We start from the raw sequence: 112,139 nt of genomic DNA, 5'->3' as shown, positions 1-112,139 counted from the left end.
TTCTCGCTCTCGGCCGTGGCCCTGTATGCGGCCTCCACCCTCTTCCACAGCACGCGCGGCCGGCTCAAGCGCATGTGGGAGCGCGCCGACCATTGCGCGATCTACCTGCTGATCGCGGGCACCTACACGCCCTTCGCGCTGGTCACGCTGCAAGGCCCATGGGGCTGGCTGCTGCTGGCGACGGTCTGGGGCGCGGCGCTTTTCGGCATCTGGCGCGAGCTGATGCCGGCCGGAGGCAAGGCGTTGGAAAAGCCATCACTGGCGCTGTACATCGGCATGGGCTGGCTCGGCGTGCTGGCCGCCGTGCCGCTGGCCGCGCGACTCGAAGGCGCGGGGCTGGCATGGCTGCTGATCGGCTGCGTGCTCTATACGGCGGGAACGGTGTTCTACCGCAACCGCCAGGGCTTCCGGCATGCGCACGGGGCCTGGCACCTGTTCGTGCTGGCGGGGACGGCGAGCCACTATGTGGCGGTGGGGTGGTTCGTGCTGTAAGCCCTACTCCCGCGCAATGGCACGGAATTCACCCGGCGCCATGCCCTTGAGCCTGCGGAAGTGCCGGTTGAAATTCGAGATGTTGTTGAACCCCACCTCGTAGCAGATGCTGCTGACGTGCTGGCGCGTGGACAGCAGCAGTCGGCAGGCCTTGTCCACGCGCAGGCCGATCACCACGTCGGTGAAGGTTTGCCCCGTGGCACGGCGAAAGCAGCGCGAGAAGGTGTGCTCGCGCATGCCGACCACGGCGCTGACTTCGGCGAGCGAGAGTTCTTCCGCGTAGTTTTCCCGGATGTGGTCGAGCGCCGTGTGGATGCGCGTCGCGCGGCCGTTCTCGTCATGCGCGTCTTCCTGCAGCGACGGCGTGCAAAGAAGACGGTAGTCGTTCCACTGCGCGAGTTCGCTCAGCAGCGCGGTGAATTCCGAGAAGCGTGCGAGCCCCTGCAGCGCGTGGATGCGCCTGAAGCGCCCAATCGTGCCCTCGCCGAGGCCGAGAAATTGCACGCCATGCCGTGCGCGGGCCAGCAGCGGGCCTGCGTCATTGAGTTCGGGAAACAGCTCCATGCCCCGGCGCAGCGGTTCGTCGCCGAAGCGCAGCACCAGGCCACGCGGCTGTTCGGCCGCCCCGCCGCTGCGGTATTCGATGGCCAGCCTGTGCGGCAGCCTGGGGCCCAGAAGAACGACCGCTTCCGGGGGCACCTCCCTGTCCGCACCGTCGCTCACGCGGATGCGCCCTGGCAAGGCCCCCGTGAGATGGAGTTCGTAGTCATGCAGGCCGGCCTGTCGGTCGCGGGCTGCGTACGCTGCGTACGCTGCGTACTCGGCGCAGTGGATCGAGGTTTTCTTGTCGAACACGTCGGCACCGGGCCGTTGGAGCATCGCGCGGCGCAGGGTGTCGGGCATGTGCGGTCGGGCAGCGATGGCTGGCGGGATCGTGTTCAACAAGACCGGATCTCCAACTAGAAAGAGAAAGGAATGGCCTCAGTCACCGGTGCGCTGCACCGTCTGCTGCTGGAATTTCGCAAGGGTGCGGTATTCGTCGCCGAGCTTGCGCGGCAAGGAGAGGTACACGGGCAGCAATTGCCGATAGAGCGCCGCATTCTTGGGATTGGGCGTGTGGCGGTGCGTGGCGCCCACCATGCCCGACACCACGTCCAGGGAATCGACGTGCCCCAGCGCATAAAGCCCGAGGACGGCCGCGCCGAGGCAGGAGCTCTCGAAGCTCTCCGGCACCACCACTTCGCGGTCGAACACGTCGGCCATCATCTGGCGCCACAGCCCCGAGCGCGCAAAACCGCCCGTGGCCTTGATGCTGGTGCTCGTGCCCGCAATCAACTCGACCGCCGGCAGGATGCTGTAGAGATTGAAGATGACGCCCTCGAGCACGGCGCGGATCATGTGCTCCTTGCGGTGATGGATGCCCAGGCCGAAGAAGGAGCCGCGCAGATCCGCATTCCAGTACGGCGCACGTTCGCCGGTCAGGAAGGGATGGAACACCAGCCCTTCGGAGCCGGCCGAGACGCGTTCGGCAATGCGTGTGAGCACCTCGTAGGTGTCGATGCCCAGGCGCTTGGCGGTCTCTGCCTCGGCGGAGGCGAACTCGTCGCGCACCCAGCGCAGGATGATGCCGCCGTTGTTCACCGGCCCGCCGACCACCCAGCGCCGGTCGGCCAGCGCATAGCAGAAGGTGCGGCCTTCGGCGTCGGTCATCGGGCGGTCGATCACCGTGCGCATCGCGCCGCTGGTCCCGATGGTCACGGCCACCTCGCCCGGCGCCACCGCGTTCACGCCCAGGTTGGAAAGCACGCCGTCGTTGGCCCCGACGACGAAGGGCGTGTCGCTCGACAGCCCGAGCTGCGCCGCCGTCTCGCCCGCCAATCCCTCCACGTGCCAGGTCGTGGGCACGAGATCCGAAAGCTGCTCGGCGCGCACACCCGCGAGCGCGAGCGCCCCGGCATCCCAGTCGAGCTGCCCGATGTTGAAGAGCCCGGTGGCCGAGGCGATCGAATGGTCCACCAGCCAACGGCCGAACAGCCGGAAGAACACGTACTCCTTGATGCCGACGAAGCGCCGGGCCTGCGCGAAAAGCTCCGGGCGCTCGTGGCGCAGCCACACCAGCTTGGCCAGCGGCGACATGGGATGGATCGGCGTGCCCGTGCGGTGGTAGATCGCGTCGCCCTCCCACTCCGCGCGAATGCGCCCGGCCCAGGCCGCGCTGCGGCGGTCGGCCCAGGTGATGCTGCGTGTCAGCGGCGCGCCGTGCTCATCCACCAGGATCAGGCTGTGCATGGCCGCGCTGAACGACACGCACAGCACATCGCCCGGCGCCGCCTTGCACTGCCGCACGCACGAGGCAATGGTCGACAGCACGGCCCGGTAGATCTGCTCCGGGTCCTGCTCCGCGGCCGCGGGTTCGGGCTGCAGCAGGGGGTACTCCACCGCATCGTTCGCCAGCACGCGCCCCGCCGTGGAAAAGGCGACCGCCTTGGTGCTGGTGGTTCCGATGTCGACCCCGATGGCGATGCGGTTCATATGCCTTCTCCTAGACGACCATGCTGAGCAGCATGATGAAGATGATCGCGACAACCGAGATCAGGGTCTCCATCACGGTCCAGGTCTTGAAAGTCTCGGCCACGCTCATGTTGAAGTATTGCTTGACCAGCCAGAAGCCCGCGTCGTTCACGTGCGAAAGAATCAGCGAGCCCGCGCCGGTGGCAAGCACCAGCAGCTCGCGGTTCACGCCCGGCACCATGGTGGCGAGCGGCGCGACGATGCCCGCGCCCGTGATGGTCGCCACCGTGGCCGAGCCGGTGGCGATGCGGATCAGGCCCGCCACGAGCCACGCCAGCAGGATCGGCGATATCTGCGCATGCAGCGCCATCTGCCCGATCGCGTTGCCCACGCCGCTGGCCACCAGCATCTGCTTGAAGCCGCCGCCCGCGCCGATGATGAGCACGATGGCCGCCGTGGGCGCCAGGCTGTCGTCGACGAACTTCATGATCTGCTTCGACGTGAAGCCGCGCGCGGTGCCGAAGGTGTAGAGCGACAGCAGCAGCGCGGCGAGCAGAGCCGTGATCGGATGGCCGATGAAGTCCAGCCACTGCCGCACGACGTTCTTCTCGTCGAGCGCCACGTCGGCGAAGGTCTTGAGCAACATCAGCGCCACCGGCAGCAGCACGGTGAGCAGCGTGATGCCGAAGCCCGGCAGCTCGCGCGCCTCGGGCTCGTGCGCCAGTTGCGCCATCAGCTCGGGCGAAGCCTCGCCCGGCACGTACTTCGAGATGAACTTGCCGAAGATCGGGCCCGCGATCATCGCCGTGGGCAGGCCGACGAGCAGGCCGTAGAAGATGGTCTTGCCGATGTCGGCGTTGAACACGCCGATGGCCAGCAGCGGCCCCGGGTGCGGCGGCACGAGGCCGTGCACCACCGAGAGGCCGGCCAGCAGCGGGATGCCGATGCGGATCAGCGATACGCCGGTACGCCGCGCCACGATGAAGACCAGCGGGATCAGCAGCACGAAGCCGATCTCGAAGAACAGCGGAATGCCGACCAGGAAGGCCGCGAACATCATCGCCCAGTGCACCCGCTCGCGGCCGAAGGCGCCAACCAGCGTGCGCGCGATACGGTCGGCGCCGCCCGACTCGGCCATCATCTTGCCGAGCATGGTGCCCAGGCCCAGCACGATGCCCACGAAGCCCAGCACGCCGCCGAAGCCGTCCTGGAAGGATTTCATCACCAGCGCCACGGGCATGCCCGAGGTCAGGCCCAGGAAGCCTGCGGCCAGCGTCAACGCGATGAAGGGATGCACGCGCCAGCGCGTGATCAGAAGGATGAGCCCGAGGATCGCTGCCAGGGCATCGACCAGCAGGAACACCTCTTTGCTTAAACCGAACATGTTGTCTCCAGGATCCTGGCTGCACGGGGGCGGCCAGGTATTTTGGGATAGCGCTATCCTCAAAGATCGAAAAAATCAGCCGCAGGGCGATCGAACCGGGTTTGTGCCGATGGCCAAGGGCTGGGATAGCGCTATCCTAGGACTGCGCTGTCCAATTAAATACTGGTATTAACCCCAATAAAAATGGCCGACACCTCCGAACGCCCCCGCTCCCGTTCTTCCAGCCGCGTCACGCTCGACGACGTGGCGCGGGTGTCCGGCGTCAGCCCGATCACCGTGTCCCGCGCGCTGCGCGGAGCACGCAACGTGGCGCCGGACCTGCAGGCCCGGGTGCAGGCCGCGGTGGACGAGCTCGGCTACGTGCCCAACGTCGCCGCGCGCGCGCTGGCTTCGGCCCGCAGCTCCCATGTCGCGGTGCTGATCCCGTCGCTGACGAACGCCCTGTTCGTCGATTTGCTCGAGGCGGTGCAGGACACGCTGGCGCCTTCGGGTTTCCAGTCGCTGATCGGCGTGACGCACTACGACCTCGCACAAGAAGAAGCGCTGCTGCGCAGCTATCTCTCGCAGCGCCCCGCCGGGCTGCTGCTGACCGGCCTCGACCGCAGCGCGGCGGCATCGCGCATGCTGGAAGAAAGCGACGTGCCCTGCGTGCACCTCATGGAAACCTCGCCGGCGCCGGGCACCTACAGCGTGGGGCTCTCCCAGCAGGATGCGGCCCGTGCGCTCACCGAGCACCTGCTGCGGCGCGGCCGCCGGCGCATCGCCTATGCGGCGGGCCAGCTCGATCCGCGCGTGATGCAGCGGCTCGAAGGCTATCGGCAGTCGCTGCGTGCGGCGGGCTGCCACGACCCGCAGCTCGAACTGCTCACGCCGGGTCCGACGTCCATGGCGCTCGGCGGACGGCAGTTCGAAGACCTGCTCGCCCGCCACCCGGACATCGACGCGATCTTCTATTGCAACGACGACCTTGCGCAGGGAGGCCTGCTCGCCGCGCTGCGCACCGGCGTCGCGGTACCGCAGCGCGTGGCGATCGCAGGCTTCAACGACCTCGACGGCGGCGACCAGATGCTGCCGCCCCTGACCAGCGTGCGCACGCCGCGCAAGGAGATCGGCAAGCGCGCCGCCTCGATGCTGCTGGCGCTGATGCGCGGCGAGCCGGTGAACGAACCGATGGTGGACATGGGGTTCGAACTGATGGTGCGGCAAAGCAGCTGAGGGCGCCTCAGCCCGCCAGCGCAGCCACCACGATGCGCGTTGCCGATGCAATGACGTCGTTGCGGCCCTTCGCGTCCTTCTGCGGAAAGGTCAGGTACACCGACAGCACCACCGGGGCACCGGCCGGCGGCCACAGCACGCCGACGTCGTTGGTGCTGCCGTAGGAACCCGAGCCGGTCTTGTCGCCCACCTTCCAGCCGGCCGGCACGCCCGCCAGGAAACGCTCGGTGCTCGTGGTGTTGCCGAGCAGCCAGTCCTTCAACTGTTCGCGCTGCGCCGTACCCAGCGCATCGCCCAGTGCCAGCCGCTGCACGCTGTCGGACATCGCCGCCGGCGTGGTGGTGTCGCGCAGGTCGCCGGGAATTGCGGTGTTGAGCTCGGGTTCCGTGCGGTCGAGCCTGAAGGCCTGGTCGCCGATGCCGCGCGCAAAGGCAGTGACCGTGGCCGGGCCGCCCAACATCTTCAGCAGCAGGTTGGCGGCGCCGTTGTCGCTGTACTGCACGGTGGCGGCGCAGAGCTCGGCGACCGTCATGCCGTCGGCCACGTGCTTCTCGGTGATGGGCGACCAGGAGACGAGGTCGGCCTTGCCGTAGCCGATGTGCCGCGCGAGCAGGCTGACGTCTTTCGCGCTGCGTTCGAGCACGGCCGCCGCCAGCATCAGCTTGAAGGTGCTGCACAGCGGAAAGCGCTCGTGCGCCCGGTGCTGGATGCGCGCGCCGCTGCCGGTATGGAAGCCGGCCACGCCCAGGCGGCCGCCCGAAGCGCGTTCGAGCTCGGCGAGCTGTGCCTCGGCCGAAGACGGCGATCCCGTTCGGGACCACGCGGTGCATGCGCTGGCGAGCGGCAGGACGGAGGCCGCGAGCAACAGGCTGCGGCGCTGGACGGGAGGATTCATTTCGTCTTCTCTTTCATTCGGCGAGTGGATGGGACGAAGCGAATCCTAGGAGCGCCCCTCCCGGCGATCCAGCCGCCCGGCGACGTTCCGCGTCCCGGGTGTATCTGCTGTAACGGCGCCGAGCGACTTCAGGCCGGTGACGGCGGCGCGGGCCGAAGGCATGTTTTCGCGATCAGCACTGCCCCCGTCACGCAGCACAACGCGAGCATGAGCAGCGCGTACCTCGCGCCCCGGGTGAGCAGCGCAACGTCCAAGGCCGAAAGGCCTGTGCCGCTGTGTCCCAGGATCATTCGCTGCGAGTCCTCGGGCAGTTGCGCCATCGCCACGCCCAGCGTCAACGCTGTGCCCACCATGATTCCCGCGTTCTGGAGCGTCGAGCGCACGCCGTTGGCGATGCCCCGCCGCTGGGGACGCACGCTCTGCAGGATCGACGCGTTGTTGGGCGTCACGAAACTCCCTATGCCGCAGCCGAGCATCAGCAGGCACACGGCAAGCTGCCCGACACCGATCGACGGCTGCAGCAGCGCGGCCAGCAGCGCCAGCGCGCCTGCGGCAAGCAGCATCGCGGCCGTGCAGATCGATTCGGGCCTGAAGCGCTGCAGCAGGCCGCCGGCAACGGGCGCGGCCACCAGCATCCCGAGGGCGACAGGCGCCACGCGCAGCCCGACATCCGAGGCAGACAGGGCCGTGCATGCCTGCAGATACAGCGCAATGAGCAAAAGAGGCGCCGCCTGCGTCATCGACAGCAGCAGGATGCAGATGTAGGCGGTGCGGCGTCGCAGGTCGCCGAAGAGTTCGGGGTCGACCAGCGGACTGGCCACGCGCCGCTGAAGCCGGGCGAACGACAGGATTCCCGCGCCGCCCGCGAGCAGGAAGCCCCACACCGACATGCTGGCCCAGCCGTGGCTCCCCGCCAGCGAGAGCGCATAGGTGACGCATCCGATCCCGGCCAGGGACAACGCGGCGCCGGCCATGTCGAAGCGCTCGGCACGGACCGCCGCCGTCTTCGGGAGGATCCGCCACGACCATGCCAGGACGCACAGGCCGACCGGGACATTGAGCATGAAGAGAACCCGCCATCCCCACCACGACACGATGAAGCCGCCCGCCAGCGGGCCGGCGACCTGGGCCAGCGCGGCCACCATCGCGAGCACGCCCAGGGCGAGCCCCATCCTGCGGCGGCCGAACGCATCGCCCACCAGGGCGCTGGTGTTGGCCATGACGCCCGCAGCGCCCACGGCCTGGCAGATGCGGAAGACAAGCATCGTTTCCGCGCTCGTCGCGACGGCACAGGCTGCACAGGCGATCACGAAGAGGCCCAGCCCCGCCAGGAACAGATGCCGCCGCCCCCACAGGTCGGCAAGCCTTCCGAAGCTGAGGATGCACACGGTGCTTACGAGCATGTAGGACAGCAGGATCCAGCTCGCCTGCGCGGGCGAGGCCTGCAGGCTGCGCCCCACCGCGGGCAGCACCACGTTGAGCGCGCTGAGGTTCAGGAAGCACAGCAGCGCACCGAGGCATGCCGCGGCGAGCACGGCCCATCCGGCCCTGTCCTCGTCGTCGGCAGCCGCTTCTGCGCGCGAAGAGCCTGCGATGAATGCGGCCGCCACCGGTTCAGTCTTCGCTCTTGAATCCCGAGGCCTTGACGATGGGGCGCCAGTACTCGCGGTCTTCGTTCATCACCCGGGTCACTTCCGCGCCGGGAAGCCCCGTCGGCTCGAGGCCCATGTGATCGAGTTGCCCGCGCACCCGCGGGTTGCGAATCGCGGCCAGGAACGCGCTTTCGAGCTTCGCCACAACGTCCTTCGGCGTGCCCGCCGGCACGAACGCGGCATAGGCGGCATTGGCCCGGTCGAAGGCGTCGTAGCCCGCTTCCTTGATCGTCGGGACGTCGGGCAGCCAGCTCAGCCGCTTCGTTCCTGCGACGCCCAGGATGCGCAGCTTTCCGGAACGGTGCAGCTCGAGCTGGCTGGCCAGCGCGTCGGTACCGACCGGCACGTGGTCGCCGATGATGTCGGTCGCCAGCGGCGCCCCGCCCCTGTAGGTGACCGCAGTCAGAGGCACGCCGATGGCCTTGGACAGCTGCAGCACGCTGAAGTGAAGCCCGCCCCCGAGGTTGGTCATGCCCACGCTGGCCTGGCCGGGGTTCTTCCTGATCCATGCCACGTATTCGGGAACCGTCCTGTACGGCTGGCCCGCGCCGGTGGAGACGACGCTGGGCACGTTGGCGAGGTGGGCAACGGGAATGAAGTCCTTGTCGACGTCGTAGTTCAGTCGCGCATAGGTCATCGGAAAGAACACGAACGGCGGCGTCGCGCCGATCAGGATCGTGCGCCCGTCAGGCCGCGACGTCTTGACCGCTTCGATGGAAATGCGGGTCGACGCACCAGGCCGGTTCTCCACCAGCACCGGTTCCTTGAGCGCCGTGCGCAAGTCCTCGGCCACCGAGCGTGCCAGGTTGTCGAGCGCGCCACCCGGTGGAAATCCCACGATCAGCCTGATGGGCGCGTTGTTGTCCGCATGCGCGAAGCTTCCGCCCAGGGCGACCAACGCACTGAGCACGAGTGTCTTTGGAAACGAGGTCATGGTGAGATACCTGCAAGGTTGATTGACGAAGAACCGGAAGAGAAATGGCGTGCTCAGAAGGCCAGGACCGGCAGCGGATTGGCCGGCCGGTGGCTGGCCTCGAAAGCCGCCGCGGCCTGCAGCAACTGCAGGTCTTCGCGGAACCCGCCGACGAGCTGCATGCCGATGGGCAGGCCGTCGCGGCCCGCGCCGCACGGCAGGCTGATGGCGGGGTGCCCGGTAAGGTTGAACGGCATCGTCCAAGGGAACCAGTTGGGCCGCAGCTCCGCAAATTCCCTGCCGTCGATCTCGATGCTTCCGAAGAGGTCCTGGTCGATCGGCAGCGCCGTGCGCGAAAGAGTCGGCGTGAAGATGAAGTCGTGCGTCTCCAGTTGCGCCTGGACTTTGCGAAAGAGCGCGGTCCTCGCGAACATGGCCTGCTGGAAGGCGACCCCGTCGACGTGCTCCGCCAGCGCCAGCTGCTGCAGCAGCGACGGACTCAACTGGTCGGCGTGCGCCTCGGCCAGCGGAGCGAACCGGCCGCGCCAGCTCGTGTGGTTGATCACGCGCCACACCGGCTCGACGTCATAGCCCTCGCCCGTCATCTCCTCCAGGTCCGCGCCCATCGACCGCAGGGTTGCGAGGGCGGCCTCGAAAGCGGCGGCGACGTCGGCGGCAATCGGCCGCCCCGCCGGGGTCGCACTGAAAAGGACGCGCTTGCCTCGCAGGTCGCCGCCGGGCTGCAGGTCGTCGAAGTAGCCCCGGGCCGGTACGCCCAGCGACCAGGGGTCCGAACCGTGGGCGCCGGTCATCGCCTGCAGCATGAGCGCCGTGTCGCCGACGTTGCGCGTGGTGGGCGTCACGTAGGTGTAGTTGCCGAACGCGTCCTGCACCTGGCTGTGCGGAACCACGCCCAGGCTCTGCTTCAGCCCGACCACGCCGTTGCACGCCGCGGGAATACGGGTGGAGCCGCCCCCGTCGGTCGCGATGGCAAGCGGAGCGATGCCTGCCGCCATCGACGCGGCGGCTCCGCCGCTGGAGCCGCCGCTGGTGCGCGTCGGATCCCATGCATTGCGCGTGCTGCCGAAGAGCGGCGCGTCGGTCATGCACTTGGCACCGAACTCCGACGAGGTCGTCTTGCCGATGAGGATGCCGCCCGCCTCGCGCAGGCGCGCCACGGCCACGGCGTCGTGCGCGGGCACGTGATCGCGATGCAGCAACGATCCGTAGGTGGTCCTGACGTTCGCGGTGTCGACGATGTCCTTCACGGTGAACGGCAAGCCGTGCAGCGCCCCCACGGTGTCGCCTCTCATGATCGCCTGCTCGGCCTGCCGGGCTTGTTCGGTCGCCTCTTCGTGGCAAAGAGTGATGAAGCAGTTCAGGTGCGGCTGGAGCGCATCGGCGCGGCGCAGCACCTCGTCGACGATCTCAACCGGGGAGAGTTCGCGCTGCGCGACCAGCGTGCGCATCGCCGACGCGGACATCTCGCAGATCTCGGACCTTGGAAGGCGCGGAAAATTCTTCATGCGTAGATGATTGATACGCGGCAACATTGCGTCCAATACTGTTTTCTAGAAAAGGCATATGCACAGCGTATGGCTACACCCGACCTCAGATCACTTCGCTACTTCGTTGCCGTTGCAGAGGAGCGCAGCGTCGGCAAGGCGGCGCGGCGGCTCAACATGGCCCAGCCGCCGCTGTCGGTTCACATCAAGAACCTGGAAGCGGCCATCGGCGCGCCCTTGTTCCGCAGGGCGGCGCGCGGCATGGAAATCACCGACGCGGGAAACGCCCTCTTCCAGCGCGCCAAGGAGGCGTTGCTGCTCGCCAACGAAGGATTCGACGCCGCGCGCGCCGTGGGCTCGGGCAGCAGAGGGCGACTCGCGGTCGGAACCATGGTCGTGCTGTCCTACCTGGTGCTGCCACGGCTGGAAAACGAGCTTCGGCTCAGGCTTCCGGACGTGGAGATCCAGTACGTGGAGCTGAATGCCGTCAACAACGTAAAGGCCATCACCGACTCGGACGTTTCGGTCGCGATCTGCATCCCACCGATTGCCAAGCCAGGCATTGCGGTCGAACGCATCGGCAGCCAGCCGCTGCTGCTTGCCGTGCGATCGGATTCGCCGTTGGCACGGATGTCCAGCATTCCGCTGGCGCGCCTCTCCGGCATGCCCCTGATCGGCCTTCCTGTTCCGGAAGGCGACGTCGACAAATCCGTCGTTACGTCGATGCTGCGCAGGCACGAAGTCAACATGCCGATTGCGCTGCGGGTCGAGACCATGGTGTCCGCGTTGGCGCTTGTCCTGGCGGGCAAGGGCGTGGCCATCCTGCCTGCCTGCGCCCAGATCGGCCGGCCCCCGGGCGTGGTGTTCCGCCCCTTTCGCGGCATCGACGCGACGATGGACATCGCCGCCTGCTGGCGCAGCGATTGGGACAGTCCGCTCATCAAGCCGTTTCTGGCGTGTGCGCGCGCGGCGTTGCGGCGGCCGTGAAAAAAAAGCCGTTGCTATCATCGAGCAATGCGGCCACCGGCACCGTGGTGGCGGAGGAAACCAAGTGCGGCTCAAGCTAAGAACGAAGACAGCACTGCTGGTCACATCGCTCGTACTCACGCTGGTCGGTGTGGCTGGCTGGTGGCAGTACCGGAGCCTGTCCAGCGAGTACCTCAACCTGATGCGCGAGCAGCAGCAGGCACTGACCGACAGCGCAGCGGCGGATCTCGACTACAAGCTCGAAATCCATCTGGCCGCCTTGGCGCGTGCGGCCCGGGAGCTCAGCCTGCACGGCTTTTCAGACCCCGCGGCGCAACAGCGTTTCCTTGCAGACCAGGACCTGCGCACGATGTTCGACAACGCCGCGCTGGCGACCCTGGACGGCACCATCGTCGCCATCGACCCGCCCACCAGCCGGCCTTCGAACGTCGGCGACCGCGACTACTTCCGGCGCGTGCGCGACATGGGCCAGCCCGCGATCTCGGCGCCCCTGCTCACGAAGACCACCCAACAGCCCGCGGTCGTCATGGCGGTCCCCGTCAAGGGCCCCGACGGCCGCCTCGCCGGTGTGCTCGGCGCGGCGCTGAACCTGCAGCGCGCCAACGTGCTTGGCGATCTCAGCCGCGCCACCATCGGCCGGGGCGGCCACTACATGATCGTCACGCGCGGCCAGTCTCCGCAGGTCGTCATGCACCCCGATGCGAACCTGCTGCTCAAGCCCGCAGCCGCGGCCGCCGTCGCCTTCAACGGCGGTACCGAAAGCGACATGGCAACGCGCGCCACCGTGCCCAGTGCCGACTGGGAACTGCGCCTGATCGTGCCTGCGCACATCGCCTACGCGCCGCTGGAGCAGGCAAGGCGCAACCTGCTGCTGCAATTGATCGGGCTGGGCCTGGGCTGCGCGCTCCTGGTCTGGCTGGGCACTGCGTGGGTCATGCGCCCCCTGGAGGCGCTGAGCGGCGCGATCCGTACCCTGCGCCGTTCGCCGGACAGCGAGGTAAGGCTCGATGTCGTCGCCAACGACGAGCGCGGGGACCTGGCACGCGAGTTCGACGCACTGATGGCCGACCTGCGCGAGCAGCGGCTCGAGATGGCGGCGGTCACCGATGCATCACCCGTGGGATTGTTCCGTTGCGACAGCGACGGGCGCATGACCTACGTGAACGACGAGTACCTGGCGATCCACGGGCTCGAGCGGAAGGACGCGGAAGAAGGCTGGCTCACGCTCGTGCGCGAGGAGATTCGAGAGACGGTTCGCCAGGACTGGGTTCGCGTCGTCAGCACGGCCGCGCCGTTGAGCGCCACACGCCGGCTCCATCGCAGGGATGGAACCCAGGTGCTGGTGGCATTGAGAAGCCGGCCCGTGCTCGCCGAAGGCCGCGTGCTCGGCCACGTCGGAACGGTGACCGACATCACCGAGCGCACGCGGGCCGAACGGGCACTTCGCACATTGACGGCCATCTTCGACGTGACGACCGACTACATCGTCCAGCTCGATGCGGCGGGGCGGCTCATCTACATGAACCCGGCCGCGCGCCGCCGCACGGGGCTGGCCCTCGACGCCCCCATCGAACAGTTCAGCGCGGCCGACTTCAATCCGCCGGAGACGATGGAAAGGTTCCGCTCGGAGGTGGTGCCCACCGCGGTCAAGACCGGCGTCTGGGTCGGCGAATCGATGGTGTGGGACGCCGAGCACAACGAGTTTCCAGCCAGCCACATGGTGATCGCGCATCGCGACAAGCACGGCAAGGTGGAGTATTTCTCGGGGCTGATGCGCGACATTTCGGCGGCCAAGGCCGCGGAGCGGGCGCTGCGCGACAGCGAACATCGCCTGCGCATGGTGACGGACCACCTGCCGGCGCTGGTCTCCTATCTGGACCGCGACCTGCGGTTGCGCTTCGTCAACAAGGCCTACCAGGACTGGTTCGGCGTCCAGCCCGAACAACTGCTCGGCCTGAGCCTGCGCGACTTCTACGGCAATGAAGCGTGGGCACAGATGGAGCCGCACATGCGCGCCGCTCTGGCCGGGCGCCAGGTCACTTACGAGCGCAGGCTGGCAACGCCTGGCGGGCGCCGCGATATCCAGGCCACGCTGGTTCCCGAGCGCGACGAACGCGGCGAAGTGATCGGCCTCTATACGCTGGACAGCGACATCACCGCGCACCACGAGGCGGAGGAAGCCCTCCAGGAAAGCGAGGCGCGCCTGCGCACGGTGGCCGACGCACTGCCGATGCGCGTCGCCTACATCGATGCGGAGGAGCGCTATCGATTCAACAACCTGGCCTACGAGCGCGGGTTCGGGCTCTCCCGCGACCAGATCGAGGGGCACACCGTGAAGGAGCTCCTGGGCGAGCCCGCCTACGAGGCCGTGCAACCGCACATACGCGCGGCCCTGGCCGGCGAGGTCGTCACTTTCCAGAGCGAGGTCGACAAGAGCGACGCCTACTACTGCTACGAGGCCCAGTACATCCCGCAGCCTGCAGTGAACGACGAGGCCATCGTCGGCTTCCATGCCGTGATCACCGATATCACGCGGCAAAAGCTCGAGGAGAAGCGCCTGGTGAACCTGGCGCAGATCGATCCTCTCACCGGTCTTGCCAATCGCGCGGGGTTCGAGGTGCGCCTGGCGGAGGCGATGGAGCGTGCGCGCGGCGCCGGTGCATTGATGGCGCTGATGTACCTGGACATCGATGGATTCAAGCAGATCAACGATCGGTTCGGGCATCAGACGGGAGACGAGCTGCTGCGGGGCTTCGCGGGCAGGTTGTCGCAGGCGCTGCGCTCCAGCGATGTCCGCGCGCGCCTGGGCGGCGACGAGTTCACGGTGATCATGGAGGGCCTGCCCAACGGGGACGCAGCGGTTTCCGCCGCCTCGAAGTTGATCAAGGCCATGCAGGTGCCGTTCACCACCGAACAGCGGACGATCTCCATCAGCACGAGCATCGGCGTGGCGTTCTACCAAGGCGGCACCGCAACGGCTGCCGCGCTCGTCAGGCAGGCCGACGAGATGCTCTACCAGGCCAAGGGGGCGGGCCGCAATAACTTCCAGGTGGCGCCACGGCCCATCGAAGGAAAGCGGATTTGACGCGGCGATAGACCTGCGCATCCAGAGCATCCTGCCCGCAGCTATGCTCGCTCCACATGCCGCCACCCGTCACGATTCATCGCACGCCTCGCTGCTCATTGGCCGTGCTCGCCTGCGTCCTGTGGCTGGCCTTCGCAAGTCCCGCGTCGGCCGCGCAAGGCTGCCTCGACACCGCCACGCAAGCCCCCTCGCCGTCGCGTGCACTCGCCATGGCCACCTTCGCGCTGCAGGAGCACGAAGCCTTCGGCGGCCAAGCCATGGACGCCGAAGGCCGCATGACCGAAGCCGGTAGCTCCGAGGCCGAAGACACGCGCCCCACCCTGCCGGGCCTGGCGCCATGGCAGCGGGTGCTCGGCTATTGGCAGGCGGTCGACCCGCGGCTGCCGTCGCTCGTGCGCTTCGGCGCGCTGCGCCCCGCCGACCGGCACCTGCTGATGCAGGCGTTGAACGAGGCGACGGCCGGGCGGCTTCAAGGCATGGGCGTAGGCCCCGACGAGGGGCTTGATTCTGGAGAGCTGCGCGCGGTGCAGGTCGCCCTCGCCCGCGTCGCGGTGATCGACACGCCCTGGTCCGCGGCCTTCATCAGCTGGCTGGCGCGACAGGCCGGGCTGGCGGATGACGAGTTCGTTTTCTCCGAAGCGCATGTCGACTATGCGGGCGCCGCCTGGCAAGCCGGCATCGTCGAGGCCGCGGGCCGGCCCACGCGCTACGCCCTTCGAGCCTGCGACCTGAGGCACACGCCGCCGCGCATCGGCGACATCGTCTGCCAGGCGCGCGGCACGGGCGCCGAACTCGACACCTTCGACAAGATCGGTGGAGTGCTGGCCACGCGCGACACGGGCGGCGAGTCTCTGCCCATGCACTGCGACGTGGTGGTGGCCGTGGATGCCACGGGCTTCGACGCGGTAGGCGGCAACGTGCTGCAGTCGGTCACGCGGCGCCGGCTCGACTTTGCGCCGGGCACGCGGTGGCTGGACCCGAGCTACCTGCCCGAGGGATGCACCCTGGGTGCGCCGGGCTGTATCGATCGCCACATGAGCCGCCAGCCCTGGTCGCTGCTGCTGCAGTGGCGCTGAACCGGCTTACTTGTAGAACGCCTCGACCTTGCCTTTCAGCTTGAGCAGCAGGGGCTTGCCCTTGCGGTCGAGGGTCTTGCCGGCGGGCACCTTGACCCAGCCTTCGCTGATGCAGTATTCCTCGACGTCGAGGCGGTCCTTGCCGTTGAAACGGATGCCGATGTCGTGCTCGAACGCGGCGGCCACGTGGTGCGGGCTGCGCGGATCGATGGAGAGGTGGTCGGGAAGGGGTGGGCGGGGAGTGGCTTCTGTCATGGCGCGTGATGATAGGGGCTCCGCGCCCTGCCCTAGCGCCGCTTCTTCTTCGGGTGCCGCGCCGGGGGCTTTGGCGCGAAGCCCAGCGCGGCACGGGCCAGTGCGTCGGCCTCGCCGTTTCGGTGGCGCGGGATCCAATGCACGCGTGCGTCGTCGAAGCTTGCGAGCAAGGCGCGGGCATCGTCGAACAACGCGGCCATGCGCGCGATCGGCTTTGCTTCGGACGCGGCCAGCTGCTCGACGAGGATGCTGTTGTCGCTGTAGGCCCGCACTGCCGTCGCGCCGCGTGCGCGCAGCTCCTGCAGGGCCAGCGTCAGCGCCCGCAGCTCGGCTTCGTTGTTGCAGCCGGTGGTGTGCGTGGCCTGCGACAGCGTGTGGCGCGCGCCGTCCGGCGCGGTGATGACGGCACCGATGCCCATGCAGCCCGGGTTGGGCATGGCGCTGCCGTCGCAGTAGACGGTCCACGGAAGAAGGCTGTCGGGCCCGCTGGATTCCCCTGCGCTCATTCAGCAGTTGTTGCGCTTGATGCCCGCGAGGTTCTGGCAAGGCCGCTGGCCCGGCGGCGGCCCGGGGTCGCGCACGTGCGGCGGCGGCCGGCGGATGGGGCGCACGCCGTCGTAGTACGGGTCGGGGCTCAGGATGACGACGGGCGGGTCGGCAGCCGGCTGCTGTTGCTGCAGCTCCTGCATACCGGCGGGGTAGCGCGGAATGATGGCGGGGCCCGACGGCGGGTTGGCGGCCACCTGGGCAGGCGGCGGGGCGGATGGCGCAGCACCTTGCGGTGGCGCGTAGTCGGGCCGGCGGTTGGGGACGGGCACCGGCGCTTCCAGGATCTGCACCTGGCGCGACTGCTTGCTACCCGCCGGGCATTCGACGTTGGTGTACGAGATGGCCCCATTGGCATCGGTGCAGCGAATCACTTCCGCGTGCGCGCCTGCCGCGGCGGCGAAGATCGACAGGAAGAGTGCCAGGGAACGCATCGGTGAATGGGCCAGTGAGGTGAGGTCGGGTCGGGTTGCAGGTCGGCTGCGAAAGAAGCACCAACTGTAGCCGCACCCTGCCCGCCTTGCGAGCCCCCGGCACCCGCCCACACTCACGGCGTCGTCATTCCGGCTGGATGCCGGCCGCGTGAATCACCTGGCCCCACTTCTGCGACTCGGCCGCCTGGAACTGCGCGAGCCCCTCGGGCGTGCTGGTCACGGCCTCGCCGCTGGTGGTGGTCTGGTAGGCGACCACGGCGGGCGCAGCGGAGACCTTGATCATCATCTCGTTGACCTTGTGCGTCACGGCCGCGGGCGCGCCCGGCGGCAGGTACACGGCCGTCCAGTACGACATGTCGTAGCCCTTCACGCCGGCTTCTTCCACGGTGGGCAGCGCCGGCACGGAGGCAAGTCGCTTGTTGCCGCTGACAGCCAACGCGCGCAACTTGCCGCTCTTGACCTGCGGCAGCGCGGTGGGCGCGTCGGCGAACATGAAGTCGACCTGCCCGCCCAGCAGGTCGGTGATGGCCAGCGGGTTGCTCTTGTAGGGCACGTTCACCATGTCGATGCCGGCCATCTGCTTGAGCAGTTCGCTGGCCACGCGGCTCGACGAACTGCCGCTGCCGAAGTTGAGCTTGCCGGGCGACTTCTTCGCCGCGGCCACGAGGTCTGCCACCGACTTGATGGGCGACTCGGCATTCACCAGCAGCAGCATGTGGCCCTTGGACAGCAGCGTGACCGGAGTGAAGTCCTTCACCGGGTCGTAGGGCAGCTTCTTGAACAGGTGCTCGTTGGCCGCGTGGGTGGTGTTGGTGGTCATGAGCAGGGTGTAGCCGTCGGGCGCGGCCTTGGCCACGTACTGCGCGGCAATGAAGCCGCTGGCACCGGCCCGGTTGTCCACGATGACGGGCACCTTGTACTCGGCGCCCAGCGCCTGCGCCATGCTGCGCGCCTGCTGGTCGGTGCCGCTGCCGGCGCCGAAGGGCACGACGATGGTGATGGGCTTGCTCGGGTACGGCTGCGCGTGCACCGGGGCGGCAGCCAGCACGGCCGCACAGAGCGCCGAGGCGGCACCGAGTCGGGAGAAGAATGTCGGCATGTCGTTGTCTCCTGTGGAATGTTTTTTCTTCGGCTTGCAAGGGGGCCGTCAAGCGCTCAGTGCCGGAACCGGCCCAGCGTGCCGGCCCGCATGAGCTTGCCCGGCAGCGGATGGCCGACGATTTCTTCGGCCAGCTGCGCGCAGCCGATGAGCGCGTCGAGGTCCACGCCGGTCTCGATGCCCATCTCCTCGCACATGAAGGCCAGGTCTTCGGTGCAGATGTTGCCGGCCGCACCGGTGTGGCCTGCGAACGGGCAGCCGCCCAGGCCGGCGCAGGCGCTGTCGAAGGTGTCGATGCCCATCTGCAGGCCCATCAATGCATTGGCCATGGCGGTGCCGCGCGTGTCGTGCAGGTGCAGGCCCAGCCGCAGCTCGGGCCAGCGCTCGCGCACGGCGCCCACCACCGCGGCAATGGCGTTGGGCTGCGCCCAGCCTACGGTGTCGGCCAGCCGCAATATCGGCAGGCGCAGGCCGAACTCGGCCATGGTGTCGAGCATCTGCGCCACGCGCTCGACCACGGTGGCCGGGGCGATCGCGCCTTCGAGGTTGCAGCCGAAGGCCGTGGTGACGATGCCGCGCGTGACCGCAATGTCGTGGTCCACGCAGAACGCCAGCGTTTCGCGCTGAGCCTCGCGCAGCGCGGCCAGGCCCTTGCCGTTGTTGCGCACCGAAAAGGCCTCCGACGCGCTGGTGCCGATAGTGCCTTCGATGTCGAGCTGCGTGCGCATCGCACGCTGCATGCCGCGCAGGTTGAGCCACAGGCCCGAGTAGCGCACGCCGTCGCGCTTGCGGATCGACCGGGCGACCAGTTCGGCGTCGGCCATGCCGGGCACGCGCTCGGGGTTGACGAAGGACACGCATTGCACTTCTTCGAGCCCGGTCTCTGCCAGCGCCTCGATGAGGCGCACCTTGTCGGCCGACGCGATGGGGCCGGCCTCGATCTGGAAGCCCTCGCGCGGGCCTTCCTCGTGCAAGTGAACGCGGCGTGGCAAGTCAGACATGTGCGGCTCCCAGGTCTTTCTGTGGCGGTATGGCGGGCGCGCCGAACTCCGCGTTGTGCTGGCCCAGCCGCGGCGCCACCGCGCGGTGCCGCGGCCGCGCGCCGTCGATCGACAGCGGCAGCGCGGTCAGCCTGAAGTCTTCGCCCGGCACGGCCTGCAGCATGCCCAGGGCCTCGACCTGCGGGTGCGCGATGGCCTCGGGCACGGTGTGCACCGGCGCGCAAGGCACGCCGGCCGCGGCGAAGCGCGCAGCCCAGTCGTCGCGGGTGCGTGCGCGCAGCAGCGGCACGATCTGCTCGAACAGTGCCGCCTTGTGGCGCAGCCGCTGGCGGTTGGTGGCAAAGCGCTCGTCGCCGATCCAGTCGCCGCGGCCGAGTTCGTGTGCGAACTTGGCGAACAGCCGGTCGTTGCCGCAGCACACGAGCAGCGGCGCGTCGGCTGTGTCGAAGGATTCGTAGGGCACGAAGCCCGGGTGGCCCGAGCGGTGTCGATCGGGCAGGCGACCTTCGTTGGCATAGGCGTCGGCCTTCTGACCGGTCCAGACCAGCGCCGTCTCGAGCAGCGAGGCGCTCACCACGCCGCCCTTGCCGGTGACGTGGCGCCGCTGCAGCAGCGCCAGCGCGCCGATCACGGCCCACATGCCGGTGCCCTGGTCGCACACCGAGGCGCCGGTGCGCAGGGGCGGGTCTTCGGGCCCGCCGTTGATGCTCGACAACCCGCTGAAGGCCTGTATCAGCGGCTCGTAGCCCGGCTGCATGGCCAGCGGCCCGGCGTGGCCGAAGGCGGAGATCTCGCAGTAGACGAGGCGCGGATGGCGCGCACACAACGCCGGTCCGTCGATGCCCATCGATTGCGTGACGCCGGGGCGCAGGTTGTGGATCAGGATGTCGGACTCGCCCGCCAGCCGCTCGAACACCGCCATGCCATCGGCGCTCTTGAGGTCGATGGCCACCGACTTCTTGCCGCGGTTGAACACATGAAAGTTGAGCGCGTCGCCATGCCGGAACGCCGGGCCCATATGGCGCGCGTCGTCGCCGCCCTCGGTGCGTTCGAGCTTGACCACGTCGGCCCCCAGGTCCGCAAGGATCGCACCCGCGAACGGCCCGGCCAGCACCTGTCCGAGTTCGAGCACCCGGATGCCTTCCAGTATTTTTTTCATGTCTCGCGCCTGTTGCCAGCCCCGTTGTCTCGTTTCAGTGGCGCCAGTCTGGGCTTCCCGCATTGATCTGGGAAGACGAATATTTCTATATCTGTGATAACTTGGATGGATCAATCCACAAGGGATGCACCCGTGCGAATCGACATCACGCTGCAGCAGCTGGAGGCCTTCGCCGAAGTGGCGAAGACCTCGAACTTCCGCGCCGCCGCGCTGGCGCTGCATGTGTCGCAGCCCGCGCTGAGCCGCACCATCCGCATCGTCGAAGACCTGGCCGGCGCGCGGCTGTTCGACCGCGACACGCGCCACGTGGAACTCACGCCCGCCGGGCGCGAGCTGCTGCCGATTGCGCTGCGCATCCTGGAGAACTTCCACAGCTCGTTCAGCGAGCTGTCGCAGTTTCTCGAAGGCCGAAGCGGCCACCTGACCATTGCGTCGCTGCCGTCCACGGGCGCGGCGCTGCTGCCGAACGCGATCGTGGAATTCCGCCGCAGCCACCCGCAGGTGGAGTTCTCGCTGATCGAAGGGCCGGCGGAGCTGGTGCGCTCGGCCGTGGACGAAGGCCGGGCCGACTTCGGCATCAGCGTGCGCCCCGGGCCTCAGGAACCGATGCTGTACCGCCACCTGATCGACGACCCGTTCATGCTGCTGTGCCGGCGCGACGATCCGCTGGCGGCGCGGACGACGGTGGCCTGGTCGGTGTTCGCGACGCGGCCCTTCATTGCCAGCGGCTTTCGCAGCAGCATCCGCCCGATCACCGACGCGGCCTTTCTCCAGCGCGGGCTGCAGGTGGTGCCGGCGCTGGAGTACCCGAGCGTGGCCGCGGCCGGCGCGCTGGTGGCCGCGGGCCTGGGCATCACGGCGCTGCCGCGGCTGGCGCTGCAGCTCACGCGCAACGACGACCTGGTGACGGTGCCGCTGCAGCGCCCGGCCATGTCCCGGCCCATCGGGCTCATCACGCGCGCGGGCCGGTCGCCCTCGCCGGTGGGCCGCGCCTTCATGGACCTGCTGCACAGCAGGGAAGCCTCGCGCTGAAACCGCACGTCGAAACCTCGCTTTTCGGTCTGCGGCATGATCGCGGGCATGGAAAAGACTCCCCCGAATCCGCTCGTCATCGTCAAGGTTGGAAGCACCTTCGAAGTCCTTCGCGCAGAGCGCGGCGACTTCGAGAACTGGATTGCCGACGGGCTGGACACGCAGGCGCTGCCGATCCTGGTGATCGACCCGCGCCGCGGCGACGCCCTGCCCGACCCGGCCCAGGTGTCGGGCGTGGTGGTGACGGGCTCGCACGCGATGGTGTCGCACCGCGAGCCCTGGAGCGAAACCACCGCCGCGTGGCTCGCGCAGCTGGTGGCGCACGACACGCCGGTGCTCGGCATCTGCTACGGCCACCAGCTGCTCGCGCATGCGCTCGGCGGCGAAGCAGGCAATCATCCGGCGGGCGTGGAGGTCGGCACCGTCACGGTCACCCTCGAAGAGGCGGCCGCCACCGACCCGCTGTTGCGCGGCCTGCCCGCGCAGTTTCCGGCGCACGTGGTGCACTGGCAGAGCGCGCTTCGCCTGCCCGAAGGCGCGGTACGGCTGGCCGGCAACGACCACGAGCCGGTGCACGCCTTCCGCATCGGCAAGCACGCCTGGGGCGTGCAGTTCCACCCCGAGTTCGACGCCGAGGCCATGCGCGGCTACATCGACCTGCTGGCCGACGACCTGGCTTCCGCCGGCGTCGATCCGGCCGCGCTGCGCGAGCGCGTAGGCCCTACCGACGCGGCGGCCGGGCTGCTCGGGCGCTTCGCGCGGATCGTCGAAGCGCACCACGGCATCTGAGCTTCGGCGGCCCGAAAGCGCCGCCTGTCCGTCGGACCGCGACTACAGGAAGCGCCGCGCGCTTCGGTTAAGGTGCGGTCCATCCGCCGTTTGCCAACCCTTCCTTCATGACCACTCCTTCCACCGCGCCAGCCCGCAAGCATTTTTCGATGATCCGGGGGTTCCACCTCGCCGATGCGTTCACGCTCGGCAATGCGGCCTGCGGAGTGGGTGCGGTGTTCCTGGCGATGGCCTTCATGGCGAGCCATTCGCTGGCGCAGTTCCTGTGGGCGGCAGCGCTCGCGCCGGCCGCCTTCATCTTCGACGTGCTCGACGGCCGCATCGCGCGCTGGCGCCAGACCCAATCGGCCCTCGGGCGCGAGCTCGACTCGCTCGCCGATGTGATCTCGTTCGGCGTGGCGCCCGCCGCGCTCGGCTTCGCGGCCGGGCTTAACGGCGGCTGGGACTGCGTGATCCTGATCTATTTCGTGGGCTGCGGCGTGAGCCGGCTCGCGCGCTACAACGTCACGGCCGAAGCGCTGTCGGCCGGCGCCGACAAGGTGAAGTATTTCGAGGGCACGCCCATCCCGACCAGCGTGGTGCTGGTGGGCGTGCTGGCGTACGCGGCCTGGCAGGGCCGCATCGGCGACGCCCTGTGGGGCGCCGCCTGGGCCGTCGGCCCGTGGCAGCTGCATCCGCTGGTGTTGCTGTTCGCCTTGTCGGGCACGCTCATGATCAGCAAGACGCTGCGCATCCCCAAGTTCTGACCGTTCAAGACGAAGGAGACCCACCGATGACGATGAAGCTGTATTTCGACCCGCACAGCCGCTCGCAGGTTGCCAAATGGATGCTTGACGAAGCCGGCGTGGACTACGAGATCGTGACCACGCTCATCAAGGACAAGGCCCACAAGACACCCGAGTTCCTGAAGATCAACCCGGCGGGCAAGCTGCCGGCGCTGGTCGACGGCCGCACGCGCGTCTTCGAGAACGCGGCCATCTGCATGTACGTCGCCGAGAAGTTTCCCGGCAAGCGGCTCGCGCCTTTCCCCGGTTCGCCGGATCGCGGCCGCTACCTGTCGCTGATGGTCTATTCGACCTCGCAGCTGGAGCCCGCGATGGGCGACTGCCTGCTGAAGATCCGCAGCAACAACAGAGCGCGCGGCTGGACGGACTTCGAGGCGGCCAAGGACGCGGTCGAGCGCGAACTGGGCGATGGCCCGTACCTGTTCGGCGCGCAGTTCACCGCGGCCGACGTGATGATCGGCTCGATGCTCATCTGGCACCGCGCGTTCGGCGGCATCCTGAACCGGCCCAAGCTCGACGCCTACGTCAACCGGCTGCGGGGCCGCCCCAAGGGCATGAAGTTCGGCTGAAAGCGACACGCCATGTCACAGACCACGTCCGTTCACATCGGCACCGGCGGCCTCGATCAGCTCGTCCGCATCGCCGAGACGCAACCGCTGTCGCCCGCCTGCGATCACTTCTACTTCCTGCGCCATGGCCAGACCGGGCGCAATGCGCAGCGCATCTTCCAGGCGGTGGACGAACCCCTGAGCGAGCTCGGCCTGCAGCAGGCCGCGCGCGCTGCCGGGCTGCTGGCGGGCGAGCCCATCCGCACCGTCGTGTGCAGCGATGCGCGGCGCGCGAACGACACCGCCCACGCCGTTGGCACGGCGCTGAAACTGGTGCCGGCCGCGCAGGCCGCGCTGCGCGAGCGCAACTTCGGCGCGCTGATCGGCACCTCGTCCGCCAACATCGACTGGGCCTGCGAGCCCGAGGGCGGAGAGACGCTCACGCAGTTCGTCGCACGCACGCGCGCCGCCCTCGACGAGGCCCTGCGGCTGCCCGCCCCGGTGCTGGTGGTGGCGCACGGCGGCACGCTCTATGCGCTGGCCGCGCTGCTGGGTGTGCCCGTCGACCTCGGCCTGCTCGGCAACGCACAGCCATTGCGTTTCGAGCGCAGAGGCCCCACATGGGGCGTAACGCCGCTGCTGCGGCAAACCGACGGAAACGCAGCCCTGGCCTGACCAACCCCGGCGCCCCGGGCCCCGATGCCGTCCACACAACGAACTGCCACACACCATGGAATTCAAGGACTACTACAGCGCACTGGGCGTCGACCGCACCGCGTCCGACGACGAAGTGCGCAAGGCCTACCGCAAGCTCGCCCGCAAGTACCACCCCGACGTCAGCAAGGAGGCCGACGCCGAGCAGCGCATGCGCGACATCAACGAGGCCAAGGACGTGCTGGGCGACAAGGAAAAGCGCGCGGCCTACGACGCGCTGGCCGACCGTGTCGCGCGCGGCGGCCACCCCGAGGGCGGCTTCCAGCCGCCGCCGGGCTGGGACCAGGGCTTCGAGTTCCACCGCGGCCCACGCCAGGGCCCGGCCGACCACGCCGACTTCAGCGAGTTTTTCTCGTCGCTGTTCGGCGAGGCCGAGCGGCGCGACGCGGCGCGGCAGAACTACAAGGCGCGCGGCGAAGACCACCATGCGGCCATCGAGATTGCCCTCGAAGACGCGCTCAACGGCGCCGAGCGCGAGATCACGCTGCGCGCCCAGACCGTCGACGCGCAGGGCCACCCGCAGTGGCAGAACCGCACGCTCAGCGTGAAGATCCCGCCGGGCGTGCACCCGGGCCAGTTCATCCGCCTCGCGGGGCAAGGCATGCCCGGCCACGGCGGCGAGCCGCCGGGCGACCTGTACCTCGAAGTGCGCATTGCGCCGCACAAGCTGTACCGCGTGGAAGAGCGCGACCTGTACATGACGCTGCCCGTCACACCCACCGAGGCGGCACTGGGCACGCAGGTGCAGGTGCCGACGCCGACCGGCGGCGTGGTCGAGGTGACCGTGCCGCGCAATGCGCGCAACGGCCTGAAGCTGCGGCTCAAGGGCCGGGGCCTCGCGGGCAAGACGCCCGGCGACCTGTACCTGCTGCTCGACATCGCCCTGCCGCCCGCCGACAGCGACGATGTGCGCAAGGCCTACGAGCAGCTGGCGCAAGCCACGGCATCGTTCCACCCACGCCAGCATCTGGGAGTCTGAGCATGGTGAACTTCACCCTTACGACCGCCACCGCCATCAGCGCCTCGCAGCCGCTCGCGGCGAGCGAACTCGCGCACGCCGTCGGCGCCGACACTGCGTGGGTCGTGCAACTGGTCGAGGTCGGCATCCTGCAGATCGAAACGGCCGAGACCCAGCCCGAGCGCTGGCAATTTTCCAGTGCCGACCTGCAGCACGCGCTCGAAGTGCGCCGGCTGGAGCGCGACTTCGGCGTGGGGCTCGATGCCGCCGCGCTGATCCTCGACCTGGAGCACGAAGTCCGGCGGCTCAAGGCCGTGCTGCAGGCACACGGCCTGCGCTGACGCTACTGCATCTGCTGCAGGTTGCCGATGCGCACCAGCATCTCGGTGAACATCTGCATGTCGGCGTCGAGGTCGGGCACTTCCTTGTATTCCTTGGCGTTGTGCGCCGTGTACTTCTTGCCTGGCATGGCGGGGCCGAAGTTGATGGCGTTGGGCATCAGCTTCGCAGTGGTGCTGCCGGCCGTTGGCACGGGCTTGGCTTCAAGGCCGGTGGTGTCGCCGTAGATGTTGAGCAGCGTCGACAGCCACGCGCCCTTGGGGTCGCGTGCCATCCAGTTGCCCTGGTCGTAGACCACGTCGAGCTTCACGTTGTTCGCGCTCGCCCAGGCGTTGACCTTCGAGGTGACCTGCGCCTTCAGTTCGTCGGGCGTGCGGCCGCGCGGCATGCGCACGTTGACCGTGACCTCGAGCCTGCCGTCGTTGCCCATGCGCACGAGGTTCGGCGACAAGGTCAGCGGGCCCATGAAATCGTCGGCGTAGCCCAGGCCCATCTTCTCGCCGAGGTAGCCGGTGCCGTAGAGCGCGTCGATGTACTTCGCGGCCTTCAGGTACTGGTTGGCGGCCAGCGGCACGCCGGACTCCTCCAGGAACAGCGCAAGGCGCGGCAGCGGATTGACGCCTTCCTCCGGGCGCGAGCCGTGGGCCGAGACGCCTGTCACCTTGAGTTCGATGCTGTCGGCGCCGCGTGCGATGTCGATGGCGAACTTGCCGCCCTGCGCTTCGTACTTCTGCAGGAAGGCCGGCTTTGCTGCTTCGAGCTTTGCGAGCACGGCTGCAAGGTCGCCGCCTTTGAGCGTGGCGGTTGCCGTCTGCGAGATCGCGTTGGCCGATGCGGCGCCGGCCATGGCCGTGATCGCCGTCGATGCCCCATCGGCCGTTTCCGCCGGGAACAGCACCTTCAGCGCGCCCGAACCCTTCTCCGCCACCACGGCCGGATATTTGCTGTCGAGCACGATGTTGTAGGCCGGCAGTTGCGTCTTCGCGCGGTAGTACTGCATGGCGTCGCCACCGGTTTCCTCGGTGGTCTCGATCATCAGGCGGATGCTGCGCTCGATGGGCAGGCCGCTGTCCTTCACTGCCTTCATCGCGTAGAGCACGGCGGCGATGGAGCCCTTGTCGTCGATGGTGCCGCGGCCGTAGAGGAAGTCGCCCACGCGGGTCATCTTGAAGGGGTCGAGCCGCGTGCCGTCGTCGAGCACCCATTCGGACAGCACCGCGGGCACCACATCGGCATGCGTGAGGATGCCGAACTCCTCCGTGCCCTTGCCCTTGAGGCTGACTTCGAAAATGCGGTTGTCGACATTGCGGTAGGCAAGGCCGAAGTCGCCCGCCATCTTCTCGACCAGCTTGCCGAACTCGATGATCGGCGCGCTCTCGTGGGGCGGAACCTGCACGTTGCGCACCGTCGGAATCGCCACCATGGTGCCGATGCTCGCGATCACGGCCTGCTGGTTCTGCAGGCGGTTGTACAGGCCGAGCAGGCGCGCGATGTTGACGAGGTCGTCCCCGGCCAGCGGTTTCTTCGCGCGATAGGCGGCCACGCTGGCTTGCAGCGCGGGGTTGCTCCTGGCTGCCTGCGCGAGGAAGGCATTGAAATCGGCCGGGGCCTTGCCGGCTTGCCATGCGGCGGCAAGCTGATCGAGCTGGGGCTTCCTGAGTGCCTCGGCGTGCGCGCTCGCACCAAGGCCGAGCACGACCATCGACAGGGCCGACAATGAAAATCGAAAATGCTGCATCAGGGTGACCTCCTCATTCTGAAAAACATTCCCGACGATAGCCGAGCGAAATACCGAACGATGAACGACAGCAACGCCAAGATCCGCTGCGCATGGGCCCAGACCGACCCGCTGCTGGCCGCCTACCACGACGCCGAATGGGGCGTTCCCGAGCGCGACAGCCGTGCGCTGTGGGAAAAGCTGATGCTCGACGGCTTCCAGGCCGGCCTCTCGTGGCTCACCATCCTGCGCAAGCGCGATGCGTTCCGCAAGGCCTTCAAGGGCTTCGTGCCGGAGAAGATCATCAAATTCACCGAGGCCGATGTCGAACGGCTCATGCAGGACGCCGGCATCGTGCGCTCGCGCTCGAAGATCGAGGCCACCATCGGCAATGCGCGCGCCTACCTTGCGATGCAGGCGGCGGGCGAAGACTTCTCGGAGTTCATCTGGGGCATGGCTGGCGACAAGCCCATCGTCAACCGCACTGGCAGCGTGCCGGTGAAGACGCCGCTGTCGGAAGATATTTCGGCTGCGCTCAAGAAGCGCGGCTTCAAATTCGTCGGCCCCGTCATCGTCTACGCGTGGATGCAGGCCACGGGCATCGTGGACGACCATGCGCACGACTGCCATCGGCACGGGGCCAAGCTGAATTGACGCAATAAAAAAACCGGGCCGTGCTTTCGCATGGTCCGGTTGTGTCTGGCTGTTAAGTGAAGCGGCTTGCGCCGCGACAAATTACAGGCCGGCTTGGCGCGTGAAGGCCAGGCCCTTGGCTTGCGCGGGGATCACGCTGCCGGCGAAGGTTTCGGGGCGCAGGTTCTGGCCCGGCGCGTGTGCAGCGGCAACAGCTTCATTGCGGACGGCGGCACGGTCAGCCGAAGCGGTCAGCGCGGGCGTTGCGGTCGATGCAACACCATCGTTGTCGCCATATGCATTGCCGGCGCGGGCAGCGGCAACTGCCTGGGGCGCCACATCGGCGCGGCTGTAGCCGGAAGTCAGGGGCTGCACGCCTTCGTAGGTTTCTGCATGGGCGCCAGCGGCGGCGAGCAGGGACAGAGCAGCGGCGGCGAGGATGTTCGAGGTCTTCATTTCAATTCCTTATTCATTGGGCCTTTGGGTGCCTCAAGTGTGCATCACGATTACTAGGGCAAACCCCTACACAACCGAATCGCAGTGTTCATGAAATCGAAACAATGACGAGGAACCTTCTGACGAGGCTAACTCAAGTGCCCTCTCCGCCATCAAAAACGCGGCTAATTCGCGTACTTTTTCTCTAGCTCATCAAGCAATGGCTTGCCGACCAGGCGCTGCCTTTCAGCAAAAGGTGCTACCAATGCCGGGTCTTCATCCAGCCGGCGGGTATCGCGCAGAACGGTCAACGCACGTTGCATGCCAGCCACCGCGCCCTGCAATGCGGCATTGGCGTAGAGCACGAAGCCATAGCCCAGCGCGCCCAGTTCCTGCGCGCCGAAGGTCGGCGTCCTGCCGCCGATCACCATGTTCATGAGCTGCGGCTTGCCGAGGCGCTGCGGCATGGCGCGCACTTCTTCGGCCAGCGTCACGGCCTCGACGAAGAGGATGTCGGCGCCGGCTTCGCCGAACTTCTGCGCGCGCTCGATGGCGGCCTCGAAGCCATGCACTGCCGCCGCATCGGTGCGGGCCATGACGAGCAGATCGCTGTCCTGCCGCGCATCGACCGCGGCCTTGATCTTGCCGAGCATCTCGTCGGTACCGATCACGGCCTTGCCCGCGAAATGGCCGCAGCGCTTGGGGCTCACCTGGTCTTCGAGCTGGATGCAGTCGGCCCCTGCCCGCTCGAGCACACGCACCGTGTGCCGCACGTTGAGCGCATTGCCGAAGCCGGTGTCGGCATCGACCAGCAGCGGCAGGCTCACAACGTCGCGGATGCACGCCGTGTGCTCGGCGATCTCGTGCAGGCCCATGAAGGCCTGGTCGGGCAGGCCGAGGTGCATGTTGGTGACGCCCGCGCCGGTGATGTAGATCGCCTCGAAGCCGAGGTCTTCGATCACACGGGCCGACATCGCATTGAACGCACCCGGCACCAGCACGCCGCGGCGCGCCTCGGCCAGGCGGCGCAATACCTTCTTCGGGGATTCGTTGTTCGCCCACATGGTTCAGGCCGCGTACAGGTCGACGTACTCGTGCACCGGCATCGCCTCGAGTTTCTTCGCATCGAGCGACACATCGAGGATGGCCTGCTGCTGCTTCTGCGCGAAGCGGCGTGCAAGGTTGGTGCGGAACTTGGCTTCGAGCAGCGGAATGCCATCGCCGCGGCGGCGCTTGTGGCCGATGGGGTACTCGACCACCACTTCGGCAAGGCTCGTGCCGTCCTTGAACGCCACCGTCAGCGCGTTCGCGATGCTGCGCTTTTCAGGGTCGTGGTAGTCGGCCGTGAAGCGCGGGTCTTCCACGCACACGATCCTGTCGCGCAGCGCGTCGATGCGCGGGTCGTTCGCCACGCTGTCCTCGTAGTCGCCGGCAGTGAGGCGGCCGAAGATCATCGGCACCGCCACCATGTACTGGATGCAGTGGTCGCGGTCGGCCGGGTTGTTCAGCGGACCCTGCTTGTCGATGATGCGGATGCAGGCCTCGTGCGTACGGATGGTCACCCGCTCGATGTCGTCCACGGTCTTGCCGATCTTGTTCAACTGCGCATGCAGCGCCATGCCAGCCTCCACCGCCGTCTGGCTGTGGAACTCGGCCGGGAAGCTGATCTTGAACAGCACATTTTCCATCACGTAGCTGCCGTACGGGCGTTGAAACTTGAAGGGTTGCCCCTTGAACAGCACGTCGTAGAAGCCCCAGGTCTTGGCGCTGAGCACGCTCGGGTAGCCCATCTCGCCCGTCTTCGCGATCAGCGCGAGACGCACCGCGCGGCTGGTCGCGTCGCCCGCCGCCCAGCTCTTGCGGCTGCCGGTATTGGGCGCATGGCGGTACGTGCGCAGGCTCTGGCCATCGACCCATGCGAGCGACACGGCGTTGACGATCTCGTCGCGCGTCAGCCCCAGCAGGCGCGCCACCACGGCGGTCGATGCCACCTTGACCAGCACCACGTGATCGAGCCCGACCTTGTTGAACGAATTCTCCAGCGCGAGGCAGCCCTGGATCTCGTGCGCCTGGATCATGCCGGTGAGCACGTCGCGCATGGTCAGCGGCTTGCGCCCGGCAGCCACGGCGTTGCGGCTGAGCCAGTCGGCCGTGGCGAGGATGCCGCCCAGGTTGTCGCTCGGATGGCCCCACTCCGCCGCGAGCCACGTATCGTTGAAGTCGAGCCAGCGGATCATCGTGCCGATGTTGAAGGCTGCCTGCACCGGATCGAGCTGGTACGGCGTGCCCGGCACCTTCGCGCCGTTCGGCACCACCGTGCCCGGCACGATCGGGCCGAGCAGCTTGGTGCAGGCCGGGTATTCGAGCGCCTCGAGGCCGCAGCCGAGCGTGTCGATCAGGCAGTGGCGCGCGGTTTCGTACGCCAGCGCGCTCGTGATCTGCTGGTGGGCAAGCACGTAGTCGACGATGTCGACCAGCACCTGGTCGGGTTCGGGGCGGATGTTGCTGATGTGTGCGGACATGGAGAAAGAGGCTTTCAGCGGTTGGCGATGGGAACGAAGGTCTGGTCTTCGGGACCGGTGTAGTTGGCGCTCGGGCGGATGATCTTGTTGTCCTGCCTTTGCTCGATGATGTGCGCGGCCCAGCCGCTGGTGCGCGCAATGACGAACAGCGGCGTGAACATTGCCGTCGGCACGCCCAGCATGTGATAGCTCACGGCGCTGAACCAGTCGAGGTTGGGGAACATCTTCTTCGCGTCCCACATCACCGCTTCGAGCCGTTCGGCAATGTCGTACATGCGGGTGGAACCGGCCTCGTCCGACAGCTGCTTCGCCACGCGCTTGATGACCACGTTGCGCGGGTCCGACACGGTGTAGACCGGGTGGCCGAAGCCGATGACCACCTCCTTCGCCTCGACGCGGCGACGGATGTCGGCCTCGGCCTCATCGGGCGTGTCGTAGCGCTTCTGGATCTCGAAGGCGACCTCGTTGGCGCCGCCGTGTTTGGGCCCGCGCAGCGCGCCGATGGCGCCGGTGATGGCCGAGTACACGTCGGAGCCCGTGCCCGCCACCACGCGCGCGGTGAAGGTCGAGGCGTTGAACTCGTGCTCCGCATAGAGGTTGAGCGAGGTGTGCATCGCACGCTCCCAACTCGCCGAAGGCGCGCGGCCGTGCAGCAGGTGCAGGAAGTGCGCGCCGATGGATTCGTCGTCGGTCTCCACCTCGATGCGCCGCCCCTGCGTCGACCAGTGATACCAGTACAGCAGCATCGAGCCGAGCGAGGCCATCAGCCGGTCGGCGATGTCGCGCGCGCCGGGCAGCGAGTGGTCGTCCTTCTCGGGCAGCACGCAGCCGAGCGCAGACACACCGGTGCGCATCACGTCCATCGGATGCGCGCTGGCGGGCAGGCGTTCCAGCGCTTCCTTCACGCTCGCGGGCAGGCCGCGCATCGCCTTCAGCCGGCCCTTGTAGGCGCGCAGCTCGGCGCTGCTGGGTAGCTTGCCGTGCACCAGCAGGTGCGCGATTTCCTCGAACTCGCAGACGTCGGCGATGTCGAGGATGTCGTAGCCGCGGTAGTGCAGGTCGTTGCCCGTGCGCCCCACGGTGCACAGCGCGGTGTTGCCCGCGGTCACGCCCGAGAGCGCGACGGATTTCTTCGGCTTGAAGCCGGTGGGGCTTGCGGTGTCGGTGGTCATACGGTCTCCTCGGAAATTGCTTCGGCGAGGCGCGCCATGCGCCTCGGGCGTCCGGCGGCGTCGACCGCCACCATCTCGAACTCGCCTTCGAGCACGTATGCAAGCGCCTCGGTCGCCACGTCCTGCACGCAGCCGCGCACGTGCACTGTGAGCGAGCTGCGGCCGGCGCGCGAGACGTGCGTGTTGAGCACCAGCGTGCTGCCCAGGGGCACCGGCGCATGGAACAGCACCTCGCCGCAGCGCGCCATCACCACGTCGCCGCGCACGAAGCTGCGGCCGCCCAGGAAGGCGGCCTTCGACATCAGCTGCAACGCCTGGCCGCCGAACAGCGTGCCGTAGTGGTTGGTGTGTTCCGGGAACACCACCTCGATGAGACGGACCGAACCGCGAGTGCCTTGCATGATTCGCAATTTACGCAAGATCATGCTCATAATGAAGACCTGAATTGGCGAATGATTGCGAAGGAAATGCGATCAAGTTTGCGAATCTTGCGAACAACGGACACAGACGATGAAGAAGACCTTCATGGGCGTGCGGCTGCGAAGCCTGCGCGAGGAGCGCGGCCTGAGCCAGCTCGCGCTTGCGCAGCAACTGGGCCTGTCGCCCAGCTACCTGAACCAGATCGAGCAGAACCAGCGGCCGCTCACGGTACCGGTGCTGCTGCGCCTGCATGCCACGCTGGGCGTCGACATCCAGGCCTTCTCGGAAGACGAGGAAGCGCGGCTCATCGCCAGCCTGCGCGAGGCGCTGGCCGACAACCCGGGCGGCGACGCGGTCGCGCTGGCCGAACTGCGCGAGGTGGCCACGCAGATGCCGGCCGTGGGCCGCGCGCTGGTGGCCCTGCACCAGCGGCACCGCGATGCGATGGAACGGCTGGAGGCGCTGGCGGGCGAACTTGGCGACGGCCGCGGCGACCTTGCGCGCTTGCCGCAGGCGCGGCCCGTGCCCTTCGAGGAAGTGCGCGACTTCTTCTTCGCGCATCAGAACCACATCGCGCCGCTCGACGATGCGGCCGAAGCCTTCGCTGCGCAATGGCGCCTGCGCGAAGGCAACCCCGGCGACCGCCTCGCGCGCCGGCTGCTCGAAGCGCACGGCGTGCAGGTGGTGCCCGCCGAAGATGGCGAAGCCGGTGCGCTGCGGCGCTACGACCCAGCCTCGCGCGTGCTGCGGCTCTCGCCTCACCTGGAGCCCGGGCAGCATGCATTCCAGCTCGCCACGCAGCTTGCGTTTTTCGAGCTCGGCGACATGCTCGAAGAGCTGGTGGCGACCGCGCCGCTGTCCAGCGACACGGCCCGTTCGCTCGCGCGCATCGGCCTGGCCAACTACTTCGCCGCGGCGCTTCTGCTGCCCTACGGCGAGTTCCTTGAAACCGCCGAGCTGCTGCGCTACGACATCGACCAGTTAGCGCGCCGCTTCGGCGTGGGCTTCGAGACCATCTGCCATCGCCTGAGCTCGCTACAGCGGCCCGATGCGCGCGGCGTGCCCTTCTTCCTGATCCGCGTCGACCGCGCGGGCAACATCTCGAAGCGGCAGTCGGCCACGCATTTCCACTTCTCGAAGACGGGCGGCACCTGCCCGCTGTGGAACGTGTACGAGGCCTTCGCACAGCCCGGGCGCGTACTCACGCAGCTCGCGCGCATGCCCGACGGGCGCGCCTACCTCTGGATCGCGCGCACGGTGTCGCACGGCTACCGCGGCTACGGTTCGCCCAACAAGACCTTCTCGATCGGGCTGGGCTGCGACATCAGCCATGCCACGCGGCTGGTCTACTCGAAAGGCATGGACCTGCGCGACCCCGACGTGCCCACGCCCATCGGCGCGGGCTGCAAGGTGTGCGAACGCGAGACCTGCCCGCAGCGCGCGTTTCCGTTCGTGGGCCGGCCGCTGGCCGTGGATGAGAACCAGAGCCGGTTCATGCCCTATGCGGCAGCACCGGCGGCAGGCGCGATCAGGAGCGCGGCCAGGCGCGCACCAGTGTCCGGAGCGCGACCGCGCCGCTCCCCTTGACCTCGGCGCGGTAGGTGCCCACCAAGGCCTCGCGCTCGGCCGCCGCCTGCGGGTCGTTGCGCCAGGCCAGCAAGGCGGCCACGTCCGCATCGGGCAGTGCGGCGAGCTGTGCCTGCGTCACCTGCTTCTCGAACTCGCGCGCCACGATCATCAGGTTGCGTGGGCGCGTCGACGTTACGCCGCGCGACCACAGTGTGTCGAGAGCCATGTCCAGTGTGCGGTCCGGCAGCGAGCTGAGCTGGCCGCCGTTGCCACGCGCGAGCTGCTTGACCACCGCGCTCATCAGCAACTGGCTCGAGAAGTCGACCTCGCGCACCTCTGCCACGGCCATGCGTTCGAGCAGCTCGGTGCGCGCCGGATCGGCAGGCTTGGCGCGTTCGCGGCTGAAGAACTCGGCCTTGCCGGCCTCGGTCATGGCGGCGTAGTCGGTGCGCAGTTTCACGAAATGCGCCACGGCGGCCAGCACCTGCGGGCTGGGAGCAGCACCGCCGTTGCCGGCCAACGCTACTTCCTGCTGGATCGCGGCCACGGAGGCCTTGGTGTTGAACGCACGGCCGGCGGCGGTGTCCAGCGCCTTGAGTGCCTTGTCTGCAATGGCCTGGTCATCGGGCTCCAGCAGTTCCCTCGCACCCCGCGCGACGGCACCGGGCGCATAGGACGCTTCATAGCGCGCCTGCACGCCTTCGAACTGCAGCAGCGCTTCCGCGCGGTTCTGCGCCCAGCCCATCAAGGGGGCCAGGAGCAACAGGAGCAGCAGGGAGAAACGGAACGGGAAGAGACGGTCTGGGCAAAGCATGCCTCCATTATTGGCGCGCCCGCATTGCCCCTCCTCAGCTCAAGCGGGGACCAGTTCCTTGCGCAGCAGCTTCGCTGCAGCCACCATGTTCGACAGCGCCGCCTCGGTCTCGGGCCAGCCGCGGGTCTTGAGGCCGCAGTCGGGGTTGATCCAGAGGTTCTCGTGCGGCACCACGCCCGCAGCCTTGCGCATCAGGCGCACGATCTCGTCGACCGAGGGCACACGCGGCGAGTGGATGTCGTACACGCCCGGGCCGATCTCGTTCGGATAGCGAAAGCCACCCGCATCGTTCTCGCCGCCGAAACCTCGCAGGAGTTCCATGTCGGAACGGCTGGTCTCGATGGTGATCACGTCGGCGTCCATTGCCGCGATCTCCGGCAGAATGTCGTTGAACTCCGAATAGCACATGTGCGTGTGGATCTGCGTCTCGTCGCGCACGCCCGAAGCGCTGATGCGGAAGGCGCGCGTGGCCGACTTCAGGTACGCGGGCCAGCCGGCGCGGCGCAGCGGCAGTCCTTCGCGAATCGCGGGTTCGTCGATCTGGATGATGCCGATGCCCGCGCCTTCGAGGTCGACCACCTCGTCGCGGATCGCCCAGGCAATCTGCTCGCAGGTGGTGGCGCGCGGCTGGTCGTCGCGCACGAAGGACCACTGCAGGATGGTGACGGGGCCGGTCAGCATGCCCTTCATCGGCAGCTTCGTCAGGCTCTGCGCATAGGCGGTCCACTCGACCGTCATCGCCGCCGGGCGCGCCACGTCGCCGAAGATCACCGGCGGCTTCACGCAGCGCGAGCCGTACGACTGCACCCAGCCGTTGGCGGTGAAGGCGAAGCCGTCGAGCTGCTCGCCGAAGTACTCGACCATGTCGTTGCGCTCGGCTTCGCCATGCACCAGCACGTCGATGCCCAGTTCCTCCTGCTTGCGCACGGCGAGTGCGATCTCGGCGCGCATCTTCTCGCGGTAGCCGGCGGCGTCGAGCTCGCCGCGCTTGAAGGCGGCGCGCGCGGCGCGGATGTCCGGCGTCTGCGGGAACGAGCCGATGGTGGTGGTCGGCAGCGCCGGCAAGGCGAAGCGCGTGCGCTGCACCAGTTGGCGCAGCGCAAAGACCGACACGCGGCTGTCGTCGCCGGCCACGCTGCGCGCCAGGCGCAGGGCCACGTCGGCGCGATGCACGCGCGGGCTGGCGCGGCGTGCCGACACTGCCGCGCGGGCGGCCGCCAGTTCGGTCGCGACCGAGGCTTCATCGCCATCGATGGCCGCGCGCAGCACGCGCAGCTCGTCGAGCTTCTCGATGGCGAAGGCGAGCCACGACTTGAGCTCGGAGTCGAGCTTCGTCTCGGCCTCGAGGTTGAAAGGCACGTGCAGCAGCGAGCACGAAGGCGCGATCCACAGCTCGCCCTTGTGCTTCTCCGCCACTGGCCTGAGCTTGGCCAGCGCGGCATCGACGTCGGTACGCCAGATGTTGCGGCCATCGACCACGCCGACAGACAGCACCTTGTGCGCCGGCAGCCAGTCGGCCACGCCCGTCAGCTCCTGCGGCGAACGCACGGCGTCCACGTGCAGGCCCGCCACAGGCAGCTGGCAGGCCAGGCGCAGGTTGTCCGACAGCGGCGAGAAGTACGTGGCCAGCAGCAGCTTCGGCGCGCTGCGGGCCAGTTGCCAGTAGGCGCGCTCGAAGGCGTTGCGCCACGCGTCGGGCAGGTCGAGGCCGAGGATGGGCTCGTCGATCTGCATCCATTCCACGCCCTGCTGCTTCAACCGCCGGAGCACCTGTTCGTACACGGGCAGCAGCGAGTCGAGCAGCGAGAAGCGGTCGAAGCCGGCTTCCTTTTCCTTGCCGAGGTACAGGAAGCTCAGCGGCCCGAGCAGCACGGCCTTGACCGCGTGCCCGGCCTGCTGCGCCTGCGCCACTTCGTCGAACAGGCGCGTCGACGCGAGCTTGAACTGCGTGGCCGCATCGAACTCGGGCACGAGGTAGTGGTAGTTGGTGTCGAACCACTTCGTCATTTCCAGCGCGAAAGTGCCGTCGGCGCCGTGGTTGCAGCTGTCGTCGTGCACGTGGCCGGCTTCGCTTTCCACGCCGCGCGCCATCGTGAAGTAACGCGAAAGTTCGGGTTCGCCGCCATGAAAGCCGAAGCGCGACGGCTCGCAGCCGAGCAGCTGGATATGGTTGGCCACGTGGTCGTAGTATGCAAAGTCGCCGACCGTCACGAAGTCGAGTCCCGCATCGCGCTGGGCCTGCCAGTGGCGCGCGCGCAGTTCTTCGCCGACCGCTTCGAGCGCGGCGCGATCGATCTCGCCGCGCCAGTGCTTTTCGAGGGCGAACTTGAGTTCCCGGTGGGCGCCCATGCGCGGAAAGCCGAGGGTGTGGATACGGGTGGTCATTTGCAGGTAGTAATCGCTGATCTTGGGAGCCTGCAATGGTCGGCGTTTGAGGCATATGATTCAAACGAAACCTTTTGCCCATTCGATTGAATAATTTTCATGTTGCAGTCGCCCCTCGAAATACGCCACCTGCGCACGCTCATCGCACTGCGCGACACCGGCAGCCTGGTGCGCGCAGCGCAGCTGCTCAACCTCACGCAATCGGCGCTGTCGCACCAGATCAAGCTGCTCGAGGACCGCTACGGCGCGCAGCTGTTCGAGCGCAAGTCGGTGCCGCCGCAGTTCAGCACCACCGGCCTGCGGCTGCTGCAGCTGGCCGACACCGCGCTGCCGCTCATCGAGGAAGCCGAGCGCGACGTGGCCCGGCTCGCGCTGGGGCGCAGCGGGCAGCTGCGCATCGTGGTCGAGTGCCATACCTGCTTCGACTGGCTGATGCCGGCGATGGACGCGTTCCGCCAGCGCTGGCCCGAGATCGAGCTCGACATCGTCTCGGGCTTTCACCCCGACCCGATCGCGCTGGTGATGCAGAACCGCGCCGAGGTGGCGATCGTGTCCGAGGAAGACCCCGATGAAACGGTCGACTACCACGCGTTGTTTCGCTTCGAGATCATGGCGCTGCTGGCCAACGACCATCCGCTGACAGCCAAGGCGTATCTCACGGCGCGCCACTTCGCCAACCAGACGCTCATCACCTACCCCGTGCCCGACGACATGCTCGACATCGTGCGGCAGGTGCTGGCGCCGGCGGGCGTGGAGCCCGCGCACCGCCGCACCACCGAGCTCACGGTGGCGATGCTGCAACTGGTGGCGAGCGGGCGCGGCGTGGCGACGCTGCCGCTGTGGGCAGTGCAGAACTACCTCGACCGCGGCTACGTCACGGCCCGTCCCGTGGGCAGCAAGGGACTGACTGGGCGGCTCTACATGGCGTGCACGGAGGGCACGTCGGGGCAGCCATGGCTGGCGGACTTCGTGCGCATCACGCGCGAGAGCTGCTTCAAGAGCCTGCCGGGGATCGAGCTGCTGTAGCAATGGCACTGCAGAATCGCAACTTCGCATCCACACTCGAGGACAGGAAGACCCGATGGCCCTGAAGAAAAAAGGCCGCTACTGGTACGGCGATGGTCCGGAAGACACGCAGGCCGAAGTGCAGCGCTACAGCCAGGCCAACGCCTACCCGGCCACGCGGTTCGCAGCATCGGCATGCAACTGCGGCCAACGCGTCTTCAAGCTCGAAACCGACGAGGACACGGGCGCGGCGCGGCGCACCTGCACGGCCTGCGGCAACGTTCACCTGATGGGCGACAGCGCCGAATACGCGGACGAAGCCGAGTTCGAGAACCACGAATGCGTCTGCGGCGCCGAAGCCTTCGAGCTGCTCTCGGGCGTGGCACTCTACGCCGACAGCAGCGACGTGCGCTGGTACTACCTCGGCTGCCGCTGCACCAGCTGCAGCCTCGTCGGTGTCTTTGCCGACTGGAAATGCGAAGGTGGGGACGCCGGCGACTTTCTCGCCGCCGTCTGATCGCGGCGCATCGCCTCGCCGATCCAGGCGCGGAAGGCCGCCACCTTCGGTCGATCGTGGCTGGCCTGCGGGTACACAAGGTAATAGGCGAAGTCTTCCAGCCATGCGGCTCTGAAGAGCCGCACCAGCCGGCCCTCTGCGACTTCGTTCGCCACCAGGGCCGCGGGCAGCAGGCCGACGCCCTGCCCCGCCTGCACCGCGCCCACCAGCAGCCCTGCATCGTCGAACGACGGCCCGCGGGCCGGGCCGGTGTCGGCAACGCCCTGCGCCTCGAACCACAGGCGCCAGCCCTTGCGTTCCGCGTCGTTCACTCGCGGCCACTGCAGCAGGTCGACCGGCTTCTTCGGCTTGCCGTGCTCGGCAACCAGCGCGGGCGCGGCGACGGCAACCATCTCGACCGTGAGCACGCGCTGGCTGGCAAGCCCGGGGTACTGGCCCATGCCGTGGCGGATGGCGACGTCGACGCCGTCGCGCGAGAAATCGGCCAGCGTGTTGCTGGCCCGCACCTGCAGGTCGATGCCGGGATGCGCTTTCTGGAATGACTTGAGGTGAGGCACGAGCCAGGCGGCAGCGAAGAACGGCGTGGCGCTCACGGTGAGCAGGCCGGTGTCCGCAGGCACGGCCACCTTTTGTGTGGCGTCGCTGATCTGCCTGAAGGCATTGCGCACTGGCGGCAGGTAGGCCTGGCCCGCATCGGTCAGGAAGATGCCGCGGTTGACGCGGCGGAACAGCTGCACGCCGAGGTGCAGCTCCAGCGTCTTGACGAGCTGGCTCACGGCGCCCGGGGTCACGCACAGTTCGTCCGCAGCGTTCTTCACCGAGAGGTGGCGTGCGGCGGCTTCGAACGCGCGCAGTGCGTTGAGTGGTGGAAGCTGGTGTTCCATGATTTAGCCGATCTGATCCGAATGAGACAGAAATTCTGGTTTGCGGCTCGTCCTTTGAAACGCGAACATCGGCACACGCAGATCCGAAACCGTGAATTTAGATATTCTGATCCAGACGATGAAGACCATTCCCTCGAATCCCACCTCATCCCCATCGCAGGGCAAGGGCCTCTTCCGCGGCTGGCTGGTCGTCGCGGGCGCCTTTGCCGTGACCTTCGTCGGCTTCGGCTGCGCCTACACCTTCAGCGCCTTTCTCGAATCGCTGCAGAAAGACTTCGGCGCCTCGCGCGGCTCGGTCTCGCTGGTGTTCTCGCTGGCGGGCTTTCTCTACTTCGGCCTGGGCGTGCTGAGCGGGCCGCTGGCCGACCGCTGGGGTTCGCGGCGGCTGACCGTCGCCGGCATGGTGCTGGTCGGGCTGGGGCTGGCGGTTGCGGGGCAGGCGCAGAGCCTGACGCAGATCTACCTGGCCTACGGGCTTGGCGTCGGCCTCGGGGTCGGCGCGTCGTATGTGCCGGTGCTGGGCGCGGTGCAGCGCTGGTTCGTCAGGCGGCGCGGCTTCGCGTCGGGGCTGGCGGTGAGCGGCATCGGCGTGGGCACGCTGGTGATGCCGCCGCTGGCGTCGTTGCTCATCGAAACGCTGGGCTGGCGGCATGCCTACCTGGCGCTCGGCGGGCTGGCGGTGGTGGTGGGCGTGGGCATGGCGCTGCTGATAGAAAACGACCCGCGCGACCGGGGGCTCGGCCCCGATGGCGATCCGCCGCAGCCGCTGGCCGCTTCGGCCAAGCCCGAGGGCTTCACGGTGCGCGATGCAGTGCGCTCACGGCGCTTCGCCGGCCTGTACGCAGCCTGCCTCATCAGTTCGTTCGGCCTGTTCGTGCCTTTCGTGCACCTCGTGCCCTACGCGCTGGACCACGGCGTGCCCAATGCCTCCGCGGTGCTGCTGCTGGGCGCCATCGGCGTCGGCAGCACGGCCGGGCGATTCTTCCTCGGTGGGCTGGCCGACCGCATGGGGCGTGCGCAAACCATGCTGCTGATGTCGACGGGCATGGCCCTGTCGCTGCTCGTGTGGGCGGCGTCCAGCAGCTTCCCGGGGCTGGCCGTGTTCGCGTTCTTCTACGGTGCGTTCTACGGCGGTTTCGTCGCGCTGCTGCCGGCGCTGGTCATGGACTACTTCGGCGGCCGCAACATCGGCGCGATCATCGGGGTGCTGTACACCAGCGTGGCCTTCGGCACGCTGATCGGCCCGGCCGCCGCGGGCTTTGCCTTCGACATCAGCCGCAGCTACATGCTGCCGATCCTGTCCAGCGTGGGCGCCAACCTCGTGGCGGCCGGCATCATGTGGGCAATGTCGCGGATGGACGCTTCTGCAAAGCTCGCCCCGGCCGCCTCGACGCGGGGTACAGTCGGGAATGATCCAACCGTCGCCCGCCGCTCCTAGCCAGCCTCCAGAGGCAGCCCCCGCCGAAATCACGGAGGACCAGGCAGTCATGCGTGCCTGGGCGCTTTTCGCGGTGCTCTTCGTGGTGGTGATCGGCCTGTTGTGGGCCCTGCACTCCCACTACGGCTGAACACAGAGCCCGCTTCAGGAAGCCTTCTGCACCAGCTTCAGCACGCTCGAGAAATCGAGTGCGCCGTGGCCGGCGAGGCTGTGTGCGGCATACAGGCTGCGCGCCAGCCCACCCAGCGGCGTGGCCGCGCGCACGGCGGTCGCGTTCTCTTGCGCCAGGCCCAGGTCCTTGAGCATCAGGTCGGTGCCGAAGCCCCCCGCGTAGTTCTTCGAGGCGGGTGACGTTTCCATCACGCCCGGCATCGGGTTGTACTTTTCCAGCGCCCAGTTGCCGCCCGAACTGCGGCGCATGATCTCCGACAGCACCTTGGGGTCGAGCCCGTTGGCCACGCCCAGCGCCAGCGCTTCCGAGGTGCCGATCATCAGGATGCCCAGCAGCATGTTGTTGCAGATCTTCGCGGTCTGCCCCGCGCCGGCCGCGCCGGCGTGGAAGATGTTGGCGCCCATCTTTTCGAGCACCGGGCGCGCGCGCTCTAGGTCACCCGTCTCGCCACCGACCATGAAGGTCAGCGTGCCGGCAATCGCACCGCCGGTGCCGCCCGACACGGGCGCGTCGATCATCGCAATGCCCTTGGCGGCAGCAGCTTCGGCCACCTTGCGCGAAGTGGCAGCGGCGATGGTGCTGCTGTCGATCACCAATGTGCCGGCGCGGATGCTGTCGAGCAACCCGGGTTTGCCGCCACCGCCGAGAAACAGGCCCTCGACGTGCGCGCTGGCCGGCAGCATGCTGATGACGACCTCGGCATCGGCCACCGTCTCGGCCGCCGACTTGGCAATGGGCAGGCCTTCGGCGCCGAATTTCTTGCAGGCCTCGGCCGAGAGGTCGAAGGCGCTGAGCGTATGACCTGCCTTGAGCAGGTTCATGGCCATCGGGCCGCCCATGTTACCGAGGCCGATGAATGCGATTTTCATATGTCTTGTCTCCGTTGTTCTGTGCAGGAATCGATGCGTGTGGATCAGACCAGCGACGCCAGCTCGACCGGCATCTCGCCGCGCGGGCGCAGATGATCTTCGATGAAGGCTGGCGTGATCTCTTCGAGCGTGGCCGGGCTCCAGCGCGGGTTGCGGTCCTTGTCGACCAGCACCGCGCGGATGCCTTCGGCGAAGTCCTTGTGTGCGCAGAAGCCGAGCGAGGCCCAGTATTCGAGACGGAACACCTCGGCCAGCGACATGCGCAGAACGCGCTGCCACAGCTCGAAGCTCAGCGCGGCCGAGCTGGGCGCGCCTTTGGCGAAGGTCTTGGCTGCGGTCTGCAGCCATGTGTCGTCGCTCTGCAGATCGCGCAAACGCCTTGCGATGTCGAGCAGGTCGTCGCCCGCCATCAGCGCATTGATGGTGTCGTAGTGCTCGCGCACCTTCGATGGCGGCATCTCGGTGCCCTCGCCCGCCTTGGCGAGGATGCGCGACAGCGTGGCGCGGTCAGCCTTGTTCTCGCCGGCCCATTTCGTCGAAGCGATGGCTTCCAGCACCTCGCCCTTGCGCTCCTGCGGGACCAGCACATCGGCCAGCCCGCAGAAGATGGTGTCGGCCGCGTTGATGTTGGCGGCCGTGAGCGCCAGGAACAGGCCCGTGCGGCCCGGCGTGCGGCGCAGGAACCAGCTGCCGCCCACGTCGGGGTACAGGCCGATGTTGATCTCGGGCATGGCGATGCGGCTTTGCAGCGTCAACACGCGGTGCGAAGCGCCGGCCAGCAAGCCCACGCCGCCGCCCATCACGATGCCGTGACCCCAGCACAGGAAAGGCTTGGGGAAGGTGTGGATCAGGTGGTCCAGTTCGTACTCTTCGCGGAAGAAGTCTTCGGCGTAGGTGTTGCGCTCGGGGCCGCAGTCGAGCAGCGTCTGGTAGAGCTGGCGCAGATCGCCGCCTGCGCAGAAGGCTTTTTCACCGGCGGCCTGCATCAGCACGCCAACGATGCCTTCGTCCTTCGCCCATTCGCGCAGCTTGGGCGTGAGCAGGCGAACCATGTCCACGGAGAGTGCGTTGAGCGAAGCCGGCGCGTTGAGGGTGGCAACGCCGAAGCGCTGGCCGCCGGCGGTCTTGATTTCGTCGAAGAGAACTACGGAGTCGGTCATTGTCTTGAGAGGTTCTGGATGCGGAACTTCAGCGGATATCGCTGTCGCCCTCCAGCAATTTTCGCGCAACGATCACACGCATGATCTCGTTGGTGCCTTCGAGGATCTGGTGCACGCGCGCGTCGCGCACCAGCCGCTCCAGCGGAAACTCGCTCAGGTAGCCATAGCCGCCGTGCAGCTGCAGCGCGTCGTTGCAGACGTTGAAGCCCGCATCGGTCGCAAAGCGCTTGGCCATCGCGCAATAGGTGCTGGCGTCGGCATGTCCGGCGTCGAGCTTCGATGCCGCCAGCCGCACCATCTGCCGCGCCGCCACCAGCTCGGTCGCCATGTCTGCCAGCTTGAACTGCAGCGCCTGGAAGCTCGCGAGCGGCTTGCCGAACTGCTGGCGCTCGTGCAGGTAGCGGCGGGCCGCGTCGAGCGCGCCCTGCGCCGCGCCCACCGAGCAGGTCGCGATGTTGATGCGCCCGCCGTCGAGCCCCTTCATGGCAATGCGAAAGCCCTCACCCTCCTTGCCCAGCAGGTTCTGCGCGGGAATGCGCACGTTGTCGAAATTGATGCTTCGCGTGGGCTGGCTGTTCCAGCCCATCTTGTGCTCCTTCTTGCCGTAGCTGACGCCGGGCGCGTCGGCCGGCACCGCGAAGGCCGAGATACCGCTCGCGCCCGCGCCGCCCGTGCGCGCCATCAGCACCAGCACATCGGTCGAGCCGGCGCCCGAGATGAAGGCCTTGCCGCCGTTGATGACGTACTCGACGCCCTGCAACTCGGCGCGCGTCTTGAGCGAACCCGCATCGGAGCCCGCGCCCGGTTCGGTCAGGCAGTACGAAGCGAGCTTGCGCCCGCTCGTGAGCTCTTCGCCCCACTGCTGCGCCACCGCATCGGTGGCCCAGGTGCCGAGCATCCACGTCGCCATGTTGTGGATCGTGATGAAGGCCGTGGTCGAGGGATCGACCGCGGCCATCTCCTCGAACACCAGCGCCGCATCGAGCCGCGGCAGCCCGAGGCCGCCGATGCGCTCGGGCGCATAGAGCCCGCAGAAGCCCAGCTCGCCGGCCTTGGCGATGGCCTCCTTCGGGAAGACGGCCTCCGCGTCCCACTGCGCCGCATGCGGCGCGAACTCGGCCTGCGCAAAGTCGCGCGCGCTTTGCGCGAAAGCGCGCTGCTCTTCGGAAAGTTCGAAGTCCATCCGACGGACTTCTTACTTGAGACTGATCGTGGTGTTGACGCCGTGCGAGACGGTGCTGTCGTCGAACCAGCGTGCGGTCACGGTCTTGGTCTGCGTGTAGAACATGATGACCTGCTTGCCGTACGGCCCCAGGTCGCCGAGCTTCGAGGCGCGCGAGCCGGTGAACGAGAACATCGGGACCGGCACCGGAATCGGCACGTTGATGCCGACCTGGCCCACGTCGATGTCTTCCTGGAACCGGCGGGCGGCCGCACCCGACTGCGTGAAGATCGCCGTGCCGTTGCCGTTCGGATTGCTGTTGATCAGCTCGATGGCTTCGTCGATGTCCTCGGCGTCGGCAATGCACAGCACCGGGCCGAACACTTCCTGGTCATAGATCGTCATGCCGGGCTTCACACCGGTGAAGATCGTCGGGCCGACGAAGTTGCCCTTCTCGTAGCCGGGCACCGTGGGCTTGCGGCCGTCGAGCACGAGCTTGGCGCCATCGGCCTCGCCGCGCTCGATGAGCCCGTTCACGCGGTCGTAGGCAGCGCAGGACACCAGAGGCCCCACGTCCACGCCCTTTTCGGTGCCCGCGCCGATCTTCAGCGTCCTGGCCTTCTCGATGAGTTCGGGCACCCAGTTGCGCGCCTCGCCCACCAGCACCGCGACCGACACGGCCATGCAGCGCTGGCCGGCTGCACCGAAGCTGGCGCCAGCCAGTGCGTTGAGCGTCTGCTCCTTGTTCGCGTCGGGCATCACGATGGCGTGGTTCTTCGCACCCATCATGCATTGGGCGCGCTTGCCAGCCAGCGTGGCGCGGTTGTAGACATGCGTGCCGACCTTGGTCGAACCGACGAAGCTGATCGCCTTGATGTCCTTGTGGTCGCAGATGCCGTTGACCACCGCTTCGCCGCCATGCACCACGTTCAGCACGCCGGGCGGAATGCCGGCTTCGAGTGCCAGTTCGCACAGGCGCATGGTGACCATCGGGTCCTGCTCGGAAGGCTTCAGCACGAAGGTGTTGCCGGTGACGATGGCCATCGGGAACATCCACAGCGGGATCATGGCCGGGAAGTTGAAAGGCGTGATGCCGGCGCACACGCCCAGCGGCTGCAGCAGCGTGTAGGTGTCGACGCCGTTGGCCACGTTGTTGGCCAGCTCGCCGAGCTGCAGGTTGCCGATGTTCGATGCATGCTCGACCACTTCGAGGCCGCGGAACACATCCCCCTCCGCATCTGGCAGCGTCTTGCCCTGCTCGGCCGTGAGGATGGCGGCCAGCTCGCCCATGTTCTCGCGGATGAGCTGCTGCAGCTTCAGGAAGATGCGGGCGCGCGCGCCGATGGGGGTCTTGCGCCAGGTCTTGAAGGCTTCCTTGGCGGAGGCCACGGCGGCGTCGAGCTCGGCTTGCGTGGCGAAGGGCACACGGGCCAGCACCTGCTGCGTGGCCGGGTTGACGACATCGCGCCATTCGGTGGTTTTCGATTCGACGAGCTTGCCGCCGATCAGCAGCTTGACGGTGGCGACTTTCGTCGAGGGGGTGGTGGTGGCGTCCATGGGGTTTGTCTCCTGTGAATCTCGGGAAGGCGATGCCGGTCGGGGGCCGGTACAGCGTGCATCCTAGCTTTGCATATTTGCCATGACAATAGACAAATTTGCGCCTTGGTTTTGCATAAATGCAGAATGCGGAAAAGGACGCAGAGGATGCGAACCTCCATCGAGAACCCGAACACACATGGACTGGGACAACCTGCGCTACTTCCTCGAACTCGCCCGCTCCGGGACGCTGATGAGCGCCGCGCGCCGCCTCGAGGTCGACCACACCACGGTCGCGCGCCGCATCCAGGCGCTGGAGAAGGAAGTCGGCGCCCCGCTGTTCTCGCGCGAGGCAGGCGGCCACCGGCTCACCGAAGCGGGCCGCCGGCTGCAGCCGCAGGTCGAGGCGATGGAGAGCGCGTTCCAGGCCGTGGAGAGCACCGCGCCGGCCTCGCAGGAAGGCCTGTCGGGGCTGGTGCGCATAGGCGCCACCGAAGGCTTCGGCACCGTGGTGCTGGCACCGCAGCTCGCGCTGTTCGCGCTGCAGCATCCGAAGCTCACCATCGACCTGCTCGCGATGCCGCGGCTCGTGCACCTGTCGCGGCGCGAGGCCGACATCGTGATCTCGCTCGAACGGCCGGCGCGCGGGCCGGTGGTCGTCACCAAGCTCACCGACTACACGCTGCGGCTCTATGCGTCGAAGAAGTACCTGGCAGCGCACAAGCCCATCAGGACGCGCGAAGACCTCCGCGGCCACACCTTCATCAGCTACGTGGACGACCTGCTGTTCAGCAAGGAGTTGCAGTACCTCGACGAACTGCACCGCCCCGACAGCTTCGCGCTGCGCAGCACCAGCGTGCTCGCGCAGCACAGTGCGGTGGCGGCGGGCGCGGGCATCGCGGTGCTGCCGGCCTTCATCGCCGAGAACGACAGCGCGCTGCGGCCCGTGCTGCCGGGGCAGGCGAACTTCACGCGCACCTTCTGGATGTCGATGCCGGAGGAAACCAAGCACCTGGCACGTATGCAGGCGGTGTGGAGCTTCCTGCGCGAGACGGCGCAGGCCCGGCAGGCGCTGTTGCTCCTGGCCCCGCCCGGCGATGAGAATGGCGCGTCGCAGCAGCGGCCGGCCCGTTCGCGCAGGCCGGCCCCGTAGCAAGCCAACCCCGACACGGAGATTCGCCCCATGCCACGCCACCGCCCCGCACGGCTCGAACACATCGCAGGCATCGGCGTCGACCGCATGGGCGCGATTGCCGACGACGCGGACGGCCCACCGTTCCTGCGGCTGGAAAACCTCGACGTCGACATCCCGCCCGACCCCGAAGCCATCGCGCGCACCGTGCGTGCCGCCACGGAAGACGCCGACAACAGCTACCTCCCATTCGTCGGCCAGTCCCGGTTGCGCGAGATCGCGGCGCGGCATGTGTCGGCGCTCTCGGGCGTTGCTTACGACGCACGCAACTGCGTGATCTCGGCCGGCGGGCTCTCGGGCATCCTCAACGCGCTGCTCGCAACCGTCGAGGTGGGCGACGAAGTGCTGGTGACCGATCCGACCTACGCCGGCCTGCTCAACCGCATCCGGCTCGCCGGCGGCACGCCGAAGTACGTGCCCTTTGCATTCAACCCCGGCGGCGAATGGAAGCTGGACCGCGCCGCGCTGCAAACGGCCATCGGCCCCCGCGTGCGCGTGATGCTGCTGATGTCGCCGTCGATGCCGACGGGCGGGTACTTCGACGCGGACGACTGGCGCACCATCGCCGCGCTGTGCGTGCGGCACGACCTGACGCTGATCCTCGACACCGCCATGGAACGCCTGCTGTACGACGGCCGCGAGGTCATCCACCCCGCGGGCCTGCCCGGCATGGCCGAACGCACGATCACGGTGGGTTCATCGGCCAAGGAGCTGCGCATGATCGGCTGGCGCGTGGGCTGGACCGTGGCACCCGAGAGCTACATGCCGGACCTCGTGGCCGTGTCGCTCGCGAACGTGGTGGTACCCGTGGGCATTGCGCAGGACGCGGTGGCCACGGCGCTGGCGCAATCGGCGCACACGCTCGCGCCGTATGTGGGCGAGCTGGAGCGGCGTCGCGACACGGTGCTCGATGAACTCAAGGGACTGCCGGTCGGCGTGCCCGCGGGCGGCTGGTCGTTGCTGCTGCGTGCGAGCGACTTCGGCATCGACGGGCAGACGCTGTCGGAGCGTCTGCTGAAGCATCGCGTGTGCGCCACCGCGATGAAGGGCTGGGGCGAAACGCATGGCGCGCAGTACCTGCGCTTCGTGTTTTCCAACGAGCCGGTCGAACGGCTGCGCGGACTGGGCGAGAAGGTGCGCGCCGCGCTGGAAGCCTAGCGGCGTGCGCGGGCCGGCAGCGCCGCACCGCCGGAAAGCGGGCGGTACCAGACCAGGTACACCGCCACCAGGACGGCCAGGAACGGAAGGCCCACCAGCAGCGTCAGCCTGAACATCGGCGTGAAGTATGTGGTGACCAAGATCGCCAGCACCAGCCCCGCGCCCAGCAGCGTGAGCCACGGAAAGCCCCACATGCGGAAGCCCGGGCCGGGACGCCCTTCCTTCACCCAGCGGCGGCGAAAGAACCAGTGGGTCGTGAAGATCATGAACCAGGTGAACAGGCCGCCGAACATGGCGATGGCCATCATCAGCGCGAACGACTGCTCGGGCGCGACGACGCTCAGCACGGTGGCGATGGCAATGCCGGCACAGGAGATCGCCAGCGCGTCGATCGGCACGCCGTTGCCGCGGATGCGGCCGAAGCGCCTGGGCGCATAACCGGCGCGCGACAGGCTGAACATCATGCGCGTGGCGATGTAGAGCAGGCTGTTCATAGCCGACAGCGCGGCGATCAGCACCACGAAGTTGATCACCGCTGCGGCGCCGGGAATGCCGATGATTTCCATCACCTTCACGAACGGGCTCTTGTCGGCGTTGGTGGCGTTCCACGGCACGATGGCCAGCATCAGCGCGATCGATGCGAGGTAGAACACCGCCAGGCGCAGCATGGTGGCGCGGAAGGCACCGGTCACCGCGCGCTCCGGGTCCTTGGCCTCGCCGGCGGCGACGGCGATGGTCTCAACGCTCATGTAGCTGAAGATGGCGACCACGACCGCCACCCAGGTGCCCCACAGGCCCTTGGGAAAGAAGCCGCCCTGCACGGCGTAGTTGTCCAGGCCGATGCCTGCGGGACGCGAGCCGAACACCACGTAGGCACCGATCAGGATGAACAGCACGATGGCCACGATCTTGACCATCGAGAACCAGTACTCGACGAAGCCGAAGGCCTTCACGCTCATGGCGTTGACCATGATCAGCAGCGCCGAGAACAGCACCACCCAGAGCCACTGCGGCGAGCCGGGAAACCAGTACGCCATGTACACGCCGATGGCCGTGACCTCGGTGCCCACTGCCAGCACCACGCAGGCCCAATAGACGTAGCGCACGATGAAGCCTGCCCACGGGCCGATGTAGTGCTCGGCGTAGGCGCCGAACGAGCCCGAGGTGGGATGCGCCACGGTCATCTCGGCGAGGCAGCCCATCAGCAGCAGCGCGATGAGGCCGCCGATCGCGTAGCTCACGAGCACGCTGGGGCCGGCCAGGCCGATGGCGAAACCGCTGCCGAGGAACAGGCCAGTGCCGATGGCGCCGCCGATCGCGATCATCGCCATCTGGCCAGCGGAAAGCTCCTTCTGCAGGCCCTTTTCCCTGTTCGATATTTCCTGAAAGCTGCTGGACATCGTCATCTCCTCGTATTTTGGAAAGTCATGCGGATGCAGAAGGCTCGGGGATCACGGCGTAGGCCACGATCTCGAGCTTCATGCCGGGCACCACGAGGCCGTTGACGCCCATGCTCGACCGGTTGGGGTAAGGCGCCTCGAAGAACTCGCGATAGACCGCGTCGATGGCCTTCATGTCCTGCACATCGGTCATGTAGATCAGCACCTGGGTCACGTCGTGCAGCGTGCCGCCGGCAGCATGTAGCGCGCGGCGCAGGTTGGCGAAGGTCAGGCGAGCCTGATCGTCGATGGCGCCGGTGTCGATGCTGCCGTCGGAGCGCACGGGGCCGTGCGCGGTGAACAGCAGGCCAGCCGATTTCACGGCCCAGGAAAACGGCTGGCTCAGCGCAGGCAGGCCGACGTCGATGATCTCTTTCATGGCATTCCTCGCCGGGTGCGTCATCGGCCCAGCACGGCGGCCATGGACGCCGCCACGTGATCGACGTTGCCGTCGGTCAGGCCCGAGATGCACATCCGGCCCGAGCGGACCAGGTACACCGCGTGCTCGTCGCGCAGGCGGGTCACCTGCGCTTCGTTCAAGCCCGTGTAGCTGAACATGCCGCGCTGCGTGAGCAGGTAGTCGAAGTTGCGCCGGCCCTGGAATCTTTCGTCCAGCGCGGCGTGCAGGCGCTCGCGCATGGCGCGGATGCGCTGGCGCATCTGCGCGGTTTCCTGCGTCCACAGCGCGAACAGCTCGGCGCTGCGCAGCACCGTGGCGACGATGCGCGCCCCGTGGGTGGGCGGCGTCGAGTAGTTGGCGCGCACCGTGGCTTTCAGCTGCCCAAGCACCGTCTGCGCCGTGGCGCTGTCGGCGCACACCACGCTGAGGCCGCCGCAGCGTTCGCCGTACAGCGAGAAGTTCTTGGAGAAGGAATTGGCCACGAAGAATTGCAGACCCGCGTCGGCGAGCGCGCGCAGCGCGAAGGCGTCTTCGTCCAACCCGTCGCCGAAGCCCTGGTAGGCGATGTCGACGAACGGGATCAGGCCGCGGTCGCGCAGCACCGGAATCAGCGCCTGCCACTGGGCCGGCGAGAGGTCGACGCCGGTCGGGTTGTGGCAGCTCGCGTGCAGCAGCACGATGCCGTGGCGCGGCAGGGTCTCGAGCCTGGCCAGCATCTCGGCGAAGCGCAGGCCTCCAGTGGCCGGGTCGTAGTAGGGGTAGGTGTTGACGGCCAGGCCCGCGCCTTCGAACAGCGCGCGGTGGTTCTCCCAGGTGGGGTCGCTGACCCAGACCTGGGACTCGGGGAAATAGCGGCGCAGGAAATCGGCTCCCACCTTGAGCCCGCCCGAGCCGCCGAGGGTCTGCAGCGTGGCGATGCGGCCGCTGACCACGGCCTCGTGCCCGGCACCGAAGAGCAGGCGCTGCACGGCCTGGCGGTAGTCCGCCACGCCTTCGATCGGCAGGTAAGGACGCGGGCCGATGCCGTCGAGCAATGCGGTCTCGGCCTTGCGCACGGCTTCCATGACGGGCAGCCGGCCCGCGCCGTCGAAGTAGATGCCGATGCTGAGGCTGACCTTGTTCGTCCGCGGATCTTTCTGGAAGTCTTCCATCAGGGACAGGATGGGGTCGCCGGCATAGGACGGAACGTGGGCGAACAGGGGCGGTGACATGGACATGGTCGTGGAGGCTGGAGCTTCTGGAGGGGGGGCAGGAAGAAGCGCGACCGTGACCGGTTTTGCTTTTTGAATTTCACGCAATGCTATGCATCGAATCAACAAATAACGTAGTGTTGAACCCTACATACCTTCATTTGAGGTATGTTTATTCGAATTTTTCAATTCAGAGAAATAATTATGCAAACCGACCTCGATTTGACCGACCGGAAGCTGTTGAAGGCGTTGCAAGACAACGCACGGCTCACCACGGGCGAGCTCGCACAGATGACGCAGCTGTCGCAATCGCCCTGCTGGCGCCGCATCAAACGCATGGAAGAAAGCGGGCTGATCGCCGGCTACCAGGCCCGGCTCAGCCGTCGCGCGCTGGGGTACGGGGTCATGGCATTCGTGATGATCGGCATCGACCACCAGAACGACGCCCGCTCCACCGAGTTCGAGGAGGCAGTCCGCGCCATTCCCGAGGTGGTGATGTTCCACGGCATTTCCGGGCCCGAGGATTTCATGCTGGTGGTCGTGGCACGCGACCTGGACCACTACTCCACGCTGCTGCAGACCCGGCTGCATCGACTGCCCGGCGTGCGGCAGGTGCGCACAAGCTTCTCGCTCCAGGAATTCAAGGGCTTCGAGGGGCTGCCGATTCCCGCGCCAGTGCAGGCCGGGGAATAGGCGCACGCCCCCCGGCCAGCGATGCGCGGCGCCCTACCCGGTCGTGACGGCCGGCCACACTGGCGCATCGCTGCCCGGCGGCATCGACGGCCGTGGCCATGCCGCAGGCGTTCGCGAGAGCTGCGCACTGTGGCGCAACGCCGCCAGCTCACCAAAGCCGGAAGCCGAGGTCTCGACGTACGGCTTGATATCGGGCCTCGCGATCGACAGCCCATTCGGCACGCGCCCCAGCCCGCGCAGCCACTGCCCCGTCTGCGCCAGCGACACCTGCACATGCCAGCTGCCGCCTTCCCGCTGCTGGCGCCAGAGCGCCGCAGCGGCGCCGAAGGCGATCAGGTAGCCGGTGGCCTCATCGAGGATCTGCATCGGCATCGGGCGCGGCTTGCCGTCGCCTGCAGCCTCGCCCTCGGCATGGTTGAAGCCCATCGCGGTCTGCACCAGCGAATCGAAGCCGCGCCGATCAGCCCACGGCCCCTGCGTGCCGTAGGCCGTGAGCGAGACGCAGACGATGCCCGGCCGCTCGCGCGCCAGCGCCTCGGGGCCGAAGCCCAGCGCCGCGATGCCGCCGGGACGGTAGCCCTGCACGAAGACGTGTGCGTCGGCGACGAGGCCGTGCAGCACGGCGCGGCCTTCGTCGGTGCGCAGGTCCACGTGCGTCGAGAGCTTGCCACGGCTGGTGTCGGCGATGGCTTCGATGTTCGGCAGTTGCGGCGAATTGACCAGCATCACGTCGGCGCCATAGGCCGCGAGCGCGCGGCCGCCGACCGGTCCCGCGAGGATACGCGTGAGGTCGAGCACACGCAGGCCTTCGAGCGGGCGCTGGTCGCCCCGCAGCGGCGGCAGCGCGCGCGGCGGTGCGTCGCCGATGCGCTCGATGGTGAAGAGCGGTTGCGCCGCCACCGCCTGCCCGTGGGGCGAGGCCTCCCATTCGTCGAAGCGGCGCAGCGCGGTCGCCACCAGGCCTTGCGCGGCGGCGGCCGTTTCGAAATCGACCGCGCGCCAGCCGGCCATCGCGGCCTCGGCGTCGGCGCGGGTGGCGGTGGCCGGGTCCAGCTGCATCAGGCGCAGCGCGCCTTCGCGGTGGTGCTTGAAGTTCGCGTGGATGCGCACCCAGCCGTCGGCGCAGCGGTACATGCCCGAGAAGGCGTCCCACAGCTCGGGCACGCGGCCATCGAGGCTGAACCAGCCGGTGCAGTCGAGTGCCGCATGCTGCATGTCGACGCCGACCTGCTGCCGCGCCGTGCCGCGCCGGTGCCCCAGTTCGCAGGCCGCGAGCGCGGCCGCCGCGATGGTGCTCTGCGCCGCTGTGCCGACCGCGAAGGACGACGGCAGCACTGGGTCGGCACCCGTCAATCGCGCAAACACCAAGGCTTCGGCGGGCAAGCCCGCCTGCTGCCAGATGTCGCCCAGAACTTCGCTTGCATTCATTCCGTCTCTCCAGGAAAAAAAGCAGGGCCCGCTTGCGCGGCCCTGCCCTTCGTCGTCGTTGCGTTCGCAGCCTTGTTACTGGATCAGCTTCGCGCCCGTCTTGGCCTGCAGCGTATCGAAGCTCACGCCCGGCGCCAGCTCGACGACCTTCAGGCCTTCGGGCACGACGTCCATCACGGCCAGGTCGGTGATGATGCGGTCGACCACGGCCACGCCGGTCAGCGGCAGCGTGCACTGTTCGAGGATCTTCAGGTCCTCGGTGCCGTCCTTCTTCTTGGCCACGTGCTCCATCAGCACGATCACGCGCTTCACGCCGGCCACGAGGTCCATCGCGCCGCCCATGCCCTTGACCATCTTGCCGGGGATCATCCAGTTGGCGAGGTCGCCCTTCACGCTCACCTGCATGGCACCGAGGATCGACAGGTTGATCTTGCCGCCGCGGATCATCGCGAAGCTGTCATGGCTGCCGAAGATGGCCGAGCCGGGCAGCGTGGTGACGGTCTGCTTGCCAGCGTTGATCAGGTCGGCGTCGACGTTGTCCTCGGTCGGGAACGGGCCGATGCCGAGCATGCCGTTCTCGCTCTGCAGCCACACTTCCTTGGTGCCGGTGTGGTTGGCCACCAGCGTCGGAATGCCGATGCCGAGGTTGACGTAGAAGCCGTCTTCGAGTTCTTGCGCGGCGCGGGCCGCCATCTGGTCTTGGGTCCAGGGCATCTCAGGCTCCTTCTTTCTTGTTGACGACCTTGGCTGGCACTTCGCTGCCGGCGGCGGCCTGGGCGATGGCGGTCTGGGCCTCGATCTTGGCGGCGACGGCATCGACCGAGGCGCTCACGGTGCGCTTCTCGATACGCTTCTCGGGGTTGGCGTTGAGCACGATGCGGTGCACGTAGATGCCCGGCAGGTGGATGTCGTCGGGAGCCAGCTCGCCCACCTCGACGATCTTCTCGACCTCGACGATGCAGATCTTGCCGGCCATGGCGGCGGCCGGGTTGAAGTTGCGCGCCGTGAGGCGAAAGCGCAGGTTGCCCGACTTGTCGGCCACGTGGGCCTTCACGAGTGCCACGTCGGGCACCAGCGAGCGTTCCATCACGTAGGTTTCGCCGTCGAACTCGCGCAGCTCCTTGCCCTCGGCCACCTGCGTGCCCACGCCGGTCTTGGTGAAGAAGGCCGGGATGCCCGCGCCGCCCGCGCGCAGCTTCTCGGCCAGCGTGCCCTGGGGCGTGAATTCGAGGGCCAGTTCGCCCGCGAGGTACTGGCGCTCGAACTCCTTGTTCTCGCCGACGTAGGACGCGATCATTTTCTTGATCTGGCGCGTCTCCAGCAGCTTGCCGAGGCCGAAGCCGTCGACGCCCGCGTTGTTCGACACGACGGTGAGGTTCTGCACGCCGGAGTCCTTCAGCGCGTCGATCAGCGCTTCGGGAATGCCGCACAGGCCGAAGCCGCCGACCGCGAGCATCTGCCCGTCGGCCACGACCCCCTTGAGTGCCGCGTCCGCGGTGGGATAAATCTTGTTCACTCGGGCTCCTTGATGGGTGAATGGAGAGAGGTGGGAAAGCCCTGAACGATACTACCTACTCGCATACGTAGTATTTCGTAATGGTGACCCCCGATGCCCGAGATCGATTACCGGCTGGCCTTTGAACACGCGCCCGTCGGCATGGTGGTGTCGAGCAACCGCACCATCGTGGCCTGCAACGTTCGCGTGTGCGAGATTTTTGGCGCAACGCCCTCCGCATTGGTCGGGCATTCGTTCAGCATCCTGTACCCGAGCGTGGCCGAGTTCGAGCGCATCGGCAAGCGCATGGAGCCCTTCCTGAACGCCAGCGGGCACTACGCGGACAACCGCATGATGAGGCGGCTGGGCGGGTTGCATGGCGCGATCGCCGGCGAGACCTTCTGGTGCCACGTCACGGGCCACGCGCTGAACCGAGCCGCGCCGCACGAGGCCGGCATCTGGACCTTCGAGGACCTGGGCTCGCGCCGCGCCGTGAAAGCCGAGCTCACGCCGCGCGAGCGCGAGGTGGCGGCGCAGGTGATGCGCGGGCTGACCTCGAAGGAGATCGGCAAGGCGCTGGGCATCAGCCACCGCACGGTGGAGCTGCACCGGGCGCGGCTGATGCGCAAGTACGCAGCCGCGACCACTGCCGAGCTGGTGCAGAAGCTGATCGCGGGCTAGGTTTGCCGGCCGTCCGCGTCAATCGGGCTTGATGTCCGCCGACTTGATCACCTTCGACCACGTCGCCAGCTCCTGATCGACGAATTTCGCGAGCGTCGGTGGGTCCATGTAGGTTGCGAAGGCGCCCTGCTCGTCCACCTTCTTGCGGAAGGCTTCGCTCTCCACGATCTTTCGGAGTTCCGCGCTGAGCCTGTTGACGACTTCCGGCGGCGTCTTCGCCGGCGCGAACACCGCGAACCAGGACTCCACCTCGTAGCCCGGCAGCCCCGCCTCGGCCGAGGTCGGCACGTCGGGCATCGACGGATGCCGCTTGCTGCCCGTGTACGCCAGCGGCTTGATGCGCCCGCCTGCGAAATGGCCGATGACCGAGGGCGGCGTGGTGATGAACATGTCGACGTTGCCCGAGATCAGGTCGTTGATCGCCGGTCCCGAGCCCTTGTAGGGCACGTGCGTCATCGCCTGCTTCGCCTGCCGCGACAGCAGCTCGCCCGCGATGTGCTGGATCGAGCCGTTGCCCGAGGAGGCGTAGAAGAGACCGCCTTCCTTCTTCTTCCCGTACTCGATGAGTTCCTTCATCGACTTCACCGGCAGCTTTCCACTCACCGCAACGACGTGCGGCGCGCGCATCACCATCGCCACCGGCACGAAGTCCTTGGTAGGGCTCCACCGGATGTTCGGGTAGAGCGAGGGATTGCCGACGTGGTAGCCCGAGTACTGCATCAGCAGCGTGTAGCCGTCGGGCGCGGCGCGCGCCACGAACTCGGTGCCGATGTTGCCGCTGGCGCCGGGCTTGTTGTCGACCACCACGGGCTGGCCCAGTGCGCGCTGCAGCGGATCGCCGACCAGTCGCGCCATGATGTCAGTGGAGCCGGCCGGCGCGGTCGGCACGATCATGGTGATCGGTTTCGAGGGCCAGGTTTCGCTGGCTGAAGCTGTCAGAGCGCCCAGCGCAAGGCCGACCGCGAGAAGGCGGTGGATGGGTTTCATGGTTTGTCTCCGGTGGTTTTGTATTCGCTTGCCTGCTGTCTTCGGAAGGCGCCTCAGGGCGACAGCTCCGAGATTTCGATCAGGTTCATGTCCGGGTCGCGCACATAGACCGAGCGGATGCGCGAGGTGGCGCCAGTGCGCATCACCGGCCCTTCGAGGATCGGCACGTCCTTCTCGCCGAGCCGCGCGATGACTTCGTCGAGCGGCACGCTGGCGATGAAACACAGGTCCAGCGAGCCGGGCGTCGGCAACTGCGCCTTGGGCTCGAACTCGTGGCCCTTCACATGCAGGTTGATCTTCTGGTTGCCGAAGCGGAAGACCTTGCGCCCGGCGCCGAAGCTCTCCAGCGCCATGCCCATCACATCGACGTAGAAGCTGATGCAGGCTTCCTCGTGCGCGGTGGTCAGCACGAGGTGGTCCAGGTGGTCGATCATGGTTGAAGCTCCTTGCTTGCGTGCTCGCGTTCCCGGGCGCGGGTCACGATGTCGTTGAAATCGGGCGGCGGCGCATGCCGCGTCAACCGGTGGCCGGCGCGCGAGACCTGGGCCGGCAGTTCGTGCTGCACCAGCGCTTCCAGCTCCGCCGCGGCGGCGACCAGGCCCGCCAGGTCCATGCCCGTGTCGTAGCCCATGCACTGCAGCATGTGGACCACGTCCTCTGTCGCCACGTTGCCGGTCGCGCCCGGCGCGTAGGGGCAGCCGCCGATGCCGCCGAGCGACATGTCCAGCCGGCGGATGCCGGCCTCCACGGCAGCCACCGTGTTCACGAGGCCCATGCCGCGTGTGTTGTGGAAATGGGCCGTCCACTCCAGCGCCGCCCGGCTCGCAGTCACGGCTTCGCAGAGTTCACGCACCTGCGTCGGATAGGCCATGCCGGTCGTGTCGCACAGCGTGATGCCCTGCACCTCCAGCGCGGCGAAGCGGTCGATCCAGCCCTGCACCGTCGCCAGCGGCACCTCGCCCTCCATCGGGCAGCCGAACACGCACGACAGCGACACGTTCACCGGCACCTGGGCTTTCTTCGCCAGCGCGATGACCCCGGCCAGTTGCGCGAACGACTGCTCCCGCGTCATGCGCAGGTTGGCGAGGTTGTGCGTCTCGCTCACCGACATGACGATGTTGAACTCGTCGATGCGGCTGTCCAGCGCGCGCTCGGCGCCTCGCACATTGGGCACCAGTGCGGTGTAGACCACGTCGGGACGGCGAACGATGCGCTGCATCACCTCCTCGCCGTCGCGCAGCGCCGGAATCGCCTTCGCCGAAGTGAAGGACGTGACTTCGATCTTGGCGTAGCCCAACCCGCTCAGTCGGTCGATCAGCGCGATCTTGTCGTCGGTGGGAATGAAGCGGCTCTCCATCTGGAAGCCGTCGCGTGTGGCGACCTCGTTGATGAACAGCCGCGTGCCGTTGCCCGTCTTCATGCCGCCACTCCTTTCACGCGGCGCGCGGGCCAGCCAGCACCACGGAGATCGCCGTCATGCTCGCCCAGCCGCGGCGCGGGGTGCGCGATGCGCCCCGGCGTGGCGCTGAGCTTGGGCACCACGCCAGGCACCTTCAGCGTCGAGCCGTCGGAGGTCGGTGCCTCCACGATCATTTCGCGCGCCTGGTACTGCGGGTCGCTCGCGATGTCGGCCACCGTGTAGATGCGCCCGACCGGCACGCCCGCCGCATCGAGCGCGGCCAGCACATCGTCGCGGCTGCGCTTCAGCGTCCATGCCTCGATGGCGGCATCGATCTCTTCCACGCGCAGCACGCGGCCATCGTTGTGCACGAGCCCGGGGTCGTTCTCCAGATCCTCGCGGCCGATGGCGCGCATCAGCCGGCGGAAGATGCTGTCGCCGTTGCCGGCCACCAGCACGTAGTGCCCGTCCTCGCAGCGGTAGGCATTGGTCGGCGCGATGCCGGGCAGCGCACTGCCGGCGCGCTCGCGCACGGCGCCGAAGGCGTAGTACTCGGGCAGCAGGCTTTCCATCACGTTGAACACCGACTCGTAGAGCGCCACGTCTATGAACTGGCCCTCCCCGCCGTGGGCCGTGCGGTGATGCAGCGCCGTCAGCACGCCGATCACGCCATGCAACGCCGCCAGCGTGTCGCCCAGCGACACTCCCACGCGCACCGGCACCCGGCCCGGCTCGCCGCTCAGGTAGCGCAGCCCACCCATCGATTCGCCGAGCACGCCGAAGCCGGGCTTGTCGCGGTAGGGCCCGGTCTGCCCGTAGCCCGAGATGCGCAGCATGATCAGCCGAGGGTTCAGCGCATGCAGCCGCTCCCACCCCAGGCCCCAGCCTTCGAGCGTGCCGGGCTTGAAGTTCTCGATCAGCACGTCGGCTTCGAGCGCCAATGCACGCACGGCTTCCTGCCCTTCGGCGCTGCGCAGGTCCAGGCACACCGAGCGCTTGTTGCGCGACTGGACCTCCCACCACGCCGAGGTGCCGTCGCGCAGCAGCCGCCATTTGCGCAGCGGATCGCCGACGCCGGCCGGCTCGACCTTGATCACGTCGGCGCCGAACTCCGCCAGCGTCTTGCCGGCGAAGGGGCCGGCGATGAGCTGGCCGAGCTCCAGCACCTTCAGGCCTTCGAGTGCATTCATGTTCGCGTCTGTCTCCAGGTTGGGTTGCAACTACTTTAGGAACAGATCGCATCCAGCGGAATTGCCATGACGGCAGCACCCCTTCGCAAAACGCGAAGGGGCACCCGCCCTCTCCTAGAATCCGCCCATGCCCGACCCCATCAACCCCGCGCGCGTCGACTTCGTGACGCTGCGCCTGTTCTGCGCAGTGGCTCAGTCAGGCAGCATCACCAAGGGCGCGGAGGCATGCCACCTCGCGCTCTCGGCCGCTAGCCGGCGGCTCTCGGACTTCGAAGCGGCGACGGGATCGAAGCTGCTGGAGCGCAGCTCCCAGGGCATCGCGCTCACGCCCGCCGGTCATGTGGCAATGCAGCATGCGATGCGGCTCTTCCAGGGCTTCGAGCAGTTCAGCAACGAGATCAACGACTATTCGAGTGGCGTGCGCGGCCATGTGCGGTTGTGGGCCAACATGTCGGCGCTGACCGAGTTCCTGCCCACCACGCTCGCGACCTTTCTCGCGCAGCACCCCGACATCCGCGTCGAGGTCGAGGAGCAGCTGAGCGGCGACATCGTGCGCGCACTCGTCGACGGGCTTGCCGACGTCGGCGTGTTCGCAGAGAACACGCCCGCCTACGGTCTCGACGTGCAGACCTTCCAGACCGACGAACTCGTGGTGCTGTGCGCGAAGCAGCATCCACTGGCGCGAAGCCGCGTGAAGCAGACCGACTTCAAGAGCTGCCTCGCGCATGAATTCGTGGGGCTGAACCGCAGCAGCTCGCTGCTCGAACTCACCTCGCGCGCCGCCGAGCAGGCCGGCATCCCGATGCGCCTGCGCGTGCAGGTGCGCAGCTTCGACGCGATGTGCCACATGATCGCAGCCAACCTCGGCATCGGCGTGGTGCCGCTGGCGGCGTGCAAGGCGCAGGTGGCGGCGCTGGACCTGAAGGTGGTTCGGCTCAAGGACGCGTGGGCCACGCGGCGGCTGCTGATGGCGACGAAGACGAGTGCCGTCCTCTCGCCTGCTGCGCAGCTGCTGGCCGAACACCTCCTGCGCCAGGCCGGGCCATGAGGCGCGACGCCCTTGTCCGCTTCACTTTGCCTCTTCGGCCTCCAGCACCGCCCACTCCTCTTGCGTGAACAGCCGCGAGCGCGTCAGGAACCGCACGCCCTCCGGCCCTTCCAGCGAGAACATGCCGCCGCGCCCCGGCACCACGTCGATGATCAGCTGCGTGTGCTGCCAGTACTCGAACTGCGGCCCGCTGATATAGAACGGCATGCCGCCGATGTACCCCAGCAGCCGGTCGTAGTCGCCCACGATGAACTCGCCCTGGGCATAGCACATGGGCGCGCTGCCGTCGCAGCAGCCGCCCGACTGATGAAACATCAGCGGGCCGTGCTTTGCGGCGAGCCTGTCGATCAGCGCGAGCGCGGGATCGGTCGCGGTGACGCGCAGGACTTCGCCGGTGGTGCCCATCAGAAGAAGCCCAGCTTGTTCTCGCTGTAGCTCACCAGCAGGTTCTTGGTCTGCTGGTAGTGATCGAGCATCATCTTGTGGTTCTCGCGGCCGATGCCCGACTGCTTGTAGCCACCGAAGGCCGCGTGCGCCGGGTAGTGGTGGTAGCAGTTGGTCCACACGCGGCCGGCCTGGATGCCGCGGCCCATGCGGAAGGCGCGGTTCATGTCGCGGCTCCACACGCCTGCGCCCAGGCCGTAGAGCGTGTCGTTGGCGATGGAAAGCGCCTCTTCCTCGTCCTTGAAAGTGGTGACCGACACCACCGGGCCGAAGATCTCCTCCTGGAAGATGCGCATCTTGTTGTGGCCCCGGAACACGGTCGGCTTCACGTAGTAGCCGTCGGCCAGGTCGCCCTCGAACCGCTGGCGCTCGCCTCCGATCAGCACCTTCGCCCCCTCCTGCCTGCCGATGTCGAGGTACGACAGGATCTTCTCGAGCTGCTCGCCGGAGGCCTGCGCGCCGATCATGGTGGCCATGTCGAGCGGGCTGCCCTGCTTGATGGCTGCCACTCGCTTCAGCGCACGCTCCATGAAGCGGTCGTAGATCGACTCCTGGATGAGCGCGCGCGACGGGCAGGTGCAGACCTCGCCCTGGTTCAGCGCGAACATCGCGAAGCCCTCGAGCGCCTTGTCGAAGAAGCTGTCGTCCTTGTCCATCACGTCGGCGAAGAAGATGTTGGGCGACTTGCCGCCCAGCTCCAGCGTGACCGGAATCAGGTTCTGGCTCGCGTACTGCGAGATCAGCCGGCCGGTGGTGGTTTCGCCGGTGAAGGCGATCTTGCCGATGCGGTTGCTCGACGCCAGCGGCTTGCCCGCCTCCACGCCGAAGCCGTTGACCACGTTCAGCACGCCCGGCGGCAGCAGGTCGCCGATGACCTCCAGCAGCACCAGGATCGACACCGGCGTCTGCTCGGCCGGCTTCAGCACCACGCAGTTGCCGGCAGCCAGCGCGGGCGCCAGCTTCCACACGGCCATCAGGATCGGGAAATTCCACGGAATGATCTGGCCGACCACGCCGATGGGCTCATGGAAGTGATAGGCGAAGGTTTCGTGGTCGATCTCGCTGATGCCGCCTTCCTGCGAGCGCACGCACGAGGCGAAATAGCGGAAGTGGTCGATGGCCAGCGGCAGGTCGGCCGCGGTGGTTTCGCGCAGGGGCTTGCCGTTGTCCCAGGTCTCGGCGGCCGCGAGGACGGCTAGGTTCTCCTGCATGCGATCAGCAATCCTGTTGAGGATGTTGGCGCGCTCGGTGGTCGAGGTGCGGCCCCAGGCGTCCTTGGCCTTGTGCGCGGCGTCGAGCGCACGTTCGATGTCGGCCGCGGTGGAGCGCGGCACTTCGCAGAAGACCTTGCCGGTGACGGGCGTGATGTTCTCGAAATACTGGTTGTCCGCCGGCGCAACCCATTCGCCGCCGATGTAGTTGCCGTAGCGCTTCTTGAACGGTACCGCGGTGCCGAATTTGCCCGGTTCGAGCATGTCCATGACTTTCTCCATTTGCTGCTGGTGGCGCCGCGACATGCGGCGGCCTGCTTGAGCAATCGCAAGCCGCGTACCCGGCCGGATCGGTACATTCCCTGGGCACTTCCTCCTGGGCATCGCATGCCGCAGGGGGTTTTCATTCGCAATATGCGACATGTCCGCGCGAACATGGCGACTAGGATGTCGCACAAGGCGAAAACCTCTCGGAGACACGCATGAGCGAAGCGCAGTTGCCGTCGATCAAAGTGGCGCAGGCCCGCGAACTGTTCTTTGGACAGGGCCGCGATCCCGCGCCGTGGATCGCCCCGCACATCTCGCGCTCCTGGCAGCGCTGCCGGCCGGTCGGTCACCAGGCCACGGACCCCGAGCCGATGGCGCTGGCCCTGCTGCGCGAACGGCGCGAGCAGGCCATGCGGCTGCTGAACTGCGCGCAACCCGAGCTCGACGCCCTGGCCGAGCATGCGGTCGGCAACGGCTGCGTGGTGATCCTGTCGGACGCCAGCGGCCTGATCCTCGAGGAGGTCGGCAGCGCCGACTTCCTGCCCAAGGCCGAGCGCATCGCGCTGCAGCCCGGCGTGGAATGGTCGGAGCACAACCGGGGCACCAACGCCATCGGCACGGCGCTGGCGGAGCGCGAGGCGCTGATGGTGCTGGGCGCCGAACACTACCTGGCGCAGAACGGCACGCTCGGATGCGCGGCGGCGCCCATCTTCACCGGACGCGGCGAACTGGCGGGCGCGCTCGACATCTCGGGCGAGACGGTGCGCGTGAACACGCATGCGCTCGGCCTGGTGCGCATGGCGGCGCAGCAGGTCGAGCACCGCATGATGCTGGCCGAGGCCAACGGCCACGTGCTGCGCTTCCATGCGCGCCCGGCGCTGATCGGCACCGCGCGCGAAGGGCTGATGGTGATCGAGGGCGGGCGCATCGTCGCGGCCAACCGGGTGGCGCTCGAACTGTTCGGGCGCTCGTGGGACGGCCTGCTCGAGCTGGACGCCGAGGCCTTTCTCGGCGCGAACTGGCCGCGCATGGAACACAGGCGCAGCCTGCTGACGCTGCCGGGCGGCCGGCAGATCGCGACGGTGATGGAGCGTTCGCATGCGGCCGGCGGTTCGCGCACGCCCACGCGGCGCGCGGTGGCCGAGCCCGAAACCGACGATGTGCAGCCTCTGCTGCACAAGGCCGTGCGGGTGCTGAACGAAGGCGTCTCCGTGCTGGTCAACGGCGAGACCGGCAGCGGCAAGGAAGTTTTCTCGCGCCGGCTGCACGCCGCGAGTCGCCGCAGCGCGGGCCCCTTCGTGGCGGTGGACTGCGCCTCGCTGCCCGAGACGCTGATCGAGTCCGAACTGTTCGGCTACGAGGAAGGCGCCTTCACCGGCGCGAAGCGCAAGGGCATGGGGGGCCGCATCCGCGAAGCGCATGGCGGGGTGCTGTTCCTCGACGAGATCGCGGAGATCCCGCTGGCCCTGCAGACGCGCCTGCTGCGCGTGCTCGAGGAGCGCGTGGTCACGCCGCTGGGCGGCGGCCAGGGCGTGGCGGTGGACTTCGACCTGGTCTGCGCCACGCACGGCCACCTGCCGGCGCTGGTGGAAGCCGGACGCTTTCGCGCCGACCTGATGTACCGCGTGGCGGGGTTCACCGTCGCCCTGCCTCCCTTGAGCCGGCGCAACGACCGGCACGCTCTGATCGCGCGGCTGTTTCTCGAAGCGGGCGGCGCGGCCAAGCACTTGCAGTTGGGAAACGATGCACTCGAAGTGCTGGCCGCCTACCGCTGGCCGGGCAACGTGCGCGAGCTGCGCAGCACGCTGCGCGCCATCGTGGCACTGGCCGATACGGGCGACTCGGTGACGGCGAGCGCATTGCCCGCGCACCTGCTGGGCGCGCAGCCTACCGTCTTGCCCGACGACCCGCTCGAGTGCGCCCCTGCACACGCCGAGCCGCTGCAGGCCATCACACGCCACGCCATCGACGAGGCGTTGAAGGCCTGCGAGCACGACGTGGCGAAGGCCGCGCGCCGCCTCGGCGTTCACCGCAGCACCATCTACCGCCATCTCGCACGCCAGCGCGGCAAGCCTGCCGGGCACTGACAGGGCGGCCGGCGAAGCCTGCCCGCACAACCAAAGACTGACTTGCCCCGCGATCCCGCAGCGGCCAGACTTTGCGCATGGCCTCGCCCTCGCATTCATGACCACCAGAAAAAAAGCGCAGCGCCTCTCGGCCGTCCCTTCCACCTTGCGGATTCCCCTCGCTGCGCGGGCCTCGGGCGACGCCATCTTTCCGCAGATGGCCGTGCGGGACGCCTACGCCGCCGGCATCCTGGAGCAGATCCGCGACGACGGCAGCGCGCTGCCGGAAGACCGGGCGACCATCTACGGCATCCTCTCGCGCACGCGGCGCTTCCGCAGCCTGGCCCAGGACTTCCTCAAGGAGCACCCCGGAGCACGCGTGGTGAACATGGGCTGCGGCCTGAGCCATTACTTCCAGTGGCTGGACGACGGCAAGTCCCGCATGACCGACGCCGACCTGCCCGAAGTGCTCGAACTGCGCCGCGAGCTGATCCCCGAAGCCAACGAACGCCACGACCTGCGCGAACTCGACCTGACCGCGCCCGGCTGGTGGGAGCGACTGGGCCTGCCGCGCAGGCGCAATGCGCGGCCGGTGTTCCTGTTCACCGAAGGCGTGCTGATGTACCTGAAGCCCGAGCAGGTGCAGGCGGTGCTCGCCACCTTCGGCGAACGCGCGCCTGCGGGCTCGATGCTGGTCTTCGACGCCCTGTGCTGGCTCGCGGTGGGCCACGCGAAGCAGCACCCTTCGGTGCGCGCGACCGGCGCGGAATTCCACTGGGGTATCCATCGGCCGGCCGAACTGACGCAACCCCATCCGCGCCTGCGGCTGGCCGCCACCTACGGCGTGCTGGAAGGTATCGGCCTGCCCTACACGCTGTTCGCGCCGATGGTGATGCTGTTCCTGGGCGTACCGCTGTATGCGCTCTACGCGTTGAAGGCGGAGAACGAGGCCGATACATAAACGCACAATTTCGTGAATTGCCGGCTTTGTCCGGCCCGGCTTGCGCTGGATGGCTGACGCGGTTCGATCCCGCGCCGGGCGAAGCTTGCCGGCGTTCCCATTCGCGGAAAATGCGCTGTCGTTCCGCCGCTTTCCCTTCTTCCCCCAAAGATTCGCAACCCTCAAGAACCACATGCTTGATCGCCGATCCTTCCTTGCCGCCGGCGGAGCCGCTGCCGCACTCGCCGCCCTCGGACTGCCCGAAGAGGCACTGGCCGCCAACGGACTGCAACTGAGCCAGCCCGCGCCCTTCTCCTTCGACGCGCTGGTCGCGCAAGCGAAGTCGCTCGCCGCAAGGCCCTATGCGGCCGCGGCGCCGCTGGCGCCCGAGGTGCTCGATCGCATCGACTACGACGCGCACGGCAAGATCAAGTTCGACCCCGCCAACGCCCTGTTCCGCGACGGGCCCGGCGCATTCCCGGTCACCTTCTTCCACCTCGGCCGCTTCTTCCAGGCGCCGGTGCGCATGCACGTGCTCGAGAACACCGACGGCGATGCGTTCGCCCGCGAGGTGCTCTACAGCCCCACCTACTTCTCGATGCCACCCGACAGCCCCGCGCGCGCGCTGCCGCCGGGCGCGGGCTTCGCGGGCTTTCGCCTGCAGGAGAGCCGGCTGGGCGACCAGGCCAAGCTCGACTGGCAAAAGAACGACTGGGTCGCGTTCCTCGGCGCCTCGTACTTCCGCGCCATCGGCGAGCTCTACCAGTACGGGCTGTCGGCGCGCGGCATTGCGCTCGACGTGGCGGTGCCCGACAAGCCCGAGGAATTCCCGAGCTTCACGCGCTTCTACTTCGAGACGCCGGCCGCGAACAACACCACCTCGATGACGGTCTACGCGCTGCTCGAAGGGCCGAGCGTGACGGGCGTGTTCAAGTTCGTCATGCAGCGCACCAAGGCCGTGATCATGGACATCGACGCGCGCATGTTCCTGCGCCGCGACGTGTCGCGCCTGGGCCTGGTGCCGCTCACGTCGATGTACTGGTACTCGGAAACCATCAAGCCCACGGCCATCGACTGGCGCCCCGAGGTGCACGACTCCGACGGCCTCGCGATCTGGAACGGCGCGGGCGAGCGCATCTGGCGCCCGCTCAACAACCCGACACAGACGCGCGCATCCGCGTTCGCGGACACCAAGCCGCGCGGCTTCGGCCTGCTGCAGCGCGACCGCGCGTTCGACCATTACCAGGACGGCGTGGGCTACGAGAAGCGCCCGAGCCTGTGGATCGAGCCACTGGGCGATTGGGGCGAAGGCTCGGTGCAGCTCATCGAGATTCCGACCGACGACGAGATCCACGACAACGTCGTCGCCTTCTGGGTGCCGAAGGCCGATGCCAAGGCGGGCGCGAGCTACAGCCTGCAGTACCGGCTGCACTGGACCGACCAGGAGCCGTTTCCGTCGCCGCTCGCGCGCTGCGTGGCAACGCGCATCGGCCGCGGCGGCCAGCCGGGCCAGCCGCGACCGCAGGGCGTGCGCAAGTTCATGGTCGAGTTCGTCGGCCAGCCATTGACCACCGTGCCCTTCGGCGTGAAGCCCGAGGTGGTGCTGACGGCGGCGCGCGGCAAGTTCTCGTACATCTTCGCCGAGGCCGTGCCGAATGGCGTGCCGGGGCACTGGCGCGCACAGTTCGACTTCACGCCTGAAGGCAACGAGCCGGTCGACATGCGGCTCTACCTGAAGACGGGGGACAAGACGCTTACGGAGACCTGGCTGTATCAGTACCAGCCGGGCGTCTGACTGCGGGCGGGGCCTCTGTTTTAAGTGCTGTCGTTCGGGGCGCGTGCGCAGGCCACCGGGTACTCCCCTCCGCGAATGTCCCCCGGGCTTCGCCCTCCTCCTTTATTTCGCTGCGGGGAGCACCCGATGCCCTGCGCACAGGGCACTCTGCGGGTGTACCACCGATCAACGAGTGCTCTGAGCGATCACGCCCTGAAGAGAATCAGCGCTTGGTAACCGACACCAGTTCCACTTCGAAGTTGAGCGTGGCGTTCGGCGGAATCACGCCGCCCGCGCCGCGCGAACCGTAGGCAATCGACGGCGGGCAGGTCAGCTTGGCCTTGCCACCCGGCTTCATCTTCTGCACGCCTTCGGTCCAGCACGGGATCACGCCGTTGAGCGGGAACTCGGTGGGCTCACCGCGCTTGTAAGAGCTGTCGAACTCCTTGCCGGTATCGGGGAAGGTGCCGCGGTAGTGCACCTTGACCGTGTCGGTCGCGGCAGGCGAGGCACCGGTGCCTTCCTTGAGCGACTGGTAGACGAGGCCGCTGGGCGTGGTCACCGGCGCGGATTGCGCAAAGGCGGCGGGAGCGGCGAGAACGGACACGAGTGCGGCGCAGAGAAGAGACTTCACGAAAGACCTCGGAGGTTGAAAGTCGTCGATTATGGCCAGCGGCCGGCCAGGCCTGTAAGGGGATATTCGGGACCGATGCGCGCGTTGGAACAGCCCTTGCTTTGCGGAATGCGCACTGTCAACATCCACGAAGAGAGGAAGCCGCATGAACTCCACCGCAGCCACCAGCACGGGCACGACGCCCGCCCATTCAGGCACCGGTCACCTGAAGAAAGTGCTCGGTCCCGTCCAGCTCTGGGGCATCGCGGTGGGCCTCGTCATCTCGGGTGAGTACTTTGGTTGGAGCTACGGCTGGAACACGGCCGGCACGCTCGGTTTTCTCGTTGCCACGGTGCTGGTGGCCACGATGTACACCACCTTCATCTTCAGCTTCACCGAGCTCTCCACCGCTATTCCGCATGCGGGCGGGCCCTTCGCCTATGCACGGCGCGCCTTCGGTCCCAACGGTGGCTTCGTCGCGGGCTTTGCCACGCTGATCGAATTCGTCTTCGCGCCGCCGGCCATCGCACTGGCCATCGGTGCGTATCTCAACGTGCAGTTCCCGGGCATCAACCCGAAGTGGTTCGCGCTGGGCGCGTACGTGATCTTCATCGGGCTCAACTGGGTCGGCGTTGGCATCGCGGCGGCGTTCGAGCTGTTCGTCACCATCCTGGCCATCGTCGAGCTGCTGGTGTTCATGGGCGTGGTCACGCCGGGCTGGACCATGGCCAACTTCGTGGCCAACGGCTGGGCGGGCGGCAGCGTGCTCAACGGCGCGGCCATCTCGGGCATCTTCGCCTCCATTCCGTTCGCGATCTGGTTCTTCCTCGCCATCGAGGGCGCGGCCATGGCGGCCGAGGAGGCGCGCGATCCGCACCGCACCATTCCCATCGCGTACACCACGGGCATCGTCACGCTGGTGGTGCTGGCCTTCGGCGTGATGATCTTCGCGGGCGGCGTGGGCGACTGGCGCAAGCTCGCCAACATCAACGATCCGCTGCCACAGGCCATGAAGGCTGTGGTCGGCGACAACAGCGGCTGGCTGCACATGCTGGTGTGGATCGGGCTGTTCGGGCTGATTGCCTCGTTCCACGGAATCATCATGGGCTACTCGCGCCAGATCTTCGCGCTGGCGCGCGCGGGCTACCTGCCGCGCTACTTCGCCGGTCTGAGCCCGCGCTTCGACACGCCGCACCGCGCGCTGCTGGCCGGCGGCGTGATCGGCGTGGTCGCGATCTTCAGCGACGAGTGGGTGCAGTTCGGCGGCCAGACGCTCACCGCCAACATCGTGACCATGGCCGTGCTCGGCGCCATCGTGATGTACCTGATCTCGATGGCAGCGCTGTTCAAGCTGCGCCGCACCGAGCCCAACCTGCTGCGCACCTACCGCGCGCCCTTCTACCCCGTGTTCCCGGCCATTGCGCTCGGGCTCGGCGTTGTGTGCCTGGGCGCCATGGTGTGGTTCAACGGCATGCTCACGCTGCTGTTCATCGTGCTGATGGCAGCGGCGTACGGCTACTTCCTGCTGACCTCGGCGCAGCGCAAAGCGGCCGCGCCCGACGAGATGCTGTCTTCCTCGAAGACCGCCGCCTGACAGATGCTGTACCGCACCACCATCGACAGCCATGTCTTCGCCTTCGACGACTTGCGGCAGGTCATGGCCTTCGCGAGCCCGGCGCGTTCGGGCGACTACCTCGCGGGCATCGGCGCGGCCACCGCGCAGCAGCGCATGGCCGCGCGCCACGTGCTGGCCGAGACGCCGCTCAAGCAGTTCCTAACCGAAGCGCTGATTCCGTACGAGAGCGACAACATCACGCGCCTCATCATCGACGGCCACGATGCGCAGGCGTTCGCGCCGGTCGCGCATCTCACGGTCGGCGACTTCCGCAACTGGCTGCTGTCCGAAGCGGCCACCACAGCCACGCTCACCGCGCTGGCGCCGGGCCTCACGCCCGAGATGGTCGCAGCCGTGTCCAAGCTCATGCGCAACCAGGACCTCGTGTCGGTCGCGAAGAAGTGCAGCGTGGTCACGCGCTTTCGCGACACCATCGGGCTGCCCGGCCACTTGGCTGTGCGGCTGCAGCCCAACCATCCGACCGACGACCTTCGCGGCGTGGCGGCCTCCACGCTCGACGGGCTGCTCTACGGTGCGGGCGATGCGGTGATCGGCCTCAACCCCGCTTCCGACAGCATGCCCGTGCTGGGCCAGTTGCTTCGCATGCTCGACGAGGTGATCCAGCGTTTCGAGATTCCCACGCAGAGCTGCGTGCTCACGCACGTGACCAACACGCTCAAGCTCGCCGAGGCCGGCGCGCCGGTGGACCTGGTGTTCCAGTCGATCGCGGGCACCGAGAAGGCCAACCTATCGTTCGGCGTGACGCCCGAGCTGCTCGACGAGGCCTATGCCGCGGCGTTGTCGCTCAAGCGCGGCACCATCGGCGACAACGTCATGTACTTCGAGACTGGCCAAGGCAGCGCGCTCTCGGCCAATGCCAACTTCGGTGTCGACCAGCAGACCTGCGAGGCGCGCGCCTACGCGCTGGCGCGGCGCTACAAACCCTTCCTCATCAACACGGTGGTCGGCTTCATCGGGCCGGAGTACCTGTACGACGGCAAGCAGATCATCCGCGCCGGGCTGGAAGACCACTTCTGCGGCAAGCTGCTGGGCCTGCCCATCGGCTGCGACATCTGCTACACCAACCACGCCGAGGCCGACCAGGACGACATGGACACGCTGCTCGTGCTGCTGGGCACGGCGGGCATCAACTTCATCATGGGCATTCCGGGCGCGGACGACGTGATGCTCAACTACCAGAGCACCTCCTTCCACGACGCGCTCTTCCTGCGCGAAACACTGGGCCTGAAGCGCGCGCCCGAATTCGAGGCCTGGCTGCAGCGCATGCAGATCACCAACGCGGCCGGGCAACTGGCGCCGCCTGCTGCCAACCGGCTGCTGGCCGACATGAGCGGGCTGTCCGCGCTTGCGTCATGAGCGATTCACCAGTCACACCCAACCCCTGGGCGCAATGGCGCTCGGCCACGCCCGCGCGGCTGGCGCTGGGCCGCGTCGGCGCCGGCATGCCGACCGATGAGACGCTGCGCTTCGGCTGGGCGCATGCGATGGCACGCGATGCCATCCATGCCGCGCTCGACGTCGACGCGCTCGAAGCCACCTTGCGCTCGCAGCACTGGGAGGTGGCGCGCGCACGCAGCCGTGCAGCGGATCGCACCGAATACCTGCGCCGCCCCGACCTCGGCCGGCAACTCGACGAGGACGACGCCACGCGCCTGCTCGGCGACCAGCGTTACGGCTGCGACGCCTGCATCGTGATCGGCGACGGGCTCTCTTCGCTCGCCGTCGCCCGCCATGCGGCTCCGCTGCTGGCCGCATTGCGCTCGCAGCTGCCGGCCGACACCAGCTTCGCCCCGGTGGTCATTGCCACGCAGGCGCGCGTGGCGCTGGCCGACGAGGTGGGCGAGCTGTTCGGCGCGGCGCTCTCCGTTATGCTGATCGGCGAGCGCCCCGGCCTGAGCTCGCCCGACAGCCTCGGCATCTACCTCACGCATTCGCCCAAGCGCGGCCGGCACGACGCCGAGCGCAACTGCATCTCCAACGTGCGGCCCGAAGGCCTGTCCTATGAAACCGCCGCGTTCAAGCTGGCATGGCTGATGCGCGAATCCCTGCGCCGCGGGCTGACCGGCGTCGGGCTGAAGGACGAGAGCGATCTCGCAGTGCTGAAGCAACCCGGTGCGGTGAGGCCGGGGCTGCCTGGATAGACGGCCTTCCCATATCTAAAAATACGCAATAAAATGACTCTTAAGCCGTTTAATAGTCATTTTATTGATGTCAAAAAGCAGCCTCAGCCTCTCGGCCCTGCCCTCGCAAACCGTCGAGCCCCTTGAAAGGCTTGGCCTGCGCCTGCGGGCGCACAGGGTCCATCGCGAATGGACGGTCGCCGAAATGGCCGAGCGGCTGCTGTGTTCACCCAACACCCTGCGAGCGCTCGAATCCGGCAAGCCCGGCACCAGCATCGGCCTGATGGCCCATGCGCTCTGGCTGTTCGGCGAAATCGATTCGCTCGACGGCGTGGCCCCGGCCCCCGCCGGGCTGGCCGCGAAGCGCCGAGTGCGCAGGCCGGCCACGCAAGGCGCTGCGGGTGTGATTGCGGAAGGTGAACGTGACTTCTGACAACGCCGACGTCGAGCGGCGCATCTACGTCGGCCTCGCGCACCACACCGGCGAACGGGTGCAGCCGGCCGGCTTGATGAAGGTTGTTCGCCGCGGCGTGGTGGAGTCGGGGGAATTCGCCTACGGCCGGCGTTATCTCGAAGATGCGGCGGCCGCGCCGCTCAACCCCGCGCACCTGCCGCTGCGCGATGCTCCCTTCGTGTTGGCCGAGCGCCGCATCCGCGAGGGCGGGGCCATGCCGCTCACGCTGCGCGATGCGCTGCCCGACAGCTGGGGCCGCAAGGTGCTTGAAATACGCCAAGGCAAGCCCCTCTCCGACATCGATGCATTGCTGCTGACCAACGAGGACCGCATTGGCGCGATGGTCTTCGCCGAATCGCTGCCCATCGAAAGCGAAGAGCCGCCTTCGACACTCCTGTCCCTGGAGGAACTCGCCGAAGCGTCCCGGCGTGTCGAAGCCGGCATGGAGATCGGCCCCGACATGCACCGGCTGCTGCGCGGCGGGAGCCTGGGCGGTGCGCGCCCCAAGGCAGCCTTTGCGAACGAGGGCCGGCGCTGCATCGCCAAGTTCGCATCGCGCGGTGACGACCATGACGTGGAGGTGATCGAAGCGGCCACGCTCTGGCTCGCCGGTGCCTGCGGCATCGAAGTCCCGCCCTTCCGGCTGCAGCCCATCGCTTCGGGGCACGCCTTGCTGGTCGAGCGCTTCGACCGGGCGGGGCCGGTGACCGGCGAGCGGCGCTTTCACTACCTCTCGGCTTCGGCACTGCTCGACGTGCCCTATGAATCGAGCCGAGGCAGCTACGTCGAACTGGCGCAGATGCTGCGGCGCATCTCCCGCCGGCCGCAAGAAGACCTGGCCCAACTGTTCCGCCGCCTGGTGTTCAACCTGGCGGTGGGCAACAGCGACGATCACGTCAAGAACCATGGCGCGCTGCGAGACGAAGACGGACGGTGGCGCTTGGCGCCTGCCTTCGATCTGGTGATGCAACTGGGCGGCCACACGGGCTACCAGGAGCTCGCCATTCTTCCGGGGCAGCACGCCTCGAGCCTCGACCTGGCCCGCGCTGCGGCTTCGCATTTCGGCCTGTCGGCGGCGCAGGCGGACGAAACGATCCGTGCCATCGGGGAGATCGTCGCCGTGCAGGCCGCGGCGAGCGTCGAGGCGGCAGGAGGCAAGCGCGAGCTCGTGCGCCGGGTGGCGGAGTTCATCGAACAGCAGCACGCACGCATCCGCGCCTAGGCGAACCGCCGGGCTGGCACGGCTGATGCGTAGATCGACGCGGAAGTGTCACGGGCGCCGCATACGCTCGGCGCCTCCCATCCACACCGCACAACAACAGGGAACGCATGCAACGCCGCCTCATTCTCCTTACCCCCCTCGCCACCGCGCTCGTCGCCACCGGCTGCGCCAGCCTCTCGCCCGCCAAGGGCTTGTCGCCCGGCCACTGGGACGCCTTCAACCGCGCGCAGATCGAAGGCCTGATCGCCGGCCTCGGCAAGGACAGCCCCTGCTACAACGCCGCCAAGCCGCCCTACGTCGTGTTCGACTGGGACAACACCAGCGTCTTCCTCGACATCGAGGAAGCCTCGCTGATCTACCAGCTCGAGAACCTGGTGTTCGGCGCCGCGCCCGCGCAGCTCGAGGTGGCATTGCGCAAGAACATCCCGAAGAAAGACTTCCTCCCGCCGTTCAACAACGCGGCCGGCGGGTCGGTCAACATCGACCTGGTGGTGCCCGACATCGTGGCCAGCTACACGTGGCTCTACCAGAACTACGCCGGCCTCAAGGGCAGCCAGCCGCTGGCGGCCGTGAAGCTGAATCCGCACTACATCGCGTTCACCACCAAGGTGCGCTATCTCTACGAAGCCATCGGCGACACCTTCGACCACGACACGGCCTACCCGTGGGTGACCTACCTTTTCGCCGGCATGACCGAGGCGCAGGTGCGCAAGCTCACGGCCGACACGGTGGCATGGCAGCTGAAGGAGCCGGTCGCCAAGGTCAAGTGGACTTCACCGGCCGCGTTGCCGGGCCGCGCGGGCGTGGTGTCGGTGAGCTGGAAGAACGGCCTGCGCCTGCAGCCCGAGATGCAGGCGCTGTACGCCGCCTTCCGCAACGCGGGCTTCGACGTGTGGGTGTGCTCGGCGTCGTTCGTCGATGTCATCAAGGAAATCTCGTCGAACCCCGCCTTCGGCTACAACAACCCGCCCGAGCGCGTGCTCGCGATGGAGCTGGAGCGCGATGCCAATGGCGTGATCCAGCCCGAGTTCCGCCGCGGCTACGACCAGACGCAGGGCCCGGGCAAGACGAAGAACATCCAGCGCTTCCTCGTCGCCAAGTACGGCTACGGCCCGAGCTTCGTGGCCGGCGACAGCGAAGGCGACCAGAACATGATGGCCGACTTCGCCGACACGAAGAAGGTGCTGATCGTGAACCGCCTGCGCGACCCGAAGACCGACATCGGCAAGTTCTCGGCCATGGCGGTGCAGAACTACGGCAAGGCCGACACGCGCTACCTGCTGCAGGGGCGCAACGACAACACCGGCGAGTGGGAGCCGTCGCAATTGCACACGCCGCTGGGCGCGACGCAGGGCAAGGCACTCAAGTAGGAGAAGGAGCGGTTCCACGTCTGCGGTGCGGCTTGCCTATGATGGCTCCATCAAAGCAACCCGCACCGGAGACAACATGGCCGCAGAGCGCTACCCCCTCGCCGAACTGAAAGACTTGCCCGAAGACATCCGCACCGCGATCCTCGCCGTGCAGGAAAAGGCGGGCTTCGTGCCCAACGTGTTCCTCGCCCTCGCGCGCCGGCCGGCCGAGTGGCGCGCCTTCTTCGCGTACCACGATGCGCTGATGCTCAAGGAAGAAGGCTCGCTCACCAAGGGCGACCGCGAGATGATCGTCACCACCACCAGCGCGGCCAACAAGTGCCTGTACTGCGTGGTGGCGCATGGGGCGCTGCTGCGCATCTACGAGAAAAAGCCGCTGGTGGCCGACCAGGTGGCCGTGAACTACCGCAAGGCCGACATCACGCCGCGCCAGCGCGCGATGCTCGACTTTGCGATGAAGGTCTGCGACCGCTCGCACGAGATCGACGACAGCGACTTCCCGCCGCTGCACGCGCACGGCTTCGACGACGAGGACATCTGGGACATCGCGGCCATCACCGCCTTCTTCGGCCTGAGCAACCGGCTGGCGAGCTTCAGCGGCATGCAGCCGAACAACGAGTTCTTCCTGATGGGGCGGTTGCCTCGGGAGAAGAAGGGAGCCTGATTTGATGCGGGGTCTGTTCGGGACGCGTGCACAGGCCACCGGGTACTCCCCTCCGCGAATGTCCCCCGCCTTCGGCTCCTCCTTTATTTCGCTGCGGGGAGCACCCGATGCCCTGACGATCACGCCGATGGGGTGCCTTGCGCAGCGAAATAAAGGAGGAGGCCGAAGGCCGGGGGACATTCGCGGAGCAAGGTACCCCGTCGGCGTGATCGCGCCCCGAATGCCCCCGACATCAACCGCAGGCAAGCCCCGAGAAAGCTCAGCCCTTCCCGCGGCAAGAAGCCAGCGCGTCCAGTGCCGGCTTGTAGGTAGGCGTGGCAACGTCCATCACGCCGAGCACCGTGTGGTACAGGTTGTCGTGCGTGAGCGGCGTGTCGAGCCCCGCCTCCATGCACGAACGCGAGAGCTTGCGCCGTTGGCTCATGCCTTCGCTGAACCACGTGACCATCGGCACGTGCTTCTGCGCCTCGGGCGCGAAGCTGTACGGCACGCCGTGCAGGAACAGGCCATATTCGCCGAGCGACTCGCCGTGGTCGCTCACGTACAGCATCGCCGGGTCGTACTGCTTCGATTGGGCCTTGAGCCAGTCGATGGTCTGGCCGAGGAAGCGGTCGGTCTGCACGATCGAGTTGTCGTACACGTTCATGAGCTCGGCGTGGCCGCACTCGGCCAGCGCATTGGTCTTGCACTCGGGCAGGAAGCGCTTCACGTCAGGCGCCGAGCGCTTGTAGTAGGCCGGGCCGTGGCTGCCCATCTGGTGCATCACCAGCACGACGCCCTTGGCGCGGCGCTCGGCCGGCAGCGCGGCAATGCGCTCGTCGAGGCCCTTGAGCATCACGTCGTCGAGGCATTCGTCGCCGTCGCACAGCGCCTTCTTGGTGGCGGCATCGAGGCCTTCGAAGGCCGAGGCGTTCGGCACGCGGACGCACACACCCTTGCAGCCGGCCTGGTTGTCCAGCCAGAAAACCGCCAGGCCCGCAGCCTGCAGCACGTCGACCAGCGTCTCGTAGTCGTCCTTGCGCGATTCGTAGCCTTCCTTGCCCAGCGGCGAGAACATGCACGGCACGGAGGCCAGCGTGTTGGTGCCGCAGGAACGCACCTCGCGGTAACTCAGCACACCGCGCCTGGCGAGCTCGGGCGTGGTGTCACGCGCATAGCCATTCAAGGCGAAGTGGTCGGCGCGCGCGGTTTCGCCCACCACCACCACGAACAGCGGTGGCTTGGTCTGGGCCGCGTAGCTGGCGCCCAGCGCCGTGCCGGCGGTGATCGGAATCAGCTTGCCGCTGCGCTTGAACAGCGGCTTGATGAACAGCGAGCCCGTGGAATAGAGCGTCGCGATGGGGTTCATCATGTAACGCAGATGAACGTTGTTGCGCATCAGCGGCGCCAGTTCGCGGTTCATGGACACCGCCGCGCCCAGCGCGACGAGCACCGACAGCAGCAGCAGCGCGGCGTTGCGCCAGAGCTTCGACAGAAAGCGCATCGGCGTGACGCGCACCCGCCACAGCAGCCAGGCCGCGGGCAGGACCACCACGCCGACGTTGAAGGCCATGCGCCAGCTCAGCAGGTCGCGCGCTTCGTTCGGATCGGTCTGCAGCGCGTTGGCGATCATGGTCGGGTCCATCACCACGCGGTACTGGAGCATGTAGTGCTGGACCACCGCGGCCAGCACGACCACGGCGAGCCACAGCGGCTTCATCCAGCGCGACCAGGCGGTCAGCGACAGCATGGCCGCCGACCCGCACAGCGTGAGCAGGCTCATGGCCACGATGGTGGACATGTAGGTGCTCGGCGCACCGCCGATGCGGGCCAGTTCGTTCCACAGCGGCCAGTTGGTCGTCAGTACGAGGTAAAGGCTGAGCCAAAGGACGAGCACGGCGGCCGAACGCGGCTGCTCCAACCACAGGTTGAAGCGCTCCCACGACGAGCCGGAGGCGGGTGAGTGCGGCGTTTTGGATTCAGAAGTGCTCGCCCGCTGCAGGGGTGCGGGCTCGATTCGCGAAACAGACATGCGGCGAATGTAGCGAGTCCGCCTGAAGCGAGCCTGAATTGCCCCTTCAGTCGGTGTTCAGGCTGGCCCGGCGCAGTCGCATCTTCGCGCGCCTGCGAGCCACGAGCGCGCCGGAAGCGGCCTGGCCCAGCGGCCGGCTGACGCCGCGCTCCACGATGATCGACACCACCGCGCCCAGCACTGCCGCCACGACGACATCGGAGGGGAAATGCAGGCCCAGGAACACCCGGCTCCACGCCACCACCACAGCCACCAGCAGCGCCGCCAGCATGGCTGCGCGGGAAGGCAAGCACCAGAGCGAAAAGGCGGCGGCAAAGGTTCCGGCCGCATGCAGGCTCGGAAAGCCAGGCCGCACGCCCTGCGGCACCCACTGGATGCCAAGGCCATAGAACGCGGGCCGGGGAACCGGCATCAGCGTGCGGATCATGTTCACGATCAGCCACACGGCCAGCACGCTCACCAGCACCGTGAACAGCGCATGGCGCCAGCGCCGGCTGAACAGCGCGCAGACCCCGATGGCGAGCGTCAGCAGGGCCGGCAGCAGGTTGGAGGAGAACTCGGCGACACGCAGGCTCCAGGCCGGCACCGAAGGGTCCGCGTTGATCAGCCTGAACAGTGCGAAATCAAGATCCTGCATGTGCGGGCATCGCCGGCTTCAGCGTGCGCGATTTGAAGCGAGTCACTGCCGCCTCGATGGCGAAGCCCACCACCCAGCAGACCCATGCGGTCCAGAGGGTGTGGCTCATGTAGTGGGCGCCGCGCAGTTGCTGCGACGCGCCCAGCACGAACCCCGCAACCAAGGACACCCCCAGCCAGATCGCCGCCGCACGGGGCGACACCCGGCGCAGCACGAAGTACCCGCCCACGTAGGCAAAGGCCGCAGACGCATGGCCGGCAGGGAAACACCCGCCCGGCCCGCCATCGTTGACGCCCCACGACCAGTGCGACACATACCGTGCAACGCCGCCGAACTCCTGCAGGTCCCACGGGCAACTGGTCTGGCTGGCATGCTTGAGCACGCTGACGGCGATTACAGAGGCCAGCACCGTGAGCGCCAGCTGGGCGCGCCCCCCGGTGCTCAGGCGGCGCAGGAAGCCGAACGGCCACCGGATCGCGGCGAACAGCGCGACCACGAGCGCCCAGCTCAGATTGCGGGCGCCCTCATGCATCACGTGAACCATGAAAGGGTTGTCGCGCAAGGGAAAACCCGCGTGCGAACCTGCCATGCGCGCCAGCGCCAGATCTGCCCCCGTCGCGTCCCATGCCATCAATGCAACCAGTGCAAAAAGGGTCAGCACCCCCAGGCGAAATAGCGGGAAACGTGTCATGAACAAAGGCAGGACTGAAAAACAGACCCGAGCCTACGTTCGCGGAATGAACCCAGCCTGAAGCAAGATGAACCGAACCTGACTGGCAGGCCCCGTGCAACCGGGCAGCGCTAGACTTCATTTTTTGTTGGAAGGACATGGCGTGCGCATATTGCTGGTCGAAGATGACACTGCGTTGGCAGATGCCGTCTGCAGCTACCTGCTGGCCAAGGCCTTCGTGGTCGACGTGGCTTCGAGCCTGGCCGACGCCCGCGGCGCCCTGCTTTCGGTGCAATACGCGGCTGTGCTGCTCGACCTGCACCTGGGCGACGGCGACGGCCTCTCGCTGCTGCCGCAGGTGCGCGCCCTGCCCGAGCGCCCCATCGTCATCGTGCTGACGGCACGCGACCAGGTGACCGACCGCATCCGCGGCCTGGATGCCGGCGCCGACGACTACCTCATCAAGCCCTACGACCCGGCCGAGCTGCTGGCGCGCCTGCGCGCGGTCGAGCGCCGCCGCAGCGCGAGCAGCGCGCCGGTGCTGCAGCTGGGCACGCTGGAGATCGACCTGGCACACGACATGGTGCGCAAGGACGGCTCGCCGATCACGCTGACGCAGAAGGAATGGGCGCTGCTGCGCGTCATGGCCACGCGCCCCGAGCGCATCCACACGCGCGAGAACCTTGCCGACGCGCTCTACGGCTTCGGCGACGAGGCCGACAGCAACACGCTCGAGGTCTTCATCAGCCGCCTGCGCCGCAAGCTCGGGCGCAACCACATCCAGACGCTGCGCGGCCTCGGCTATCGCCTGTCGTTCTCGGCGGACGACGACGAATGAGCCTGAACAAGCTCGTGGCCGGCCGCGACACGCTCGCGGGCCGGCTGACCCGCACGCTGATCCTCTGGGTCGGCGGCGTGTGGCTGCTGTGCGTGTTCGCCGTGGTCTGGTATGTGGACCGCGAGATCAACCACAACTTCGACAACGAAATGGTCGAGGTTTCGCACCGCATGTTCGCGATGGCCGTGCAGGAACTGGAAAAGCTGCAGCAACCCAGCCAGGAGCCGCCGCGCGAACCGCTGATCGCGCCCAAGCAGCTGTTTTCCGAGGACGCGGTGATCTACCAGATCGTCGACCTGCACGAACACGTGTTGCTGCGCTCCGCCGAAGCGCCCGCGGACACCTTCGACGTGCCGCTGGCCGCCGGCTTCGCGAACAACCCGAGCTGGCGCATCTACACCGTGCGCCATCCGACACTGGGCCTGTTCTTCCAGGTGGCGGACCCGCTCGACGAACGCCGCCACGCCCTGAACCGCACGCTCTTCGGCCTGATCATTCCGCTCGGCGCGGTGCTGCCGCTGCTCGCGCTGGTGTTGCGCAACGTGGCGCGCGCCGAGCTGCGGGCGCTGCAGGAGCTGGCCGGTGAGATCGAGAAACGCAGCGGCGCCGACCTGAGCCCGATCGCCCTGCCCGGCCTGCCGAGGGAGCTGCGCACCGTCGGCGACCACGTCAACCGGCTGCTGGAGCGCCTGTCGCACTCGCTCGACGTGGAGCGCGCCCTGGCGGCCAACGCCGCGCACGAACTGCGAACACCGCTTGCCGCCGCCCGCCTGCGGCTGCAGACCGCGCTCGAGCACGACCTGCAGCGCAACGATGTACAGGCCGCGCTCGATGCGCTGCGCACCCTCAGCCACCGCACCGAGAAGCTGCTGCAGCTGTCGCGCGCGGAATCGGGCGCCTCGCTCACACGCACGCGGGTCGACCTGGTGCAGCTCGCCGGCGCCGTGGCGCAGGACTTCTGGCAAGACCCGCAGAACACCGAGCGCCTCGTGCTCAAGGTGCCCGACAGCGCCACGCCGCTGGCCCTCGGCGACGTCGACGCGCTCGCGATCGCGCTGCGCAACCTGGTGGAGAACGCGCTGCGCTACGGGGGTGGCCGCGTCGTCGTCGAGGTGACGGCGCCCTGCACCCTAGCCGTGCGGGACTTCGGCCCCGGCGTGAACCCCGCGCAGCTCGAAACCCTGCGCGAGCGCCATGTGCGCCACAGCTCCGACCGCGCCGGCTACGGCCTGGGCATCTCGATCGTGGGCACCATCGTCGAGAAGCACGGCGCGAGGCTCGAACTCTCGTCGCCGCCGGCGGCCGCGGCGCATGGCTTCGAGGCTCGCATCGTGCTGCAGCCGGCCTGAGTTGCGTCAGCGGCTCCTGCTCAGTCGCTCACCAGCGTGCGCAGCCAGTCGGGCAGCGCCAGCGCCTTCTGCTTCGGGAAATCGACCCAGATGGTGGTTGCGCCGCCGGCCGCGCAGACCACGTCGGGCGCGTCTTCGCGGACCATGGTGGCCCAGCTTTCGAAGGTGGTGCGCCCCGGGTCGCTCACGTACATCTTGATCCGCACGTTGCCCGGGTATTCAATCTGCCGGTAGAAGTTGCAGAAGGCGTTGACGATCACCATGCCCTCGCCGCCCGGCGTGGGCTCGACACCGATCGAGCGGATCCAGTCGATGCGCGCGGTTTCGAGATAGCGAAAGTAGGTGCCGTTGTTCAGGTGGCCCATGGCGTCCATGTCGCCCCAGCGGATGGGGATCGACATTTCGTACACGAGCTTCTTCTTTTCGGGGATTTCGATTCTCATCGGTGGGCCTTGATGGATGCGAGGATGCCCAGGACGAACAGCAAGGCCGCCAGCCATTCGGTGGCCAGCGGCCAGCGGCCGTCCCAGAGGAAGGAATAGAGCAATGCGAACAGCGTCTCGCTCACGATCAGCTGGCCGCACAGGCTCGCAGACAGCCGCTGGCTCGCGACGTTCCAAAGGATGGTCGCGAGCCACGACGAACCGAAGCCGCTCGCCAGCGCGATCCAGATGAACAGCATGCCGTCGGGCTGCGACTGCAGCGTGGCGACATCGCTGCCCGCCGCCGCCCACAGCAGCAAGGCCCCGAGGCCGGTGGCAATGCCGAGCCAGTTGGCCCAGTCGGCCGCGTGCACCTCGCGGTGCCGCTGCAGCCAGGCAGCGTTGAGCAGGCCGTAGACCGTCCAGCTCACCATCGAGCACAGCGCCAGCGCAATGCCCCCGCCGAAGCGCGCGCCATCGACCCCGCCCGCGCCGCCGTGCGCCGACCAGGCGCCCCAGATCATGAGTGCCATGCCCGCGCCCGTGAGCAGCAGGCCGGGCAGCAAGGCCCGCATGTGCAGGCCCGCGGGCCGGCCCAGCAGCATCATCCAGACGGGGATCGTGCCGATGACGAGGCTCGGCACCTCGGTACCGGCCGCCGCGATGCCGAAGGCCAGCAGCAGGTAGTAGCCGCTGAAGCCCAGCACGCTGAGCCCCAGCGCCGCGAGCGCCTGCCGACCGTTCGGCCAGCGCACGGCGGCCGGCCGCGCGAACACCGCAAGCCCCGAGACCGCGCCGAACACAAGAAAGCGCGCAGCGGTGATGTCGACCATGCCGAAGTGGCCCACCATGCGCGGCGCCACGAACACCAGCCCCCAGAGCGCACCCGCGCCCAGGCCGGCGGCAATGCCGGTCCAGGCCCGCGGACTCAGAGCGCGAACCCGTCGTCGGCCGCAATGACGGCACCGTTCACGAAATGGCTCTCGCCGCTGGCCAGCAGCACGATCAGGCCGTCGAGGTCCTCGGGCTTGCCCACGCGCTTGCGCGGCAGCATGCTGACCAGCCTGGCGCCTGCCTCGGTGGTCCAGTGCTCCTCGTTGAGTTCGGTCGCGATGTAGCCTGGGCACAGCGCGTTCACGTTGATGCCGAAGCGGCCCCACTCGAGCGCCATGGCCTTGGTCATCTGCACCACCGCAGCCTTGCTCATGCAATACGTGCCGATCTGCGGCATGACCTTGAGCGCCGCCGACGAGGCGATGTTGATGATCCGCCCGCCGATGTAGGTGCCCGGTGCCGTGCCCGTGGCGCGCGCCAGCATGCGCTTGCCGACTTCCTGCGCGACGAAGAAGGAGCCCTTCACGTTGGTGTCGAAGATGTAATCGTAGTCGTCGGTCGTCACGTCCTGCAGGCGCTGCGTGGTGCTCACGCCCGAGTTGTTGACCAGGATGTCGATGGGGCCGACCTCGGTTTCGGCGCGTGCGACCGCGGCCTTGATGCTGCCGATGTCGGTCACGTCGAGCTCGACCACGTGGGCGTCGCCGCCCTCGCCTTCGATGCGTGCGCGCAGCTCCTTGAGCTTCTCGACGCGGCGGCTGGCCAGCACCACGGCGGCACCGGCACGGGCGAGGGTTTTCGCGAACTGGGCGCCGAGCCCGCTGGAGGCGCCGGTGACGAAGGCCACGCGGCCGGAAAGATCGATGCTGTAAGCCATGAACTGGATCCTGTGGAGTCGCGCAGGTGACGAAACAGACCCGGCCGCGAGTGACACGGACCGCCCGTGGACGCCGCATAAAATGCCCCGCGCCTCGAAAAATCATTATCGACCCAACCCACATGACCCACGACGAAATCCTCGCCCAGTTCGGCCCTCGCGAAGCCATGGAATACGACGTGGTCGTGGTCGGCGGCGGCCCGGCCGGCCTCTCGACCGCGATCCGGCTCAAGCAGTTGGCCGCGCAGCACGAGAAGGAGATCTCGGTCGTGGTGCTCGAAAAGGGCTCGGAGCCCGGCGCGCACATCCTCTCTGGCGCCATCATGGACCCGCGCGCGCTCAACGAGCTGCTGCCCGACTGGGAGGAACTCGGCGCGCCGCTCAACCAGCCCGTGACCGACGACGCGATGGTGTTCCTCGGCGAGAAGTCGGGACTGCGCACCCCTAACCTGTTCCTGCCGGCCTGCTTCCAGAACCACGGCAACTACATCATCAGCCTCGGCGCCTTCACCAAGTGGCTGGCGCAGCAGGCCGAGAACATGGGCGTCGAAATCTTCCCGGGCTTCCCCGCGGCGGAAGTGCTCTACAACGAAGACGGTTCGGTGCGCGGCGTGGCCACCGGCAACATGGGCGTAGGCAAAGATGGCGAGCCCACCGAGAACTTCCAGCTCGGCATGGAGCTGCTGGGCAAGTACACCGTGTTCGCCGAAGGCGCGCGCGGCCACCTCGGCCGCCAGCTCATCGCGAAGTACAAGCTCGACGCCGGCAAGGACCCGCAGACCTACGGCCTCGGCGTGAAGGAAGTGTGGGAGATCGACCCCAAGCGCCACCAGCCCGGCTTCGTGCTGCACACGGCCGGCTGGCCGATGAAGAGCGACACCTACGGCGGCGCCTTCCTCTATCACATGGAGGACAACAAGGTCACCATGGGCTTCATCACGGGCCTGGACTACAGCAACCCCTACCTGAGCCCCTTTGAGGAAATGCAGCGCTGGAAGCTGCACCCCAACATCCGCTGGTACCTCGAAGGCGACGAGGCCAAGGGCATCAAGCCGGCCAAGCGCATCGGCTACGGCGCGCGCGCCATCACGGCCGGCGGCCTGATGTCGCTGCCCAAGACGGTGTTCCCGGGCGGCGCGCTGGTCGGCTGCGAAGCCGGCTACCTCAACGTGAGCCGCATCAAGGGCAGCCATGCCGCCATCAAGACCGGCATGCTGTGCGCCGAAGCCGCTTTCGAGGCGGTGCAGGCCGGCCGCCAGCACGACGAACTCACGGCCTACCCGGCCGCGTTCGAGAAGAGCTGGCTCTACACCGAGCTGAACAAGGCGCGCAATTTCAAGGCCTGGTTCAAGAAGGGCCTGGGTATCGCGACCTTCATGAACGGCGTCGAGCAATGGCTGCTCAAGGGCCACATTCCATGGACGCTGCGCCGCAACAAGCCCGACCACCTCTACCTGAAGCCCGCTTCGGAGTGCAAGCCCATCGTCTATCCGAAGCCGGACGGCAAGCTCACCTTCGACCGCCTCTCCAGCGTGTTCATCAGCAACACCAACCATGAAGAGCAGCAGCCGGCCCACCTGACGCTGAAGGACGCGACGGTGCCGGTCAACATCAACCTCGCCAAGTTCGCCGGCCCCGAGAGCCGCTACTGCCCGGCCGGCGTGTACGAGTTCGTGGGCACCGAGGACGGCAAGCAGCGCCTGCAGATCAATGCGCAGAACTGCGTGCACTGCAAGACCTGCGACATCAAGGACCCGACGCAGAACATCGTGTGGGTCACGCCTGAGGGCGGCGGCGGGCCGAACTACGTGGGGATGTAAGGCCTCCTTGCCTTGTCGGCGAGCCCTCTTCGGAGGGCTTTTTCATTTCCGCTCCCCGCTGCGCTTCGTGTTGCCGGAGCGTCGCGTATTCTGGCGGCTCACAGGAGACAAAACCCATGCACATCGTCATTACCGGCGGCGCCGGTTTTCTGGGCGCTCGCCTCGCCCGCACGCTGCTGAAGCAAGGCAGCCTTTCGCTAGCGGGCACGCCGGCCCGGCCGATCGAGCGCATCACGCTGGTCGACCGCGTGGGCGCGCCCGCCGACCTCGCGTCCGATGCGCGCATCGCCACCGTGACGGGCGATCTCAACGCGCAACTCTCGCCCAGTGCAGACGCGACCGTCTGGCGCGAAGCCGATGCCATCTTCCACCTGGCCGCAGCCGTGAGCGGCGAGTGCGAGGCCGACTTCGACCTCGGCATGCGCAGCAACTTCGCAGCCACGCACGCGTTGCTCGAACGGGTGCGTGCGCTCGGCACGAAGCCGGTGCTGGTGTTCGCCAGCTCGCTCGCGGTGTTCGGCGACTCGCCTGAGCAGCCGCTGCCGAAGGTCATCGAAGACCACACGCTGCCCACGCCGCAGACCAGCTACGGCATCCAGAAATTCATCGGCGAACAGCTGGTGGCCGACTTCACGCGCAAGGGCTTCGTGCGCGGGCGCAGCGTGCGGCTCATGACGGTGAGCGTGCGCCCGGGCAAGCCCAACGGCGCGGCCTCGGGCTTCTTCAGCGGCATGATCCGCGAGCCGCTGGCCGGCCTGCGCGCGGCCTGCCCCGTGCCCGATTCGACGCCTGTCGCCATCGCGTCACCGGCGCGCACCATCGAGGGCATCATCCGCGCCGCCGAGGCGAGCGACGCGCAGTGGGGTCCGCGCACCGCGCTCAACCTGCCGTCGCTGTCCACCACCGTCGGCGAGATGGCCGCGGCGCTGGAGCGTGTGGCCGGCAAGGCGGCCATCGCCCTGCTCGATCGCACGCCCGACCCGACGATCATGCGCATCGTGAAGACCTGGCCCGGGCGCATCGAAACGGCGCGTGCGAAGGCGCTGGGCCTGTCGGCGGACCAGAGCTTCGAGACCGTCATCCGCGAGTACGTCCGTGAAAATCCCGACGCGGTGAAGCTCCCCGGTGTTGCATAGTCGAGGTCAAGCGCGCCTGACGCGCTCCTGACCCCAACTCCCCGGAGACACCATGAAATTCGGCCCCATCGCCGCCGCCTGCCTTTCGCTCGCCCTGAGTTCGGTCGCCTTCGCGCAGACGACCATGAAGATCAGCATCTCGACGGCACAGAACTCCCACCAGGGCGTGGCCATCGACACCTTCGCCAAGGAAGTCGAGAAGCGCACGGGGGGCCGCTACAAGGTGCAGACCTTCTACAACGGTTCGCTGGGCGGCGAGCGCGAGTCGATCGAGGCGGTGCAGCTGGGCACGCAGGAACTGGCCTTCTCCTCGACCGGCCCGGTGCCCAACTTCGTGCCCGAGACCAAGATCCTCGACGTGCCCTTCCTGTTCCGCGACAAGGCCCATGCGCGCGCCGTGCTCGACGGCCCCATCGGACAGGACCTGCTGACCAAGTTCGACGCCAAGGGCTTCAAGGCGCTGGCCTGGGCCGAGAACGGCTTTCGCCACATGACCAACAGCAAGCGCGACGTGAAGGCCCCCGAAGACCTCAAGGGCCTGAAGATGCGCACGATGGAGAACCCGGTGCACATCGCGGCCTACAAGGGCTTCGGCATCATCACCACGCCGATGGCCTTCCCCGAGGTGTTCACCGCGCTGCAGCAGGGCACGGTCGACGGCCAGGAAAACCCGCTGCCGGTCATCATCTCGGCCAAGTTCGACCAGGTGCAGAAGCACCTGTCGCTCACGGGCCACGTCTACTCGCCCTGCATCTTCCTGATGAACAAGGCGAGCTTCGACAAGCTCAGCGCCGCCGACAAGCAGGCCTTCCTCGACGCCGCCAAGGAAGGCACCAAGGCCAACCGCGCGCGTGTCGACGAGGACGACGCCAAAGGCGTGGCCGACCTGCGCGCCAAGGGCATGACCGTGATCGACAACGTCGACAAGGCCAAGTTCGTTGCCGCGCTGGCACCGGTGAACGCCCAGTTCGAGAAGGAATTCGGCAAGGCGAATCTCGACAAGATCCGCGACTACAAGTGAAAGAAAAATTCCTCGGCATCGAGCGCTGGACCACCGGCGTCTCGATGGTCCTGGCCTGCGTGATGCTGGTCATTGCATCGGCCCTGGGCGTGTTCCAGATCATCACCCGCTTCGTGCTTGAGCAGCCGGCCGAATGGAGCGAGATCTTGATCCGCGTGAGCCTCATCTGGATGGTGTTCCTCGGCATTCCGATGGCGTTCCGCCAGGGCGCGATGGTGAGCGTGGACGTGCTCTACCGCTGGAGCCCGCCGCGTGTGCGCCGCGTGCTCGACGCGGTGGTGAGCATTGCGGCGCTGGCCCTCATGCTCGTCATCCTCTGGTGGGGCTGGGACTATGCGATGCGCGGGCGCGTGCAATCGATGGCCGGGCTCGAGAGCCTCTCCATGATGTGGTCCTACCTGGCGCTGCCGGTCGGCTCGCTGTTCTGCCTGTTCGGCATCGTCGGCAATTTTCTCGATCCCAAGCGGCTCGAACTGGAGACCGCGCAATGAGTGTCGTGATGGTTGCAACGATGGTGGTGTGCTTCGCACTGTCGATCTCGGTGGCGGTGTCCATCGGGCTGGCGTCGATCCTGGGCATCCAGGTGGCCAACGCCAACATGCTGATCTCCGTGAAGGAGATGTTCAACGCGATCAACAAGTTTCCGCTGGCGGCCATCCCGTTCTTCATCCTGGCCGGCAACCTGATGGAAACCGGCGGCATCTCCCGCCGGCTGGTCGAGTTCGCCAAGAGCATCGTGGGCGGCGTGCAGGGCGGCCTGCCCATGACCTGCGTGCTCACCTGCATGATCTTCGCGGCGGTGTCGGGCTCGTCGGTGGCCACCACCTTCGCGATCGGCGCCATCCTGATCCCGGCGCTCATCAAGCACGGCTACCCCACGGCGTACGCGGCGGCGCTGCAGGCCACCAGCGCCGAGCTGGGCGTGATCATCCCGCCCTCGATCCCGATGATCCTCTACGGCGTGAGCGCCGAGGTGTCCATCGGCGAGCTGTTCATCGCGGGTTTCGGCCCCGGCATTCTCATCAGCGTGGCGCTGATGCTGTTCGTCTGGGCATTCTGCAAGTGGAAGGGCTGGGGCAAGAACGACGGCGACGGCCGCATGCCCTTCGGCCGCGCGCTGTGGCAGGCCGGCTGGGCGCTGCTGATGCCCGTCATCATCCTGGGCGGCATCTACGGCGGCATCTTCACGCCGACCGAGGCCTCGGCGGTGGCGGTGTTCTACGCGCTGGTGGTGGGCATACTGATCTACCGCGAGATCAAGCTGCAGGACCTGTACGCGGTCCTGCGCAAGTCGGTGCTGTCGTCGGCGGTGATCATGTTCATCATCGCCAACGCGGGGTTGTTCGCGTTCCTGATCACGCGCGCGGGCGTACCCGACGCCATCGGCCACTGGCTGCAGGAAGTCCTGAAGTCGCCGGCGATGTTCCTGCTGGGCGTGAATGCGGCGCTGTTCGTCATCGGCATGTTCATCGAGACCAGTGCGGCCATCATCGTGCTCGCGCCGATCCTGGCGCCGGTGGCGGTGCACTTCGGCATCGACCCGGTGCACTTCGGGCTGATCATGGTGGTCAACCTCGCGCTGGGCATGATCACGCCGCCCTTCGGCGTGAACCTGTTCGCGGCCTGTACGGTGGCCCGCATCTCGCTCGATCGGATCGTGAAATACCTGGTGCCCTTCGTGCTGGTGATCCTGGCCTGCCTGATGGTGATCACCTACGTGCCGTGGATCTCGCTCGCGCTGCGGGACCTGGTCTATACCAAGTAGCCGAGGCACGGTCCACGCCGGGCAGCGCGCCAGGCGTGCGGCGGACACGCGGGCCGGCCGGGGCGGCCATTGGCCCTGCGAGGAAAACGGGTAATAAAGATGTCACCGCTTGCAACGATGCTGTGCCCATCGATTCCCCAAAGCTGTGGCTGCCATGTTTCCCACCAAGACCGACAAGGCGCGCGACGAACTCCAGGGCGGACAGCGCACGCTCAGCCAGCGCGAGCGCGCCCTGCTGCTGATGGCCGACGGCCGGCGCTCGCTGACCGACTTCAGCGCGCTGTTCCCCGACCGGCATGAAGCCGAGTTGGCGATCCGGGCGCTGATCCAGAGGGGCTATCTGCAGGGCCTGCAAGCCGCGGGCGCACCGGCACCCGCCCAGCCCGCGCCGATCCCCGCCGACGAACCGATCCGCCTCCCCACCTCGGCCGACACCTTCGACGGCAAGCGCTCGCTGGCCACCACGCGCATGTTCCTGTTCGACATCTGCGAGCGCATGTTCGTGCGGCGCGACCCGAAGTTCGCGCTGCAGATGCGCGACGCGCTGCGCGAGGCGCGCGACCGCGAGGCGATGCTGACCATCGCCGCGCTGATGCTGACCGAGATCGAGAAAACCGCCGGTGTGGAGCGGGCCGAATCGCTGCGCGAGCGCATCGACCGGCTGCTGCCGCCGGCCGAAATCGTTCATTGAAGAGCGCACCACGGGCGCGAACGCAGCCTGTGACACCATCGCGAGGTGAACTCCGCCCCTGAAAAACCGCCCCTGTCCGAACGGCTTCGCGCCTGGGCCCGGCGCGTCAAGCGCGACGGCGTCACGCTGTGGTTCGCGGGCAGGCATGCATCCACCCCGTGGTATGCCAAGGCACTGGGCATGTTCGTGGTCGCCTACGCGCTCAGCCCGATCGATCTCATTCCCGACTTCATCCCGGTCCTGGGCTACCTGGACGACGTTCTCCTGCTGCCGGGGCTGATCTGGCTTGCGATCCGGATGATTCCGCCGCCGGTGCTCGCGGAGTGCCGCCGGCAAGCCGACGACTGGATGCAGAAGTCGGGCGCCAGGCCGACCAGCCGGTATGGCGCCGCGCTTGTCGTGGCTGTGTGGATCGCGGTCGGCGTCGCGGCGTGGCGCCTGTGGTCGCGATAGGGACGAGGGGCAAGTCCGGGGCTGCGGGCTGCGCGATCCACTACACTCGCCGGGTCAGGAGAGAGCCCCGCATGCCGGGGCCGCCGAAGGCGCAGGGGATTCCCGAACGCTCAGGCAAAAGGACTGACAAGGCACTGGTGAACACCGGTGTTTCCTTGCTGGAGAGAGGCCGTTGCCAAGCAACGGCCCACCGAAGGAGCAAACCCCGATCGTGGGGCGAATCTCTCAGGTAAAGCGGACAGCAGGGGTGGCCCATGGCGTTGCAGCCATGGATTTCGACTGCCCCTTTGGAGTGCCCCGTGGCTGCTTCTTCCGCTCCCTCCGACGCCCCTCTTCTCAAGACGCCGCTGTACGACCTCCATCTGGAGCTCGGCGCCCGCATGGTGCCTTTCGCCGGCTATTCGATGCCCGTGCAATACCCCGCCGGCCTGATGGCCGAGCACAAGCACACGCGCGATGCGGCCGGCCTGTTCGACATTTCCCACATGGGACAGCTGCGCCTCGTCGGGCCCGATGCGGCAGCCGCCTTCGAAACCCTGATGCCCGTCGACGTGATCGACCTGCCAGCCGGCAAGCAGCGCTACGGCCTGCTGATCAACGACGAGGGCGGCATCCTCGACGACCTGATGTTCTTCAACGAAGGCCACGACTCGATCTTCGTGATCGTGAATGGGGCCTGCAAGGTGGCCGACATCGCGCACATCCAGCAGAAGATCGGCGCCCGCTGCGACGTGCAGCCCCTGCCCGATCACGCCCTGCTCGCACTGCAAGGCCCGCAGGCCGCCGCCACGCTGGCGCGGCTGTCGCCCGGCGTCGAGCGCTTCGTGTTCATGACGGGCGGAGCGGTGCAGATCGGCGGCATTCCCGCCTTCGTCACCCGCAGCGGCTATACCGGCGAGGACGGCTTCGAGATCTCGGTGGCCGCCAAGGACGCCGACGCCCTCGCCCGCCTGCTGCTGGCCCAGCCCGAGGTCAAGCCCATCGGCCTGGGCGCGCGCAATTCGCTGCGGCTCGAGGCCGGCCTTTGCCTGTACGGCCACGACATCGACACCACCACCACGCCGGTCGAGGCCTCGCTCAACTGGGCGATGCAGAAGGTGCGTCGCACCGGCGGCGCGCGCGAAGGCGGCTTTCCGGGCGCCGCGAAGATCCTGGCGCAGCTCACCGCATCCACCGTGGGCGCGGCAGGCCACACCGACCACGACACGCTGAAGCGCAAGCGCGTGGGCCTCGTTGCCCTCGAACGCATTCCGGTGCGCGACGGCACGGTGCTGCAATCGTTCGAAGGCCAGGACATCGGCCTCGTCACCAGCGGCCTGCTCGGCCCCACCGCCGACCGCTGCATCGCCATGGGCTACGTGGCCACCGCCTTCGCCGAGCCGGGCACGCGCATCCAGGCCATCGTGCGCGGAAAGCCGGTGCCGATGGAAGTCTCGACCATGCCTTTCGTGCCCACCCGCTACTACCGCGGCTAGGCTACGCACCCCGATCATCATTTTTTCCACGAGGAGTTTTTCACATGAGCATCAAGTACACCAAGGACCATGAATGGGTCTCGGCCGAAGGCGGCGCGGCCACCGTCGGCATCACCGTGCACGCGCAGGACGCGCTGGGCGATGTGGTGTTCGTCGACCTGCCCGAAGTCGGCAAGACCTTTGCCCAGGGCGAAGTCGCCGGCGTCGTCGAATCGGTCAAGGCCGCGGCCGACGTGTTCATGCCCGTGTCGGGCGAGATCACCGAAGTGAACGAAGCGCTGCGCGCCGACCCCTCGCTCGCCAACAGCGACCCGCTGGCCGGCGGCTGGTTCTTCAAGGTCAAGCTGAGCGAGCCGGCGCAGCTCGACGCGCTGCTCGATGCGGCCTCGTACGACAAGTTCGCCGCCGAGTCTTGATGCGCTGCTGAATACGGACCACCGCTCCCGCCCCTTCCGCCCTACTTCCCCGCCATGTCAAGCCACGCCCTCCCCTCCCTGCAACAACTAGAGAACGCCGAAGAATTCCTCGCCCGCCACATCGGCATCGATGCGGCGGACGAGGCGCGCATGCTGCCCGTGATCGGCTCGGAGACGCGGGCTGAGCTCATCGACGGCATCGTGCCCGCGGCCATTCGCCGCGCGAAGCCGATGCGGCTGCCCGCACCGGCGACCGAAGCCGATGCGCTGGCCGAGCTGAAGGTGATGGCGTCGAAGAACAAGGTGTTCCGCAACTTCATCGGCCAGGGCTACTACGGCACGCACACGCCGGGCGTCATCTTGCGCAACGTGCTCGAGAACCCCGCCTGGTACACCGCCTACACGCCCTACCAGGCCGAGATTTCGCAGGGCCGCATGGAAGCCCTGCTCAACTTCCAGACGATGGTGTGCGACCTCACGGGCATGGCCATCGCCAACGCGTCGATGCTCGACGAAGCCACGGCCGCGGCCGAAGCCATGACGCTCGCCAAGCGCAGCGTCAAGAGCAAGAGCAACGTGTTCCTGGTGTCGGGCGACTGCCATCCGCAGACCATCGAAGTCATCAGGACTCGCGCCGCGCCGCTGGGCATCGAGGTGAAGGTGAGCACCGTGTCGGAAACGCTGCCGCACCTGATGGTGAGCGGCGAATTCTTCGGCGTGCTTGCGCAATACCCCGCCACCACCGGCCACGTGCACGACCTGCGCCCGCTCGCGGGCCACGCGCACCAGTGCGACGCCGCCCTGATCGTCGCGGCCGACCTGCTGGCGCTGACGCTGCTGGTCGCGCCCGGCGAGTTCGACGCCGACATCGTCTGCGGCACCACGCAGCGCTTCGGCATGCCGCTGTGCAACGGCGGCCCGCACGCCGCGTACCTGGCCTGCCGCGATTCGTTCAAGCGCTCGCTGCCGGGCCGCCTGGTCGGCGTGAGCGTCGACACGCACGGCCAGCCCGCCTACCGACTCGCGCTGCAGACGCGCGAGCAGCACATCCGCCGCGAGAAGGCCACCTCCAACATCTGCACCGCGCAAGTGCTGCCGGCTGTGGTGGCCAGCATGTACGCCGTGTATCACGGGCCCGACGGGCTCACGCGCATCGCGCAGCGCGTGGCGGCGCTCACGGCCATCCTCGCCCGGGGCCTGTCGCAGATGGGCCGCGAGCCGGTCAACAGCACCGCCTTCGACTCGCTGACCATCCGCACCGGCGACGACACGGCCGCGATCATCGAGCGCGCACAGGCCGGCGGCGTCAACCTGCGCCAGCGCCTGCAGCAGCACCTGGGCATCTCGCTCGACGAGACCACCACGCGCACCGACATCGAGACGCTGTGGGCGCTGTTCGTGCCCGCCGGCACGCCGATGCCGCGCTTCGACGACCTGGCCGCCAACACCGTGCCGCTCATTCCCGAAGACCTGCGCCGCACCAGCGCCTTTCTCACGCACCCGGTGTTCAACACCCACAAGAGCGAGACCGCGATGCTGCGCTACATCCGCAGCCTGTCGGACAAGGACCTGGCGCTCGACCGCAGCATGATCCCGCTGGGCAGCTGCACCATGAAGCTCAACGCGACCAGCGAGATGATCCCCATCACCTGGCCCGAGTTCGCCAACATCCACCCCTTCGCACCGGCCGAGCAGCAGCAGGGCTATGCGCAGCTCGACGCGCAGCTGCGCGCATGGCTGTGCGAAGCCACCGGCTACGCCGGCATCAGCCTGCAGCCCAACGCCGGCTCGCAGGGCGAGTACGCGGGCCTGCTGGCCATCAAGTCCTTCCATGAGGCCAAGGGCCAAGGCCACCGCAACATCTGCCTGATTCCGTCGTCGGCGCACGGCACCAACCCGGCCAGCGCGCAGATGGTGGGCCTGCAGGTGGTGGTGACGGCCTGCGACGCGCAGGGCAACGTCGACATGGACGACCTGAAGCGCGCCTGCGAGAAGCACAGCGCCAACCTGGCCGCCGTGATGATCACCTACCCCAGCACGCACGGCGTGTTCGAAACGCGCGTGAAGGAACTGTGCGAGCTCGTGCACGAGCACGGCGGGCGCGTGTACGTCGACGGCGCCAACATGAACGCACTGGTCGGCGTGGCCGCGCCGGGCGAGTTCGGCGGCGATGTGAGCCACCTGAACCTGCACAAGACCTTCTGCATTCCACACGGTGGCGGCGGCCCGGGCGTGGGCCCGGTCTGCGTGGTCGAAGACCTCGTGCCGTACCTGCCGGGCCATGCGACGGCCGGCGTCGCATCGAACGGCGTCGGTGCGGTTTCCGCAGCGCCGCTCGGCAATGCGGCGGTGCTACCGATCAGCTGGATGTACTGCCGCATGATGGGCGCGAAGGGCCTGCAGGCCGCGACCGAAACGGCCATCCTCAGCGCCAACTACATCAGCGCGCGCCTGAAGGACCACTACCCGACGCTGTACGCGAGCCCCAACGGCCACGTCGCGCACGAGTGCATCCTCGACCTGCGCCCGCTCAAGGACACCAGCGGCGTCACCGCCGAGGACGTGGCCAAGCGCCTGATCGACTACGGCTTCCACGCGCCCACGCTGAGCTTCCCGGTGCCGGGCACGCTGATGGTCGAGCCGACCGAGAGCGAGCCGCTGGCCGAGCTCGACCGCTTCGTCGATGCGATGATCGCCATCCGCGGCGAGATCCGCCGCATCGAGGAAGGCGTCTGGCCGAAGGACGACAACCCGCTCAAGCACGCGCCGCACACGGCTGCGAGCCTGCTCGGCACCGAGTGGCCGCATCCCTACTCGCGCGAACTGGGCGCGTTCCCGCTGGCCGAGCTCAAGCAGGCCAAGTACTGGCCGCCGATCGGTCGCGTCGACAACGTGTACGGCGACCGCAACCTGTTCTGCAGCTGCGTGCCGGTGGGCGAATACCAGGAAACCGAAGAGGCCTGAGAAGGCCCGCAGGCGGGGTCAGCCGCGCCGCGCCGCGGCGCCCTTCTTCGGTGGGGATTCGCGGCGATAGATGGCCCACTTCACGGTCAGGATGTCCGCGGCGATCTTGGCCGCATTGACGCCCGCATAGGCCTCGGACGGGTTGAACTGGAATGCCTCCTGGTATCGCTTGACCTGCGCGTAGTCCTGGTCGAAGGTCATCGGGCCCATGAGTTCGGCAGGATCAGTGCCCGCGGGAAGCGCGAGGAATTTCTCCGGATCGGTGGCACTCTGGTAGAGGTCGACGCTCATCGGGTTCATACGTTTGTCCTCGAGATCTTGGTCTTGGGAACAAATCATCTGCGGCATCCGCGCGGCATGCAATCGGTCCGCGCCTACACGGCGCACCGTGCGGGTCAGGGTTGTTTCTTCTTCGCCAGGCCCGCCGTGGCAATTTGCTCGCGAAAACCGCGCAGGCTGGCCTTCAGCCTGCGTTCGTTTTCGAGCCCCACGCGCACCATGATCTTCTGGCCGGAAGAGAGCGACTCCAACTGCGAATCGGCGTATTCGTAGCGCACCCAGGGCCGCTGCGAAGGAACATTGCCCTTCACCTCGACCAACCGCACCTGCACCGGGCCGGCGGGCTCCGGCGCCTGCAGCAGGTGGTCGATCACGGCAATGAGCCGGTCGTTGAAGTAGCGCCCCGGATAGCCCAGTTCTTCATAGGCTTGCTGGAACAGCGGGTAGAGCCGGGCATACGTCTTGGCCGCCTTCGCAGGATCGACCGATTCGGCAAACAGCACGATGGCGTTGTAGCGCGCGGCGTTGTTGGGCGCGATGACCTGTTTCTCGCCCTGCCCTGCGGTGATGAAGCGCTGCCTGGCCGGCTGCACCGGCCAAGCGCTCGCGGGCGCCTGCTCGCGCGCGAGGTTGTCGACCGTTGCCACGAAGCGGCGCACGACGCCGTCGAACTTCAGGAAGTCGGCCACGTTCTTGCTGCCGAGCAGGTCCACGAGCGCCTTCATCACGCGCGTATCGGAATCGGTGACGGTCGGCAGCCCCGTGTCGGGCACGGCAATCGCGTCGATGGGGTTGCGCGGCTCCAGGGACTCGGGCGCGGGTGCGGGTGCCGGTGCGGGCGCGAGCCCGTCGTTCGGCGCCGCGGCCACCGGCGGAGCCTCGGGTAGCTGTTGCTGCTGCTGATACCAGCGCCAGCCGACGAAGGCCGTCCCGAGCAACACCAGCATGAAGGCGACGATGGCGCCTATGGGCATTTCGCGGCGTGGCCGGAATTCGGGGGAATCGTCCCCGGAGCCGGGGGTATCTCGGTCGGACATGGCGGCACTTTCCTTCTGCTAAGGCTGTGTGTGATGCGGAGAGACCGGTCATGTTGCACCAATCGGGCGCTCCATGGCACCGCGGCCGCGTAACGCCCTGTGTCGCCCCGTGCCGTGCAGGCCGCGCGGTCAGGCCGCGTCCGCGGGCCCGCTCAGCGATTGCAGCCAGGCAATCGACCCCTGCAGCTCGGCCGGGCGGATCTCGTGCGCGCCCGGAAAGTCCGAGCCCGACAGCGCCAGCGGCAGGCCGCGCGCCAGCTCGCGCGTGGCCTGCGCGGCGCTCGGCGGAATCACGTTGTCGGCGCTGCCATGGCTCACCCACAGCGCCTTGCCCTCGAAGGCCTCCGGCGGCGCGATGTGCGGCACCACCTGCGAGAGCAGCCGGCTGTGCCACACCATCGCGGCACGCACGCTCTGCGGCTTGGTGAGCAGCTGCGACAGCGACATGATGCCGCCCTGGCTGAAGCCGCCGACCACCACGCGTTCGGCCGGCACGCCGAGCTGCTGCGAGGCCGAGGCGATCATCTCGCCGACGAGGAAGCGGCTTTCGCGCTCCTGCTCTTCGTTGATCTGCCGCTCGCCGTTCGGCAGTACCTGGAACTCGAACCACGCGTAGGCGCCGGGCGACAGCACATACGGTGCGCGCAGGCTCAGCACGTGGAACTGCGGCGGCATCAGCCGCGCGAGGCCGAACAGGTCCTGCTCGTTGCTGCCGACGCCATGCATGAGCACCAGCAGCCAGGGTTCGCGGGCCTCCGGCCGGGCCGCGTGTTCGAGGAATTTGAGGGGCAAGTGAAGTTGAGGCATCAATGGTTCTTCAGACGGTTGCGTGAAAGCCTTGCGCGAGCGCGCGGGTAACTTCGGCCGCCGGCACCTCGCGGCAGCCGGTTGCGTTCTGCCCCGACCACAGCGGAGAGAAATCGCCGCTGCCCTGCGCTTCGGCCTTGGCCCGCAGCGGCGCAATGCCCGAGGTGGCCAGCGGAAACTCCGGCACGACCTCGCCGATGGGCCCCAGGTCGCGCATCACGCGGTTCACGATGCCGCGGGCCGGTCGGCCAGTAAAGAGATTGGTCAGCGCCGTGTGCCGCGAGGCCCTGCTCTTGAGCGCCTCGCGATGGAGCGCGCTGGTGGTCGCCTCGGGCGTCAGCAGGTAGGCCGTGCCAATCTGCACGCCCGCCGCGCCCATCGCCATGGCCGCGGCCACGCCGGCTGCATCGGCAATGCCACCGGCCGCGATCACCGGCACCTTCACCGCATGCACCACCTGCGGCACCAGCGCAAAAGTGCCGAGCTGCCGCGTCAGGTCGTGCGACAGGAAATGGCCGCGGTGCCCGCCGGCCTCCAGCCCTTGCGCGATGACCGCATCCACGCCGCGCGCTTCGAGCCACTGCGCCTCTTCGACCGTGGTGGCCGATGCCAGCACCTTCGCACCCCAACCGTGCACCTGCGCCATCAGCGCTTCGGACGGCAACCCGAAATGAAAGCTCACCACCGGCGGACGGAATTCGGCCAGCAAATCGGCCACTTCGACGCTGAAAGGGTTGCGCCCCGGGCCGGTGGGAATGTTCGCCGCGTCGATGCCGAACTCGGCGTAGTACGGCATCAGCGCGGTACGCCAGGCCGCTTCGCGATCGCTCGGCACCGGCGCCGTGTGGCAGAAGAAATTGACGTTGTAGGGCTTGCTGGTGCCCGCGCGAATGGCGGCGAGTTCGCTGCGCATGACGTCGGGGCTCAGCATGGCTCCAGGCAGCGAGCCCAGGCCACCGGCATTGCTGACAGCGATGGCCAGCGCGCTGCCCTGCACGCCGGCCATGGGAGCCTGAATGAGCGGAAGGTCCGTTCCGATGAGTTGTTGCAGCGTGGTCATTTGGAGCGCTCCTTGTTCGTGTGTCGCCGGTTGCCGGCCATTCTCCTGCCAAGCCGGAGGTTGCGGCGGCGGCGGGGTCATCATCGCCAAATGACTTCGGCACAATCGCGCGCATGCCCATCCTGAACCCGACGCGGCCCGCTCACTCGCGGCCGCTGCAGCGCACCATTGCTGCGGCCATTGCCACCGCCAGCCTCGTCATGCTCGGCGGCTGCCCGCAGAAAGAAGAAGCCCCCGCTGCCACCGCCGACGCGCAGCCGGGCGAAGCCGCAGCGGCCGTGGCAACCGCCGAGGCCGTTGCCCCCGCGGCACCGCCAGCATCACCTGCACCACCAGTGCCTCGCCCCACCGCATCTGCCACGCTCAAGCGAGCCGAACTCATGGCGCTGGTGTTCCCCGACTCCCAGGGCCCGGGCGCCTCGCCCCGACAGCCCGACACCGTCTCGCTGCCCGAGAGGGCCAACGAGGGCAAGACAGTGCCCGGCAGCGAGGCCGATCAACAGGCTCAGGTGTCGCCGCGCGAAGTGGTGCGGCTGGACGATACGCACGCCGTCATGCTGACCGAGACCGTGCCGCTCGACGACCGGGGCGAGCCGATGAACGGCCACGTGAACGGCGCATGGCTCGGCGCCTACTTCTTCGAGCAGAGCGCCGAGGGCTGGAAGCTCGCGAGCCGCAGCGACGCTGTCGACTACCTCGGCTTCATGGGCAACCTCGGCACCACCAAGGTCGAGCGCATCGCGCCCCAGCGCTTTGCGCTGACCATTGCCCACGGCAGTTGCTGGCAGGGCTACTGCGGGCAGTGGCTGTCGGTGTATGGGCTCGAAGCGGGCAAGGTGCGCGTGCTGGCAAGGGGCATTGCGCTGTCGGCCACCAATGAAGGCGCCGACGAGTCCTGCGAGAAAGTGCCCAGGCCCGGCAAGCCGGAAGAGCCGCCACGCGGCGCGTGCTTCGACGTCAGCGGCACGCCGAGCTTTACGCTGGGCACCGACGAGGAGCCGGGTGAGATGCGCATCGCGTTCAAGGGCGAAAAAACGAGCGGCACCAAAAACCGCCGCGTGCTCACCATCGACAGCACGCTGGTCTATGCCTGGCGCAATGGCGCCTATGTGCCGACCGAAGGGCACAACCCCGTTCCGTCGTTCTGACGGGCGGGCACTGCGGCACCAACCCCGCCAGTTATTCCTCGCTCGTCCACTCCACCTGCACGCCAAGGCTGCGCAGGTTTTCCACGAAGCGCGGATGGGCTCGGCGAATGGGCGTGGCGTTGCGGATCTCGGAACGCCCTTCGATACTCGCCGCCACCATGAACAGCGCGATCGCCACGCGAATGATGTAGGGGCTCTCGACCACCGCGGGCGTCAGCGGATTGCCACCGAAGGTAATGAGCCGGTGCGGGTCAGACGAGAACACGTGCGCGCCGAACTTCGAAAGCTCGCCCGTCCAGCCCAGCGCCCCGTCGTACACCTTGTTCCAGAACATCGCATTGCCCTGCGCGCGCACGCCCAGCGCGATGAAGATTGGCAGCAGGTCCACCGGAAAGTAAGGCCACGGCGCCGCCTCCACCTTCGTCAGCACGTTGCTCGTGAATGGCGTCTGCACCTTCAGCGGACCGGTGCGGATGGCGCGCGACCAGCCGTCTTCATGCACGATCTGCACGCCGAACTTCGCGAACGTGCGGTCGAGCAGCGGAAAGTTTTCAGGTGCGCTGTTGCGCACGACCACGTCGCCGCCGGTGATGGCGCCCAGCGCCAGGAAGGTCGTGATCTCGTGGAAGTCTTCGTCGAAGCGGAACTCCCCGCCCTTGAGCGTGCCGCCGCCGTGCACAGTGAGCCGCGAGGTGCCCATGCCCTCGATGCGCACGCCGATCATGGCCATGAAGCGGCAGAATTCCTGCACGTGCGGCTCCGATGCCGCATTGGTCAACGTGGAAGTGCCGCCCGCAGCCGCCGCGCACAGCACGAAGTTCTCGGTGGTCGTGACGGAGGCGTAGTCCAGCCAGTGGTCCGTGGGCGTGAGGCGGCCCGCGCTGCGCACCAGCAGCGAGCCTTCGGTGCGCTCCACCTCGCCGCCGAAGCGCTGGAACACCTCCACGTGCGGATCGATCTCGCGCACGCCCAGCGTGCAGCCCTTCACGTTGTCCTCGAGCCGCGCCACGCCGAAGCGCGCCAGCAGCGGCGGCACCAGCATGATCGACGAGCGCATCTCCTCGGGCAGGCGGTGGCGCGATGCATCGAAGGCGGTCTCGCGGTGGTGCAACTCGAGCGTGCCGGTGTCGTGGTCCATGCGCACGTCGCTGCCCAGGGTGCGGAAGATGTCGAGGATCTTGCGCACGTCGGTGATGTCGGGCACGCCGTGCAGGCGCAACGGCTCCCAGGTGAGAAGCGTGGCACAGAGCACCGGCAGCACGGCGTTCTTGTTGGCGGAGGGGGTGACGCGGCCACGCAGCGGCGTTCCGCCGTGCACGATGAGGTTGGACATGGGGGCGAGCGGGAAAGCGGGAGGCGGTGGAAAAAAGGGCCGCGGACGATCCGAAACCCGGGGCCAGAACTTTACCGTCTGGCAGCAGCGTGAACGGCGCCAAAGTTGTAAGCACTTCAAATGGCGGCCCCGGCATCCAGCCGGCTCGGCGAAGCGACTCGCGACGAACTTGTTACTCCCCGCGACATGCGTGCCCCCGCTAGATTGGCGGCACCCGGCCAGACCCGCCGAAAAACACACCTCGAAGGAACAGGAAATGACCCACCCCTACACCGGCGGCTGCGCATGCGGCGCAGTCCGCTACGAGATTTCAGCCGAGCCCATCTTCCAGAACGACTGCCAGTGCCGCGACTGCCAACGCAAGAGCGGCACCGGCCATGGCTCGTACCTCACCTTCCCGCGCGGCGGCGTGAAGCACAGCGGCCAGGCCACGCTGTGGGACATGGTCGGCGACAGCGGCAACGTCAAGACCCGGGCCTTCTGCCCCGCCTGCGGGTCGCCCGTGTACATGACCTTTGCGGCGATGCCCGACATCTTCACCGTGCACGCCGCGAGCCTCGACGACCCTGACCGGTACAAGCCGCAGGCGGTCACGTATGCCGTGCGCGGACATCGATGGGATTTTCTGGACCCGGCATTGCCCAAGTTCGACAGGATGCCGCCGATGTGAAGGGCGATCAGCTCGCACATCTGGACCAGCTCGGCGCAGACGGGCGTGGTGCTTCCTGACGGAACAGACTGCTTCCAGCTTGCCCGGGCGGACCTGGCCGGCTCGCCTCAGACTCCCGAGCGCTTCGATGCGCCACAGATGGCGCGCGCGAGCGATGCCTGAACCCTCCATGCCGATGGAGTTGCGCGAAGGCCGATGACGGTTCAGCATCCTCATCCCCTCCAAGCCCAACAACCAAACACGGAGACCCGAATGAGAAAGCTCAAGATCATGGAGCACGTGTCGCTCGACGGCGTGATCCAGTCCTCCGGCGAAGACGGCTTCCCGTATGCCGACTGGACGGTGCCCTACCGGACTCCCGCCGGCCGGGACGAGGTGCTCGCCGCGCACGGCGGGCGCTTCGACCTGCTGCTGGGCCGGCGCACTTACGACATGTGGTCGGACTACTGGCCGAAGGTGCCGGCCAGTCCGATGGCTGATGGCTTGAATGCGGCCACCAAGTTCGTCGTCACCCATCGCCCGGAAAGCCTCGCGTGGGGGCCGTTCGAGGGCGTCGGACCGGACCCGGTCGAGGGCGTGCGGCGCATCAAGTCGCAGGCTGGCCCGGACCTGGTCCTCTGGGGCAGCTCAACGCTGACATCGACGCTGTTCGAACACGGGCTTGCGGACGAAGTCATGCTGATCGTCTATCCGGTGCTGGTAGGTACGGGGAAGCGCCTCTTTGCGGAAGGAACCCCGGGGTGCTCCTTCGAACTCGCCAGCACCAAGACGACGCCGTCCGGCCTCCTCCTCAATACCTACAAGCTCGCCGGGCCGCTGCAGGCCGCGTAGCGAGTTGGACGGCGCGAGCCAACCCGCCCAGGCTGCGCAGCGACACCACAAGCTGGCGCGCGAGCGGCGAATCCTCGTGCAGCACAGCCATCAGCGGCCCGGAGCCGATTGTGCGGCTGCTCACCAGCAGTGCCACGATCGGCGGGATGCCGAGCGCCACCGACACGCCGGCGTCCAGCACGGCCTTCAGCGCGCTGAAGGCGATGAGCTCGGTGTACTGCAGCTCGATGTCCGGCAGCCCCTTGGGCAGCTGACGCTGCGTTTCTCGGCGACGGCGACGAACTGGCGAAGACTCCTCGGATCGATCTGGCTCATGTGCAGTCCTGAACGCGGTGCGGCGCCGCTTCGACAGCCTCGGGCGCCCCCATACGATTCTCGTATGCCTGCCCGGTCAAACGGTATTGGACGAAGTCCTCACCCCAGTTCGATGATTGTTCCGTGACAAGCCATTCGGGCAATTGAGCGCAGACGCACGCGGTGCGTGCACGTGATTCGGGCGCAATCTCTTTGAGCAACGATGGAGACAACGGATGAAAGTTCGATTCCTGTTCTTGTGGATTGCTGCGTCGATGGGCCTGCTCTCTATCGGCATGTCCGGTCATGCAGAGGCGCAGACGCAGGCGAGCGACGCTTCTCAGCGCTCGGCGCGAATCGTCATCGGCTATCCACCGGGTCAATCCGTCGATACGGTGGGGCGATACCTGGCATCCGCCTTGAGCAAAAAACTGGACCGTAATTTCTTTGTCGAGAACGTTTCGGGTCAGAGCGGAAGCATCGCGCTGGGCAACGTTGCCAGATCGACCGGCGACCTGAACACCCTGACCTTCTCCGCATCTTCGGCGCTGGTGATCAATCCGATCCTCTTCAAGGCCGTGAGATACAACACACTGAAGAACTTCGAGCCGGTCGCGACGCTCTACGACACCCCGCTGCTGCTGCTCGTCAATTCCAGGCTGCCGATCGATTCGGTTGAGTCCCTGGTCAGCTATGCGAACAGCCATCCAGGGGAGATCAGTTTTTCGTCACCGGGCGTAGGAAGCGTTTCGCATCTCGCCATGACGGAGTTCCTCCGGCGTACCAAGCTGAAGTTTGTGCACGTCCCCTATCAGGGAGCCGCGCCATCCCTGACGGCCCTTGCCGCAGGCCAGGTTCAGGTGACCTTCGAAGGGGTGGCTGCTGCGACGCCGCTCTTGCAAGGCGGTCGCATCAAGGCCTTGGCAATCAGCAGCGCAAAGCGGCTGCCCAAGCACGAATCGATTCCCACGGTTGCCGAATCGGGGCTTCCGGGATTCGATGTCGTGCCATGGGTCGGCCTGCTGACGCCAAGCGGTGTCGCGCCGGACAAGATCGCGGAGATCTGGAACGCAGTGCAGGCCATCCTGCAAACTGACGAGTACACGGCCTTGATCGAGCAGGTTGGGGGGAGACAAGCGGTTCGATCACCCTCGGAGTTCCGCAAGTTCCTCGAAGCGGAGGTTCCGCGCTGGCAGGAATTCATCAAGGTTTCGGGAGTAACTGCGGAATAAGAGAAGACTGCGCGAATCGAGCCGAGATTCCGCTCGTTGAATTGCATCAATAGATTGAATGGAGACAAAAATGTCATTAAGCATTGCAGATGAGATGGCTTCGCAGTGGACACCTGTCGAATCGAGCCCGGCCATGAAGCATGCTCTCGAAGGATTGCCTTCGGGCTGGAAGACCCGTCGATTGGCCCCGTCGCTCGGTCTGGAGTTGCAGGATCTGTTTCTGCCGGATCTCGATGACGACGGCATTGCCAGGATTCGCGCGCTGCTGTTGGCTTTCCGAGTGCTGGTCATTCGGCGTCAGCCTGTCTCCGCCGCACAGCATGTGGCGTTCGCTCGAAAGTTCGGCCATCTCGAGACGCAAAATCCGCTGCTGGCCGCCAACGCGGAATTCCCCGAACTTGTTCAACTCAAGTCTTCCCGGGAAAGAAAGGGCGCCGAGAACCTCTTTCACTCCGACACCGCGTTCTACGAGAAACCTTCGATGGGTTCGATTCTTCGTTGCATCAAGTGCCCGGAAGTTGGAGGAGACACCATCTTCTGCAACATGGTTCAGGCTTACGCCGGGTTGCCGGAGGAGGTCAAGCGGAAGATCGACAGCATGGTGGCAGTCAACGACATCAATGTCGCGTTGTTCAAAAAGATGGATCCGAACGAACGTGCCGCATATCGGGATCGACATCGTTCTGTGGAACATCCGGTGGTCATCACGCATCCTGAAACCGGGGAGCTGATCCTGTACGTGAACGAAATCCACACCACGCACATCGCCAACTACCGGGAAGTTCTGGGCTCGGATTGGGGCATGGATACACCGACCCAGATTCGCGAGCTGTTCGACTTGCTCGTGCGTCAGGCCAAGATTCCGGAATACCAGGTGCGTGTGCACTGGGAGCCGGACACGATCGTCTTCTGGGACAACCGGGCAGTTCAGCACTACGCGGTGTCCGACTACTACCCCTCGGAACGTCACATGATGCGCGCGACCGTCATCGGCGATGTTCCGAAGCGGGTTCGATAGCGGCCATCAATCGCAGGTTCTGCACAGCCGCGCCCGCGGCCCCTTCCCCAGGTTGTCCAGAACCGCGCCCAAGACGATCTGACCTGTGCGCTCATTGCATGCAACGGCCAGACTCAGGTCGTTTGAGCCGTTGTGGACTTGCGGGTCCAGTTCGGTCATCGGCACGGCAGACGACATCGGCTGTACGTGAACGTGCGCCGCATCGCGGTATCGCTGCGCAAGGCATTCGTGGATGCGCATGCCCGAGGCATCAGAGGGAAGCATTCGCTCGTGCAATCCGATGGTGAGCACGATGCCCTGCCGGTAGCTGCCATAGGCCGGCACGAAGATGGGCCGCTCCGCCAAGCCGGCGTAGGCCTCGATTTCCGCCACGTGCTTGTGCTCGAGTGCAAGGCCGTAAACCTTCAACGAATGCGCTCCCGTCCCGGCCTCGTGCGCTTCCGCCCCCGCCCTGCCCTGACCCGAATAGCCTGAGACGGCATGGATGACAAGCGGATAGTCGGCGGGCAAGAGGCCCGCATCCGTCAACGGTCGCAGCAGGGCGACCGCAGCGGTGGGATAGCAGCCTGGATTCGTGACCCGCGCCGCCGAGGCAATGCGTTCGCCTTGCCGTGCATCGAGCTCGGGCAGGCCGTAGACCCAGCCCGGGCTGGTGCGGTGAGCCGAGCTGGCGTCGATAACGCGCACCGAAGGGTTCTCGATCATCGCCACCGCGTCGCGCGCCGCTGCATCGGGCAGGCAAAGGATGGCGATGTCGCACTCGTTGAGAGCGACCCGTCGGGCAGCCGCGTCCTTGCGCAGGTTCGTCGGCAATGTGCGGATGCGGAATTCCCCACCCCGGAGCCGGTTCTGCAAGTCAAGGCCGGTGGTGCCCTGATCGCCGTCGATGAAGATATTGAGGTCCATGGAGCGCGATCGTAGGCATCCGACCTCGATGGCTCCAGCTAAATATATGGAACCCAGGATTAAGAAAAGTTAAATTGGCGCCATGCGAGAACTGAGCCTCGACCATCTACGCACCCTTGTCGCCATCGCCGACCTCGGCTCCCTGGCCAATGCCGCGCGCGCCCTTCACCTGGCGGCGCCCACGGTCACCGTCCAGATCGCGGAACTGGAGTCGCGCCTGGGTGGCCAGTTGCTCGTTCGCGGGCGGGGGCCCGCGCAAGCGACCGCCTTGGGAGAGCGGTTCATCGCGCGTGCCCGCAGGCTGCTGGCCGACGCGGACGACGCGGTGGAGGACGTCCGACGCCAGCTCGCCGGCCAAACGGGCCGCGTCCGGGTTGGTGCCTCGACGGGTGCCATTGCGCATCTGCAGCCGCCCGCGCTCGGGCGCCTTGCCCGCAACCATCCCGGCATCGACGTGAACGTACAGGTGCTGACCTCCAACGAAAGCATGACCCGGCTCGCCGCAGGCAGCCTGGACCTGGCGGTCGTGGCGCTACCGCAGACACCCGTGCGGGGCGTCCATGTCACGCCCCTGCGGCGCGAGGCTGTCGTCGCCTTCCTGCCGGCGGACTGGAAGGCACCGAGGCGGCTGACTCCGCAGTGGCTGGCCCAGCAGCCGTTGATCATGAACGACTCCTCCACGCGTCTCTACAGGCTGACCGCGGAATGGTTCTCCGCGGCTGGCGTCCATTGCCGGCCGCGCATCGAGCTCAACTACAACGACGCGATCAGGACACTGGTCGCCGCGGGCTACGGAGCGGCTCTGCTCCCGGAGGAGTCGCACGAGCAGGCGCGCGACCCTCGCATCGCCATGCGTCCGCTCAGCCCGGCTCTATGGCGGCAGCTCGGTCTCGCGGTCAGCGACCGGGGCGCCAGCGGACCGACGCGTTTCGTCATGGACGCCTTGTTGCCTGAAAAGGGTTCAGCTGGCGGCTGAGCTGACCGCCCGATGTGCCGACGTTCAAGGAGGCCGTCGCACGCATCGCCTCAACCCCTGCCGCGGCACAACCCGCCCCGGCCTGCCCTGCAGCTCGCAGTTCATGATTCCCGGCAACGGCTGCTCGGGTTTCTCGGGACAACCTGGAGCGCTCTCTGAAGCCTGAATACCCAGTCAGGCGGGGATAATTCTGAATATCTTTGTACTCACCGTCCGCAACCGCTATCGCCATGCCTTCGGGAATCAAGTTTTCGAACATGCCGGCCACGCTTGACCAGCACCCGAAACGGCAAGGGGGGCCGGGGCGCGTAGTTCGGTTCAACCTTGGACTGCAAATTCAAGCATGAACCTGCGACAGATCGAGGTATTCCGCGCGGTGATGGTCACCGGCTCGGTGAGCGGTGCGGCGCGACTGCTCCACGTCTCCATTCCCGCCGTCAGCCGGCTGCTCTCGCATACCGAGAGCCGGCTGGGCTTCCTGCTCTTCGAACGGGTGAAGGGACGCCTGCATGCGACGGCGGAGGCGAAACATCCACACGGGGTCTTCACTCATGACGGCTCACGTGAAAATCGACCCGAGTAGACTCTGCGGCTTTCCGTTCTGCAGAGGAGCGACCCGCGATGGCTGTCTTGGACACCGGCCCTTACTTCCACGGCACGCGAGCGGACCTCCAGGTGGGCGGCTTGCTCACCGCAGGCTTCCGTTCAAACTACGACGGCCGCGTCGTCATGAACCACATCTACTTCACCGCCACGCCAAAAGGTGCCGGGCTGGCCGCCGAAATGGCGAGGGGCGACGGCCGTCGCCGCGTCTACATCGTCGAACCCACGGGCTCCTTCGAGGACGACCCCAACGTCACCGACAAGAAGTTTCCGGGCAATCCCACACGCTCGTACCGCAGCCGGGATCCGCTTCGGATCGTGGGCGAACTGGAGACCTGGGAGCTCTTTGACGCGGAGTACATCCAGCAGCTCAGGGAGCGTGTACGCGTAGGCATGGGAGAGATCATTAACTGAATCCCGCCTGCCATGCCGCGCTGGGTAGCGATCGGAAATGGACTGGGTTGTTGAGCGCCTTGGACGCGTCGGCGCGACCGCTGTGCGGCAGAATCCGGCCAAGTGCGGGCATCCAAGTGTGTGAATCCGTTTGGGTCGCAAAGCCACCCAAACGGGTCGGATGCGCCGCAAGACTTCATTCGGACTTCATCAAGCGCGAATCCGCCCGCGATAGCCTGCGGCAGCAATTTCGCACTTTGCACGTAGGCACAACCCAAATGGCAAAAGCTCGACAAGTTGAGGGCAACCGAACGCCGATCTTGGCACGCCTGCTGGAGCCCCTTTGCGTGGCGATCTCTTGGTCCGCTCTGATCCTCGCGGCACCGATTTTTGTCATCGCGTTTTTTGATGCCACGCACCTGACGCATCGAATCAGCCCTTCTGAGCAAGATCACATCGAAATCGTGTCCCGTTACGCACGGACTTTCATCGATCAGAACAAGAGGCTCCCGGACCTCGACGAGTACCAAAATTGGGTGGTCGCCACTGACAAACAGCAAGGGACACGTCTCGATGGGCTCGGGTACTCCTTGCACACGGAATGCGCGAAAGAGGTCAGGGACTTCTGTGTGGGTTTCTTGGCTGACGATGTCTGGGTGACCTACAGGTCAGGACAGGCAAGCCCTGCGGAGGCGGCGATCGATGGCCGTCTGGGCGAGGCATGGCTCGAAGGAGGTGCCTTTGCGGGACTGCTGGCCATCGCCGCCTTCTTCAGGCGGGCAGCCAGTGTCAGGCGGAGGCCTCCGCAAATTGAATGACTTCTTCAGAGATGCTGCTATGTCTCTTGTGGGCCCACAAGAGACATTGAGCTTTCTCCAAAGCCGACGTTCACGGTTGCTTCAACTCTGAACCCACGGTTCTTGACGCAGGCCTGAAATGTTCTTGTCCCGTGCCAGTTTCCAGAGTCGCAGCGCATCGTCAAAGGTCACGCGATGCAGGTGCAAAGCGGGGACAAGCTCGTCCTCGTAGTCCGCATCAGTCCACTGTTCGAGCACGACATCTCCGTGGCGGTAGACGTAGACAACGAACATCGGCCCCTCGTCGCTTCCGAAGCGAAGGAAGGCGCCACGAAGCTCCTCGTAGTCGGCTTCTGTCAGCTGAGGATGGTCTTCGATGAAGACCTGTTTGAGGGCGTCTTCCAAGTCGCCGTCAGATGGGTCGCGAATGTCGCCGCCAAATCGGCGACTGAGGATAAGAAACGATTCACTCAAGCAATGTCTCCTGATGGCCGGATGCGGCCCTGCACCGACACTACACCGACTCCAGATAGCAGCTCAGAATTTGGGCCTTCCGATAAAGGTCAGGCCCCGATACATCTTCCTGAGGTTCATCGAACTCGACCCAGTAGTAGTTCTCTGGCCCCATCACCGTCTGAACCGGTTCCGCTTCACTACAGATGGTCCCCAGGAAGGTGGCCTTCCAGCCGCCGCTGGCAGCCACATAGACGCGAGCATAAAGGTCGAAAACTTTCATCAAAATCCTACTAGGCAGCCGGAGCAACCGTCGTCAACGTCTGTAAGTGACCGACTGTAGGCTGTCCCTCTGCGGTCGTGAGTGAGCCCAATACGATCTTCTTGTCTATAAGACTTCAATCAAGCACCCTCGCGTTCGGCGCGACCGACGTTGGACGGCCTTAATATCAATCTGCTCTGACAGATTTACGACGACGGATTTGAAGAGCCAACACCGCACGGTCGATGCTCAACAATCCAAGAAACATCGCGATCGCGCTCACCACGGTCATGCTCAGCATTGACGGGATGGCATCACCATAGCAATCTCGTTCCAACAGAAACGACATCAGGTGTTCATATCTCAAAACGATATGTAATGCCCCAATCAAGACGCCGATTGCTAGCAATATCGAAGTGATCGCATACAGGACGACATAGGCAAGGCGACTTGGCCAGCGCCCGCAAAAGGGAAGGCACCAAGAGGACACCCCCAGCCACCCGATTGATCCCAGGATCAATAAAGGAGTGGCTAGGGGGTAAACGAAGTCTTGAGTAGCGGCGCACGGGTCCCGGGATTGTGTGACGCTACCCAGCAGGAACAGATGACAGGCGAATAGCACGGCGGCGCATAAGGGCTTAGTGAGCATGGTCAAAAGATAGTGGCCGGGCTGGATCCTTCGCCGGAAAAGACAAAGCCTCATGATGCGAAAGTGAGGTCAGTAGTTCTGGGTCAACTAGGCGGCCGTTGTCCGACTACCGATGTCTCTAGCAATGACCTTCGCACCGAACATATGTGGCTTGCCCATATGGCTGTTGATGGGCGAAGGGTGGCGAAGTTGTGAGTGTCAGGTTCTGGCCGGTAGCCGCCTCGTGGCTATTTTGACTTTGACGTCTCGGCCCGCGTCTTCACGAACTCGACAATTGCCTTCGAATCGTTGAGGACGCTATCGGGCTTCGACGTAGGCGGCGGCGTGAGCTGTTCAATAACTCGAATGCGGCGCACCACAAGCTCGTCAATCTCCAGCCGGCGGATTCGAGCACGGCCCACAAAGAGTCGACCGATGGACAGGGCTCCGACGGCCAGGGCACCGAGGGCCACAGCACCAATCAGGATGGAGCCCAATGCGGCCGTACCGATGGCGTGTGCGCCCGTTGCGGTCGCCGGCAAGGCTCGTGCAGACTTTGATGGCATCGAGTTCATCGAAACTCCTTGTGGAACGGCGGAGGTTTCAACCCAATTCAATGGTCCGGCGCAGCAACCCCGCTTGCTCGGCACTCGGCCCGACAAGGATCTCCACCTCGCCCGCCTCGAACAAGGGCTGCAGGTCCGGCCCGAGGTAGCGCAACTCGGCCGCCGGCAACTCCAGTTCGACCGCGCCGGCTTCGCCGGGCATCAATCGCAGCTTCGCGTAGCCCCTGAGTTCCTGCAGCGGCCGGGTGACACGGCTCACCTTGCCGCGCACGAACAGGAAGACGGTCTCTTCAGCCTCGCGCGCGCCGACGTTGCTCAGCCTGACGCTGATCTTCAACGCGTCCTGCTCGCGCACGCGCCGCGGCTCGATCTGGAGCTCGTCGTAGCTGAACCGGCCGTAGGTCAGGCCGTGGCCAAAGGCATACAGCGGCGTGTTGTCGACGTCCTGGTACTTGCTCGTGAAGTAGTCGGCGGGATTCATCGGCCGGCCGGTGGGTCGCTGGCCGAAGTGGATCGGCACCTGCCCGACGGCGCGCGGCCAGCTCATCGGCGTGCGGCCGCCGGGCGATGCCCGGCCTGTGACCACATCGGCGATCGCATGGCCGGCTTCGACGCCGAGGAACCACGCAGCCAGCAGCGCATCGACGTGTTCGGACAGCCACGGGACAACGAGCGGACGCCCCGAAAACAGGATCGCGACGACGGGAATGCCGAGCGCGTGTGCACGGGCCGTCACCGCTTCGGCCAGAGCCTGCTGCCGACCGGGAAGCGCGGGCGTGGCGCGGCTGGCCGCCTCGCCACTCATCGTGGCGCGCTCGCCCAGGCACAGCAAAACGGCGTCGGCGCCCTCGCACAGCGCGACCGCAGCTTCGACGCCGCTGTCGTCGTCGCTCTCGATGGCAACGCCCGGTGCGTGGCGTATGTCGGTCTGCGGCAGCGCGGCGCGCAAGCCGGCAAGCACGCTGACGGCCGGCTCGTGTTCGCCGGCACCCCACCACGGGCCTTTCATCTCGGTGCTTGCGTCAGCCAGCGGGCCGATGACACACAGCGCCTTGGCCGCCGCGGGCAAGGGCAAGGTGTCACGCTCGTTCTTCAGCATGACGATGGCCCTGCGCGCGGCGTCGCGCGCCACCGCGCGCCGCTCGGCGACAACCGCCGCGGGCTCCGGTGTCGCGCCGCGGCGGTAGGGGTCGTCGAACAGTCCGAGCTGCTCCTTGAGCCGCAACACGCGGCGCACGCTGGCGTCGATCTCCTCGATCGTCACCCGCCCCTGCTCGAGTGCGACCGGCAGGCCCTTGCGGTACGCGTCGGCCATCATGTCGATGTCAACGCCGGCCTTCAGCGCGAGCACCGCGGCATCGACGAGATCGGCGGCAACACCGTGCTTGATCAATTCCGCGATCGCGTTGTAGTCGCTGACGATGACGCCGTCGAAGCCCATCTCGCCGCGCAGCCAGTCGCGCAGCAAGGGAATGTGCGCCGTCATCGGCACGCCGTTGAGATCGGTGAAGGCGGGCATCAGCGTCGCGACGCCGGCGCGTACGGCCGCCGCGAAGCCCGGCAGATGCACTTCGCGCAAGGTGCGCTCGGAGATGTCCACGGCGGCGTACTCCCGCCCCGCGGCGACGCCGCCGTACGCGACGAAATGCTTCGCACAGGCGGCCAGCGATTCGGCCGACGACAGGTCCGTGCCCTGGAAGCCGCGCACCTTGGCCTGCGCGATGCGCGCGTTGAGCCAGGGGTCTTCGCCGGGTCCTTCCGCGGTGCGGCCCCAGCGGGGATCGCGCGATACGTCGAGCATCGGCGCGAAGGTCATCGCCAGGCCTTCGGCAGCGCCTTCGCGCGCGGCCTCGCGCGCCGTGCGCTCCCATAGCTCGTCGTCGAAGGTGCCGGCCTCCGCGAGCGGGATCGGAAAGAGCGTGCGATGGCCATGGATGATGTCCAGGCCGATCAGCAGCGGAATGCCGAGCCGGGACTTCTCGACGGCCAGCCGCTGCATCTCGTGCGTGGGGCCGGCACCGACCATGTTCAGCAGATTGCCGACGGTGCCGTCGATGATCGACTCCGTGGAGTCTCCCGCGAGCACCGGCCCGGTGACCGTGTAGCTGGAGGCGGTCATCGTCAGTTGACCCAGTTTTTCGGCCAGCGTCATCCGGGCCATGAGGGAATCGATGCGACTCATCATCAGGGATTTCGAATAGAACCCAGGGGCCCTAATGATGGCATGCTGCGGGGGAGCCGTCGGCCGCGTGGCGCCGATGATTCGGTAAAAACCAAACGCGACACCCGGGGCGACAACGAAAGGAGCCGTTCGTGCAGAAGGATGACAGGAACCCGAGGGCACTGGCTGCCCTGCCCGATGAAGCCTTGATCGAAGCCGTGCAGCGGCAGACCTTCCGCTATTTCTGGGACGGTGCGGACGCCGCCAGCGGCCTGGCGCTTGACCGCCGCACGCTCGTCGGTGCCACGGGCGAAGACCTGGCCGACGAGAGGGTCGCGATCGGCGGCACGGGCTTCGGCATCATGGCCCTGATCGTCGCGGTGGAGCGCGGCTGGGTCACGCGAGACGCAGCGCTGGAGCGCCTGGGGCGCATGCGCGACG

The 112,139-nt window shown here is 67.3% G+C and carries 108 protein-coding genes, 2 pseudogenes and 2 riboswitches (2 of these 112 running past the window's edge); of the genes and pseudogenes, 54 read left to right on the top strand and 56 right to left on the bottom strand.

Annotated features, from left to right (window positions below):
• Nucleotides 1-492 carry the 3' portion of a PAQR family membrane homeostasis protein TrhA gene (gene trhA, locus ASD05_RS11390; protein ID WP_056591933.1) on the top strand. It extends 132 nt beyond the left edge of the window, so the window shows 492 of its 624 coding nt (coding positions 133-624); its start codon lies off the left edge, out of view; it ends in the stop codon at nt 490-492.
• 3 nt (nt 493-495) lie between these two features.
• Here the strand turns inward: trhA and ASD05_RS11385 are convergent, their stop codons facing one another.
• From ASD05_RS11385 to ASD05_RS11375, 3 genes are all read right to left on the bottom strand, one after another.
• Nucleotides 496-1,395 carry an AraC family transcriptional regulator gene (locus tag ASD05_RS11385; RefSeq protein ID WP_082572039.1) on the bottom strand — a complete coding sequence of 300 codons (900 nt, stop codon included), beginning with the start codon at nt 1,393-1,395 and terminating at the stop codon, nt 496-498.
• A 78-nt stretch (nt 1,396-1,473) separates the two neighbouring features.
• On the bottom strand, nt 1,474-3,024 hold the full coding sequence (gntK, locus tag ASD05_RS11380; protein ID WP_056591930.1) for a gluconokinase: 1,551 nt from the start codon (nt 3,022-3,024) through the stop codon (nt 1,474-1,476).
• Nucleotides 3,025-3,034: 10 nt separating this feature from the next.
• Nucleotides 3,035-4,387, bottom strand: coding sequence for a GntP family permease (locus ASD05_RS11375; RefSeq protein WP_056591928.1), 1,353 nt, complete (start codon nt 4,385-4,387; stop codon nt 3,035-3,037).
• Between the two features lie 183 nt (nt 4,388-4,570).
• Here ASD05_RS11375 and ASD05_RS11370 point away from each other — a divergent pair, with 183 nt between their 5' ends.
• Nucleotides 4,571-5,602 (top strand): LacI family DNA-binding transcriptional regulator, encoded by a 1,032-nt coding sequence (locus tag ASD05_RS11370; RefSeq protein WP_056591925.1) that lies wholly within the window; start codon nt 4,571-4,573, stop codon nt 5,600-5,602.
• A gap of 7 nt (nt 5,603-5,609) precedes the next feature.
• On the opposite strand, the gene bla is transcribed toward ASD05_RS11370, so the two are convergent.
• The 4 genes from bla to ASD05_RS11350 form a co-directional block, all read right to left on the bottom strand.
• Nucleotides 5,610-6,497 (bottom strand): class A beta-lactamase, encoded by an 888-nt coding sequence (gene bla / locus ASD05_RS11365; protein ID WP_056591922.1) that lies wholly within the window; start codon nt 6,495-6,497, stop codon nt 5,610-5,612.
• A gap of 128 nt (nt 6,498-6,625) precedes the next feature.
• Nucleotides 6,626-8,107 carry an MFS transporter gene (locus ASD05_RS11360; protein ID WP_235507944.1) on the bottom strand — a complete coding sequence of 494 codons (1,482 nt, stop codon included), beginning with the start codon at nt 8,105-8,107 and terminating at the stop codon, nt 6,626-6,628.
• A gap of 4 nt (nt 8,108-8,111) precedes the next feature.
• Nucleotides 8,112-9,083, bottom strand: a complete 972-nt coding sequence (locus tag ASD05_RS11355) for a tripartite tricarboxylate transporter substrate-binding protein (protein WP_056591918.1) — start codon at nt 9,081-9,083, stop codon at nt 8,112-8,114.
• A gap of 53 nt (nt 9,084-9,136) precedes the next feature.
• Nucleotides 9,137-10,588, bottom strand: a complete 1,452-nt coding sequence (locus tag ASD05_RS11350) for an amidase (RefSeq protein ID WP_056591915.1) — start codon at nt 10,586-10,588, stop codon at nt 9,137-9,139.
• Nucleotides 10,589-10,657: 69 nt separating this feature from the next.
• On the opposite strand from ASD05_RS11350, the gene ASD05_RS11345 reads away from it, so the two are divergent.
• The 3 genes from ASD05_RS11345 to ASD05_RS11335 all read left to right on the top strand — a co-directional run bounded on the left by ASD05_RS11345 (nt 10,658) and on the right by ASD05_RS11335 (nt 15,715).
• A complete protein-coding gene (locus tag ASD05_RS11345; RefSeq protein ID WP_056591911.1) occupies nt 10,658-11,554 on the top strand; it encodes a LysR family transcriptional regulator in 897 nt (298 codons plus the stop codon).
• A 64-nt stretch (nt 11,555-11,618) separates the two neighbouring features.
• Nucleotides 11,619-14,639 carry a PAS domain-containing protein gene (locus ASD05_RS11340; RefSeq protein ID WP_056591908.1) on the top strand — a complete coding sequence of 1,007 codons (3,021 nt, stop codon included), beginning with the start codon at nt 11,619-11,621 and terminating at the stop codon, nt 14,637-14,639.
• Between the two features lie 104 nt (nt 14,640-14,743).
• Nucleotides 14,744-15,715: a DUF2272 domain-containing protein gene (locus ASD05_RS11335; protein WP_235507943.1), complete on the top strand. Its 972-nt coding sequence runs from the start codon at nt 14,744-14,746 to the stop codon at nt 15,713-15,715.
• A 6-nt stretch (nt 15,716-15,721) separates the two neighbouring features.
• On the opposite strand, the gene ASD05_RS11330 is transcribed toward ASD05_RS11335, so the two are convergent.
• The 6 genes from ASD05_RS11330 to ASD05_RS11305 all read right to left on the bottom strand — a co-directional run bounded on the left by ASD05_RS11330 (nt 15,722) and on the right by ASD05_RS11305 (nt 20,209).
• On the bottom strand, nt 15,722-15,970 hold the full coding sequence (locus ASD05_RS11330; protein ID WP_007834582.1) for a DUF3297 family protein: 249 nt from the start codon (nt 15,968-15,970) through the stop codon (nt 15,722-15,724).
• Between the two features lie 32 nt (nt 15,971-16,002).
• Nucleotides 16,003-16,476, bottom strand: coding sequence for a ribonuclease HI family protein (locus tag ASD05_RS11325; RefSeq protein WP_056591902.1), 474 nt, complete (start codon nt 16,474-16,476; stop codon nt 16,003-16,005).
• Nucleotides 16,477-16,950: a DUF4124 domain-containing protein gene (locus tag ASD05_RS11320; protein ID WP_056591900.1), complete on the bottom strand. Its 474-nt coding sequence runs from the start codon at nt 16,948-16,950 to the stop codon at nt 16,477-16,479.
• A 124-nt stretch (nt 16,951-17,074) separates the two neighbouring features.
• Nucleotides 17,075-18,049 carry a Bug family tripartite tricarboxylate transporter substrate binding protein gene (locus tag ASD05_RS11315; RefSeq protein WP_056591897.1) on the bottom strand — a complete coding sequence of 325 codons (975 nt, stop codon included), beginning with the start codon at nt 18,047-18,049 and terminating at the stop codon, nt 17,075-17,077.
• 56 nt (nt 18,050-18,105) lie between these two features.
• Nucleotides 18,106-19,050 (bottom strand): hydroxymethylglutaryl-CoA lyase, encoded by a 945-nt coding sequence (locus ASD05_RS11310; protein ID WP_056591894.1) that lies wholly within the window; start codon nt 19,048-19,050, stop codon nt 18,106-18,108.
• Nucleotides 19,043-20,209, bottom strand: coding sequence for a CaiB/BaiF CoA transferase family protein (locus tag ASD05_RS11305; protein ID WP_056591892.1), 1,167 nt, complete (start codon nt 20,207-20,209; stop codon nt 19,043-19,045). The genes ASD05_RS11310 and ASD05_RS11305 overlap by 8 nt, the downstream gene beginning before the upstream one ends.
• A gap of 132 nt (nt 20,210-20,341) precedes the next feature.
• On the opposite strand from ASD05_RS11305, the gene ASD05_RS11300 reads away from it, so the two are divergent.
• The 7 genes from ASD05_RS11300 to ASD05_RS11270 all read left to right on the top strand — a co-directional run bounded on the left by ASD05_RS11300 (nt 20,342) and on the right by ASD05_RS11270 (nt 25,376).
• Entirely contained in the window at nt 20,342-21,241 is a 900-nt protein-coding gene (locus tag ASD05_RS11300) for a LysR family transcriptional regulator (protein WP_056591889.1), read from the top strand.
• 48 nt (nt 21,242-21,289) lie between these two features.
• Nucleotides 21,290-22,030 (top strand): glutamine amidotransferase, encoded by a 741-nt coding sequence (locus ASD05_RS11295; protein ID WP_056594272.1) that lies wholly within the window; start codon nt 21,290-21,292, stop codon nt 22,028-22,030.
• Nucleotides 22,031-22,137: 107 nt separating this feature from the next.
• Entirely contained in the window at nt 22,138-22,776 is a 639-nt protein-coding gene (locus ASD05_RS11290) for a CDP-alcohol phosphatidyltransferase family protein (protein WP_056591886.1), read from the top strand.
• A gap of 26 nt (nt 22,777-22,802) precedes the next feature.
• Nucleotides 22,803-23,384 (top strand): glutathione S-transferase family protein, encoded by a 582-nt coding sequence (locus ASD05_RS11285; protein ID WP_056591882.1) that lies wholly within the window; start codon nt 22,803-22,805, stop codon nt 23,382-23,384.
• Nucleotides 23,385-23,396: 12 nt separating this feature from the next.
• On the top strand, nt 23,397-24,038 hold the full coding sequence (locus ASD05_RS11280; protein WP_056591879.1) for a histidine phosphatase family protein: 642 nt from the start codon (nt 23,397-23,399) through the stop codon (nt 24,036-24,038).
• A gap of 55 nt (nt 24,039-24,093) precedes the next feature.
• On the top strand, nt 24,094-25,056 hold the full coding sequence (locus ASD05_RS11275; protein WP_056591876.1) for a DnaJ C-terminal domain-containing protein: 963 nt from the start codon (nt 24,094-24,096) through the stop codon (nt 25,054-25,056).
• Nucleotides 25,057-25,058: 2 nt separating this feature from the next.
• Nucleotides 25,059-25,376: a chaperone modulator CbpM gene (locus ASD05_RS11270; RefSeq protein ID WP_056591873.1), complete on the top strand. Its 318-nt coding sequence runs from the start codon at nt 25,059-25,061 to the stop codon at nt 25,374-25,376.
• A gap of 2 nt (nt 25,377-25,378) precedes the next feature.
• On the opposite strand, the gene ASD05_RS11265 is transcribed toward ASD05_RS11270, so the two are convergent.
• Entirely contained in the window at nt 25,379-27,112 is a 1,734-nt protein-coding gene (locus tag ASD05_RS11265) for a dipeptidase (RefSeq protein WP_056591870.1), read from the bottom strand.
• A gap of 60 nt (nt 27,113-27,172) precedes the next feature.
• Between ASD05_RS11265 and ASD05_RS11260 the strand changes: the two genes are divergently transcribed.
• Nucleotides 27,173-27,745: a DNA-3-methyladenine glycosylase I gene (locus ASD05_RS11260; RefSeq protein ID WP_056591867.1), complete on the top strand. Its 573-nt coding sequence runs from the start codon at nt 27,173-27,175 to the stop codon at nt 27,743-27,745.
• An 81-nt stretch (nt 27,746-27,826) separates the two neighbouring features.
• On the opposite strand, the gene ASD05_RS11255 is transcribed toward ASD05_RS11260, so the two are convergent.
• From ASD05_RS11255 to ASD05_RS11235, 5 genes are all read right to left on the bottom strand, one after another.
• On the bottom strand, nt 27,827-28,180 hold the full coding sequence (locus tag ASD05_RS11255; protein WP_056591864.1) for a hypothetical protein: 354 nt from the start codon (nt 28,178-28,180) through the stop codon (nt 27,827-27,829).
• A 164-nt stretch (nt 28,181-28,344) separates the two neighbouring features.
• The gene (locus ASD05_RS11250; RefSeq protein ID WP_056591861.1) at nt 28,345-29,223 is read right to left on the bottom strand and encodes an isocitrate lyase/PEP mutase family protein; all 879 of its coding nucleotides are present in this window, start codon (nt 29,221-29,223) and stop codon (nt 28,345-28,347) included.
• A 3-nt stretch (nt 29,224-29,226) separates the two neighbouring features.
• Nucleotides 29,227-30,681, bottom strand: a complete 1,455-nt coding sequence (locus ASD05_RS11245; protein WP_056591858.1) for a bifunctional 2-methylcitrate dehydratase/aconitate hydratase — start codon at nt 30,679-30,681, stop codon at nt 29,227-29,229.
• Between the two features lie 14 nt (nt 30,682-30,695).
• Nucleotides 30,696-31,853: a 2-methylcitrate synthase gene (gene prpC / locus ASD05_RS11240; RefSeq protein WP_056591854.1), complete on the bottom strand. Its 1,158-nt coding sequence runs from the start codon at nt 31,851-31,853 to the stop codon at nt 30,696-30,698.
• Nucleotides 31,850-32,254 (bottom strand): acyl-CoA thioesterase, encoded by a 405-nt coding sequence (locus ASD05_RS11235; protein WP_056591852.1) that lies wholly within the window; start codon nt 32,252-32,254, stop codon nt 31,850-31,852. Before ASD05_RS11235 ends, prpC begins: the two co-directional genes overlap by 4 nt.
• 109 nt (nt 32,255-32,363) lie before the next feature.
• On the opposite strand from ASD05_RS11235, the gene ASD05_RS11230 reads away from it, so the two are divergent.
• Complete coding sequence (locus tag ASD05_RS11230; protein ID WP_056591848.1) at nt 32,364-33,860, top strand: short-chain fatty acyl-CoA regulator family protein; 1,497 nt, start codon at nt 32,364-32,366, stop codon at nt 33,858-33,860.
• Here ASD05_RS11230 and ASD05_RS11225 read toward each other — a convergent pair.
• The gene (locus ASD05_RS11225; RefSeq protein WP_235507942.1) at nt 33,802-34,605 is read right to left on the bottom strand and encodes a hypothetical protein; all 804 of its coding nucleotides are present in this window, start codon (nt 34,603-34,605) and stop codon (nt 33,802-33,804) included. The genes ASD05_RS11230 and ASD05_RS11225 overlap by 59 nt on opposite strands.
• A 90-nt stretch (nt 34,606-34,695) precedes the next feature.
• A complete protein-coding gene (gene metE, locus ASD05_RS11220) occupies nt 34,696-37,041 on the bottom strand; it encodes a 5-methyltetrahydropteroyltriglutamate--homocysteine S-methyltransferase (RefSeq protein ID WP_056594270.1) in 2,346 nt (781 codons plus the stop codon).
• Nucleotides 37,042-37,140: 99 nt separating this feature from the next.
• On the opposite strand from metE, the gene ASD05_RS11215 reads away from it, so the two are divergent.
• Nucleotides 37,141-38,067 carry a LysR family transcriptional regulator gene (locus ASD05_RS11215; protein WP_056591843.1) on the top strand — a complete coding sequence of 309 codons (927 nt, stop codon included), beginning with the start codon at nt 37,141-37,143 and terminating at the stop codon, nt 38,065-38,067.
• 55 nt (nt 38,068-38,122) lie between these two features.
• A complete protein-coding gene (locus tag ASD05_RS11210) occupies nt 38,123-38,563 on the top strand; it encodes a hypothetical protein (RefSeq protein WP_056591840.1) in 441 nt (146 codons plus the stop codon).
• Here ASD05_RS11210 and gcvA read toward each other — a convergent pair.
• Entirely contained in the window at nt 38,464-39,447 is a 984-nt protein-coding gene (gene gcvA, locus ASD05_RS11205) for a transcriptional regulator GcvA (RefSeq protein ID WP_056591838.1), read from the bottom strand. The genes ASD05_RS11210 and gcvA overlap by 100 nt on opposite strands.
• Before the next feature lie 118 nt (nt 39,448-39,565).
• Here gcvA and ASD05_RS11200 point away from each other — a divergent pair, with 118 nt between their 5' ends.
• Nucleotides 39,566-40,885, top strand: coding sequence for an MFS transporter (locus ASD05_RS11200; RefSeq protein ID WP_056591835.1), 1,320 nt, complete (start codon nt 39,566-39,568; stop codon nt 40,883-40,885).
• Between the two features lie 144 nt (nt 40,886-41,029).
• On the opposite strand, the gene mmsB is transcribed toward ASD05_RS11200, so the two are convergent.
• The 4 genes from mmsB to ASD05_RS11180 are packed head-to-tail and all read right to left on the bottom strand — an operon-like array spanning nt 41,030 to nt 45,805.
• Complete coding sequence (mmsB, locus tag ASD05_RS11195; protein ID WP_056591832.1) at nt 41,030-41,926, bottom strand: 3-hydroxyisobutyrate dehydrogenase; 897 nt, start codon at nt 41,924-41,926, stop codon at nt 41,030-41,032.
• Nucleotides 41,927-41,970: 44 nt separating this feature from the next.
• Nucleotides 41,971-43,086 carry an enoyl-CoA hydratase/isomerase family protein gene (locus ASD05_RS11190; RefSeq protein WP_056591829.1) on the bottom strand — a complete coding sequence of 372 codons (1,116 nt, stop codon included), beginning with the start codon at nt 43,084-43,086 and terminating at the stop codon, nt 41,971-41,973.
• 28 nt (nt 43,087-43,114) lie between these two features.
• Nucleotides 43,115-44,269 carry an acyl-CoA dehydrogenase family protein gene (locus tag ASD05_RS11185; protein ID WP_056591826.1) on the bottom strand — a complete coding sequence of 385 codons (1,155 nt, stop codon included), beginning with the start codon at nt 44,267-44,269 and terminating at the stop codon, nt 43,115-43,117.
• A 12-nt stretch (nt 44,270-44,281) separates the two neighbouring features.
• On the bottom strand, nt 44,282-45,805 hold the full coding sequence (locus tag ASD05_RS11180) for a CoA-acylating methylmalonate-semialdehyde dehydrogenase (protein ID WP_056591823.1): 1,524 nt from the start codon (nt 45,803-45,805) through the stop codon (nt 44,282-44,284).
• 178 nt (nt 45,806-45,983) lie between these two features.
• Here ASD05_RS11180 and ASD05_RS11175 point away from each other — a divergent pair, with 178 nt between their 5' ends.
• The gene (locus ASD05_RS11175; protein ID WP_056591819.1) at nt 45,984-46,937 is read left to right on the top strand and encodes a LysR family transcriptional regulator; all 954 of its coding nucleotides are present in this window, start codon (nt 45,984-45,986) and stop codon (nt 46,935-46,937) included.
• Between the two features lie 30 nt (nt 46,938-46,967).
• Complete coding sequence (locus ASD05_RS11170; protein ID WP_056591816.1) at nt 46,968-48,134, top strand: pyridoxal phosphate-dependent aminotransferase; 1,167 nt, start codon at nt 46,968-46,970, stop codon at nt 48,132-48,134.
• Here ASD05_RS11170 and ASD05_RS11165 read toward each other — a convergent pair.
• From ASD05_RS11165 to ASD05_RS11155, 3 genes are read right to left on the bottom strand one after another with little or no spacing between them, the layout of a single operon-like run.
• Nucleotides 48,131-49,534 (bottom strand): amino acid permease, encoded by a 1,404-nt coding sequence (locus tag ASD05_RS11165; protein ID WP_056594266.1) that lies wholly within the window; start codon nt 49,532-49,534, stop codon nt 48,131-48,133. The genes ASD05_RS11170 and ASD05_RS11165 overlap by 4 nt on opposite strands.
• A gap of 25 nt (nt 49,535-49,559) precedes the next feature.
• A complete protein-coding gene (locus tag ASD05_RS11160; RefSeq protein ID WP_056594263.1) occupies nt 49,560-49,952 on the bottom strand; it encodes a RidA family protein in 393 nt (130 codons plus the stop codon).
• 20 nt (nt 49,953-49,972) lie between these two features.
• Nucleotides 49,973-51,172: an aromatic amino acid transaminase gene (locus ASD05_RS11155; RefSeq protein WP_200955439.1), complete on the bottom strand. Its 1,200-nt coding sequence runs from the start codon at nt 51,170-51,172 to the stop codon at nt 49,973-49,975.
• A 195-nt stretch (nt 51,173-51,367) separates the two neighbouring features.
• Between ASD05_RS11155 and ASD05_RS11150 the strand changes: the two genes are divergently transcribed.
• Nucleotides 51,368-51,856, top strand: coding sequence for an Lrp/AsnC family transcriptional regulator (locus ASD05_RS11150; RefSeq protein ID WP_056591810.1), 489 nt, complete (start codon nt 51,368-51,370; stop codon nt 51,854-51,856).
• 33 nt (nt 51,857-51,889) lie between these two features.
• On the opposite strand, the gene ASD05_RS11145 is transcribed toward ASD05_RS11150, so the two are convergent.
• The 3 genes from ASD05_RS11145 to ASD05_RS11135 form a co-directional block, all read right to left on the bottom strand.
• A complete protein-coding gene (locus ASD05_RS11145; RefSeq protein WP_056591807.1) occupies nt 51,890-53,284 on the bottom strand; it encodes a CoA transferase in 1,395 nt (464 codons plus the stop codon).
• A gap of 75 nt (nt 53,285-53,359) precedes the next feature.
• On the bottom strand, nt 53,360-53,998 hold the full coding sequence (locus tag ASD05_RS11140) for a 3-oxoacid CoA-transferase subunit B (protein ID WP_007834518.1): 639 nt from the start codon (nt 53,996-53,998) through the stop codon (nt 53,360-53,362).
• 1 nt (nt 53,999) lies between these two features.
• Complete coding sequence (locus ASD05_RS11135) at nt 54,000-54,800, bottom strand: CoA transferase subunit A (RefSeq protein ID WP_056591803.1); 801 nt, start codon at nt 54,798-54,800, stop codon at nt 54,000-54,002.
• Between the two features lie 93 nt (nt 54,801-54,893).
• Here ASD05_RS11135 and ASD05_RS11130 point away from each other — a divergent pair, with 93 nt between their 5' ends.
• Entirely contained in the window at nt 54,894-55,460 is a 567-nt protein-coding gene (locus ASD05_RS11130; protein WP_056522422.1) for a LuxR C-terminal-related transcriptional regulator, read from the top strand.
• Between the two features lie 18 nt (nt 55,461-55,478).
• Here the strand turns inward: ASD05_RS11130 and ASD05_RS11125 are convergent, their stop codons facing one another.
• Genes ASD05_RS11125 through ASD05_RS11110 form a run of 4 tightly spaced genes read right to left on the bottom strand, consistent with a single transcriptional unit; the run spans nt 55,479 to nt 59,036 of the window.
• On the bottom strand, nt 55,479-56,447 hold the full coding sequence (locus ASD05_RS11125; RefSeq protein WP_056591800.1) for a Bug family tripartite tricarboxylate transporter substrate binding protein: 969 nt from the start codon (nt 56,445-56,447) through the stop codon (nt 55,479-55,481).
• Between the two features lie 53 nt (nt 56,448-56,500).
• On the bottom strand, nt 56,501-56,881 hold the full coding sequence (locus ASD05_RS11120; RefSeq protein ID WP_056591797.1) for a VOC family protein: 381 nt from the start codon (nt 56,879-56,881) through the stop codon (nt 56,501-56,503).
• Nucleotides 56,878-57,867, bottom strand: a complete 990-nt coding sequence (locus tag ASD05_RS11115; protein WP_056591793.1) for a hydroxymethylglutaryl-CoA lyase — start codon at nt 57,865-57,867, stop codon at nt 56,878-56,880. Before ASD05_RS11115 ends, ASD05_RS11120 begins: the two co-directional genes overlap by 4 nt.
• Nucleotides 57,864-59,036, bottom strand: coding sequence for a CaiB/BaiF CoA transferase family protein (locus ASD05_RS11110; RefSeq protein WP_056594260.1), 1,173 nt, complete (start codon nt 59,034-59,036; stop codon nt 57,864-57,866). The genes ASD05_RS11115 and ASD05_RS11110 overlap by 4 nt, the downstream gene beginning before the upstream one ends.
• A gap of 127 nt (nt 59,037-59,163) precedes the next feature.
• On the opposite strand from ASD05_RS11110, the gene ASD05_RS11105 reads away from it, so the two are divergent.
• Nucleotides 59,164-60,084, top strand: coding sequence for a LysR substrate-binding domain-containing protein (locus ASD05_RS11105; RefSeq protein ID WP_056591791.1), 921 nt, complete (start codon nt 59,164-59,166; stop codon nt 60,082-60,084).
• A 21-nt stretch (nt 60,085-60,105) separates the two neighbouring features.
• On the opposite strand, the gene ASD05_RS11100 is transcribed toward ASD05_RS11105, so the two are convergent.
• Nucleotides 60,106-60,489, bottom strand: coding sequence for a DUF779 domain-containing protein (locus ASD05_RS11100; RefSeq protein WP_056591788.1), 384 nt, complete (start codon nt 60,487-60,489; stop codon nt 60,106-60,108).
• Entirely contained in the window at nt 60,489-62,009 is a 1,521-nt protein-coding gene (gene adh / locus ASD05_RS11095) for an aldehyde dehydrogenase (RefSeq protein WP_056594259.1), read from the bottom strand. The genes ASD05_RS11100 and adh overlap by 1 nt, the downstream gene beginning before the upstream one ends.
• 212 nt (nt 62,010-62,221) lie before the next feature.
• Between adh and ASD05_RS11090 the strand changes: the two genes are divergently transcribed.
• The 3 genes from ASD05_RS11090 (at nt 62,222) to ASD05_RS11080 (ending at nt 66,807) form a co-directional block, all read left to right on the top strand.
• Nucleotides 62,222-64,093: a sigma-54-dependent Fis family transcriptional regulator gene (locus ASD05_RS11090; RefSeq protein ID WP_056591785.1), complete on the top strand. Its 1,872-nt coding sequence runs from the start codon at nt 62,222-62,224 to the stop codon at nt 64,091-64,093.
• Nucleotides 64,094-64,190: 97 nt separating this feature from the next.
• Nucleotides 64,191-65,033, top strand: a complete 843-nt coding sequence (locus tag ASD05_RS11085) for a class I SAM-dependent methyltransferase (RefSeq protein ID WP_056591782.1) — start codon at nt 64,191-64,193, stop codon at nt 65,031-65,033.
• A gap of 172 nt (nt 65,034-65,205) precedes the next feature.
• Nucleotides 65,206-66,807: a glucan biosynthesis protein gene (locus ASD05_RS11080; RefSeq protein ID WP_056591779.1), complete on the top strand. Its 1,602-nt coding sequence runs from the start codon at nt 65,206-65,208 to the stop codon at nt 66,805-66,807.
• Nucleotides 66,808-67,009: 202 nt separating this feature from the next.
• Here the strand turns inward: ASD05_RS11080 and ASD05_RS11075 are convergent, their stop codons facing one another.
• The gene (locus tag ASD05_RS11075; RefSeq protein WP_007834494.1) at nt 67,010-67,420 is read right to left on the bottom strand and encodes an FKBP-type peptidyl-prolyl cis-trans isomerase; all 411 of its coding nucleotides are present in this window, start codon (nt 67,418-67,420) and stop codon (nt 67,010-67,012) included.
• A gap of 145 nt (nt 67,421-67,565) precedes the next feature.
• On the opposite strand from ASD05_RS11075, the gene eat reads away from it, so the two are divergent.
• The 7 genes from eat to ASD05_RS11040 all read left to right on the top strand — a co-directional run bounded on the left by eat (nt 67,566) and on the right by ASD05_RS11040 (nt 74,865).
• A complete protein-coding gene (gene eat / locus ASD05_RS11070) occupies nt 67,566-68,993 on the top strand; it encodes an ethanolamine permease (RefSeq protein ID WP_056591776.1) in 1,428 nt (475 codons plus the stop codon).
• A gap of 3 nt (nt 68,994-68,996) precedes the next feature.
• Nucleotides 68,997-70,391, top strand: a complete 1,395-nt coding sequence (locus tag ASD05_RS11065; protein WP_056591773.1) for an ethanolamine ammonia-lyase subunit EutB — start codon at nt 68,997-68,999, stop codon at nt 70,389-70,391.
• Nucleotides 70,388-71,176: an ethanolamine ammonia-lyase subunit EutC gene (gene eutC, locus ASD05_RS11060; protein WP_056591768.1), complete on the top strand. Its 789-nt coding sequence runs from the start codon at nt 70,388-70,390 to the stop codon at nt 71,174-71,176. The genes ASD05_RS11065 and eutC overlap by 4 nt, the downstream gene beginning before the upstream one ends.
• Before the next feature lie 67 nt (nt 71,177-71,243).
• Nucleotides 71,244-71,588, top strand: a complete 345-nt coding sequence (locus ASD05_RS11055) for a helix-turn-helix transcriptional regulator (protein ID WP_056591764.1) — start codon at nt 71,244-71,246, stop codon at nt 71,586-71,588.
• Entirely contained in the window at nt 71,578-72,831 is a 1,254-nt protein-coding gene (locus tag ASD05_RS11050; RefSeq protein ID WP_056594256.1) for a type II toxin-antitoxin system HipA family toxin, read from the top strand. The genes ASD05_RS11055 and ASD05_RS11050 overlap by 11 nt, the downstream gene beginning before the upstream one ends.
• Nucleotides 72,832-72,938: 107 nt before the next feature.
• The gene (locus ASD05_RS11045) at nt 72,939-74,201 is read left to right on the top strand and encodes an HAD family hydrolase (RefSeq protein ID WP_056591761.1); all 1,263 of its coding nucleotides are present in this window, start codon (nt 72,939-72,941) and stop codon (nt 74,199-74,201) included.
• 76 nt (nt 74,202-74,277) lie between these two features.
• Nucleotides 74,278-74,865, top strand: a complete 588-nt coding sequence (locus ASD05_RS11040) for a peroxidase-related enzyme (RefSeq protein ID WP_056591758.1) — start codon at nt 74,278-74,280, stop codon at nt 74,863-74,865.
• Between the two features lie 259 nt (nt 74,866-75,124).
• Here ASD05_RS11040 and ASD05_RS11035 read toward each other — a convergent pair whose 3' ends face one another.
• Genes ASD05_RS11035 through ASD05_RS11025 form a run of 3 tightly spaced genes read right to left on the bottom strand, consistent with a single transcriptional unit; the run spans nt 75,125 to nt 78,204 of the window.
• Nucleotides 75,125-76,876 carry a phosphoethanolamine transferase gene (locus ASD05_RS11035; protein ID WP_056591756.1) on the bottom strand — a complete coding sequence of 584 codons (1,752 nt, stop codon included), beginning with the start codon at nt 76,874-76,876 and terminating at the stop codon, nt 75,125-75,127.
• 46 nt (nt 76,877-76,922) lie between these two features.
• The gene (locus ASD05_RS11030) at nt 76,923-77,513 is read right to left on the bottom strand and encodes a phosphatase PAP2 family protein (protein WP_056591753.1); all 591 of its coding nucleotides are present in this window, start codon (nt 77,511-77,513) and stop codon (nt 76,923-76,925) included.
• Nucleotides 77,500-78,204: a phosphatase PAP2 family protein gene (locus tag ASD05_RS11025; RefSeq protein ID WP_056594252.1), complete on the bottom strand. Its 705-nt coding sequence runs from the start codon at nt 78,202-78,204 to the stop codon at nt 77,500-77,502. Before ASD05_RS11025 ends, ASD05_RS11030 begins: the two co-directional genes overlap by 14 nt.
• Nucleotides 78,205-78,346: 142 nt before the next feature.
• On the opposite strand from ASD05_RS11025, the gene ASD05_RS11020 reads away from it, so the two are divergent.
• Nucleotides 78,347-79,021: a response regulator transcription factor gene (locus ASD05_RS11020; protein WP_056594249.1), complete on the top strand. Its 675-nt coding sequence runs from the start codon at nt 78,347-78,349 to the stop codon at nt 79,019-79,021.
• Nucleotides 79,018-80,370 carry a sensor histidine kinase gene (locus ASD05_RS11015; RefSeq protein ID WP_056591750.1) on the top strand — a complete coding sequence of 451 codons (1,353 nt, stop codon included), beginning with the start codon at nt 79,018-79,020 and terminating at the stop codon, nt 80,368-80,370. Before ASD05_RS11020 ends, ASD05_RS11015 begins: the two co-directional genes overlap by 4 nt.
• Nucleotides 80,371-80,390: 20 nt before the next feature.
• Here ASD05_RS11015 and ASD05_RS11010 read toward each other — a convergent pair whose 3' ends face one another.
• Genes ASD05_RS11010 through ASD05_RS11000 form a run of 3 tightly spaced genes read right to left on the bottom strand, consistent with a single transcriptional unit; the run spans nt 80,391 to nt 82,503 of the window.
• Entirely contained in the window at nt 80,391-80,813 is a 423-nt protein-coding gene (locus ASD05_RS11010; RefSeq protein WP_056591747.1) for an acyl-CoA thioesterase, read from the bottom strand.
• Nucleotides 80,810-81,700 (bottom strand): DMT family transporter, encoded by an 891-nt coding sequence (locus ASD05_RS11005; protein ID WP_157610113.1) that lies wholly within the window; start codon nt 81,698-81,700, stop codon nt 80,810-80,812. The genes ASD05_RS11010 and ASD05_RS11005 overlap by 4 nt, the downstream gene beginning before the upstream one ends.
• A gap of 20 nt (nt 81,701-81,720) precedes the next feature.
• Complete coding sequence (locus tag ASD05_RS11000) at nt 81,721-82,503, bottom strand: SDR family oxidoreductase (RefSeq protein WP_056591741.1); 783 nt, start codon at nt 82,501-82,503, stop codon at nt 81,721-81,723.
• Between the two features lie 122 nt (nt 82,504-82,625).
• On the opposite strand from ASD05_RS11000, the gene ASD05_RS10995 reads away from it, so the two are divergent.
• From ASD05_RS10995 to gcvP, 10 genes are all read left to right on the top strand, one after another.
• Entirely contained in the window at nt 82,626-84,323 is a 1,698-nt protein-coding gene (locus ASD05_RS10995; protein ID WP_056591738.1) for an electron transfer flavoprotein-ubiquinone oxidoreductase, read from the top strand.
• A gap of 116 nt (nt 84,324-84,439) precedes the next feature.
• Nucleotides 84,440-85,459, top strand: a complete 1,020-nt coding sequence (gene denD / locus ASD05_RS10990; RefSeq protein WP_056591735.1) for a D-erythronate dehydrogenase — start codon at nt 84,440-84,442, stop codon at nt 85,457-85,459.
• 52 nt (nt 85,460-85,511) lie between these two features.
• Nucleotides 85,512-86,480 carry a TRAP transporter substrate-binding protein gene (locus tag ASD05_RS10985; protein WP_056522366.1) on the top strand — a complete coding sequence of 323 codons (969 nt, stop codon included), beginning with the start codon at nt 85,512-85,514 and terminating at the stop codon, nt 86,478-86,480.
• Nucleotides 86,477-86,971 (top strand): TRAP transporter small permease, encoded by a 495-nt coding sequence (locus ASD05_RS10980; RefSeq protein ID WP_056522364.1) that lies wholly within the window; start codon nt 86,477-86,479, stop codon nt 86,969-86,971. The genes ASD05_RS10985 and ASD05_RS10980 overlap by 4 nt, the downstream gene beginning before the upstream one ends.
• Nucleotides 86,968-88,245: a TRAP transporter large permease gene (locus tag ASD05_RS10975; protein ID WP_056591732.1), complete on the top strand. Its 1,278-nt coding sequence runs from the start codon at nt 86,968-86,970 to the stop codon at nt 88,243-88,245. Before ASD05_RS10980 ends, ASD05_RS10975 begins: the two co-directional genes overlap by 4 nt.
• 154 nt (nt 88,246-88,399) lie before the next feature.
• Complete coding sequence (locus tag ASD05_RS10970; protein WP_056591729.1) at nt 88,400-88,936, top strand: hypothetical protein; 537 nt, start codon at nt 88,400-88,402, stop codon at nt 88,934-88,936.
• A gap of 45 nt (nt 88,937-88,981) precedes the next feature.
• A complete protein-coding gene (locus ASD05_RS10965; RefSeq protein ID WP_200955418.1) occupies nt 88,982-89,389 on the top strand; it encodes a YkvA family protein in 408 nt (135 codons plus the stop codon).
• A gap of 45 nt (nt 89,390-89,434) precedes the next feature.
• Nucleotides 89,435-89,525, top strand: a riboswitch (glycine riboswitch).
• 12 nt (nt 89,526-89,537) lie between these two features.
• Nucleotides 89,538-89,641, top strand: a riboswitch (glycine riboswitch).
• A 47-nt stretch (nt 89,642-89,688) separates the two neighbouring features.
• On the top strand, nt 89,689-90,864 hold the full coding sequence (gene gcvT / locus ASD05_RS10960; RefSeq protein ID WP_056591726.1) for a glycine cleavage system aminomethyltransferase GcvT: 1,176 nt from the start codon (nt 89,689-89,691) through the stop codon (nt 90,862-90,864).
• A gap of 44 nt (nt 90,865-90,908) precedes the next feature.
• The gene (gcvH, locus tag ASD05_RS10955; RefSeq protein WP_007834443.1) at nt 90,909-91,280 is read left to right on the top strand and encodes a glycine cleavage system protein GcvH; all 372 of its coding nucleotides are present in this window, start codon (nt 90,909-90,911) and stop codon (nt 91,278-91,280) included.
• A gap of 54 nt (nt 91,281-91,334) precedes the next feature.
• Entirely contained in the window at nt 91,335-94,244 is a 2,910-nt protein-coding gene (gene gcvP, locus ASD05_RS10950; protein WP_056591724.1) for an aminomethyl-transferring glycine dehydrogenase, read from the top strand.
• Between the two features lie 18 nt (nt 94,245-94,262).
• Here gcvP and ASD05_RS10945 read toward each other — a convergent pair whose 3' ends face one another.
• The 4 genes from ASD05_RS10945 to ASD05_RS10930 form a co-directional block, all read right to left on the bottom strand.
• Nucleotides 94,263-94,544 carry a hypothetical protein gene (locus tag ASD05_RS10945; protein ID WP_056591722.1) on the bottom strand — a complete coding sequence of 94 codons (282 nt, stop codon included), beginning with the start codon at nt 94,542-94,544 and terminating at the stop codon, nt 94,263-94,265.
• Nucleotides 94,545-94,639: 95 nt separating this feature from the next.
• On the bottom strand, nt 94,640-95,560 hold the full coding sequence (locus tag ASD05_RS10940; RefSeq protein WP_056591719.1) for a DUF3014 domain-containing protein: 921 nt from the start codon (nt 95,558-95,560) through the stop codon (nt 94,640-94,642).
• A gap of 129 nt (nt 95,561-95,689) precedes the next feature.
• On the bottom strand, nt 95,690-96,367 hold the full coding sequence (locus ASD05_RS10935) for an alpha/beta hydrolase (protein WP_056591716.1): 678 nt from the start codon (nt 96,365-96,367) through the stop codon (nt 95,690-95,692).
• A 10-nt stretch (nt 96,368-96,377) separates the two neighbouring features.
• Complete coding sequence (locus tag ASD05_RS10930) at nt 96,378-97,427, bottom strand: NAD(P)H-dependent flavin oxidoreductase (protein WP_056591713.1); 1,050 nt, start codon at nt 97,425-97,427, stop codon at nt 96,378-96,380.
• A 113-nt stretch (nt 97,428-97,540) separates the two neighbouring features.
• Here ASD05_RS10930 and ASD05_RS10925 point away from each other — a divergent pair, with 113 nt between their 5' ends.
• Nucleotides 97,541-98,575 carry a hypothetical protein gene (locus ASD05_RS10925; protein WP_056591710.1) on the top strand — a complete coding sequence of 345 codons (1,035 nt, stop codon included), beginning with the start codon at nt 97,541-97,543 and terminating at the stop codon, nt 98,573-98,575.
• A gap of 31 nt (nt 98,576-98,606) precedes the next feature.
• Here the strand turns inward: ASD05_RS10925 and ASD05_RS10920 are convergent, their stop codons facing one another.
• The gene (locus tag ASD05_RS10920) at nt 98,607-99,908 is read right to left on the bottom strand and encodes a UDP-N-acetylglucosamine 1-carboxyvinyltransferase (RefSeq protein WP_056591707.1); all 1,302 of its coding nucleotides are present in this window, start codon (nt 99,906-99,908) and stop codon (nt 98,607-98,609) included.
• Between the two features lie 256 nt (nt 99,909-100,164).
• Here ASD05_RS10920 and ASD05_RS10915 point away from each other — a divergent pair, with 256 nt between their 5' ends.
• The 4 genes from ASD05_RS10915 to ASD05_RS10900 all read left to right on the top strand — a co-directional run bounded on the left by ASD05_RS10915 (nt 100,165) and on the right by ASD05_RS10900 (nt 103,953).
• Nucleotides 100,165-100,578 carry a GFA family protein gene (locus ASD05_RS10915; RefSeq protein ID WP_056591704.1) on the top strand — a complete coding sequence of 138 codons (414 nt, stop codon included), beginning with the start codon at nt 100,165-100,167 and terminating at the stop codon, nt 100,576-100,578.
• A gap of 252 nt (nt 100,579-100,830) precedes the next feature.
• On the top strand, nt 100,831-101,409 hold the full coding sequence (locus tag ASD05_RS10910; RefSeq protein WP_056591701.1) for a dihydrofolate reductase family protein: 579 nt from the start codon (nt 100,831-100,833) through the stop codon (nt 101,407-101,409).
• 530 nt (nt 101,410-101,939) lie between these two features.
• Complete coding sequence (locus ASD05_RS10905; protein WP_056591698.1) at nt 101,940-102,935, top strand: Bug family tripartite tricarboxylate transporter substrate binding protein; 996 nt, start codon at nt 101,940-101,942, stop codon at nt 102,933-102,935.
• A 70-nt stretch (nt 102,936-103,005) separates the two neighbouring features.
• Nucleotides 103,006-103,953 (top strand): TauD/TfdA dioxygenase family protein, encoded by a 948-nt coding sequence (locus tag ASD05_RS10900; RefSeq protein WP_235507940.1) that lies wholly within the window; start codon nt 103,006-103,008, stop codon nt 103,951-103,953.
• Here ASD05_RS10900 and argC read toward each other — a convergent pair.
• Nucleotides 103,922-104,859 (bottom strand): annotated as a pseudogene (argC, locus tag ASD05_RS10895) (N-acetyl-gamma-glutamyl-phosphate reductase). The gene ASD05_RS10900 and the pseudogene argC overlap by 32 nt on opposite strands.
• 82 nt (nt 104,860-104,941) lie before the next feature.
• Here argC and ASD05_RS10890 point away from each other — a divergent pair.
• From ASD05_RS10890 to ASD05_RS10875, 4 genes and pseudogenes are all read left to right on the top strand, one after another.
• Nucleotides 104,942-105,835, top strand: a complete 894-nt coding sequence (locus ASD05_RS10890; RefSeq protein ID WP_056591692.1) for a LysR family transcriptional regulator — start codon at nt 104,942-104,944, stop codon at nt 105,833-105,835.
• A gap of 343 nt (nt 105,836-106,178) precedes the next feature.
• A pseudogene (locus ASD05_RS10885) lies at nt 106,179-106,364 on the top strand (LysR family transcriptional regulator); the annotation flags it as partial.
• Between the two features lie 92 nt (nt 106,365-106,456).
• The gene (gene arr / locus ASD05_RS10880; RefSeq protein WP_056591686.1) at nt 106,457-106,852 is read left to right on the top strand and encodes an NAD(+)--rifampin ADP-ribosyltransferase; all 396 of its coding nucleotides are present in this window, start codon (nt 106,457-106,459) and stop codon (nt 106,850-106,852) included.
• Between the two features lie 257 nt (nt 106,853-107,109).
• Nucleotides 107,110-107,649 (top strand): hypothetical protein, encoded by a 540-nt coding sequence (locus tag ASD05_RS10875; RefSeq protein WP_056591684.1) that lies wholly within the window; start codon nt 107,110-107,112, stop codon nt 107,647-107,649.
• An 81-nt stretch (nt 107,650-107,730) separates the two neighbouring features.
• Here ASD05_RS10875 and ASD05_RS10870 read toward each other — a convergent pair whose 3' ends face one another.
• The 5 genes from ASD05_RS10870 to ASD05_RS10850 all read right to left on the bottom strand — a co-directional run bounded on the left by ASD05_RS10870 (nt 107,731) and on the right by ASD05_RS10850 (nt 111,719).
• A complete protein-coding gene (locus ASD05_RS10870; protein WP_157610078.1) occupies nt 107,731-108,102 on the bottom strand; it encodes a hypothetical protein in 372 nt (123 codons plus the stop codon).
• A gap of 40 nt (nt 108,103-108,142) precedes the next feature.
• The gene (locus ASD05_RS10865) at nt 108,143-108,364 is read right to left on the bottom strand and encodes a hypothetical protein (protein WP_056591677.1); all 222 of its coding nucleotides are present in this window, start codon (nt 108,362-108,364) and stop codon (nt 108,143-108,145) included.
• 166 nt (nt 108,365-108,530) lie between these two features.
• Nucleotides 108,531-108,992: a hypothetical protein gene (locus ASD05_RS10860; protein WP_157610076.1), complete on the bottom strand. Its 462-nt coding sequence runs from the start codon at nt 108,990-108,992 to the stop codon at nt 108,531-108,533.
• Between the two features lie 227 nt (nt 108,993-109,219).
• Complete coding sequence (locus tag ASD05_RS30450; protein WP_200955417.1) at nt 109,220-109,546, bottom strand: LapA family protein; 327 nt, start codon at nt 109,544-109,546, stop codon at nt 109,220-109,222.
• Nucleotides 109,547-109,574: 28 nt separating this feature from the next.
• Entirely contained in the window at nt 109,575-111,719 is a 2,145-nt protein-coding gene (locus ASD05_RS10850; protein ID WP_056594243.1) for a glycoside hydrolase family 3 N-terminal domain-containing protein, read from the bottom strand.
• Between the two features lie 131 nt (nt 111,720-111,850).
• On the opposite strand from ASD05_RS10850, the gene ASD05_RS10845 reads away from it, so the two are divergent.
• Nucleotides 111,851-112,139: the start of a glucoamylase family protein gene (locus ASD05_RS10845; RefSeq protein ID WP_056591670.1), read on the top strand. Its footprint extends 1,007 nt past the window's final position; only the first 289 of its 1,296 coding nucleotides appear in the window; its start codon is at nt 111,851-111,853; its stop codon lies beyond the right edge, outside the window.

The organism is Variovorax sp. Root434, from assembly GCF_001426595.1.
Taxonomy (GTDB): domain Bacteria; phylum Pseudomonadota; class Gammaproteobacteria; order Burkholderiales; family Burkholderiaceae_C; genus Variovorax.
This window is presented reverse-complemented; position numbering and strand designations above follow the sequence as displayed.

Coding starts and splice junctions, on each gene's coding strand:
- ASD05_RS11385 (WP_082572039.1), bottom strand. CDS start 1,395: ATGCCCGACACCCTGCGCCGCGCGATGCTCCAACGGCCCGGTGCCGAC.
- gntK (WP_056591930.1), bottom strand. CDS start 3,024: ATGAACCGCATCGCCATCGGGGTCGACATCGGAACCACCAGCACCAAG.
- ASD05_RS11375 (WP_056591928.1), bottom strand. CDS start 4,387: ATGTTCGGTTTAAGCAAAGAGGTGTTCCTGCTGGTCGATGCCCTGGCA.
- ASD05_RS11370 (WP_056591925.1), top strand. CDS start 4,571: ATGGCCGACACCTCCGAACGCCCCCGCTCCCGTTCTTCCAGCCGCGTC.
- bla (WP_056591922.1), bottom strand. CDS start 6,497: ATGAATCCTCCCGTCCAGCGCCGCAGCCTGTTGCTCGCGGCCTCCGTC.
- ASD05_RS11355 (WP_056591918.1), bottom strand. CDS start 9,083: ATGACCTCGTTTCCAAAGACACTCGTGCTCAGTGCGTTGGTCGCCCTG.
- ASD05_RS11350 (WP_056591915.1), bottom strand. CDS start 10,588: ATGAAGAATTTTCCGCGCCTTCCAAGGTCCGAGATCTGCGAGATGTCC.
- ASD05_RS11345 (WP_056591911.1), top strand. CDS start 10,658: ATGGCTACACCCGACCTCAGATCACTTCGCTACTTCGTTGCCGTTGCA.
- ASD05_RS11330 (WP_007834582.1), bottom strand. CDS start 15,970: ATGACAGAAGCCACTCCCCGCCCACCCCTTCCCGACCACCTCTCCATC.
- ASD05_RS11325 (WP_056591902.1), bottom strand. CDS start 16,476: ATGAGCGCAGGGGAATCCAGCGGGCCCGACAGCCTTCTTCCGTGGACC.
- ASD05_RS11320 (WP_056591900.1), bottom strand. CDS start 16,950: ATGCGTTCCCTGGCACTCTTCCTGTCGATCTTCGCCGCCGCGGCAGGC.
- ASD05_RS11315 (WP_056591897.1), bottom strand. CDS start 18,049: ATGCCGACATTCTTCTCCCGACTCGGTGCCGCCTCGGCGCTCTGTGCG.
- ASD05_RS11310 (WP_056591894.1), bottom strand. CDS start 19,050: ATGTCTGACTTGCCACGCCGCGTTCACTTGCACGAGGAAGGCCCGCGC.
- ASD05_RS11305 (WP_056591892.1), bottom strand. CDS start 20,209: ATGAAAAAAATACTGGAAGGCATCCGGGTGCTCGAACTCGGACAGGTG.
- ASD05_RS11295 (WP_056594272.1), top strand. CDS start 21,290: ATGGAAAAGACTCCCCCGAATCCGCTCGTCATCGTCAAGGTTGGAAGC.
- ASD05_RS11290 (WP_056591886.1), top strand. CDS start 22,138: ATGACCACTCCTTCCACCGCGCCAGCCCGCAAGCATTTTTCGATGATC.
- ASD05_RS11285 (WP_056591882.1), top strand. CDS start 22,803: ATGACGATGAAGCTGTATTTCGACCCGCACAGCCGCTCGCAGGTTGCC.
- ASD05_RS11280 (WP_056591879.1), top strand. CDS start 23,397: ATGTCACAGACCACGTCCGTTCACATCGGCACCGGCGGCCTCGATCAG.
- ASD05_RS11275 (WP_056591876.1), top strand. CDS start 24,094: ATGGAATTCAAGGACTACTACAGCGCACTGGGCGTCGACCGCACCGCG.
- ASD05_RS11270 (WP_056591873.1), top strand. CDS start 25,059: ATGGTGAACTTCACCCTTACGACCGCCACCGCCATCAGCGCCTCGCAG.
- ASD05_RS11265 (WP_056591870.1), bottom strand. CDS start 27,112: ATGCAGCATTTTCGATTTTCATTGTCGGCCCTGTCGATGGTCGTGCTC.
- ASD05_RS11260 (WP_056591867.1), top strand. CDS start 27,173: ATGAACGACAGCAACGCCAAGATCCGCTGCGCATGGGCCCAGACCGAC.
- ASD05_RS11255 (WP_056591864.1), bottom strand. CDS start 28,180: ATGAAGACCTCGAACATCCTCGCCGCCGCTGCTCTGTCCCTGCTCGCC.
- ASD05_RS11250 (WP_056591861.1), bottom strand. CDS start 29,223: ATGTGGGCGAACAACGAATCCCCGAAGAAGGTATTGCGCCGCCTGGCC.
- ASD05_RS11245 (WP_056591858.1), bottom strand. CDS start 30,681: ATGTCCGCACACATCAGCAACATCCGCCCCGAACCCGACCAGGTGCTG.
- prpC (WP_056591854.1), bottom strand. CDS start 31,853: ATGACCACCGACACCGCAAGCCCCACCGGCTTCAAGCCGAAGAAATCC.
- ASD05_RS11235 (WP_056591852.1), bottom strand. CDS start 32,254: ATGCAAGGCACTCGCGGTTCGGTCCGTCTCATCGAGGTGGTGTTCCCG.
- ASD05_RS11230 (WP_056591848.1), top strand. CDS start 32,364: ATGAAGAAGACCTTCATGGGCGTGCGGCTGCGAAGCCTGCGCGAGGAG.
- metE (WP_056594270.1), bottom strand. CDS start 37,041: ATGACCACCCGTATCCACACCCTCGGCTTTCCGCGCATGGGCGCCCAC.
- ASD05_RS11215 (WP_056591843.1), top strand. CDS start 37,141: ATGTTGCAGTCGCCCCTCGAAATACGCCACCTGCGCACGCTCATCGCA.
- ASD05_RS11210 (WP_056591840.1), top strand. CDS start 38,123: ATGGCCCTGAAGAAAAAAGGCCGCTACTGGTACGGCGATGGTCCGGAA.
- gcvA (WP_056591838.1), bottom strand. CDS start 39,447: ATGGAACACCAGCTTCCACCACTCAACGCACTGCGCGCGTTCGAAGCC.
- ASD05_RS11200 (WP_056591835.1), top strand. CDS start 39,566: ATGAAGACCATTCCCTCGAATCCCACCTCATCCCCATCGCAGGGCAAG.
- mmsB (WP_056591832.1), bottom strand. CDS start 41,926: ATGAAAATCGCATTCATCGGCCTCGGTAACATGGGCGGCCCGATGGCC.
- ASD05_RS11190 (WP_056591829.1), bottom strand. CDS start 43,086: ATGACCGACTCCGTAGTTCTCTTCGACGAAATCAAGACCGCCGGCGGC.
- ASD05_RS11185 (WP_056591826.1), bottom strand. CDS start 44,269: ATGGACTTCGAACTTTCCGAAGAGCAGCGCGCTTTCGCGCAAAGCGCG.
- ASD05_RS11180 (WP_056591823.1), bottom strand. CDS start 45,805: ATGGACGCCACCACCACCCCCTCGACGAAAGTCGCCACCGTCAAGCTG.
- ASD05_RS11175 (WP_056591819.1), top strand. CDS start 45,984: ATGGACTGGGACAACCTGCGCTACTTCCTCGAACTCGCCCGCTCCGGG.
- ASD05_RS11170 (WP_056591816.1), top strand. CDS start 46,968: ATGCCACGCCACCGCCCCGCACGGCTCGAACACATCGCAGGCATCGGC.
- ASD05_RS11165 (WP_056594266.1), bottom strand. CDS start 49,534: ATGTCCAGCAGCTTTCAGGAAATATCGAACAGGGAAAAGGGCCTGCAG.
- ASD05_RS11160 (WP_056594263.1), bottom strand. CDS start 49,952: ATGAAAGAGATCATCGACGTCGGCCTGCCTGCGCTGAGCCAGCCGTTT.
- ASD05_RS11150 (WP_056591810.1), top strand. CDS start 51,368: ATGCAAACCGACCTCGATTTGACCGACCGGAAGCTGTTGAAGGCGTTG.
- ASD05_RS11145 (WP_056591807.1), bottom strand. CDS start 53,284: ATGAATGCAAGCGAAGTTCTGGGCGACATCTGGCAGCAGGCGGGCTTG.
- ASD05_RS11140 (WP_007834518.1), bottom strand. CDS start 53,998: ATGCCCTGGACCCAAGACCAGATGGCGGCCCGCGCCGCGCAAGAACTC.
- ASD05_RS11130 (WP_056522422.1), top strand. CDS start 54,894: ATGCCCGAGATCGATTACCGGCTGGCCTTTGAACACGCGCCCGTCGGC.
- ASD05_RS11125 (WP_056591800.1), bottom strand. CDS start 56,447: ATGAAACCCATCCACCGCCTTCTCGCGGTCGGCCTTGCGCTGGGCGCT.
- ASD05_RS11120 (WP_056591797.1), bottom strand. CDS start 56,881: ATGATCGACCACCTGGACCACCTCGTGCTGACCACCGCGCACGAGGAA.
- ASD05_RS11115 (WP_056591793.1), bottom strand. CDS start 57,867: ATGAAGACGGGCAACGGCACGCGGCTGTTCATCAACGAGGTCGCCACA.
- ASD05_RS11110 (WP_056594260.1), bottom strand. CDS start 59,036: ATGAATGCACTCGAAGGCCTGAAGGTGCTGGAGCTCGGCCAGCTCATC.
- ASD05_RS11105 (WP_056591791.1), top strand. CDS start 59,164: ATGCCCGACCCCATCAACCCCGCGCGCGTCGACTTCGTGACGCTGCGC.
- ASD05_RS11100 (WP_056591788.1), bottom strand. CDS start 60,489: ATGGGCACCACCGGCGAAGTCCTGCGCGTCACCGCGACCGATCCCGCG.
- adh (WP_056594259.1), bottom strand. CDS start 62,009: ATGGACATGCTCGAACCGGGCAAATTCGGCACCGCGGTACCGTTCAAG.
- ASD05_RS11090 (WP_056591785.1), top strand. CDS start 62,222: ATGAGCGAAGCGCAGTTGCCGTCGATCAAAGTGGCGCAGGCCCGCGAA.
- ASD05_RS11085 (WP_056591782.1), top strand. CDS start 64,191: ATGACCACCAGAAAAAAAGCGCAGCGCCTCTCGGCCGTCCCTTCCACC.
- ASD05_RS11080 (WP_056591779.1), top strand. CDS start 65,206: ATGCTTGATCGCCGATCCTTCCTTGCCGCCGGCGGAGCCGCTGCCGCA.
- eat (WP_056591776.1), top strand. CDS start 67,566: ATGAACTCCACCGCAGCCACCAGCACGGGCACGACGCCCGCCCATTCA.
- ASD05_RS11065 (WP_056591773.1), top strand. CDS start 68,997: ATGCTGTACCGCACCACCATCGACAGCCATGTCTTCGCCTTCGACGAC.
- eutC (WP_056591768.1), top strand. CDS start 70,388: ATGAGCGATTCACCAGTCACACCCAACCCCTGGGCGCAATGGCGCTCG.
- ASD05_RS11055 (WP_056591764.1), top strand. CDS start 71,244: ATGTCAAAAAGCAGCCTCAGCCTCTCGGCCCTGCCCTCGCAAACCGTC.
- ASD05_RS11045 (WP_056591761.1), top strand. CDS start 72,939: ATGCAACGCCGCCTCATTCTCCTTACCCCCCTCGCCACCGCGCTCGTC.
- ASD05_RS11040 (WP_056591758.1), top strand. CDS start 74,278: ATGGCCGCAGAGCGCTACCCCCTCGCCGAACTGAAAGACTTGCCCGAA.
- ASD05_RS11035 (WP_056591756.1), bottom strand. CDS start 76,876: ATGTCTGTTTCGCGAATCGAGCCCGCACCCCTGCAGCGGGCGAGCACT.
- ASD05_RS11030 (WP_056591753.1), bottom strand. CDS start 77,513: ATGCAGGATCTTGATTTCGCACTGTTCAGGCTGATCAACGCGGACCCT.
- ASD05_RS11025 (WP_056594252.1), bottom strand. CDS start 78,204: ATGACACGTTTCCCGCTATTTCGCCTGGGGGTGCTGACCCTTTTTGCA.
- ASD05_RS11015 (WP_056591750.1), top strand. CDS start 79,018: ATGAGCCTGAACAAGCTCGTGGCCGGCCGCGACACGCTCGCGGGCCGG.
- ASD05_RS11010 (WP_056591747.1), bottom strand. CDS start 80,813: ATGAGAATCGAAATCCCCGAAAAGAAGAAGCTCGTGTACGAAATGTCG.
- ASD05_RS11000 (WP_056591741.1), bottom strand. CDS start 82,503: ATGGCTTACAGCATCGATCTTTCCGGCCGCGTGGCCTTCGTCACCGGC.
- ASD05_RS10995 (WP_056591738.1), top strand. CDS start 82,626: ATGACCCACGACGAAATCCTCGCCCAGTTCGGCCCTCGCGAAGCCATG.
- denD (WP_056591735.1), top strand. CDS start 84,440: ATGCACATCGTCATTACCGGCGGCGCCGGTTTTCTGGGCGCTCGCCTC.
- ASD05_RS10985 (WP_056522366.1), top strand. CDS start 85,512: ATGAAATTCGGCCCCATCGCCGCCGCCTGCCTTTCGCTCGCCCTGAGT.
- ASD05_RS10975 (WP_056591732.1), top strand. CDS start 86,968: ATGAGTGTCGTGATGGTTGCAACGATGGTGGTGTGCTTCGCACTGTCG.
- ASD05_RS10970 (WP_056591729.1), top strand. CDS start 88,400: ATGTTTCCCACCAAGACCGACAAGGCGCGCGACGAACTCCAGGGCGGA.
- gcvH (WP_007834443.1), top strand. CDS start 90,909: ATGAGCATCAAGTACACCAAGGACCATGAATGGGTCTCGGCCGAAGGC.
- gcvP (WP_056591724.1), top strand. CDS start 91,335: ATGTCAAGCCACGCCCTCCCCTCCCTGCAACAACTAGAGAACGCCGAA.
- ASD05_RS10945 (WP_056591722.1), bottom strand. CDS start 94,544: ATGAACCCGATGAGCGTCGACCTCTACCAGAGTGCCACCGATCCGGAG.
- ASD05_RS10940 (WP_056591719.1), bottom strand. CDS start 95,560: ATGTCCGACCGAGATACCCCCGGCTCCGGGGACGATTCCCCCGAATTC.
- ASD05_RS10935 (WP_056591716.1), bottom strand. CDS start 96,367: ATGCCTCAACTTCACTTGCCCCTCAAATTCCTCGAACACGCGGCCCGG.
- ASD05_RS10930 (WP_056591713.1), bottom strand. CDS start 97,427: ATGACCACGCTGCAACAACTCATCGGAACGGACCTTCCGCTCATTCAG.
- ASD05_RS10925 (WP_056591710.1), top strand. CDS start 97,541: ATGCCCATCCTGAACCCGACGCGGCCCGCTCACTCGCGGCCGCTGCAG.
- ASD05_RS10920 (WP_056591707.1), bottom strand. CDS start 99,908: ATGTCCAACCTCATCGTGCACGGCGGAACGCCGCTGCGTGGCCGCGTC.
- ASD05_RS10915 (WP_056591704.1), top strand. CDS start 100,165: ATGACCCACCCCTACACCGGCGGCTGCGCATGCGGCGCAGTCCGCTAC.
- ASD05_RS10910 (WP_056591701.1), top strand. CDS start 100,831: ATGAGAAAGCTCAAGATCATGGAGCACGTGTCGCTCGACGGCGTGATC.
- ASD05_RS10905 (WP_056591698.1), top strand. CDS start 101,940: ATGAAAGTTCGATTCCTGTTCTTGTGGATTGCTGCGTCGATGGGCCTG.
- ASD05_RS10900 (WP_235507940.1), top strand. CDS start 103,006: ATGTCATTAAGCATTGCAGATGAGATGGCTTCGCAGTGGACACCTGTC.
- ASD05_RS10890 (WP_056591692.1), top strand. CDS start 104,942: ATGCGAGAACTGAGCCTCGACCATCTACGCACCCTTGTCGCCATCGCC.
- arr (WP_056591686.1), top strand. CDS start 106,457: ATGGCTGTCTTGGACACCGGCCCTTACTTCCACGGCACGCGAGCGGAC.
- ASD05_RS10875 (WP_056591684.1), top strand. CDS start 107,110: ATGGCAAAAGCTCGACAAGTTGAGGGCAACCGAACGCCGATCTTGGCA.
- ASD05_RS10865 (WP_056591677.1), bottom strand. CDS start 108,364: ATGAAAGTTTTCGACCTTTATGCTCGCGTCTATGTGGCTGCCAGCGGC.
- ASD05_RS10860 (WP_157610076.1), bottom strand. CDS start 108,992: ATGCTCACTAAGCCCTTATGCGCCGCCGTGCTATTCGCCTGTCATCTG.
- ASD05_RS30450 (WP_200955417.1), bottom strand. CDS start 109,546: ATGAACTCGATGCCATCAAAGTCTGCACGAGCCTTGCCGGCGACCGCA.
- ASD05_RS10850 (WP_056594243.1), bottom strand. CDS start 111,719: ATGAGTCGCATCGATTCCCTCATGGCCCGGATGACGCTGGCCGAAAAA.